The organism is Synechococcus sp. HK05 (assembly GCF_019104765.1).
GTDB lineage: Bacteria > Cyanobacteriota > Cyanobacteriia > PCC-6307 > Cyanobiaceae > Vulcanococcus.
In genome coordinates this window covers 503,693-613,753 of record NZ_JAHRXJ010000011.1, presented here as the reverse complement: position 1 = coordinate 613,753, position 110,061 = coordinate 503,693, and the positions used below count along the sequence as shown (strand labels likewise).

118 protein-coding genes and 1 pseudogene (2 of these 119 only partly in view) are annotated in these 110,061 nt (G+C 65.0%); 45 read left to right on the top strand and 74 right to left on the bottom strand.

Annotated elements, in window-relative coordinates:
- Both tsaB and KUL97_RS12515 read right to left on the bottom strand, forming a co-directional pair.
- Positions 1-117, bottom strand: the 5' end (the start) of a protein-coding gene (gene tsaB, locus KUL97_RS12520; protein ID WP_217797271.1) for a tRNA (adenosine(37)-N6)-threonylcarbamoyltransferase complex dimerization subunit type 1 TsaB. Its footprint begins 525 nt before the window's first position; 117 of the gene's 642 nt are visible here — the first part of the coding sequence; its start codon is at positions 115-117; the stop codon falls past the left edge of the window.
- Positions 114-365, bottom strand: coding sequence for a Ycf34 family protein (locus KUL97_RS12515; RefSeq protein ID WP_217797270.1), 252 nt, complete (start codon positions 363-365; stop codon positions 114-116). The genes tsaB and KUL97_RS12515 overlap by 4 nt, the downstream gene beginning before the upstream one ends.
- Here KUL97_RS12515 and KUL97_RS12510 point away from each other — a divergent pair.
- From KUL97_RS12510 to KUL97_RS12500, 3 genes are all read left to right on the top strand, one after another.
- Entirely contained in the window at positions 364-1,647 is a 1,284-nt protein-coding gene (locus KUL97_RS12510; RefSeq protein WP_217797269.1) for a CCA tRNA nucleotidyltransferase, read from the top strand. The two genes, KUL97_RS12515 and KUL97_RS12510, sit on opposite strands and share 2 nt — an antisense overlap.
- A 204-nt stretch (positions 1,648-1,851) precedes the next feature.
- A complete protein-coding gene (locus KUL97_RS12505; RefSeq protein ID WP_217797268.1) occupies positions 1,852-2,280 on the top strand; it encodes an RNA-binding protein in 429 nt (142 codons plus the stop codon).
- Positions 2,281-2,288: 8 nt separating this feature from the next.
- Complete coding sequence (locus KUL97_RS12500) at positions 2,289-3,233, top strand: alpha/beta fold hydrolase (protein ID WP_217797346.1); 945 nt, start codon at positions 2,289-2,291, stop codon at positions 3,231-3,233.
- On the opposite strand, the gene KUL97_RS12495 is transcribed toward KUL97_RS12500, so the two are convergent.
- Both KUL97_RS12495 and pds read right to left on the bottom strand, forming a co-directional pair.
- Positions 3,221-4,144, bottom strand: coding sequence for a phytoene synthase (locus KUL97_RS12495; RefSeq protein WP_217797267.1), 924 nt, complete (start codon positions 4,142-4,144; stop codon positions 3,221-3,223). The genes KUL97_RS12500 and KUL97_RS12495 overlap by 13 nt on opposite strands.
- A 4-nt stretch (positions 4,145-4,148) precedes the next feature.
- Entirely contained in the window at positions 4,149-5,549 is a 1,401-nt protein-coding gene (pds, locus tag KUL97_RS12490; RefSeq protein WP_217797266.1) for a 15-cis-phytoene desaturase, read from the bottom strand.
- A 129-nt stretch (positions 5,550-5,678) separates the two neighbouring features.
- On the opposite strand from pds, the gene ndhM reads away from it, so the two are divergent.
- Together ndhM and KUL97_RS12480 are read left to right on the top strand one after the other, a co-directional pair.
- The gene (gene ndhM / locus KUL97_RS12485) at positions 5,679-6,026 is read left to right on the top strand and encodes an NAD(P)H-quinone oxidoreductase subunit M (protein WP_217797265.1); all 348 of its coding nucleotides are present in this window, start codon (positions 5,679-5,681) and stop codon (positions 6,024-6,026) included.
- Positions 6,027-6,121: 95 nt separating this feature from the next.
- Positions 6,122-6,667, top strand: coding sequence for a DUF3172 domain-containing protein (locus KUL97_RS12480; protein ID WP_254896519.1), 546 nt, complete (start codon positions 6,122-6,124; stop codon positions 6,665-6,667).
- Here KUL97_RS12480 and KUL97_RS12475 read toward each other — a convergent pair.
- Positions 6,658-7,653, bottom strand: a complete 996-nt coding sequence (locus KUL97_RS12475) for a LysR family transcriptional regulator (protein WP_217797263.1) — start codon at positions 7,651-7,653, stop codon at positions 6,658-6,660. The two genes, KUL97_RS12480 and KUL97_RS12475, sit on opposite strands and share 10 nt — an antisense overlap.
- Before the next feature lie 140 nt (positions 7,654-7,793).
- Between KUL97_RS12475 and KUL97_RS12470 the strand changes: the two genes are divergently transcribed.
- From KUL97_RS12470 to KUL97_RS12445, 6 genes are all read left to right on the top strand, one after another.
- Positions 7,794-8,495: an NnrU family protein gene (locus tag KUL97_RS12470; RefSeq protein ID WP_217797345.1), complete on the top strand. Its 702-nt coding sequence runs from the start codon at positions 7,794-7,796 to the stop codon at positions 8,493-8,495.
- A 46-nt stretch (positions 8,496-8,541) separates the two neighbouring features.
- Positions 8,542-10,554 carry an NAD(P)H-quinone oxidoreductase subunit 5 gene (locus KUL97_RS12465; protein WP_217797262.1) on the top strand — a complete coding sequence of 671 codons (2,013 nt, stop codon included), beginning with the start codon at positions 8,542-8,544 and terminating at the stop codon, positions 10,552-10,554.
- A gap of 377 nt (positions 10,555-10,931) precedes the next feature.
- Positions 10,932-12,539: an NAD(P)H-quinone oxidoreductase subunit 4 gene (locus KUL97_RS12460; RefSeq protein ID WP_217797344.1), complete on the top strand. Its 1,608-nt coding sequence runs from the start codon at positions 10,932-10,934 to the stop codon at positions 12,537-12,539.
- A gap of 77 nt (positions 12,540-12,616) precedes the next feature.
- Complete coding sequence (locus KUL97_RS12455; protein ID WP_217797261.1) at positions 12,617-12,976, top strand: lipopolysaccharide assembly protein LapA domain-containing protein; 360 nt, start codon at positions 12,617-12,619, stop codon at positions 12,974-12,976.
- A 64-nt stretch (positions 12,977-13,040) separates the two neighbouring features.
- Complete coding sequence (locus KUL97_RS12450) at positions 13,041-13,922, top strand: segregation/condensation protein A (RefSeq protein WP_217797260.1); 882 nt, start codon at positions 13,041-13,043, stop codon at positions 13,920-13,922.
- A gap of 46 nt (positions 13,923-13,968) precedes the next feature.
- Positions 13,969-15,150, top strand: coding sequence for an NDP-sugar synthase (locus tag KUL97_RS12445; RefSeq protein ID WP_217797259.1), 1,182 nt, complete (start codon positions 13,969-13,971; stop codon positions 15,148-15,150).
- On the opposite strand, the gene KUL97_RS12440 is transcribed toward KUL97_RS12445, so the two are convergent.
- Positions 15,134-16,048, bottom strand: coding sequence for a methylenetetrahydrofolate reductase (locus tag KUL97_RS12440; RefSeq protein ID WP_217797258.1), 915 nt, complete (start codon positions 16,046-16,048; stop codon positions 15,134-15,136). The genes KUL97_RS12445 and KUL97_RS12440 overlap by 17 nt on opposite strands.
- 63 nt (positions 16,049-16,111) lie before the next feature.
- Between KUL97_RS12440 and KUL97_RS12435 the strand changes: the two genes are divergently transcribed.
- Entirely contained in the window at positions 16,112-16,351 is a 240-nt protein-coding gene (locus KUL97_RS12435) for a response regulator transcription factor (RefSeq protein WP_217797257.1), read from the top strand.
- Here KUL97_RS12435 and KUL97_RS12430 read toward each other — a convergent pair.
- From KUL97_RS12430 to KUL97_RS12385, 10 genes are all read right to left on the bottom strand, one after another.
- A complete protein-coding gene (locus tag KUL97_RS12430; RefSeq protein WP_217797355.1) occupies positions 16,333-16,506 on the bottom strand; it encodes a hypothetical protein in 174 nt (57 codons plus the stop codon). The genes KUL97_RS12435 and KUL97_RS12430 overlap by 19 nt on opposite strands.
- A gap of 25 nt (positions 16,507-16,531) precedes the next feature.
- The gene (locus KUL97_RS12425; RefSeq protein WP_217797256.1) at positions 16,532-17,050 is read right to left on the bottom strand and encodes a CYTH domain-containing protein; all 519 of its coding nucleotides are present in this window, start codon (positions 17,048-17,050) and stop codon (positions 16,532-16,534) included.
- A gap of 8 nt (positions 17,051-17,058) precedes the next feature.
- Positions 17,059-17,970: an NAD(+) kinase gene (locus KUL97_RS12420; protein WP_217797255.1), complete on the bottom strand. Its 912-nt coding sequence runs from the start codon at positions 17,968-17,970 to the stop codon at positions 17,059-17,061.
- A 27-nt stretch (positions 17,971-17,997) separates the two neighbouring features.
- Positions 17,998-18,327 carry an NADH-quinone oxidoreductase subunit NuoK gene (nuoK, locus tag KUL97_RS12415; RefSeq protein ID WP_010305104.1) on the bottom strand — a complete coding sequence of 110 codons (330 nt, stop codon included), beginning with the start codon at positions 18,325-18,327 and terminating at the stop codon, positions 17,998-18,000.
- A complete protein-coding gene (locus KUL97_RS12410; protein WP_217797254.1) occupies positions 18,324-18,926 on the bottom strand; it encodes an NADH-quinone oxidoreductase subunit J in 603 nt (200 codons plus the stop codon). The genes nuoK and KUL97_RS12410 overlap by 4 nt, the downstream gene beginning before the upstream one ends.
- Positions 18,926-19,528 (bottom strand): NAD(P)H-quinone oxidoreductase subunit I, encoded by a 603-nt coding sequence (gene ndhI, locus KUL97_RS12405; RefSeq protein ID WP_217797253.1) that lies wholly within the window; start codon positions 19,526-19,528, stop codon positions 18,926-18,928. Before ndhI ends, KUL97_RS12410 begins: the two co-directional genes overlap by 1 nt.
- Before the next feature lie 65 nt (positions 19,529-19,593).
- Positions 19,594-20,712, bottom strand: a complete 1,119-nt coding sequence (nuoH, locus tag KUL97_RS12400) for an NADH-quinone oxidoreductase subunit NuoH (RefSeq protein WP_217797343.1) — start codon at positions 20,710-20,712, stop codon at positions 19,594-19,596.
- Positions 20,713-20,785: 73 nt separating this feature from the next.
- The gene (locus tag KUL97_RS12395; RefSeq protein ID WP_368656159.1) at positions 20,786-21,928 is read right to left on the bottom strand and encodes a citrate synthase; all 1,143 of its coding nucleotides are present in this window, start codon (positions 21,926-21,928) and stop codon (positions 20,786-20,788) included.
- A 92-nt stretch (positions 21,929-22,020) separates the two neighbouring features.
- Positions 22,021-22,578: a phosphohistidine phosphatase SixA gene (gene sixA / locus KUL97_RS12390; RefSeq protein WP_217797251.1), complete on the bottom strand. Its 558-nt coding sequence runs from the start codon at positions 22,576-22,578 to the stop codon at positions 22,021-22,023.
- 2 nt (positions 22,579-22,580) lie between these two features.
- Entirely contained in the window at positions 22,581-24,179 is a 1,599-nt protein-coding gene (locus tag KUL97_RS12385; protein WP_217797250.1) for a DUF3352 domain-containing protein, read from the bottom strand.
- A 76-nt stretch (positions 24,180-24,255) separates the two neighbouring features.
- On the opposite strand from KUL97_RS12385, the gene KUL97_RS12380 reads away from it, so the two are divergent.
- A complete protein-coding gene (locus tag KUL97_RS12380) occupies positions 24,256-24,600 on the top strand; it encodes a rhodanese-like domain-containing protein (protein ID WP_217797249.1) in 345 nt (114 codons plus the stop codon).
- A gap of 43 nt (positions 24,601-24,643) precedes the next feature.
- Positions 24,644-25,636 (top strand): heat-inducible transcriptional repressor HrcA, encoded by a 993-nt coding sequence (locus KUL97_RS12375; protein WP_368656158.1) that lies wholly within the window; start codon positions 24,644-24,646, stop codon positions 25,634-25,636.
- Between the two features lie 3 nt (positions 25,637-25,639).
- On the opposite strand, the gene trpB is transcribed toward KUL97_RS12375, so the two are convergent.
- Together trpB and KUL97_RS12365 are read right to left on the bottom strand one after the other, a co-directional pair.
- The gene (gene trpB / locus KUL97_RS12370; RefSeq protein ID WP_217797247.1) at positions 25,640-26,893 is read right to left on the bottom strand and encodes a tryptophan synthase subunit beta; all 1,254 of its coding nucleotides are present in this window, start codon (positions 26,891-26,893) and stop codon (positions 25,640-25,642) included.
- Positions 26,894-26,909: 16 nt separating this feature from the next.
- Positions 26,910-27,131, bottom strand: a complete 222-nt coding sequence (locus KUL97_RS12365; protein ID WP_217797246.1) for a hypothetical protein — start codon at positions 27,129-27,131, stop codon at positions 26,910-26,912.
- Between the two features lie 67 nt (positions 27,132-27,198).
- On the opposite strand from KUL97_RS12365, the gene KUL97_RS12360 reads away from it, so the two are divergent.
- Genes KUL97_RS12360 through cysC form a run of 3 tightly spaced genes read left to right on the top strand, consistent with a single transcriptional unit; the run spans position 27,199 to position 29,314 of the window.
- The gene (locus KUL97_RS12360; protein ID WP_217797245.1) at positions 27,199-27,522 is read left to right on the top strand and encodes a translation initiation factor; all 324 of its coding nucleotides are present in this window, start codon (positions 27,199-27,201) and stop codon (positions 27,520-27,522) included.
- Between the two features lies 1 nt (position 27,523).
- A complete protein-coding gene (locus tag KUL97_RS12355) occupies positions 27,524-28,660 on the top strand; it encodes a ChaN family lipoprotein (RefSeq protein WP_217797244.1) in 1,137 nt (378 codons plus the stop codon).
- A gap of 6 nt (positions 28,661-28,666) precedes the next feature.
- Positions 28,667-29,314 carry an adenylyl-sulfate kinase gene (gene cysC, locus KUL97_RS12350; protein WP_217797243.1) on the top strand — a complete coding sequence of 216 codons (648 nt, stop codon included), beginning with the start codon at positions 28,667-28,669 and terminating at the stop codon, positions 29,312-29,314.
- On the opposite strand, the gene KUL97_RS12345 is transcribed toward cysC, so the two are convergent.
- The 3 genes from KUL97_RS12345 to purE form a co-directional block, all read right to left on the bottom strand.
- Positions 29,295-30,371 (bottom strand): AI-2E family transporter, encoded by a 1,077-nt coding sequence (locus KUL97_RS12345; protein ID WP_217797242.1) that lies wholly within the window; start codon positions 30,369-30,371, stop codon positions 29,295-29,297. The genes cysC and KUL97_RS12345 overlap by 20 nt on opposite strands.
- Positions 30,372-30,383: 12 nt before the next feature.
- Positions 30,384-31,004 (bottom strand): oxidoreductase, encoded by a 621-nt coding sequence (locus tag KUL97_RS12340; protein ID WP_217797241.1) that lies wholly within the window; start codon positions 31,002-31,004, stop codon positions 30,384-30,386.
- 76 nt (positions 31,005-31,080) lie between these two features.
- A complete protein-coding gene (gene purE, locus KUL97_RS12335) occupies positions 31,081-31,611 on the bottom strand; it encodes a 5-(carboxyamino)imidazole ribonucleotide mutase (RefSeq protein WP_217797240.1) in 531 nt (176 codons plus the stop codon).
- A 53-nt stretch (positions 31,612-31,664) separates the two neighbouring features.
- Between purE and KUL97_RS12330 the strand changes: the two genes are divergently transcribed.
- The 3 genes from KUL97_RS12330 to KUL97_RS13910 are packed head-to-tail and all read left to right on the top strand — an operon-like array spanning position 31,665 to position 34,343.
- Entirely contained in the window at positions 31,665-32,798 is a 1,134-nt protein-coding gene (locus KUL97_RS12330; RefSeq protein ID WP_217797239.1) for an N-acetylglucosamine-6-phosphate deacetylase, read from the top strand.
- A gap of 44 nt (positions 32,799-32,842) precedes the next feature.
- Entirely contained in the window at positions 32,843-33,568 is a 726-nt protein-coding gene (gene bchM, locus KUL97_RS12325; RefSeq protein ID WP_217797238.1) for a magnesium protoporphyrin IX methyltransferase, read from the top strand.
- Between the two features lie 4 nt (positions 33,569-33,572).
- On the top strand, positions 33,573-34,343 hold the full coding sequence (locus tag KUL97_RS13910) for an E3 ubiquitin ligase family protein (RefSeq protein ID WP_217797237.1): 771 nt from the start codon (positions 33,573-33,575) through the stop codon (positions 34,341-34,343).
- A gap of 70 nt (positions 34,344-34,413) precedes the next feature.
- On the opposite strand, the gene KUL97_RS12315 is transcribed toward KUL97_RS13910, so the two are convergent.
- From KUL97_RS12315 to KUL97_RS12300, 4 genes are read right to left on the bottom strand one after another with little or no spacing between them, the layout of a single operon-like run.
- Positions 34,414-34,992 (bottom strand): hypothetical protein, encoded by a 579-nt coding sequence (locus tag KUL97_RS12315; RefSeq protein ID WP_217797236.1) that lies wholly within the window; start codon positions 34,990-34,992, stop codon positions 34,414-34,416.
- A gap of 38 nt (positions 34,993-35,030) precedes the next feature.
- On the bottom strand, positions 35,031-36,023 hold the full coding sequence (locus KUL97_RS12310) for an RluA family pseudouridine synthase (RefSeq protein WP_254896442.1): 993 nt from the start codon (positions 36,021-36,023) through the stop codon (positions 35,031-35,033).
- Positions 36,016-36,762 (bottom strand): response regulator transcription factor, encoded by a 747-nt coding sequence (locus KUL97_RS12305; RefSeq protein ID WP_217797235.1) that lies wholly within the window; start codon positions 36,760-36,762, stop codon positions 36,016-36,018. The genes KUL97_RS12310 and KUL97_RS12305 overlap by 8 nt, the downstream gene beginning before the upstream one ends.
- Before the next feature lie 9 nt (positions 36,763-36,771).
- On the bottom strand, positions 36,772-37,374 hold the full coding sequence (locus tag KUL97_RS12300; RefSeq protein WP_217797234.1) for a hypothetical protein: 603 nt from the start codon (positions 37,372-37,374) through the stop codon (positions 36,772-36,774).
- Between KUL97_RS12300 and KUL97_RS12295 the strand changes: the two genes are divergently transcribed.
- Both KUL97_RS12295 and KUL97_RS12290 read left to right on the top strand, forming a co-directional pair.
- Positions 37,373-38,521: a cysteine desulfurase family protein gene (locus tag KUL97_RS12295; RefSeq protein WP_217797233.1), complete on the top strand. Its 1,149-nt coding sequence runs from the start codon at positions 37,373-37,375 to the stop codon at positions 38,519-38,521. The genes KUL97_RS12300 and KUL97_RS12295 overlap by 2 nt on opposite strands.
- 100 nt (positions 38,522-38,621) lie before the next feature.
- Entirely contained in the window at positions 38,622-39,392 is a 771-nt protein-coding gene (locus tag KUL97_RS12290) for a hypothetical protein (RefSeq protein ID WP_254896441.1), read from the top strand.
- Here the strand turns inward: KUL97_RS12290 and KUL97_RS12285 are convergent.
- Both KUL97_RS12285 and rsmH read right to left on the bottom strand, forming a co-directional pair.
- Positions 39,379-40,719 (bottom strand): hypothetical protein, encoded by a 1,341-nt coding sequence (locus KUL97_RS12285; protein WP_217797231.1) that lies wholly within the window; start codon positions 40,717-40,719, stop codon positions 39,379-39,381. The genes KUL97_RS12290 and KUL97_RS12285 overlap by 14 nt on opposite strands.
- Complete coding sequence (rsmH, locus tag KUL97_RS12280) at positions 40,716-41,636, bottom strand: 16S rRNA (cytosine(1402)-N(4))-methyltransferase RsmH (RefSeq protein ID WP_303246138.1); 921 nt, start codon at positions 41,634-41,636, stop codon at positions 40,716-40,718. The genes KUL97_RS12285 and rsmH overlap by 4 nt, the downstream gene beginning before the upstream one ends.
- Positions 41,637-41,695: 59 nt before the next feature.
- On the opposite strand from rsmH, the gene KUL97_RS12275 reads away from it, so the two are divergent.
- The 3 genes from KUL97_RS12275 to KUL97_RS12265 all read left to right on the top strand — a co-directional run bounded on the left by KUL97_RS12275 (position 41,696) and on the right by KUL97_RS12265 (position 43,738).
- A complete protein-coding gene (locus tag KUL97_RS12275) occupies positions 41,696-42,880 on the top strand; it encodes an NAD(P)H-quinone oxidoreductase subunit H (RefSeq protein WP_217797229.1) in 1,185 nt (394 codons plus the stop codon).
- Positions 42,881-42,965: 85 nt separating this feature from the next.
- Positions 42,966-43,292 (top strand): DUF2752 domain-containing protein, encoded by a 327-nt coding sequence (locus tag KUL97_RS12270; RefSeq protein ID WP_217797228.1) that lies wholly within the window; start codon positions 42,966-42,968, stop codon positions 43,290-43,292.
- Complete coding sequence (locus tag KUL97_RS12265; protein WP_217797227.1) at positions 43,289-43,738, top strand: thioesterase family protein; 450 nt, start codon at positions 43,289-43,291, stop codon at positions 43,736-43,738. The genes KUL97_RS12270 and KUL97_RS12265 overlap by 4 nt, the downstream gene beginning before the upstream one ends.
- Before the next feature lie 165 nt (positions 43,739-43,903).
- On the opposite strand, the gene KUL97_RS12260 is transcribed toward KUL97_RS12265, so the two are convergent.
- Genes KUL97_RS12260 through menA form a run of 4 tightly spaced genes read right to left on the bottom strand, consistent with a single transcriptional unit; the run spans position 43,904 to position 47,408 of the window.
- Positions 43,904-44,185 carry a TM2 domain-containing protein gene (locus KUL97_RS12260; RefSeq protein ID WP_217797226.1) on the bottom strand — a complete coding sequence of 94 codons (282 nt, stop codon included), beginning with the start codon at positions 44,183-44,185 and terminating at the stop codon, positions 43,904-43,906.
- A gap of 48 nt (positions 44,186-44,233) precedes the next feature.
- The gene (locus KUL97_RS12255; RefSeq protein WP_217797225.1) at positions 44,234-45,493 is read right to left on the bottom strand and encodes an AMP-binding protein; all 1,260 of its coding nucleotides are present in this window, start codon (positions 45,491-45,493) and stop codon (positions 44,234-44,236) included.
- Entirely contained in the window at positions 45,475-46,452 is a 978-nt protein-coding gene (locus tag KUL97_RS12250; RefSeq protein ID WP_217797224.1) for an o-succinylbenzoate synthase, read from the bottom strand. The genes KUL97_RS12255 and KUL97_RS12250 overlap by 19 nt, the downstream gene beginning before the upstream one ends.
- Entirely contained in the window at positions 46,449-47,408 is a 960-nt protein-coding gene (gene menA / locus KUL97_RS12245) for a 2-carboxy-1,4-naphthoquinone phytyltransferase (RefSeq protein WP_217797223.1), read from the bottom strand. The genes KUL97_RS12250 and menA overlap by 4 nt, the downstream gene beginning before the upstream one ends.
- 26 nt (positions 47,409-47,434) lie before the next feature.
- On the opposite strand from menA, the gene KUL97_RS12240 reads away from it, so the two are divergent.
- Entirely contained in the window at positions 47,435-48,868 is a 1,434-nt protein-coding gene (locus KUL97_RS12240; RefSeq protein ID WP_217797222.1) for an isochorismate synthase MenF, read from the top strand.
- Positions 48,865-49,722: an ion transporter gene (locus KUL97_RS12235; RefSeq protein ID WP_217797221.1), complete on the top strand. Its 858-nt coding sequence runs from the start codon at positions 48,865-48,867 to the stop codon at positions 49,720-49,722. Before KUL97_RS12240 ends, KUL97_RS12235 begins: the two co-directional genes overlap by 4 nt.
- Here the strand turns inward: KUL97_RS12235 and gshB are convergent.
- Together gshB and grxC are read right to left on the bottom strand one after the other, a co-directional pair.
- Positions 49,712-50,707 carry a glutathione synthase gene (gene gshB / locus KUL97_RS12230; RefSeq protein WP_217797220.1) on the bottom strand — a complete coding sequence of 332 codons (996 nt, stop codon included), beginning with the start codon at positions 50,705-50,707 and terminating at the stop codon, positions 49,712-49,714. The genes KUL97_RS12235 and gshB overlap by 11 nt on opposite strands.
- A complete protein-coding gene (gene grxC / locus KUL97_RS12225; protein WP_217797219.1) occupies positions 50,704-50,967 on the bottom strand; it encodes a glutaredoxin 3 in 264 nt (87 codons plus the stop codon). Before grxC ends, gshB begins: the two co-directional genes overlap by 4 nt.
- Before the next feature lie 93 nt (positions 50,968-51,060).
- On the opposite strand from grxC, the gene prfB reads away from it, so the two are divergent.
- The 6 genes from prfB to KUL97_RS12195 all read left to right on the top strand — a co-directional run bounded on the left by prfB (position 51,061) and on the right by KUL97_RS12195 (position 54,922).
- Positions 51,061-52,189, top strand: a protein-coding gene (gene prfB, locus KUL97_RS12220; protein ID WP_217797218.1) for a peptide chain release factor 2 whose coding sequence is annotated in 2 segments (ribosomal slippage) — positions 51,061-51,135 and positions 51,137-52,189 — 1,128 coding nt in all. Because the reading frame shifts where the segments join, the coding sequence is not laid out codon by codon here.
- The gene (locus tag KUL97_RS12215; RefSeq protein WP_217797217.1) at positions 52,182-52,388 is read left to right on the top strand and encodes a DUF3285 domain-containing protein; all 207 of its coding nucleotides are present in this window, start codon (positions 52,182-52,184) and stop codon (positions 52,386-52,388) included. The genes prfB and KUL97_RS12215 overlap by 8 nt, the downstream gene beginning before the upstream one ends.
- Positions 52,389-52,391: 3 nt before the next feature.
- Positions 52,392-52,961 (top strand): rRNA maturation RNase YbeY, encoded by a 570-nt coding sequence (gene ybeY / locus KUL97_RS12210; RefSeq protein ID WP_217797216.1) that lies wholly within the window; start codon positions 52,392-52,394, stop codon positions 52,959-52,961.
- Between the two features lie 75 nt (positions 52,962-53,036).
- Complete coding sequence (locus KUL97_RS12205; protein WP_217797341.1) at positions 53,037-53,519, top strand: diacylglycerol kinase family protein; 483 nt, start codon at positions 53,037-53,039, stop codon at positions 53,517-53,519.
- A 23-nt stretch (positions 53,520-53,542) separates the two neighbouring features.
- Complete coding sequence (locus KUL97_RS12200) at positions 53,543-54,139, top strand: aminodeoxychorismate/anthranilate synthase component II (RefSeq protein ID WP_217797215.1); 597 nt, start codon at positions 53,543-53,545, stop codon at positions 54,137-54,139.
- A gap of 36 nt (positions 54,140-54,175) precedes the next feature.
- On the top strand, positions 54,176-54,922 hold the full coding sequence (locus KUL97_RS12195; protein WP_254896440.1) for an MBL fold metallo-hydrolase: 747 nt from the start codon (positions 54,176-54,178) through the stop codon (positions 54,920-54,922).
- Here KUL97_RS12195 and KUL97_RS12190 read toward each other — a convergent pair.
- From KUL97_RS12190 to KUL97_RS12150, 9 genes are all read right to left on the bottom strand, one after another.
- Positions 54,901-56,031, bottom strand: coding sequence for a histidinol-phosphate transaminase (locus tag KUL97_RS12190; RefSeq protein ID WP_217797214.1), 1,131 nt, complete (start codon positions 56,029-56,031; stop codon positions 54,901-54,903). The two genes, KUL97_RS12195 and KUL97_RS12190, sit on opposite strands and share 22 nt — an antisense overlap.
- A gap of 4 nt (positions 56,032-56,035) precedes the next feature.
- Positions 56,036-57,829 (bottom strand): arginine--tRNA ligase, encoded by a 1,794-nt coding sequence (gene argS, locus KUL97_RS12185; RefSeq protein ID WP_217797213.1) that lies wholly within the window; start codon positions 57,827-57,829, stop codon positions 56,036-56,038.
- Positions 57,830-57,873: 44 nt separating this feature from the next.
- The gene (locus KUL97_RS12180; protein WP_217797212.1) at positions 57,874-59,943 is read right to left on the bottom strand and encodes a protein kinase; all 2,070 of its coding nucleotides are present in this window, start codon (positions 59,941-59,943) and stop codon (positions 57,874-57,876) included.
- Positions 59,943-60,881: a PhnD/SsuA/transferrin family substrate-binding protein gene (locus KUL97_RS12175; protein WP_217797211.1), complete on the bottom strand. Its 939-nt coding sequence runs from the start codon at positions 60,879-60,881 to the stop codon at positions 59,943-59,945. Before KUL97_RS12175 ends, KUL97_RS12180 begins: the two co-directional genes overlap by 1 nt.
- Positions 60,878-61,759 carry a DUF3365 domain-containing protein gene (locus KUL97_RS12170; protein ID WP_254896439.1) on the bottom strand — a complete coding sequence of 294 codons (882 nt, stop codon included), beginning with the start codon at positions 61,757-61,759 and terminating at the stop codon, positions 60,878-60,880. The genes KUL97_RS12175 and KUL97_RS12170 overlap by 4 nt, the downstream gene beginning before the upstream one ends.
- 150 nt (positions 61,760-61,909) lie before the next feature.
- Positions 61,910-62,776 carry a carboxylating nicotinate-nucleotide diphosphorylase gene (nadC, locus tag KUL97_RS12165; protein ID WP_217797209.1) on the bottom strand — a complete coding sequence of 289 codons (867 nt, stop codon included), beginning with the start codon at positions 62,774-62,776 and terminating at the stop codon, positions 61,910-61,912.
- 51 nt (positions 62,777-62,827) lie between these two features.
- The gene (gene mnmE, locus KUL97_RS12160) at positions 62,828-64,186 is read right to left on the bottom strand and encodes a tRNA uridine-5-carboxymethylaminomethyl(34) synthesis GTPase MnmE (RefSeq protein ID WP_217797208.1); all 1,359 of its coding nucleotides are present in this window, start codon (positions 64,184-64,186) and stop codon (positions 62,828-62,830) included.
- Positions 64,187-64,231: 45 nt separating this feature from the next.
- Positions 64,232-64,420, bottom strand: a complete 189-nt coding sequence (locus KUL97_RS12155; RefSeq protein WP_217797207.1) for a hypothetical protein — start codon at positions 64,418-64,420, stop codon at positions 64,232-64,234.
- Between the two features lie 116 nt (positions 64,421-64,536).
- Positions 64,537-64,728, bottom strand: a complete 192-nt coding sequence (locus KUL97_RS12150; protein ID WP_217797206.1) for a hypothetical protein — start codon at positions 64,726-64,728, stop codon at positions 64,537-64,539.
- A 176-nt stretch (positions 64,729-64,904) separates the two neighbouring features.
- On the opposite strand from KUL97_RS12150, the gene KUL97_RS12145 reads away from it, so the two are divergent.
- Positions 64,905-66,956: a matrixin family metalloprotease gene (locus KUL97_RS12145; protein ID WP_217797205.1), complete on the top strand. Its 2,052-nt coding sequence runs from the start codon at positions 64,905-64,907 to the stop codon at positions 66,954-66,956.
- A gap of 222 nt (positions 66,957-67,178) precedes the next feature.
- On the opposite strand, the gene KUL97_RS12140 is transcribed toward KUL97_RS12145, so the two are convergent.
- On the bottom strand, positions 67,179-68,462 hold the full coding sequence (locus tag KUL97_RS12140) for a chloride channel protein (RefSeq protein ID WP_217797204.1): 1,284 nt from the start codon (positions 68,460-68,462) through the stop codon (positions 67,179-67,181).
- Complete coding sequence (locus tag KUL97_RS12135) at positions 68,459-70,789, bottom strand: bifunctional (p)ppGpp synthetase/guanosine-3',5'-bis(diphosphate) 3'-pyrophosphohydrolase (protein ID WP_217797203.1); 2,331 nt, start codon at positions 70,787-70,789, stop codon at positions 68,459-68,461. The genes KUL97_RS12140 and KUL97_RS12135 overlap by 4 nt, the downstream gene beginning before the upstream one ends.
- Before the next feature lie 115 nt (positions 70,790-70,904).
- Between KUL97_RS12135 and KUL97_RS12130 the strand changes: the two genes are divergently transcribed.
- Entirely contained in the window at positions 70,905-72,536 is a 1,632-nt protein-coding gene (locus KUL97_RS12130) for an ABC transporter ATP-binding protein (RefSeq protein ID WP_217797339.1), read from the top strand.
- On the opposite strand, the gene KUL97_RS13775 is transcribed toward KUL97_RS12130, so the two are convergent.
- From KUL97_RS13775 to KUL97_RS12115, 4 genes and pseudogenes are all read right to left on the bottom strand, one after another.
- The gene (locus KUL97_RS13775) at positions 72,512-72,745 is read right to left on the bottom strand and encodes a Nif11-like leader peptide family natural product precursor (protein WP_254896508.1); all 234 of its coding nucleotides are present in this window, start codon (positions 72,743-72,745) and stop codon (positions 72,512-72,514) included. The two genes, KUL97_RS12130 and KUL97_RS13775, sit on opposite strands and share 25 nt — an antisense overlap.
- Positions 72,746-72,784: 39 nt before the next feature.
- A pseudogene (locus tag KUL97_RS12125) lies at positions 72,785-73,726 on the bottom strand (RluA family pseudouridine synthase); the annotation flags it as partial.
- Positions 73,723-74,640, bottom strand: a complete 918-nt coding sequence (ylqF, locus tag KUL97_RS12120) for a ribosome biogenesis GTPase YlqF (protein ID WP_368656157.1) — start codon at positions 74,638-74,640, stop codon at positions 73,723-73,725. The pseudogene KUL97_RS12125 and the gene ylqF, both read right to left, overlap by 4 nt.
- A complete protein-coding gene (locus KUL97_RS12115; protein WP_217797201.1) occupies positions 74,637-75,014 on the bottom strand; it encodes a universal stress protein in 378 nt (125 codons plus the stop codon). The genes ylqF and KUL97_RS12115 overlap by 4 nt, the downstream gene beginning before the upstream one ends.
- A 123-nt stretch (positions 75,015-75,137) precedes the next feature.
- Here KUL97_RS12115 and pgk point away from each other — a divergent pair, with 123 nt between their 5' ends.
- Complete coding sequence (gene pgk, locus KUL97_RS12110) at positions 75,138-76,343, top strand: phosphoglycerate kinase (RefSeq protein ID WP_217797200.1); 1,206 nt, start codon at positions 75,138-75,140, stop codon at positions 76,341-76,343.
- Between the two features lie 63 nt (positions 76,344-76,406).
- Here the strand turns inward: pgk and KUL97_RS12105 are convergent, their stop codons facing one another.
- From KUL97_RS12105 to KUL97_RS12090, 4 genes are read right to left on the bottom strand one after another with little or no spacing between them, the layout of a single operon-like run.
- Entirely contained in the window at positions 76,407-76,772 is a 366-nt protein-coding gene (locus KUL97_RS12105) for a hypothetical protein (RefSeq protein ID WP_217797199.1), read from the bottom strand.
- Positions 76,773-76,783: 11 nt separating this feature from the next.
- Positions 76,784-77,167 carry a hypothetical protein gene (locus tag KUL97_RS12100; RefSeq protein ID WP_217797198.1) on the bottom strand — a complete coding sequence of 128 codons (384 nt, stop codon included), beginning with the start codon at positions 77,165-77,167 and terminating at the stop codon, positions 76,784-76,786.
- 47 nt (positions 77,168-77,214) lie between these two features.
- Complete coding sequence (locus KUL97_RS12095; RefSeq protein ID WP_217797197.1) at positions 77,215-78,501, bottom strand: ATP-binding protein; 1,287 nt, start codon at positions 78,499-78,501, stop codon at positions 77,215-77,217.
- Positions 78,479-79,219, bottom strand: a complete 741-nt coding sequence (locus KUL97_RS12090; protein WP_217797196.1) for a response regulator — start codon at positions 79,217-79,219, stop codon at positions 78,479-78,481. The genes KUL97_RS12095 and KUL97_RS12090 overlap by 23 nt, the downstream gene beginning before the upstream one ends.
- 128 nt (positions 79,220-79,347) lie before the next feature.
- Between KUL97_RS12090 and KUL97_RS12085 the strand changes: the two genes are divergently transcribed.
- Both KUL97_RS12085 and KUL97_RS12080 read left to right on the top strand, forming a co-directional pair.
- The gene (locus KUL97_RS12085; RefSeq protein WP_217797195.1) at positions 79,348-79,812 is read left to right on the top strand and encodes an EF-hand domain-containing protein; all 465 of its coding nucleotides are present in this window, start codon (positions 79,348-79,350) and stop codon (positions 79,810-79,812) included.
- Positions 79,809-80,678 carry an NAD(P)-dependent oxidoreductase gene (locus KUL97_RS12080; protein ID WP_217797194.1) on the top strand — a complete coding sequence of 290 codons (870 nt, stop codon included), beginning with the start codon at positions 79,809-79,811 and terminating at the stop codon, positions 80,676-80,678. Before KUL97_RS12085 ends, KUL97_RS12080 begins: the two co-directional genes overlap by 4 nt.
- Here the strand turns inward: KUL97_RS12080 and KUL97_RS12075 are convergent.
- The gene (locus tag KUL97_RS12075) at positions 80,668-81,408 is read right to left on the bottom strand and encodes a hypothetical protein (protein WP_217797193.1); all 741 of its coding nucleotides are present in this window, start codon (positions 81,406-81,408) and stop codon (positions 80,668-80,670) included. The genes KUL97_RS12080 and KUL97_RS12075 overlap by 11 nt on opposite strands.
- Positions 81,409-81,462: 54 nt before the next feature.
- Between KUL97_RS12075 and KUL97_RS12070 the strand changes: the two genes are divergently transcribed.
- Complete coding sequence (locus KUL97_RS12070) at positions 81,463-82,539, top strand: glycosyltransferase (protein ID WP_217797192.1); 1,077 nt, start codon at positions 81,463-81,465, stop codon at positions 82,537-82,539.
- Here KUL97_RS12070 and KUL97_RS12065 read toward each other — a convergent pair.
- A complete protein-coding gene (locus tag KUL97_RS12065; protein ID WP_217797337.1) occupies positions 82,500-83,612 on the bottom strand; it encodes a histidinol-phosphate transaminase in 1,113 nt (370 codons plus the stop codon). The two genes, KUL97_RS12070 and KUL97_RS12065, sit on opposite strands and share 40 nt — an antisense overlap.
- 594 nt (positions 83,613-84,206) lie before the next feature.
- Here KUL97_RS12065 and KUL97_RS12060 point away from each other — a divergent pair.
- Together KUL97_RS12060 and KUL97_RS12055 are read left to right on the top strand one after the other, a co-directional pair.
- The gene (locus KUL97_RS12060; RefSeq protein WP_368656156.1) at positions 84,207-84,932 is read left to right on the top strand and encodes a pentapeptide repeat-containing protein; all 726 of its coding nucleotides are present in this window, start codon (positions 84,207-84,209) and stop codon (positions 84,930-84,932) included.
- Between the two features lie 8 nt (positions 84,933-84,940).
- Positions 84,941-86,119, top strand: a complete 1,179-nt coding sequence (locus KUL97_RS12055; RefSeq protein WP_217797191.1) for a hypothetical protein — start codon at positions 84,941-84,943, stop codon at positions 86,117-86,119.
- A gap of 2 nt (positions 86,120-86,121) precedes the next feature.
- On the opposite strand, the gene KUL97_RS12050 is transcribed toward KUL97_RS12055, so the two are convergent.
- From KUL97_RS12050 to KUL97_RS12025, 6 genes are all read right to left on the bottom strand, one after another.
- Entirely contained in the window at positions 86,122-88,758 is a 2,637-nt protein-coding gene (locus tag KUL97_RS12050; RefSeq protein WP_368656155.1) for a hypothetical protein, read from the bottom strand.
- An 85-nt stretch (positions 88,759-88,843) separates the two neighbouring features.
- Positions 88,844-89,554 carry a hypothetical protein gene (locus tag KUL97_RS12045; RefSeq protein ID WP_217797190.1) on the bottom strand — a complete coding sequence of 237 codons (711 nt, stop codon included), beginning with the start codon at positions 89,552-89,554 and terminating at the stop codon, positions 88,844-88,846.
- Positions 89,551-90,279 (bottom strand): PilN domain-containing protein, encoded by a 729-nt coding sequence (locus KUL97_RS12040; protein ID WP_217797189.1) that lies wholly within the window; start codon positions 90,277-90,279, stop codon positions 89,551-89,553. The genes KUL97_RS12045 and KUL97_RS12040 overlap by 4 nt, the downstream gene beginning before the upstream one ends.
- On the bottom strand, positions 90,276-91,244 hold the full coding sequence (locus tag KUL97_RS12035) for a hypothetical protein (protein ID WP_217797188.1): 969 nt from the start codon (positions 91,242-91,244) through the stop codon (positions 90,276-90,278). Before KUL97_RS12035 ends, KUL97_RS12040 begins: the two co-directional genes overlap by 4 nt.
- A gap of 28 nt (positions 91,245-91,272) precedes the next feature.
- Positions 91,273-92,433 carry a quinone-dependent dihydroorotate dehydrogenase gene (locus KUL97_RS12030; RefSeq protein WP_217797187.1) on the bottom strand — a complete coding sequence of 387 codons (1,161 nt, stop codon included), beginning with the start codon at positions 92,431-92,433 and terminating at the stop codon, positions 91,273-91,275.
- Positions 92,426-93,208, bottom strand: coding sequence for a ribonuclease H (locus KUL97_RS12025; protein WP_217797186.1), 783 nt, complete (start codon positions 93,206-93,208; stop codon positions 92,426-92,428). The genes KUL97_RS12030 and KUL97_RS12025 overlap by 8 nt, the downstream gene beginning before the upstream one ends.
- Before the next feature lie 63 nt (positions 93,209-93,271).
- On the opposite strand from KUL97_RS12025, the gene KUL97_RS12020 reads away from it, so the two are divergent.
- Entirely contained in the window at positions 93,272-93,964 is a 693-nt protein-coding gene (locus KUL97_RS12020; RefSeq protein WP_217797185.1) for a DUF3747 domain-containing protein, read from the top strand.
- Positions 93,965-94,238: 274 nt separating this feature from the next.
- On the opposite strand, the gene rplL is transcribed toward KUL97_RS12020, so the two are convergent.
- The 8 genes from rplL to gloA form a co-directional block, all read right to left on the bottom strand.
- A complete protein-coding gene (gene rplL, locus KUL97_RS12015) occupies positions 94,239-94,625 on the bottom strand; it encodes a 50S ribosomal protein L7/L12 (protein ID WP_010305422.1) in 387 nt (128 codons plus the stop codon).
- 62 nt (positions 94,626-94,687) lie between these two features.
- A complete protein-coding gene (gene rplJ, locus KUL97_RS12010; protein WP_010305426.1) occupies positions 94,688-95,221 on the bottom strand; it encodes a 50S ribosomal protein L10 in 534 nt (177 codons plus the stop codon).
- Between the two features lie 303 nt (positions 95,222-95,524).
- Positions 95,525-96,232, bottom strand: a complete 708-nt coding sequence (gene rplA, locus KUL97_RS12005; protein WP_217797184.1) for a 50S ribosomal protein L1 — start codon at positions 96,230-96,232, stop codon at positions 95,525-95,527.
- Positions 96,233-96,325: 93 nt separating this feature from the next.
- The gene (gene rplK, locus KUL97_RS12000; protein ID WP_010305434.1) at positions 96,326-96,751 is read right to left on the bottom strand and encodes a 50S ribosomal protein L11; all 426 of its coding nucleotides are present in this window, start codon (positions 96,749-96,751) and stop codon (positions 96,326-96,328) included.
- A 118-nt stretch (positions 96,752-96,869) separates the two neighbouring features.
- Positions 96,870-97,538, bottom strand: coding sequence for a transcription termination/antitermination protein NusG (nusG, locus tag KUL97_RS11995; RefSeq protein ID WP_217797183.1), 669 nt, complete (start codon positions 97,536-97,538; stop codon positions 96,870-96,872).
- A gap of 26 nt (positions 97,539-97,564) precedes the next feature.
- A complete protein-coding gene (gene secE / locus KUL97_RS11990; protein ID WP_217797182.1) occupies positions 97,565-97,807 on the bottom strand; it encodes a preprotein translocase subunit SecE in 243 nt (80 codons plus the stop codon).
- A gap of 72 nt (positions 97,808-97,879) precedes the next feature.
- Positions 97,880-100,636: an ATP-dependent Clp protease ATP-binding subunit gene (locus KUL97_RS11985; protein ID WP_217797181.1), complete on the bottom strand. Its 2,757-nt coding sequence runs from the start codon at positions 100,634-100,636 to the stop codon at positions 97,880-97,882.
- Positions 100,626-101,027 carry a lactoylglutathione lyase gene (gloA, locus tag KUL97_RS11980; RefSeq protein ID WP_217797180.1) on the bottom strand — a complete coding sequence of 134 codons (402 nt, stop codon included), beginning with the start codon at positions 101,025-101,027 and terminating at the stop codon, positions 100,626-100,628. Before gloA ends, KUL97_RS11985 begins: the two co-directional genes overlap by 11 nt.
- Before the next feature lie 126 nt (positions 101,028-101,153).
- Here gloA and eno point away from each other — a divergent pair, with 126 nt between their 5' ends.
- Positions 101,154-102,446 carry a phosphopyruvate hydratase gene (gene eno / locus KUL97_RS11975; RefSeq protein WP_217797179.1) on the top strand — a complete coding sequence of 431 codons (1,293 nt, stop codon included), beginning with the start codon at positions 101,154-101,156 and terminating at the stop codon, positions 102,444-102,446.
- A 6-nt stretch (positions 102,447-102,452) separates the two neighbouring features.
- Here the strand turns inward: eno and KUL97_RS11970 are convergent, their stop codons facing one another.
- The 3 genes from KUL97_RS11970 to KUL97_RS11960 are packed head-to-tail and all read right to left on the bottom strand — an operon-like array spanning position 102,453 to position 105,039.
- On the bottom strand, positions 102,453-104,120 hold the full coding sequence (locus tag KUL97_RS11970) for an AarF/ABC1/UbiB kinase family protein (RefSeq protein ID WP_217797178.1): 1,668 nt from the start codon (positions 104,118-104,120) through the stop codon (positions 102,453-102,455).
- Positions 104,120-104,428: a hypothetical protein gene (locus tag KUL97_RS11965; protein ID WP_217797177.1), complete on the bottom strand. Its 309-nt coding sequence runs from the start codon at positions 104,426-104,428 to the stop codon at positions 104,120-104,122. Before KUL97_RS11965 ends, KUL97_RS11970 begins: the two co-directional genes overlap by 1 nt.
- Positions 104,429-104,478: 50 nt before the next feature.
- Entirely contained in the window at positions 104,479-105,039 is a 561-nt protein-coding gene (locus KUL97_RS11960; RefSeq protein WP_217797176.1) for a hypothetical protein, read from the bottom strand.
- A gap of 230 nt (positions 105,040-105,269) precedes the next feature.
- Between KUL97_RS11960 and KUL97_RS11955 the strand changes: the two genes are divergently transcribed.
- Positions 105,270-106,118 (top strand): LysR substrate-binding domain-containing protein, encoded by an 849-nt coding sequence (locus KUL97_RS11955; protein ID WP_217797175.1) that lies wholly within the window; start codon positions 105,270-105,272, stop codon positions 106,116-106,118.
- On the opposite strand, the gene argJ is transcribed toward KUL97_RS11955, so the two are convergent.
- On the bottom strand, positions 106,106-107,365 hold the full coding sequence (gene argJ, locus KUL97_RS11950; protein WP_368656165.1) for a bifunctional glutamate N-acetyltransferase/amino-acid acetyltransferase ArgJ: 1,260 nt from the start codon (positions 107,363-107,365) through the stop codon (positions 106,106-106,108). The genes KUL97_RS11955 and argJ overlap by 13 nt on opposite strands.
- 34 nt (positions 107,366-107,399) lie before the next feature.
- On the opposite strand from argJ, the gene coaE reads away from it, so the two are divergent.
- Positions 107,400-108,038 (top strand): dephospho-CoA kinase, encoded by a 639-nt coding sequence (gene coaE / locus KUL97_RS11945; RefSeq protein ID WP_217797173.1) that lies wholly within the window; start codon positions 107,400-107,402, stop codon positions 108,036-108,038.
- Positions 108,039-108,364: 326 nt separating this feature from the next.
- Here coaE and KUL97_RS11940 read toward each other — a convergent pair whose 3' ends face one another.
- Both KUL97_RS11940 and KUL97_RS13905 read right to left on the bottom strand, forming a co-directional pair.
- Complete coding sequence (locus tag KUL97_RS11940; protein ID WP_217797172.1) at positions 108,365-108,856, bottom strand: hypothetical protein; 492 nt, start codon at positions 108,854-108,856, stop codon at positions 108,365-108,367.
- A 468-nt stretch (positions 108,857-109,324) separates the two neighbouring features.
- Positions 109,325-110,061, bottom strand: the end of a protein-coding gene (locus tag KUL97_RS13905; protein WP_368656154.1) for a prolyl hydroxylase family protein. Its footprint extends 748 nt past the window's final position; the window shows 737 of its 1,485 coding nt (coding positions 749-1,485); its start codon lies off the right edge, out of view; its stop codon occupies positions 109,325-109,327.

Sequence of the window (110,061 nt, the reverse complement as noted above, 5' to 3'; positions counted from 1 at the left end):
GCCCAAGGGGAAACCCTCCACCTGCGCCCCAGCATCCGACTGACACAGGGGCTGCACAGCCACCCCGAGGGTCTCGCTGGAGCTGTGCAAGGCCAACAGCAACGGGGGGCCACTCATGTGGGCACCACCTGATCCGGGCGCAACCGCTGCCAGCGGCCTCGATCGAGCTCAAAACTGCCGCACGCCCGCACATCCCACTCCACCCCCACCTGGCCAGGCGCCAGGTCGAGCACTTGAACGTGAATCCTGGGCTCCTGCGGCACAAACACCGGCGTTGGGGTGAGGTGGGCCACGCCGTGTTGGCGTTCAACCGCGTGGTAGGCCTGGCATTGATCCACCCAGCGGCAATCCACGCAGATGCACATGCCCGGCGCCGCAGCGGATGGGGCCATTGTGAACCCTGCTGGTGCAGCTGAGCAGGCCTGGAGGCGACTGCAACCGGAGCGCTGGCCACTCCCCAAGGAGGCCTTTCCCCAGGAGGCGGCCTTGGTGGGAGGCGCCGTGCGCGATGCCCTGCTGGATCGCCTCGGTGACGCCCCGGATCTGGATGTCGTGGTGGAGGGAGATGCGGTGGCGCTCTGCCGGCAGCTGGGGCGGCGCCATGGGGGCAGCACTGTGGTGCTGGATGCCGAACGCTCCATGGCGCGGCTGGTGATCGGCGGCTGGAGCATCGATTTGGCCCGGCGCGATGGCGACAGCCTGGAGGCCGATCTACACCGGCGCGACTACACGATCAATGCGATGGCGCTGCCCCTGGCGGAGCGCCGGCTGCTGGTGGATCCGCTGAACGGCTACCGCCACTTGCAAGCCAAGCAACTGGTGGCTGTGGCGGAGAGCAACCTGCTCGACGACCCACTGCGGCTGTTGCGGGGGCTGCGGCTAGCGGGCCAGTTGGACTTTGCGCTGGAGCCGAGCACGGCCAGGTGGATCAGTCAGCACCACGCAGCCATAGCCCCTGTCGCGGGCGAACGGGTGCTTGCGGAGCTGGACAAGCTGGCGGCGGCCCCCGGGGGCGAGCCGTTGCTAGCGCGTTGCCTGGAGCTGAAGCTGCTAGTCCCCTGGCGCCGGAGCCCCTGGACCCCTGAAGAAGCCCAGCGGCTAGCGCGGTGCAGTGCCCAGGCGGCACACGAGCGCGGCTGGAGCCAAGCGGAGCGGAGCAGCTTTTTGCCGCTGGCGCGGCTGGCCAACGTGGTGGATGCCGCGGCGCTGGAGCAACTGCGCAGCAGCCGCAAGCTGCAGAAGCAGGTGAGCACCCTGCGCCGCTGGCAGCAGCAGCTGGGGGGCACACAGCCAGCGATGCAGGCGGCTGCGCTCCCAGAAACGGAACGGTTGCAGCTGCATCGAGATCTGGAAGCGAGCTTGCCGGCCCTGGTCCTGGACTGGCCCAGCGATGCCGCCCGCGCCTGGATGGAGCGCTGGCGGGATCCCAGCGATCACCTGTTTCATCCCAGCCCCCCCATCGATGGGCTGAGCTTGCAGCGCGCACTGCAGATTCCACCGTCTCCGGCCTTGGGAGCGCTGCTGCTACACCTGATGCAAGAGCAAGCCTTCGGACGCCTGGACAATCGCGATGCGGCGCTGGAGCAAGCCCGTCGCTGGCTCGAATCTGCTGAAGATGCTGGCGAAAGGGCACCTCGCCGTGATTAACTTCAAACGCAAAGGCGTTTAAGACGACCTGATTCGCGCCAATTCGGACGCTGAGATCTCGCCAGTTCGGTTAACAGCCTTGAAACGCCCATTCCCGCAGCTGCCATACCGGCAGTGCATGAATTGGCGGGCACTTTCCGACCGCGTGGTGTCAGCCCGCAAGGCCAGAACACGTTTTCCCCTCTCTTTCCTCCCTTCCTTCCCATGAGCGTTCGTCTGTACGTTGGCAACCTGCCCCAGAGCTTTGACGCCAAGGAGCTCGACGCTCTGTTCTCCAGCGTGGGTGAAGGGATTCGCTTCAAGGCTGTTCAAGACCGTGAAACCGGCGCTGGTCGTGGCTTCGGTTTTGCCAACGTCGACGACGAGAAAGTGGCCGATGCGGTGATCGAGCAGCTCAACGGCCGTGAGTTCGCCGGCAACGCCCTCCGCATCGAGCGCTCCGAGCGCCGCGATGACCGCCGGGGTAATGATCGCCGCCCCGGTGGTGCCCCTGGCACACCCGCCGTGGCCCGCAAAGCCGTGAACAAAGTGGTGCACCGCGACACCGTGGAAGAAGGCGCTCCCGATCCCCGCTGGGCCGGCGAACTGGCCAAGCTTAAGAACCTGCTCGATAACCAGAAAGCTGCGGTTTGACGACAACCATGGAAGAGCAGTGCTGGACCTGGCGCGGCTTTTCCATTAGATACAGCTGCGTTAAATCGCAAGCCAACGGCTCTTCCCCTGGGAGAGCCGTTCTTTGTATTCATGGTTTCGGAGCCTCCAAAGGGCACTGGCGTCACAACCTGGCTCCCTTGAGCCAAGAGGCAACTGTTTTTGCCATCGACTTACTCGGCTTTGGCAACAGCAGCAAGCCGATCTCCTGCCTGGAGGGAGAGCCGCTGATCCCTGGAGGGGTGCGCTACGGGTTCGATCTCTGGGCGGAGCAAGTGCGCGATTTCTGCCTCGAAGTGATCGGTCTTGGGGATGGAATCGAATTACAACTGATCGGAAACTCGATCGGCGGTGTGGTGGCCCTGAATGCCACACGGCTGTTGCAAGCCATCCACCACGATCCACAGCAAGTGATCCTGATCGACTGCGCCCAGCGTGAACTCGATCTGAAGCGGCTAGACACTCAACCCTGGCCGGCCCGTCTCACACGCCCACTCGTGATGACGGTGGTGCGGCAGCGCTGGATCATCAACAGCCTGTTTCTGGTACTGGCTCGGCCCGCCTTCGTGCGCAGTGTGCTGCAGCAGGCCTACCCCAGCGGCCGCAATGTGGATCAGGAGCTTGTGGATCTGTTGCTGCGCCCCAGCCAACAACCTGGCGCCACCGAGAGCTTTCGCGGCTTCGTGAATCTCTTCAACGACTGGCTGGCACCCCAGCTCATGGAGCAGCTGCGGGTACCTGTGCGCCTGCTCTGGGGCGCTCAGGATCCATGGGAACCCCTTGAGGAAGCGCAGCGATGGGAGCAAAACCACGCCTGCATTCAAGAGCTCACTGTGCTTGAGGGGCTTGGCCATTGCCCCCACGACGAATCACCCGAGCAGGTGAATCCAATCCTGTTGCATTGGCTTCAACTGGGCTGGTGTCAACGCGCCTGAGCTATCACAAACGAACGGGGCAAATCGAGGAACTTACCGGAAGTTGGCACATAGGCGCGGTACTTGAACACGTCGTAGTCCAACTCTTCAATCACATCGAGAATGCCGCGATACAAGCGCAGTGATGCCCAAACCGGCCAGCGCGCATCGGGAGCCAGCCAGCGCACACCCGCCTCCGATCGCGCAAACCAATCACGCGCCCGATTTAACTGAAAGCGCATCAACTCTCGCCAACTGTCATTGAGAGTGCCAGCCATCAGCTCCTCTTCGCTGTAGCCGAAGCGTTCGAGATCTTCTTGGGGCAGATAGATGCGGCCGCGACCACGATCCTCACCCACATCACGCAAGATGTTCGTTAGCTGATTGGCAATGCCGAGCGCTACCGCCGCTTCGCTGGTGTCGGGGGGATGGCTCCAAGGAGCTGAGGTGTAGGCCGGATCGATGCCCATCACCTCTTGGGTCATCAACCCCACTGTGCCGGCAACCCGGTAGCAGTAGAGCTTCAGCTGCTCAAACGTGGCATAGCGATGGGTGGTGAGATCCATCCGCATGCCCTCGATCATGTCGAGATAGGGCTGGATCGGCTGGGGGTAGCGCTCAATCGTGTCGGCCATCACCCGATCGAGGCCATCGCGCACGGTGCCTCGAAAGAGATCGCGGGTGCGCTGCTCCCAGGCATCGAGCCGCTGGGCCAGTTCAGCCTCGGGGCGGGTCATCGCCTCGGGGCTGTCCATCAACTCGTCGGTGCGGCGACACCACACGTAGATCGCCCAGATGGCCCGGCGCTTCGCCGGGGGCATCAACAGGGTGCCGAGATAGAAGGTTTTCGCCCACTCGGCGGTTTCTTGCCGGCAGGCCTCGTAGGCCTCCTCTAAGGAAGGAATCTCTGTTGGGGCAGCAGCCAACGACACAGGCTCAGGCCGCCGCTGGCACCGCTGCAGCCACCGGCGCTGCCGCCACAGCCTCCGCACAGAGCTTGCCACTGAGCACAGCCCCCTCCATCGAAGCGAGATACCGCTGCATCGTGTAGTCGCCCGCCAGGAAGAAATTGGGGATCGGAGACGTTTGATCCGGGCGCAGCTGCTGGCAACCGGGCACAGTTTTATACACCGACAATGGCGTTTTCACCACAATCGCCTTGCGCAGCTTGGCTTGATCGTCGCCCGTGAAGTGCATCGGGAAGAGGCGCTTCAGCTCTTCCATGGTGGCGGCCACGATGTCGTCGTCGCTGCGGCCGATCCAATCCTTGGCAGGAGCGAACACCAGCTCAAGCATCGAACGCTCGGGATCTTCGTATTCCTTGCAGGTGTTGCTCATGTCGGCATACACGCTCAGCAGTGGGCTGCGGCTGAACAGCAGGTGATCGATCTCGGTGAGCTTGCGGTCAAACCAGAGGTGAATGTTGATCACCGGCACACCGTTGAGGCCATCGAGCTTCTTGAAGTAGGGCATCTCCTTCCAAGGCTCCGGCAGCAGCAGCTTGAACGGATCCACCGGCAGGGCGCTCACATAGGCATCGGCCTGCAGGGTGAAGCCCTCCTTGCCCTTAATCCCGCCAATGCGGAAACCGCTCACGGAGCCGTCGGCATTGAGCTCGATCTCACGCAGCGGTGAATCGAGATGCACCTCGCCGCCACGCTCGGTGACGTAATCCACGATCGGCTGGCACAGCCGCTGGGGTGGGTTGCCATCGAGGAAGGCCATCTTGGAGCCATCCCCCTCCTGCAGAAAGCGGTTGAGGGCAGTGAGCACCACGGTGCTGGAGATCTCATCGGGATCGATGAAATTCAGCGCCTTGGCCATGGCGATGAACACCTCATCGTTCACCCGCTCCGGGATGTTGTGCAACTTCAGCCATTCGGTCCAGGAGTACTGGTCGCACTCCTCCACGTACTGCTGCCCGCGCAGCATCGCTGGCACCAGACCCAGACCGAAGGAGATCTTCTCCGGCCAGGTAAGCATGTCGTTGTTACCGAGGATCGCCGCCACACCGTTGAACGGTGCCGGAATGTCGGGGAAATCGAAGCGGCTGTAGGTGCCAGGCGTTTCCTTCTGGTTGAAGATCATCGAGTGGCTCTTCCACTGCAGCCTGTCCTCGATGTCCAGCTCCTTGAACAGCTGGCGCATATTGCGGTAAGCGCCGAAGAAGATGTGCAGGCCGGTCTCGTACCAGTCGCCGTCCTCGTCTTGCCAGGCCGCCACCTTGCCGCCGAGCACATCGCGGGCTTCCACCACCACCGGGGTATGACCGGCGTCGCAGAGGTACTTGGCACAGGCCAGACCGGCCAGACCAGCACCAGCGATGGCGACGCGCATGAAAACCCCTGAATCAGCAATCAACCTTAAGAGGGGGCGATGCTGCGCCGCTTGACCGCCAGGCGCGGGGGCTTTCTAAAGTTGCTCCAGCCGGTCCTTGGGTCTGCCGGCCTGCGCTGCCCTGCCTCCATGGCCGACACACTGCTCAAATCCACCACCCGCCATGTGCGGATCTTCACCGCCCGTGTGGAGAACGGCCAGCTGGTGTGCGACCCCAACCAGCTCACCCTCGATCTCGACCCCGACAACGAATTCATCTGGGACAACGCCAGCCAAGACGCCGTGCAGCAGCGCTTTCGTGAGCTGGTGGAGGCCCACGCTGGCCAGGATCTCAACGATTACAACCTGCGCCGCATCGGCTCAGAACTCGAAGGCCAGATCCGTGAACTGCTGCAGGCCGGCGCCCTCCGCTACAACCCCGATTGCCGGGTGCTGAACTACTCGATGGGCCTGCCGCAGGCCCCCCAGAACGCATGACCCGTTCCCGCAGCAGCCGCGGCTACGACGACGATCGCTACGGCTACCCGGAGGATCGACGCGGCCGCCCCAACCGCGGGCGCGACCCCTATGAGATGCCCAGGCGTGGGGGTGGCTCCGGAGGCGGTCCAGGTGGTGGTTCCGGAGGCGGCGGATTCCAGTTCAACGTGGCCAGTGGAGCGATCCTGGCGGGCGTGTTGGTGGTGGGGATCGGTATCGGCACCGGCATCTCCAGCACTACTCAGGGTGATCAAGGGAATATCGCCAGCTCCCAGCAGCTCGATATGGCGGTACCCGACCCTGAGTTCTGCCGCCAATGGGGGGCGAGCGCCTTCGTGATGGACATCGAGCTGTACACCACGATGAACCCAAGCACCAGCTTCGTGACGCAGCCTTCGCTCAAGCCCGGTTGCGTGATTCGCCGCGAGAACTGGAGCGTGCTGCAGAAGGAGGGTGCGGTGAGCGCCGAGCAGATGCGGCAGTGCAAGCAACGTATGAACACCTTCGCCTACATCGGCTCGGTGAAGGACAAGCCCGTGGTGCGCTGCGTGTATCAGACCGACATCAGCGAGAACAAGTTCCTCACCAAAGGTGTGGCCGACGACACCGTGGGCATCACCCCTGAGGCGGATCAGTTCTGATCGTCACCGCCGGGGTCTGAGCCGGCCGGCTGGTTCTGCAGCAGGGGCCGGCGCAAGGGGCTATCGGGGCTGGCGAACACCGGAAGCACCTCTTTGCGGAAGGCATCAGCAGCCCTCGAGCAGTAGCGCGAGGGGTGGCTGATCAACTTCAGCTGCCGCCGCACGGAGAGATCCGCCAGGGCCGGGCGATGCAGGCTGCCTGCGGCCAGTTCCCGCTCGATCGACACCACCGGCAGGAACGCCGCACCCAGGCCGCTCTGCACAGCATTTTTGATGGCCTCAAAGGAATTGAGCTCCATCTCGATTTTCAGGCGCGACACATCGAGGCCGGAGCGCGCCAACAGTTGGTCCACCATCTTGCGGGTGGTGGATTGGGCATCCAGGCAGACGAAGCCCAGGCGGTAGAGGTCGTCTTTGCTGAGCTCCGCCAGGCGGGCCAGGGGGTGCTTGGTGGGCAGCACCAGCGCCAACTCATCACTGGCATAGGGCACCACCTGGAGGAGCTCGTTCAATTCGCTGGGGAGCTCCCCACCGATGATCGCCAGGTCGATCTGGCCGTTGGCCACGCTCCAGCCGGTGCGGCGGGTGCTGTGCACCTGCAGCTGCACCGCCACCTCTGGATACTTCTGGCGGAACAGCCCGATCATCCGCGGCATCAGATAGGTGCCGGTGGTCTGGCTGGCGCCCACGATCAGTGAACCGCCCTTGAGGTTGTGGAGATCGTCGAGGGCGCGGCAGGCCTCCTGGCACTGGCTCAGGATCCGGTCGCAGTAGCTGAGCAGCAGGTGGCCGGCCTCCGTGAGCTGCGCCTTGCGCCCACCCCGGTCAAACAGCGACACATTCAGCTGCTTTTCCAGATTCTGGATCTGCAGGCTCACCGCCGGCTGTGTCACATAAAGGCTGTCGGCCGCCTTCTTGAAGCTGCCCTCGCTGGCGATCGCCCGCAGGATGCGCAGCTGATCAAGGGTGAAGGGCAGATCAGCCATGCAGGGGCGCAGGGATGCTGCGGGAGTCAGAACTCTAGGGGCCCTCTCGGGTTGCTCAGGCGACTGGGGAGAATCAGCACATTCCTTACGCCAGCCGGCCTGTGACTCCCAGCAGCGATCTCCACCACAGCAGCTGGGTGATGCTGGCGTTGCTGCTGGGCTTTGCCGTGATCCACAGCGGCGGCGCCTCCCTGCGCTACTGGGGGGTGGAGCGCATCGGCGAACGGGCCTGGCGCCTGTTGTTTGCAGCGGTGAGCATCCCCTCCGCCGTGGTGGTGATCGGCTACTTCCTGGCCCACCGCTACGACGGCATCCGGCTCTGGAATCTGCAGGACCAGCCCTGGATCATTCCGCTGGTGTGGATCGGCACCGCCATCAGCTTCCTGTTTCTCTACCCAGCCACCTACAACCTGCTGGAGATCCCGGCGGTGCTGAAGCCGCAGGTGCGGATGTATGCCACCGGGATCATCCGCGTGAGCCGCCATCCCCAGGCGATCGGGCAGATCCTCTGGTGCTGCACCCATCTGCTCTGGATCGGCAGCAGCTTCATGGTGGCCACCTGCGCCGGCCTGATTGCCCATCACCTGTTCGCGATCTGGAACGGTGATCGCCGCTTGGCCAATCGCTTCGGTGCGGCCTTTGAGGAGCTGCGGGCCAGCACCTCCGTGATCCCATTTCGGGCCGTGCTCGATGGCCGCCAACAACTGCAGCTGACGGAATTCCTGCGGCCCGCTCAGCTGGGCATCGCCATCGCCGTGGGCGTGTTCTGGTGGGCTCATCGCTTCATCGGCAGCGGCGCCACAGCCTTCAGCCGCACCGGGCTGGCCCATTGGCTGGGATAAGCGCCTCTCGCGCTGCCTACACTCGCCCTGATTGCTCCAGCGCCGGATGCCCTCGCCTGCCGAACTCGCCTGGCTGATTCCGGTGTTGCCCCTGATCGGGGCAGCGTTGGTGGGTCTTGGGCTGATCAGCTTCAACCGCACGGTGAATCGGTTGCGCAAACCGGTGGCGTTGCTGCTGATCACCAGCGTGGGGGCCGCCGCGGTGCTCAGCTACGCCGTGCTCGCCCAGCAGCTGGCGGGGGCCGGCCCCACCGAAGTGCTGTTCAACTGGGCCAGCGCTGGCGCCTTCACCCTGGAGATGGGCTTCCGGGTGGATGCCCTGGGCGCCGTGATGCTTGCCCTGGTCACCACCATCGCCGTGCTGGTGATGGTGTATTCCGATGGCTACATGGCCCACGACAAGGGCTATGTGCGCTTTTTCACCTACCTGGCCCTGTTCAGCAGCTCGATGCTGGGCCTGGTGATCAGCCCCAACCTCCTGCAGATCTATGTGTTCTGGGAGCTAGTGGGGATGTGCTCCTACCTGCTGGTGGGCTTCTGGTACGACCGCGATGGCGCCGCCAATGCCGCCCAGAAAGCCTTTGTGGTGAACCGCGTGGGCGACTTCGGCCTGCTGCTCGGCATCCTCGGCCTGTTCTGGGCCACCGGCAGCTTCGGCTTTGAACAGGTGGGCAGTGGCCTGCAAGCCGCCATCGCCAACGGCAGCGTGCCCAACGGCATCGCCGTGCTGCTCTGCCTGCTGGTGTTCATGGGCCCGATGGCGAAATCGGCCCAGTTCCCGCTGCACGTGTGGCTGCCCGACGCCATGGAGGGCCCCACGCCCATCTCGGCCCTGATCCACGCCGCCACGATGGTGGCGGCCGGGGTGTTCCTGGTGGCGCGCCTGCAACCGGTGTACGTGCCCTTCCCGGAGGTGCAGGTGGTGGTGGCCGTGATCGGCACGATCACGCTGTTCCTGGGGGCCTCGATCGCCCTCACCCAGATGGATCTCAAGAAGGGTCTGGCCTACAGCACCGTGAGCCAGCTCGGCTACATGATGCTGGCCATGGGCTGCGGTGCCCCGGTGGCCGGCATGTTCCACCTGGTGACCCACGCCTTCTTCAAGGCGATGCTCTTCCTGGGCTCCGGTTCCGTGATCCACGCCATGGAAGAGGTGGTGGGCCACGAGCCCGTGCTCGCGCAAGACATGCGCCTGATGGGCGGCCTGCGCAAGCACATGCCGATCACCAGCAGCACCTTCTTCATCGGCTGCCTGGCCATCAGCGGCATCCCGCCCCTGGCCGGCTTCTGGAGCAAGGACGAAATCCTCGGCCAGGCCTTCGGCAGCTTCCCGGTGCTCTGGGCCGCCGGCTTCATCACCGCCGGCATGACCGCCTTCTACATGTTCCGGCTGTATTTCCTCACCTTCGAGGGCAGCTTCCGCGGCAACGACAAGGCGATGCAAGCGCAGCTAATGGCCGCCGCCGGCAAGAGCTCCGACGAACACGCCGACGACCACGGCCATGCCCATGCGGAGCACCCGCACGAATCGGGCTGGCAGATGGCGATGCCCCTAGCCGTGTTGGCGGTGCCTTCGGTGCTGGTGGGCCTGCTGGGCGTGCCCTGGAACAGCCGTTTCGGCATGCTCCTGGATCCCCACGAGGCCGCCGAAGTGGCCGAGCACTTCAGCTGGGGTGAGTTCCTGCCTCTGGCCGGCGCCTCCGTGGCGATCTCGGTGGTGGGCATCACGGTGGCTGTGCTGGCCTACGCCTTGCGCAAGATCGATCTGGGCACCGCCGTGGCTGGTCGTTTCCCCGCGATCAACGCCTTCCTGGCGAACAAGTGGTACCTCGATGCCATCAACGACAAGCTGTTCGTGCAAGGCAGCCGCAAGCTGGCCCGCTCGGTGCTGGAGGTGGATTCCAAAGTGGTCGACGGCGTGGTGAACCTCACCGGCCTCGTGACCCTCGGCAGCGGCGAAGGCCTCAAATACTTCGAAACCGGCCGCGCTCAGTTCTATGCCCTGATCGTGTTCGGCGGCGTGATCGCGCTGGTGGTGCTGTTCGGAGCACTCGGGTGATGGTCTGAGGCGTTGCCCTTTCGCCGGCTGCCGCTCGCGCTGCGCGCGGCGGATGCCGGCTGCAGGGCAACGCCTCAGACCACCGCAGGGGTGGTGGGGCAGTAGCGCGCCAAGCGAGCGGTAGCCGGCGAAAGCGCTTTTGTTCTGCGCCCTCGCCGCAGCACCCACGAGGCCGTCGTGCCGACAGCCCCCACCCGCGCCGCCTGGGGTGTGTTCGCGGGGCGATGTCCGCCCCCAGCGGTGAGCGCCCCGCGAACACACCCCAGGCACAACGCTCTGTGTGACATCCGCCACTCCACCGGTGCAGCAGCGGAAGTGATTTCTACACTCCGCCCAGAGCCGTTGCCCCGTCTGTGCATCTGGATGTCGCCACACTCCTGGCCGCCACCGCAGGCCAGGGCAGCAGCACCGCTTTTCCCTGGCTGAGCGCCTCGATCCTGTTCCCGATCGGCGCAGCACTCTGCATCCCATTTGTGCCCGACAACGGCGATGGCAAGCAGGTGCGCTGGTTTGCCCTGGGTGTTGCGCTGATCACCTTTCTGATCACCGTTGGCGCCTATCTCACCGGCTACGACCCCAGCAACCCCGATCTGCAGCTGGTGGAGAAGGTGAGCTGGGTGCCCGACCTCGGACTGGAGTGGTCGGTAGGGGCCGACGGCATCTCGATGCCGCTGATCCTGCTCACCAGCTTCATTACGGCCTTGGCTGTGCTCGCCGCCTGGCCGGTGAGCTTCAAACCGAAGCTCTTCTATTTCCTGCTGCTGGCCATGGATGGCGGCCAGATCGCCGTGTTCGCCGTGCAGGACATGCTGCTCTTCTTCCTGGCCTGGGAGCTGGAGCTGATCCCGGTGTATCTGCTGCTGGCGATCTGGGGCGGCAAGAAGCGCCAATACGCCGCCACCAAATTCATCCTCTACACAGCCGGCAGCTCGCTGTTCATCCTGCTGGCGGGCCTGGCGATGGCCTTCTACGGCGGCGATTTCAGCTTCAACTACACGGATCTGATGGCCAAGGGCTTCTCCGTGAAGTTCCAGCTGCTCGCCTACGCCGGTCTGTTGATCGCGTTCGGCGTGAAGCTGCCGATCGTGCCGCTGCACACCTGGCTGCCGGATGCCCACGGCGAAGCCACCGCACCGGTGCACATGCTGCTGGCGGGCATCCTGCTGAAGATGGGCGGCTACGCCCTGCTGCGCTTCAACTGCCAAATCCTTCCGGATGGCCACGCCGTCTTCGCGCCACTGCTGGTGGTGCTGGGGGTGGTGAACATCATTTACGCCGCCCTCACCTCCTTCGCCCAGCGCAACCTCAAACGCAAGATCGCCTACAGCTCGATCAGTCACATGGGCTTCGTGCTGATCGGCATCGGCAGCTTTAGTGCCCTGGGCTCCAGCGGCGCGATGCTGCAGATGATCAGCCACGGCCTGATCGGCGCCTCACTCTTCTTCCTGGTGGGCGCCACCTACGACCGCACCCACACCCTGCAGCTCGATGAGATGGGCGGCGTGGGCCAGAAGATGCGCAAGATGTTCGCCCTCTGGACCGTGTGCTCGCTGGCCTCGCTGGCACTGCCGGGCATGAGCGGCTTCGTGAGCGAGCTGATGGTGTTCGTGGGCTTTGCCACCGACGACGCTTACACGCTGCCTTTCCGAGTGGCGATCGACGGCCTCGCCGCCATTGGAGTGATCCTCACTCCGATCTACCTGCTCTCGATGCTGCGGGAGATCTTCTACGGCCAGGAGAAAGCCGAGCTGGTGGGCCACACCAACCTGGTGGATGCTGAGCCGCGTGAGATCTACATCATTGGCTGCCTGTTGGTGCCAATCATTGGCATCGGTCTCTACCCCCGCCTGATGACCGACAGCTACAAGGCTTCCATGGAAATGCTGGTGGCCAAAGATGAACGGGCGATGAAGGCCCTCAATGCGCCTGCAGGCGCTGGCTTGATCCGCCAGGCCCCCCTGCGGGCACCAGAGCTGGCCGGATAACAAAGCGTTCAGGCGGCGAGATCCGACCAACAGATCTACGTAATCTCCAGAACCAACACCCTGGTGCAGCCCGACCGATGAAGCAGCTGAACTTCCTGCTGATCTTCAGCTTCGGCCTGGCCATGGTGATGTTCACCCTGGAGAACACCGCCCCCACCACGGTGCAGTTCCTACCCGGGCTCAGCACCACGCTGCCGCTGGCGGCGTTGCTGTTGCTGGTGGGTGGGATTGGTGCCACAGCAGCCTGGGTGTTCGCCGTGTGGACCGGTGTGGTGAAGCGCGTCGAGAGCCAGGTGAACCCCGGCGAGGCGGAAGCGCAGCAGGTGCGCATCCGCGAACTGGAGGAAGACGTGCAGCGCTACCGCGCGGCCGTGGACGCCCAACTGGGCCTGTTGCCGGCCGCTGGTGAGAGCACCGCCCAAAGCGAAGCGGCCTGAAGGCAGATCTGGCCTGGCTTTTCAGGCTCCGAGCCGATAGGGTCGGGTAAGTGCAAGCGGATCCGTGGCCACAGATGGCGCCAGACTGGCCATCCGCCTGTTGCAAGACGCCGCTGAACGGGGCGATCTGGATCCCTGGGATGTGGATGTGATCGCCGTTGTGGACGGCTTTCTCGATCAATTACGCCAGCGGATTGAAGTGCCACGGCTGGTGGCCGCCATGGGGCGCGGCGGCAGTTACGAACAGGATCTGGCCGAAACCAGCGAGGCCTTCCTGGCCGCCTCGATGCTGGTGAGTCTGAAGGCGGAGGTGCTGGAGGCACAAACCTTTCCGCCCGAACCCCTTCTCGACGACGACTTCAGCTTTGACTTCGATGCCGAAGGCCAGGGCTGGCTGCTCAGTCCGGGCGTGGAGCTCCCCAGGCGGCCGGAGCGCCACCTGCTGCGCCGGCCCGTGGCGCCGCCCCCCCTGCAGCGACCGGTGACCCTCGGCGAACTGATCCGCCAGCTCGAAGACATTGCCGAGCGGCTGGAGCAGGAAGAGGGGCAGCGGGTCAAACGCCAGCGCAGCAAGCGCTACAGCGACCGGGCGGTGATCGAGCAAGTGGCGGCCCTGGCCCACCGCGAAAAGCTGCCGGAAACCACCGCGGCCCTGAGCCAGTTCCTCCTGCAGTGGCCCCAGTCGCTGGAGTGGACCTGCTTCGAAGGGCTGGTGGAGGCCTGGGCCGCCGTGGCCCCCGAGGATCTCGACAGCGACCGGGTGGGTGTGTTCTGGGCGCTGCTGTTCCTCTGCTCCCAGGGGAAGGTGGAGCTGGAGCAGCAAGGCGGGCTGTTTGGCCCGCTCCAGCTCAAACGGCTGCTCGACGAGCGTGAGAGCGTGCAATTACCCCTGCCTGCGGAGCTGGGGTCAGCTCGGGGGCCGGCTCGAGAGCCGCTGGCGGCCTAGACGCTGTGCGTAGGGTGGGCGGACCCACCGAAAGCAGACAGCGCCGATGAAGGCGATGATCCTGGCGGCCGGTAAGGGGACGCGGGTGCGACCGATCACCCACATCGTCCCCAAACCGATGATTCCGATCCTGCAGAAACCCGTGATGGAGTTTCTGCTCGAGTTGCTGCGGGAACACGGCTTCACCGAAATCATGGTGAACGTCTCCCACCTCGCCGAGGAGATCGAGAACTACTTCCGCGATGGCCAGCGCTTCGGCGTGGAGATCGCTTACAGCTTTGAAGGCCGCATTGAAGACGGCCAGCTGATTGGCGATGCCCTGGGCTCCGCCGGCGGCCTCAAAAAGATCCAGACCTTCCAGCGCTTCTTCGACGACACCTTTGTGGTGCTGTGCGGAGATGCCCTGATCGATCTCGATTTGAGCGAGGCGGTGCGCCGCCATAAGGCCAAAGGGGCCATGGCCAGCCTGATCACCAAGCGGGTGCCGCGCGATCAGGTGAGCAGCTACGGCGTGGTCGTCACCGACGACGACGGCCGGGTGCGCTCCTTCCAGGAGAAGCCGTCGGTGGATGAGGCCGCCAGCGACATGATCAACACCGGCATCTACATCTTCGAGCCGGAGGTGCTCGACTACGTGCCGGATGGCGTGCCGTTTGACATCGGCTCCGATCTCTTCCCGCGACTGGTGGCCGACAACGCCGCCTTCTACGCCCTACCCATGGAATTCGAGTGGGTGGACATCGGCAAAGTGCCCGACTACTGGCAGGCGATCCGCAGCGTGCTGCAGGGCCAGGTGCGGCAGGTGCAGATCCCTGGCAAGGAGGTGCGGCCCGGCATCTTTGCCGGCCTCAACGTGGCCGCCAACTGGGACAAGATCAAGGTGGAAGGCCCGATCTACGTGGGCGGTATGAGCAAGATCGAAGACGGCGCCACGATCATTGGCCCCGCGATGATCGGCCCCAGCTGCCACATCTGCGAGGGCGCCACGATCGATAACTCGATCATCTTCGATTACTCCCGCATCGGCCCCGGCGTTCGGCTGGTGGAGAAGCTGGTGTTCGGCCGCTACTGCGTGGACCGCAACGGCGATCACTTCGACCTGCAGGAGGCCGCCCTCGACTGGCTGATCACCGACGTGCGCCGCCAGGACCATGTGAGCCCCTCACCCCAGCAGAAAGCGATGGCCGAGTTGCTGGGCACCGACCTGGCGATCAGCAACGCGAGCTAAGCCCCGCACGCTCCAGGATCAAGGGAATGCGCTCCTCGGCCTTCACGGCCATCAGATGCACGCCCTGAGCAATGCCGGCGTAGGAGGCCACCTGCTCGGCAGCGATGCTGATGCCCTCATCCGCGGGATTGGCGGCGACGGCGAGGCGATCGATGATTGCCTGGGGGATGTTGGCGCCAGGCACCACGCGGTTGATAAACGCGGCGTTCTTCGCCGACTTCAGCAGAAACACCCCCGCCAGCACCGGCAGGCCAAGGGGCCCGGTGATCTCGCCCACGAAACGCTTGAGGCACTCCCCATCCATCACCATCTGGGTTTGCAGGAAGCGGGCACCGGCGGCATGTTTGCGAGCGATGCGGCTCTTGAGGCCACTCCAGCTGGGGCTCTGGGGATCCGCCGCGGCGCCGGCAAATAACGCCGTAGGGCCATCGGCCAAGGCGCCCTGCACCGGATCGAGGCCCTGGTTGAGTGCCTGCACCTGCTGCAGCAACCGCACCGATTCCAGTTCGTTCACGGGCCGTGCTCCAGGCTGATCGCCGGCCCGCACCGGGTCGCCGGTGAGGCAAAGCACGTTGCGGATGCCCAGGGCATGGGCCCCCAGCAGATCCGCCTGCAGGGCGATGCGGTTGCGATCACGGCAAGCGATCTGCCACACCGGCTCGATGCCCTGATCCAGCAGCAGCCGGCATACCGCCAGGCTGCTCATCCGCATCACGGCGCGACTGCCATCGGTCACGTTCACGGCATGCACCCGGCCCTTGAGGGCCCGGGCATGGGCCAGGGTGCTGCTGGCGTCACCACCGCGGGGCGGCATCACCTCTGCCGTGATGGCGAGGGAGCCCACCTCCAGTGCCTGCTGCAGCCCCAAAACGCCCTGGATCCAATGCCAGGCCATCATCAACCAAGCCCTGTCCGCGCCGCGGCAGGCTCCCTAGAGTGGGGCCTCGGCCAGCGGGCGTGGATGGATCTCTCGGAGCGCGAACTGGAGATCATCGATCTGGTGGCCCAGGGGCTCACCAACCAGGAAATCGGCGAACGGCTGATGATCAGCAAGCGCACCGTGGACAACCACGTGAGCAATGTGTTCACCAAAACCGGTGCGAAAAACCGCGTCGCTCTGCTGAATTGGGCCATGGATCACGGCAAGATCTGCCGCGATGGCTTCAATTGCTGCAACCTGCCTCAGGACGACGCCGGCTGAACCCAGCGATCCTCAGGGCTCGGCTCATGCACCAGGGATTCCAGGCTGAAGCTGCCATCAGCCAGGGCAAACAGCTCGGCATAGGCCAGGCAATCCGCCAGATCGCGGCCGCTGAAGCGCAGCAACCCTTGCTGGTCGTAGAGCCCGAGCACCAACCGCCTCCAAATCCTTAAGAGAATCCTAAGCCTGCTGCGGGTTCAGTTCCAGCAGCCACGGCTGTTGTTCCTCTGGATTCCAGCGCTGAAAGGGCCGCTGGGCCAAAGCAGCGTTGCTGAAGGCACTGATTCCGGTGATCTCGCAACCGCACCAGGGCGGGATCGCCACCGCCGCCTGCGCGCTGGTGAGCTCCACCTCCGCGATCACCAGCGGGGCATTCTCCGCAGCAAACACATCCAGCACCCACTCCCCACCGGGCAGATCAAGGCCAAAGCGCTCCTTCAGCACCCGTGCCTCACTGAGCTCCAGCAGGGCCTGAGCATCCGGAGCAGGGATGCTGTATTCGAATTCATGCCGAGCGATGCCCTCAGCCGGCAGTTTCAAGGTGAGCCAGGCCGCCCCCAGGCCATCGCTGCGCACCCGCAAGGTGAGGCCATCAGCGCTGCCAGCCAGATAGCCCTGCATCAGGCGCCGGCTCCACTGCACATGCTCCCGCCAGCACTCACCAGCAACGAGAAAGCGCCGCTCAATCTCCAGGGCCATGGCTCGCTTCAGTTGGGGGAGGGTTCAGCAGCGGTGAGGCTGCCGGCCCAGTGCAGTTTGCGGCTCAAGGTGCGGTAGTAGGAGGGGTTCTGCTCCAGCAGCACCATCAGCGCGTGATGGGGTGAGCGGCTCACATCGCAGCGATCGCCGGGCTCCAGCACCGTGGCGTGGGCGCCATCGTTCCAGAGGCGCACCCGCCGGCTCGCTTCACCCAGCGGCCACACCGCCAGCTGCGCCCGAGGCGGCACCACCACCGGCCGGCTGGAGAGGCTCATCGGGCAGATCGGATTCACAACGATCGCCTCCACCCCGGGATGCAGGATCGGGCCGCCGGCGGCCATCGAATAGCCGGTGGAGCCGGTGGCGGTGGAGATGATCAGGCCATCGCCGCGGTATTGATCCACCACCTCACCATCGATCTCGAGCTCGAGCACACAGGTGGGCGACACCTCATCGAGGCCTGGGCGGAAATAGAAGTCGTTGAGGGCGGCGTACACCGCATCGCTGCGATCGGTGCGGGCCTCCAGCATCATCCGCCGCTCGAGGGCGAAGCGGTCATCGCGCAGGCGATGCCAGAGATCACTCTCACCATCGGGGCCGTGGCCCTGGCTGAGCAACTTGCGCTCGTGGGTGAGAAAGCCGAAATGGCCGCCCACGTTGAAGCAGAGAATCGGCACCTCCAGCGGCGCCAGGTGGCGGGCAGCGCCGAGCACCGTGCCATCGCCGCCGAGCACCACCGCCAGATCGGGCGGACCACCCTCATCGGCCAACAGGCCTGGAAAGGGGTTGGCGGTGGCCCCACTCATGGCCACCGCCACCTTCACGCCCTGCTCCCGCAGGGTTTCCGCACTGCGCCGAGCTTGGCGCAGGGCCGCCTGGCTGGCGGCCCGGTGAATCAACCAGACGGTCTCAAGGCGCATGGCAGCTGAGCGGTGCCCCCAGCCTGGCTACCAACGCAGCAGATTGAAGCGCTCCATGTCGACCGTCTCACGGTTGCGGTAGAGCGAGAGCAGAATTGCCAGACCCACGGCCGCTTCAGCAGCGGCCACGGTGATCACGAAGATGGTGAACACCTGGCCGCGGATCAGCTGACCGTCGAGGTAGCTGGAAAAGGCCATCAGGTTGATATTCACGGCATTGAGCATCAATTCGATGCTCATCAGCACGCGCACGGCGTTGCGGCTGTTGATCAAGCCCCAAACGCCTGTACAAAACAGAATCGCCGCCAGGGCCAGATAGGCCTGCAGGGGCACGGTGGTGGGCAGCTCGAGGTTCATGCGTTGGTTTTCTCCAGCAGCAGAGGGGTGCGGGACTTCTCAATCAGGCCCTGGTCGGCAGGCTCGCCCGTGCTGATGTCGGACGCGAGCACGTCGCGGCGCGCCAAAACGATGGCACCGATCATCGCCATCAGCAGCAGCACCGAAGCCAGCTCAAAGGGGAGCAGATAGTCGCTGAAGAGGTGCTCGCCGATGCGAATCGTGGCTTCCTCACCCACCGGTTCAGGCCCAGGCGTAGCCCAGGGGGTGGTGAAGGCCACCCGCAGCAGCAGCGCGAACAGGCCGGCGCAGACGGCACCCGAGAGGAGACGGCGCAGGGCCAGTCCGGGGATGGCCGCCAGGTTTTCCTTCTTGTTCACGAGCATGATCGCGAACAAGATCAGCACATTCACCGCGCCCACGTACACCAGCACCTGGGCGGCGGCCACAAAACTGGCATTGAGCAGCAGGTAGAGGCCCGCCACCGAGAGGAAGACGCCCCCCAGCAGGAAGGCCGAATACACGATGTTGGGCAGCAGCACCACGCCCAGGGCGCCGATGGCCACAACGGCCGACAGCACCGTGAAGCAGATCAGCTGGGTGGAGGAGGCGATGGTCATCAGGCGTTCTCCTCGCTCGAAGCGGCAGGGGCAGTCTGCACCTGGGAGGGCAGTTGACCGGCGCGCGGGCGGCTGGGATCCACACCGTGGGGATCCATTTCACCCTTGGGCAGGTAGGCCAGCTCCCGCAGGGGGATCACCGCCGGATCACTGGTCACGCTGGTGGGCAGACGGCCCAGGGCCACGTTGTCGTAATTAAGACTGTGGCGATCGAAGGCCGCCAGCTCGTATTCCTCAGTCATCGAGAGGCAGTTGGTGGGGCAGTACTCCACGCAATTGCCGCAGAAGATGCACACCCCGAAATCGATCGAGTAGTTGCGCAGTTCCTTCTTCTTGGTGGCCTTGTTCATCACCCAATCCACCACCGGCAGATTGATCGGGCAGACGCGCACACACACCTCACAGGCGATGCACTTGTCGAATTCGTAGTGGATCCGGCCCCTGTAGCGCTCCGAGGGGATCAGCTTCTCGTAGGGGTATTGCACCGTGATCGGCCGGCGGCGCAGGTGGTCGAACGTGACCGACAGGCCCTGGGTGAGGTAGTTGGCCGCACCCACCGCATCGCGGGTGTAGTCACCGACTTTCTTGAGAAACCCGAACATGAACTGGCGAGCAGGGGCGGAAACGCCGGCACCATGATGGCCCGGCCAGGCGGTGGGAGGGGCGATCAGCCGCCGAAGAAGGCGGGGAACGCCAACTTGAGGCCCGCGGTGACCAGCAGGTTCACCAGGGCGATCGGGAGCAGGAACTTCCAACCCAGATCCAGGAGCTGGTCAATGCGCACGCGGGGCACGGTCCAGCGCAGCAGGATCGCGAAGAACACCAGCAGGTAGGCCTTCAGCACGGTCATCACGATGCCGGTGGTGGCGGTGATCACCTGCACCAATGGCGCATCAACGGACTGCCCCGTGAGGTTCACGATCCACTCCACAGGCAGGGGGAAGCCCCAACCGCCCAGGTAGAGCACCGACACCAGCAGCGCCGAGAGCACCAGGTTGATGTAGCTGCCCAGATAGAAGAGGGCGAACTTCATACCGGCGTATTCGGTCTGATAGCCGGCCACCAACTCCTCTTCCGCCTCGGGAAGGTCGAAGGGGAGGCGCTCGCACTCCGCCAGGGCGCAGATCCAAAAGATGGCGAAGCCCACGGGCTGACGCCAGATATTCCAGCTGAGGATGCCGGCACCGGTCTGTTGGTCAACGATGTCGACGGTGCTGAGCGAGTTGCTCATCATCACCACGGCCAGCACCGCCAGAGCCAGGGGAATCTCGTAGGAGATCGACTGAGCCGCCGCGCGCAGACCGCCCAGCAGGGAATATTTGTTGTTGGAGGCGTAACCAGCCATCAGCAGGCCGATGGGCTGGATGCTGCTGAGGGAGATCCAGAGGAAGATCCCCACGCCCACATTGCTGATCAGCAGGTTCTGGCCGAAGGGCACCACCAGCCAGCTGAGGATCACCGGCACCAGCACCAGCACCGGGCCGAGCGTGAACAGCAGGCCATCGGCCCGGGCCGGAATGATGTCTTCTTTGAACAGCAGCTTGAGGCCGTCGGCCAGGGGCTGAAGGATGCCGAGAGCACCGGCGTATTCGGGGCCGATGCGCTGCTGCACCGCAGCGGAGATCTTGCGCTCCAGCCACACGTTCACGAGCACGCCCACCACGGCGGCCACCAGCACCAGCAGCATCGGCAGGGGCAGCCAGAGCAGGTGCGCTGCTCCCGGCGATAGGCCCAGACCCTGCAACAGGTCGGTGAAGCTGGCCTCCAGGTCGAGGCCGGCGCTCACGACGGCGGGATTGGCGAACACCATGGGTGGCCTGTGGATGGGGGCAACTTAAGCGGCCGCAGCCGCACACGGGTCAGCGGGCTTCTAGGGGTGCCCAGTCTCGACCGGTGGAACCGGTGTAGATCTGCGTGGGGCGGTAGATGCGGTTGGCGCCGAGCTGCTCCTTCCAGTGGGCCAGCCAGCCGGCGGTGCGAGCGATGGCAAAGATCGGGGTGAACAGATCCACCGGGATGCCGAGCTTGCGGTACACAAGGCCGGAATAGAAGTCCACGTTGGGGTAGATCCCCTTAGGGCCGAGCCGCACGGCTGCGGCCTCCTCGAGTTTGCGGGCCAGGTCGTAGAGGGGGTCGTGGCCAAACTGATCAAAGAGCTGCTCGGCCAGTTTCTGCAGGATCACGGCGCGCGGATCCTTCACCTTGTATTCCCGGTGCCCGAAGCCCATGATCTTGCGCTTCTCGGCGATGGCCTGATCCAGCCAGGGCTCCACCTGATCGGCAGTGCCGATGCTGTCGAGCATCTCAAGCACGTCTTCGTTGGCACCGCCATGCAGGGGCCCCGCAAGCGTGCCCACGGCTGACGCCACCACCGCATAGGGATCGGTGAGGGTGCTCGCTGTCACCCGGGCGCTGAAGGTACTGGCGTTGAGGCTGTGCTCAGCGTGCAGGATCAGGCAGGCATCAAAGATGCGGGCCGCCAGCGGGTCGGGCTCCCGCTCGGTGAGCATGTAGAGGAAGTTGGCCGCGTAGGGCAGATCGTCGCGGGGCTGGATCGGATCCTGGCCTTTGCGGATCAGCTGGAACGCCGCCACCATCGTGGGGATCTTGGCGATCAGGCGCACCACCGCCGACACGATGTATTCGGGGTTATCGAGAGCGCGCCGCGAATAAAAGAGCCCCAACGACGCTGCACTGCTCTGCAGCGCATCCATCGGGTGCCCCTGGGAGGGGAAGCACTTCATCATGTCGCGGATGCGGAAGCTCACCCGCCGGTGCATCTGCACCTCGTGCTCAAACTCGCGCAACTGCGCTGCGGTGGGCAGCTCGCCCCAGATCAGCAGGTAGGTGGTTTCGAGGAAGGTGCTGTGCTGAGCCAGTTCCTCAACGCTGTAGCCGCGGTAGGTGAGGCGCCCCCGCTGTCCATCGATGTCGCACACCGACGACTGGGTGGCCGGTACACCCTCAAGGCCGGGGCGGTAGTCGGGGGTGGTTGGCTTCAACCCTGCCTCTGCAGGTGCGGCACTCACCATGGCGGCATCAACCCAATCCGTTTCGGCAACCTAAGGCCGCTGGGCGACGCGCTTCGGTGCCATCAGCCACCGGATGGGGGCATCTGGCGCCGACCCAGCAGCACTCGGGGCGGCAACAGCAACTCCAGCCGCGCACTGCCAAGCAAGCCGGCCTGGGGCGGCTTGGGCCATTGCAACAACGCCACACCAGCCTTCTTGAGCTGCAGGGCTTCAGGAGCCAGGGCCATCGGCACACCGATCAGGAGCGCCGCCAAGGTGCTGAGGTCGGGCTCATGGCCAACCAGCGCCAGGCGCCGCCAGGCCGGCCGGGGCGACACCGCCCCCAGCCAGCGCTCGAGCAGAGGCAGCGGATCCGCCAAGGGCGCCAAGGCCGCCGCCAACTCCAGCTCCGGAGCCAGTCCAGCCTGAACGGCCAATTCAGCCGTTTGGCGCGCCCGCACCAAGGGGCTGCTCAGCACGAGATCACAACCCAGATCCAGCTCCACCAACTGGCGCAGCTGGGCGACGGTGCGCTCACGGCCTTCGGGCGTGAGGGCGCGCTGAGCGTCGTCGGCACCGGCCATCCGCTCCTCGGCGATGCCATGGCGCAACAGCAACAGTTCCCGTTTGCGCGGCGCCATCGCTACCCCTTGAACTGCAGCAAGCCCCGAAGCCGAACGGCCCGAGCGGAGGGCTCATCGGGCTCGAGGCTCAAGGCGGCTCCATCCACCAACGGCGTGAGCTCACTGCTGGAGAGGGCGCCCACCAGGCGCCACGGCTGCCAGGCCGCCAGCAACTGCTGCGCCGTGGGGCCATCCATGGCCCACTGCACAGGCGCCTTCGGGGTGCCGAGGCTCTCCAGCTGCTCAAGGCGTTCCGCCGGAGCACGGCGGCCTTCATCCTGCTGATTGAGCACGCTGAGGCCCTGCCCCCACCAAGCCCAACCGCCCTGCAGGGAGCGGGCGCCTGCCAGCTGGGCCTGGAGCTGGTCGGGGTTGCCCTTCACCGGCTTCGACTGGAGCTTCGTCCAGGCCTGCAGCGTGAGGCCACGGCTCTGCAGCGGCGAGCTGCTGTAGCCCTGGCTCGCCAAGGCCGCATCCAACAACTCGAGCGGCGGTTGCTGCGCTTTGGTGCCGAGAAGCCAACCATCGCCGGATTGAGCCCAGAGCAAGGGGCCCTGATCCGCAGCCGCCACCAACGCCGGCAACGATGCCGGCAGGCGCTCAAGAGCGCTGCGGAGCAGCGGACCCAGCAGCTGGGCCCAGGGATCAGGATCGCTGGACTCCAGCAGGCGGGCCGGCTCGCTCAGCAGGGCAAGGCTGGTGGCGGGCACCTGCAGCTGCTGCGGCAGGGCTGAGGGCGGCGGCGGCAGAGCGGGCAAGGGCTCCCGCAGCTGGGTGAGCGCATCGAGCTGGAGAGCGCGGCCGGCGGGGCTGAGGGCGGCCACCAGCTCCACGACAGCACCGGGTTCGTCAGCTATTTGGGCAGGCAAACCCAGCCACTGCTCCATCGCCTGCGGCCGGGCGGTGAGCAAGGCCACGCCGTGGCCCAGGCGTGCCACGGCCTGCTGCAGCGGCGCACTGGCGGCCTGATTCAGTTCATCGATCTGCGACACATCGAGGGCCTGCTCCAGCACGCCGCGGCCGGAGGCGATCAGCACCAGTTCGTCGTTGATCAGGGCCGTGGCCAGGGGCTGCGGATCTTGCCCCAGGAGGGCGCCGCGACCACTGATCAGGCCCATGCCGCGGTAACTGCTGATCTGCAGATCGGTGCCGGCCAGGCTGCGGCTCTGCCAGAACCGCTGCAGGAAGCGGCGTGCGCCCTCGCCATCGCGGCTGCGCAGGGCCAGCACCCAACCGGGCTGCTCTGCGGCACCCGGTGGGGTGAGGAGGGCAAAGCTGCTTTCACGCCCCAGCCAGGGGGCCAGCTCCGTGGCGTAATCAAGGCCAGCAGCAGCAAAGGCCCCATCGCGCAGACGATCCGCCGCCGCTGCCGCCTGGCGCCGCTGCCGCGGAGCCGCCACGGCCCTGGCATAGGCAGCGGGCTGATCAGGCGTCAGCAACCAGTGCAGGCTGAGGGGTGCGGTGCGGGGCACAAACCGAGCCGCAAGGGGCAGTTCCAGCCGTTGGCTTTGCAACCCAAGCGGACTGCGCTGCAACAGCAACCACCAGCCCGTTGCCCCCAAACTCAGCAACGCGATGGCCGCCGCCAACACTGCCGCCAGGAAGGGGCGGGCCTTCATCGGTTGCCTGCAGGACTGGCCTCATCTTTATGCATAGCGGCTGTGTTTGGCACCCCGCCAGACCTAGCTTCTGGCGATGAGTACCCCCACACCGATCCGCGCCCTCGACCTGCAGCAACGGCTCCAAGCCGGCGAGCCCCTGCAACTGGTGGATGTGCGTGAGCCGATGGAGCTGGAGCTGGCACGACTGAACGAGCCGGTGATTCACCTGCCCCTGAGCGAATCGGAGCGATGGATCGGCTCCCTGCGGGAGGTGCTGGATCCAGACCTTGAGGTGGTGGTGCTGTGCCACGCCGGCGTGCGCAGCTGGCAATTCGGCTGCTGGCTGATGGAAGCTCAGGGATTTCCCAGGGTGTGGAACCTTCAGGGCGGCATTGATGCCTGGAGCGTGGAGGTGGATTCGAGCGTGCCCCGCTACTAACCCCCCCTACGATCCCCGCACGTCCAACGCAGACGCCGCTCCCGTGCAGCCATTGCCCCGCCGGCAAGAGCAAGTGCTGCAGGCCACCGTGCGCCATTACGTGGACACCACCGAACCGGTGGGCAGCAAAACGCTGGTGCAACGCTTCGGGCTGGAGGCCAGCCCCGCCACCATCCGTTCCGCCATGGGGGCCCTGGAGCAGCGCGGCCTGCTCACCCAGCCCCACACCTCCGCAGGACGAGTGCCCAGCCCCCTGGGCTACCGGCACTACGTGGACTACCTGCTGCCAGCCCCCGGTGCCGCCGCCATCCAGTTGCAGCGAGAGCTCATGGGTCTGAGCCTGCAGTGGGCCGCTTTCGACGACCTGCTGCTGCATCTAGCCCGCCGCCTCGCCGACCTCACGGGGCTCCTGAGCCTGATCACACGGCCGCAGCGGCCCAGCCCCGCCCTGCAGGCCCTGCGCCTGGTGCCCAGCGGTGATCGCCTGATGGTGTTCCTGGTGGATGGCAGCGCCTCCGCCACCAGCCTCAACCTGCGGCTGCCAACGACCGCAGCCGCAGAAGTCCCCGCCCTGGAGCGCTGGGCCAGTCATCAGCTCACCCAGGGCCAACTCAACTGGGATGCCCTACCGCCGCAGCTGCAGCTGAGCGGCCAGCTGCTGCGTCGAGGACTCAGCAGCCATCAACAGGCGCCGGTCGCCCAGAGCGATGGTGCAGTAACCCTGGGGCTTGGCGGCCTGCTCGGCCAACCGGAATTCGGCCAGAGCTCCAGCCTGCGCCCCCTGCTGCAGCTGGTGGAAGAGGAGCCGGCACAGGTGTTGCAGAGCGAGCAAGCCCTGCACTACGGAGGCGTGTGGATCGGCGCTGAACATCCCCACCCCGCTCTCCACAACTGCGCCGTGGTGCAGGCGGGCTATCGCACCAGCAGCGGCAGCAAGGGCCAGGTGGCGCTGATCGGGCCGATGCGGATGGCCTACGCCACAGCCCGCTCCGCCGTGCGCGTTGTGGCTGCAAGCCTGGAACGGCTGCTGAGCTGAGCCTTAGCCGCCGAGGGCGCTGCCCAGCTTGTCGGCCACGGTGTTCACATCCTTGTCGCCACGGCCGGAGAGATTGAGCACCACCTCCGTGCCGGGAGCAAGGGTGGGGCAGAGCTTGTCGAGCCAGGCGAAGGCGTGAGCCGTTTCCAGGGCGGGGATGATCCCCTCCAGGCGACACAGAAGCTGCAGCGCATCCAGGGCTTCCGCATCGGTGACGGCGCCGTATTCAGCCCGGCCGATGGTTTTGAGGTAGCTGTGCTCAGGGCCAACGCCGGGGTAATCGAGGCCGGCGCTGATCGAGTGGGCTTCCTGCACCTGGCCTTCGCTGTCCTGGAGCAGCAGGCTCATGGCGCCGTGCAGTACACCCACGCGGCCCTCGGTGATCGTGGCGGCATGGCGGCCAGTGGCCACACCATCGCCGGCGGCTTCCACACCCACCAGGCGCACATCGGTGTCCTGCACGAAGGGATGGAACAGGCCCATGGCATTGGAGCCACCGCCCACGCAGGCCACCAGCACATCGGGGTTGCGGCCGAAGGCTTCATGGCACTGGCGTTTGGTTTCCTCGCCGATCACAGCGTGGAAGTCGCGCACCAGCATCGGGAACGGGTGCGGGCCGGCCACCGAACCGAGGATGTAGTGGGTGCTCTCCACGTTGGTCACCCAGTCGCGGATCGCTTCGCTGGTGGCGTCCTTGAGGGTGGCGGTACCGGCGGTGACGGGCTGCACCGTGGCCCCCAGCAGGCGCATGCGGAACACATTCAGCGCCTGGCGGCGCATGTCTTCTGCGCCCATGTACACGACGCACTCCAGGCCGAAGCGGGCACAAACAGTGGCGGTGGCCACGCCGTGCTGACCAGCGCCGGTTTCGGCAATGATCCGCTTCTTGCCCATGCGCAGGGCGAGCAGCGCCTGACCGAGGGCGTTGTTGATCTTGTGGGCGCCGGTGTGGTTGAGGTCTTCGCGCTTCAGCCAGATGCGCGGGCCGCCCTCGGGCCGCCGGTAGTGCTCGCTGAGCCGCTCGGCCTCATACAGCGGATTGGGGCGCCCCACATAGGTGCGCAGCAGATGGTTGAGCCGCTCGGTAAAGGCCGGATCCTTCCAGGCCTCAGCAGCAGCCTGCTCCAGCTCTGCCAGGGCAGGGATCAACGTTTCCGGAACGTACTGACCACCGAACTGGCCATAGCGCCCGAGGCTGTTGGGCCTGGCGGCAAGCTCCAGGGCTGCGTGGTCAACCTGGGGAACGCTGCTGGTCACCGGCGCCTGAGCGGAATCACTGCAGCGTAGGAACTGGTGGCGGCGGCAGCGCCGGCCAGCCAGGCGGTTCATCGATGCGGATCCGACCCGCTTCGCGGCGGCAGGGCTCTGCCGGCTCCACCAACACACCAAACAAGCTCGCTTTGATCCGGTCGTCGGCGAGCTGGCACTCCGCAGCAGCCGATTGTCCCTGCAGGCCGAACCGCACCATCTCCAGCTGCAGGGGAGGCAGATCCATCGCGTGAGGCGGCTGAGGCGGTGCGAGCCAGTGATGCGCTGAACTGGGTTTAGCGAAAGGCAGCGCGATGGCCAAGGGCGGCTGGCAGGAATTCAGCAGACCAGAGAGCCTCCAGCGCGGTGCACCAGCCTCGGAGCCCACAGCCAAGAACCAGCAACGGGTGCGGGTGCAGCGCACCAAGGCGGGCAAGGGCGGAAAGATGGTGACGGCGATCACCGGCCTGGAAGCCCCCGACAGCGAGCTCAAGGCCCTGCTCAAACAGCTGAAGGCAGCGGCAGGAACCGGCGGCACCGTGAAGGATGGGGTGATCGAACTGCAGGGCGACCAGGTGGCCCCAGCCCTGGCGGCCCTGGAGAAGGCGGGCTATCGCCCGAAGCAGGCCGGGGGCTGAGATGCAAGGCCGCGGCTGGGCTGGTGCTGTTCTGCTGGGCTCGCTGTTGTGGGGTCGGCCCGCCCTGGCAGTGCCGGCACCGCTGCCGCTGGATTGCCAGGCCGCCCTGGCCGCCGCCCAGCGCCAGCAGCAGGAGCTGCAACAGCAAGCCAAAACGCTGGCGGTGCTCTTGCTCGGGGAGATCCACACGAGCGTGGAGGACCACGCCTGGCAGCTCGGCACCCTGGAACGCCTGAGCAGTGAGCGCCAGCTGACCCTCGCCCTGGAGATGATTCCAGCGGCACGCCAACCGGTGCTGGATCGCTTCAACCGCGGCGAGCTCGATGTGGCAGGCCTGCTGCGCGAGGTGGATTGGCCCGCGGTGTGGGGGCACGACCCAAACCTGTATCTGCCGCTCTTGCACTGGGCCCGGCTGCGGCGGGTACCCCTGCTGGCCCTTAATGCCGAACCGGCCCTGGTGCGGCGGGTGCGCCAGCAGGGTCTGGCGGCCACACCGGCAGCTGAACGCGGCGGCATCGGAGACCCGAGCCCCGCCAGCCCGGCCTACCGCCAGCGCCTGGAGGCCAGCTGGCGTGGGCACCAGGCCATGGGGATTGCTGCAGGCCGCGAGACAGATCTGCAGGGCTTCATTGACAGCCAACTGCTGCGTGATCGGGCCATGGCGGAAGAACTCGCAGCAGCACACCGGCGCAACCCCACATCCCTACTAGTGGCCTTGATCGGCGTGGGGCATCTCGAGGGTGACGACGGTGTGCCAAGCCAGCTCAACAACCTGGGCTTGAAGCGGCAATTGAGCCTGCGCCGGCCGGCCCTTCCCGATGGCTGCGCGCCCGCCCCACAAGGGGCCCGCCTGGGGGTCTACCTCGAAAGCGATGCCAGCGGCGTGTGGGTGCGGCAGGTGGCAGCGGGCTCGGCAGCGGCCGCCGCCGGCCTCAAACCCGGCGATCGGATCGTGGCGCTGAATGGCCGCCTGGTGCAGCGAGCCGGCGAGGTGATCCGCGGCGTGCGCCTCCATCCCGATGGGCAGCCACTGGTGCTCACGGTGGAACGCCGCGGCCATCGGTTGGAGCTGAAGCTTCAGCTGCCGCCCTCCAGCGATCCGCGCCTCGCCGCCAGGGACAATAGCGCCAACGCCTGATCCACCATGACCGCAACCCCCACCTACGGCGAGCTCACCAATCAGGGGGCTTCCACCAACATCGCCTGGCACCACGCCTCGGTGGATCGGGCGGCACGGGCGGAGCAGCGCGGCCACCGAAGCGCCATCCTCTGGTTCACCGGCCTGAGCGGCTCGGGCAAGAGCACCCTGGCCAACGCCGTGAACCAGGCCCTGTTCGAGCGCGGCCTGGCCTGCTACGTGCTCGATGGCGACAACATCCGCCACGGCCTCTGCAAAGACCTGGGCTTCTCCGATGCCGACCGCGAAGAGAACATCCGCCGCATCGGTGAGGTGAGCAAGCTCTTCCTCGATGCCGGCGTGGTGGTGCTCACCGCCTTCGTGTCGCCGTTCAAGGCCGATCGCGACCGCGCCCGTGCCCTGGTGGCCGCTGGTGATTTCGTGGAGATCCACTGCGCCGCTGATCTGGCCGTGTGCGAGCAGCGCGACACCAAGGGCCTCTACGCCAAGGCCCGCGCTGGCGAGATCAAGGAATTCACCGGCATCTCCAGCCCCTATGAGGCTCCCGAGAACCCCGAGCTGCGGGTGGACACCGGCAGCCAGACCCTCGAGCAGAGCGTGGAGCAGGTGCTGGCCCACCTGAGCGCCCAGGGCGTTATTCCCCAGCAGGGCTGAGCGGAGCGGGCTGCTGGGGTCGCCAAGCGTCGAAAAACGTTTTGATGCAGCTGGCCACCGGCACCGCCAGCAGCAGTCCCAGCAGATCACCGAAGCCCATCAGGCTGCCGATGCGCGCACCCACCGGCAGCGACACCAGCAGCCAGGCGGGCTGGAGCCCCACGATGCTGCCCATGAGGCGCGGCTGGATCACCTGATCCACCACCTGGCCCACGCTGATGGCAGCTGCCAACACCTCTAAACCGGTGCGGGGATCGTCGAGGGCGAGCAATACACTCACCAGCACGATCGTGAGCGCACTGGCGTAGGGCACCAGCGTGGTGAAGCCGATCGCCACGGCAAACAGCACGCCATAGGGAATCGCCAGCAGCGTGAACACCACGATCTGGAGCACGCTCAGGATCACCGCCAGCAACACCTGGCCGGCGAAATAGCCGCGGAAGGTGCGGTTGAGCGTGCCGATCACGAGATCGCGCACGCCATCGGGCAACCAACGGGCCAGGCCCGCCACGATCCGCTCGCCGCCCAGCAGCAGAAACACCGCCAGCACCACCACGATCACGGTGTTCACGGTGATCCCCACCGTGGCCCCCAGGATCCCCAGCACCCGCTGGCTGAGTTGGCTGGCCAGCTGACTGGCCCGGGCAAACAAGGTGCTGCTGAGATCGGTGAATTCGGTGGGCAGGTTGCGATCGGCGGCCCAGCTCTCGAGGCGATCGAGCCAGATCTCACCCTCCACCAGCCAGGAGGGCAGTGCATTGATCAGCTCACCCAGCTGCTCGATCAGCCGCGGCAGCAACCAGAGTGCGGAGAGCACGAGCAGCCCAAGGCCCAGCCCCACCACCAGCAACACCGCCAGCAGCCGAGGTAGCCCCCGATCTGCGAGCCAGCGGGTGGGGAGATCCAGCAAAAAAGCAATCAAGGCCGCCGCCAGGAACAGTGCCGGAAAGGGAGCCAGCGGCAACAGCAGCTGCCGCAGCACCCAGAGGTTGAGGGTGAGCAGCGGCAGGGCCAGGCTGAGGCGCAGCCAGAGCGGCAGCACCAGGCGCTCAAGCATCGGGAACGGCGTTCAGGCCTTCAGCTTGCCGGCGCCCGCGGTGGCCTGCCACCAGAAGGCCAGCCAGGCGGCAATCCCCAGGAACTTCGCACCTTCCTCAAAGAGCTGCAGGGTGGCGTAATCGATGGGAATCAGCTCCTGCAGCTGATCGGTGATCACCGAGAGACCCAGCAACACCACAGCCAGCAGGAACGAGCCCCCACCAAGGGCCTGCACCTGGGCGCGGAAGCGAAAGAGAATGAGCAGCGCGAAAATTGCGTACAGACTGTACAGAAAGCTGCTGCCGATGTAGCGATCGTGCAGCAGGAACATGTCGTCGAGGCAGAGCAGCAGCGAAAACCCGCCGCCACATAGCAGCAGCTGCCGCACCCGGCCCCGCACATCCACCACACCAGACAGGGCACCAAAGAGTGCGATCGCCGCCGCGGAGATCCAAAGCAGATAGCCCACATTGGAGAGGAAGCCCACACCCAAAGCGGTGTCGCAGCTCTGGGCCAGATCGCGGATCACCAGCTGCGTGCGAATGCCGGCCGCAGCACTGAGCAGCAGGGCCAGCACGTAAACGATCAGCGCCGGCACCACAGCCACCAGCAGCACCCGAAGCAGAGGCCGTTGAGGCCAACCCGTAGACATCCGAGCAAACGCAGCAACTTGCCCCGGACGTTAAGGCTGGGTTATGGAACTGATCCGCAGGCTGGGCAGGCGTTCTTCAGGGCATCTGCTGGAGGTAGGCGCTGCTGCCCAGCTCGAGCAGGCGGGCATCTTTGGCCACCACCTGGTCGTGCAGGCCCTGCCGGTAGGCCGCCACCCGCTCGGCCAGGGCGACATCGGCGGTGGCCAGGATCTGGGCCGCCAGCAGGCCGGCATTGGCGCCATTGCCGATGGCCACCGTGGCCACGGGAATCCCCGCCGGCATCTGCACGATCGAATGCAGCGAATCCACGCCGGAGAGGGCGCGGGTCTGCACCGGCACACCGATCACCGGCAGCGTGGTGAGGGAGGCCACCATCCCGGGCAGGTGAGCGGCACCGCCGGCGCCGGCGATGATCACCTTGAAGCCGCGGCCGGCGGCCTGCTGGGCAAAGGCCACCATCTCCAGGGGCGTGCGGTGAGCCGAAAGCACTCGCACCTCGGTGGCCACTCCAAAGCTCTGCAGCATCTCCACCGCCGGCTGCATCGTGGGCAGATCGGAGTCGCTGCCCATCACCACGGCCACGAGCGGGGCTGACTGTTCAGGCATCGGATGCAGGCAGCAAAGGCGGCGAGAATGGCATTCTCCCGCCCCGCTGTTCGATGCACTGGCTGAGCTCCGTGCGCCTGCCGGCCACCACGGGCCTGTGGCGGATCGGCGTCGACCACGAGCAGCGCATCGCGGCAATCGAACCGCTCAGCGCCGGCAGCACCGCGGCCGGAACCTGTTGGGGCGGTGATTGGCTGAGCCCGATGGGCGTTGATCTCCAGATCAACGGCGGCCTCGGCCTGGCCTTCCCGGAGCTCACCCCAGGCGATCTGCCCCGGCTGCTGGAACTGCTGGAGCTGCTCTGGCGCGACGGCGTGGAGGCGATCGCCCCCACGCTCGTGACCTGCGGAATCACCGAGCTGCGCCAGGCGCTAGCGGTACTGCGCGAGGCTCGGGCCGTGCATCAACCGGGGCGCTGCCGGCTGCTCGGTGCCCACCTCGAGGGGCCCTTCCTGGCGGAGGCCCGGCGCGGCGCCCATCCCCGCCAACACCTGGCCGCCCCCAGCCTGGCAGCGCTCAACGCCCGCATCGGCGGCTTCGAGCAGGAGATCTCCCTCGTCACTCTGGCGCCGGAGCTACCGGGTGCCAGTGAGGTGATCGAGGCGTTGCGCCAGCTCGGGATCCTGGTGAGCCTTGGCCACAGCGAAGCCAATGAAGCCCAGGCGGCGGAAGCCTTCAGCCAGGGGGTGGGAATGATCACCCACGCCTTCAACGCCATGCCCGGCCTGCATCACCGGGCCCCGGGCCCGATCGCCGCGGCGGCCCTGCGCGGCGATGTCGCCCTGGGGCTGATCGCCGATGGGGTGCATGTGGCGCCCTCGATGGCGGTGCTGCTGCAGCGGCTGCTGCCGGAGCAAACCCTGCTGGTGAGCGATGCCCTGGCCCCCTACGGCCTGGCCGATGGCGTGCACCGCTGGGATGAGCGGGCCCTGATCGTGGAGAACGGCAGCTGCCGCCTGGACGACGGAACCCTCGCCGGGGTGACCTTGCCTCTGCTGGAAGCGGTAGTGCGCCTGGCGAGCTGGAGCGGCGAAGCCGGCCAGGCGATCGCGGCCGCCACCGTGCTGCCGCTCAGGCTGCTGGGGGCTCCGGTCACAGCCGCCGAGCAACTGAGGGGCAGGCCTCTGGCGGAGTGCCTGCGCTGGAGCGGCGACGCGCGGGATCTGCGCTGGCAGTGGGCAGCCTGAATAGGATCCGCCCCATCTGACCCAAAGCCCCCAGGCCCGAGCCGATGCCCACCGAGCAGCTCTCCCAAAGCACCGAGGCCCAGAAAGCGGCCGAGAAGCAGGAGGTGAAGGGCTACTTCGAAACCACCGGCTTCGATCGCTGGAACCGCATCTACAGCGAGTCCGACGATGTGAACAAGGTGCAGCGCAACATCCGCATCGGCCACCAGAAAACGGTGGACAACGTGCTGACCTGGCTCAAGGAGCAGGGCAATCTGGCGGGCCGCAGCTTCTGCGACGCCGGTTGCGGCGTGGGCAGCCTCACCCTGCCCCTGGCCGAGCTCGGCGCGGGATCCATCGCCGCCTCCGATCTATCGGAGGCGATGGTGAAGGAGGCCGAGAGGCGCGCTATCGAAGCAGGCGTGCAAAAGGGGCAGATCAGCTTCCTGGCCTCCGATCTGGAGAGCCTCAGCGGCAGCTACAACACCGTGGTGTGCCTGGATGTGTTCATCCACTACCCCCAGCAGCCGGCCGAAGAGATGGTGCGCCATCTGGCCTCGATGGCCGAGCAGCACCTGATCGTGAGCTTCGCCCCCTACACGCCGCTGTTGGCGCTGCTCAAGGGCATTGGCCAGCTTTTCCCCGGCCCCAGCAAGACCACCCGCGCCTACACCCTCAAGGAAGCCGGCATCGTGAAGGCCGCCGAGGAAGCCGGCTTCGTACTGAAGCGCCGCAGCCTCAACCAGGCCCCCTTCTACTTCTCGCGCCTGCTGGCCTTCGAGAAGGCCTGAGGCGGTGGAGGGCTCCCAGCTGCTGATTCCAGCGGTGCTGGGAGCCGGCGCCATCAGCACAGCCCTAGCTCGCCGCCATCAGGCGAAGAAGCTGATTCATCTGCTCGATGCCCGCAGCAGCAGCGTGGCGGAGCTGCTGGATCTGCAGGCCACCGTGGCTGCGCAGATGGGAGCAGGTTCATTCCGGGAACGGGTGAAGCTCTCGGCCGAAATCGTGTGCGCCGCACCGCTCACGGCCCCCTGGAGCGGTGAACCCTGTGTGGCCTTCCGCAACACCACCACCGCGCTGATGGAGGTGAGGGAGGAGCGCACCAGCACCGACAGCGAGGGCAACAGCCACACCAGCGTCAGCTGGGAGCGACGTGAGGACACCCTCGAAACCCTGGAACGCCGCTGCAGCTTTGCCCTGCGCCAAGGCAATCAACAACTCAAGCTTGATCCCACAGCGGCTGATCTGGAACTGGAAACCGTGTTCAGCAATGTGGAACCAGCCTCAGCACCTGCAACCCACAACACACGGCCCCTCGGCACCCGCCGCGAGGAGGCCATTCTTCGCCCCAATGGGATGGTGTTTGTGGTGGCCGAATGCAGCGACAGCGGTGGCGCACTGCAGCTCCAAGCACCACTCGAGGCCGGCCTGTTCGTGGTGCGCCGCGGCGGCGAAGAGGCCTTCAGCCGCAGCATTCGCCGCTGGCGGCGCATCTGGACGGCGAGCAGTTGGGTGCTGACCTGTGCTGCAGCAGCAACAACACTGGCTTCATTGCTGCAGCGCTAAGGAAGCTGTCTTCCACTTCGCTCTCGTCCACTTCTACGTCTGCCGACTGTTGAGCAAGCCGGAGACGTCCTCAAAACCGCTTGAATAGTTTGATTTGGGCCACCGGAGGCTGACCGGGGACAAGCACAGCCGTGCCGAGGTAGCCGGTGAAGGATCCCCCCTGACCGATCACCGAAGCCTCGTGCTGCTTGGGGAACAAATCACCAAGGCCCATGGCGACAGGTCCCGACCGTTTCATCTGAGCCATCTCAGCAGCCTGAACACTCACGTAGCCCATCGAGCGCAGCTGCATATTTCCATCAGGGAGCATGAAAGTTCCCTGAAAATTCGTAAGGAAGCTCTTGCCGCCCTGATCGCCCGGCATCTCCTGAACAATCTCCTCAACACCAAAGAATTGACCCTGGGGCACATCACAGGCCTTGGGACCACTCTTCGTGGAGACCTTGATCACATATGTAAAGCCATCTCCCACACTGGGCTTACCGTCGGCAGTGTCATCATCAAAACGGGCACTCTGCACATCGCAGAGACTCAGATTGAGGTTTTTAGCAGTGGCCTCCTCCTCAGCAAGATTGGAGCCTTGCTGCCTTGAACAAGCCGCCGTAACCAGGAGCGAGCCGACCACCATCGCAGCGAGGAAACGGCGCATGAAGATCAAACGATTGGCTGCATTCTGAAGGAAGCGGATTAAGCCTCGGTAAACCCATCGCCCTCAGCAAGCTGGGGGGGCAGCGCGGCCTTCAGGTGCAGCGACGCACCAGCAGGAGGCCACAGGCTGAGGGCATGAGCATGCAATAGATAGCCACCGGCACCAGGCAACACCTGCGGATCAGCGGTGCCGCCGACTCGGTAGAGCGGATCACCAGCCAAAGGCGCACCGATGGCAGCCAGATGAATGCGGATCTGGTGGGGTCGCCCCGTGGCGATGGCCACCTCCACAAGACATGTCTCCGGCCGACGTTCCAGCAGGGTGAGTTCACTGCGTGATGGCAATGCTGCGGGATCACCAGGCAGGGCGGCACACCAGATCTGACCCAGCAGTGGATGACAGCGTCTGCCAATGGCAGCAGTGATGGGCTTGGTTGCACCAACCGCCCAATCCGACGGCAAAGCTGCGCAGAGCGTGCGGTACAGCTTGCGGCAGGAGCGACCCGCCTTGGCATGGACGCAGGCCTGGGTGCTCTCACGCAGCTGGGCACTCAACCAAGCGCGGCTCGCGGGCCGGCGCGCGCACACCAGCAACCCGGAGGTGAAGCGCCCGAGCCGATGCACCGGGCGCGCGGTGGGGGCCCAAGCCTGCAGCTGCGACAACAGCGTGTGCTCGAGAAACCCCCCGGCCGGCAACACCGGCAGGCCGCTGGGCTTGTTCAGCACCAGCAGATCGCCGTCGTCAAACACGATCGAGCGCTGGGTGAGCACCGGCACGGCAGCCTCTTGCCAGGGGGGCCGATGCCACACCAGCCGATCACCCGGGGAGAGGGCCCCATCGGCCTGGAGCTGCTGGCCGTTCCGCCAGATCTCACCGGCGGCGAGGCGCTCCATCCACACCGCCTGATCGGAATGGCGATAACGCGCCGCGTAAAAGCCAGCAATGCTGGCGGCGGGGCGATCAACACGATCGCGATAGGCGTGGCCGCGGTTGAAGGCCGCCGGCAGCCACAGCTCTGGATCCCTACTCAACCAGACCGTGCTCGAGCGCGTAGCGCACCAGCTCGGTGCGGCTAGCGGTGCCGGTTTTCGTGAACAGCCGGCTCACGTATTTCTCCACATTGCGGATGGAGGTTTCCAGGCGCCGGGCAATCTCCTTGTTCATCATTCCCTCGGCCACCAGCTGGAGCACGGACGCCTCGCGCGGCGTGAACTCGTGCTTCACCGCAGCAACCTGCTTCTTGCTGCCACCGGTGGCCAGCAGGGAGCGAATCTCGGTGATTTGCTTGGCCATCTGGCCGATATCGGCATCGGCAAAGCGGGCCGCTTCGTGGAGTAGGCGCTCCTGACGACGCACCACATTGCGCACACGGGCCACCAGCTCATCGGGATCGAAGGGCTTGGGGATGTAGTCGTCGCAGCCGGCCTGGAAGCCTTCGATGCGATCAGCCGTCATGCCCTTAGCGGTGAGGAAGATCACCGGCGTGCCGCCGAGGCGCTCGTCATCGCGCAGCTTGCGCAGCAACCCATAGCCATCGAGGCGGGGCATCATCACGTCGCTGATCACCAGATCCGGCAACAGGTCCTGGGCCTTGGCCCAGCCGTCTTCGCCGTCGACGGCGGTGGTCACCTGGAAGCCCTCATCCTCCAAATAGGCCTGGACGGCGGTGCGCAGGCCGGGTTCGTCGTCGACCAACAGCAGGCGTGCCGGGGGCTGTGGTGCGGCGGCTTCGGCCTGCTCAGGGGCCTGGGATTCGGGTTCGAGGCTCATACGTGCAATCTATCGAGGGTGACTCGGCAGCACCTGCATCTGTTCACGCAGCTGGCCCGAGTAACCGAGCTGACGCGCTTGGGCCTGGAGGGTGGCGGGATCCTTGCCCGCCTGCTCAGGGAAACAGGCCGCCCACCAAATCTGGTGATCGAGCCGGTTGGCCTCTGTGATCGTGCCGCCGGGATTGAGCTCCTTGATCAACAGATCACGCCCTCGGCGGGTGAGCCGCATGGGCGCTTCAGGGCTGCAGCGCAACGTATCAACCGCCAACTTCACATCACCGGGTGCTTCCACCCACACCACAATCGTGCGGGCTGAGGCATCCCGTGGATCGGGCTTCGCGTTGTGCACACCGATGGCAAACGCACCTTCCATCGTGGTCCACTCCCGCAGCAGCACCAAATCAGCGGGGCGCTGATCCGTGGCGCTGCGGTGGGGATTGCTGGGGTCTGGAGCACCGAGGGACGTCTGAGCAGCGGCGGGAACCGCGGCCAGTGGAGCAGCCAGGCCGAACAGCAGCCCGCCTCCCACAGCCAAGCGGCACCAGATCCGCCGGAACGCAACAGCCATCAGGGCCAGCACAGCACGCTGCTTGCCAGCATGGGTGGCCATGGCCGATCCCGTCATCTACCTGGATCACCAGGCCACCACCCCGTGTGAGCCGGCGGTGGTGGAGGCGATGGCGCCCTGGTGGAGTGCACAGTTCGCCAATCCCGCGAGCCGCAGTCACCGGCCCGGTCTCCTGGCGGCAGCGGCGGTGGAGCAGGCCCGCGCGCAGATCGCAACGGCCCTGAGGGTGGAATCCACAGCCGTGGTGTTCACCAGTGGCGCCACCGAGGCCAACAACCTGGCCCTTAAGGGCCTCGCCGAAGCGGAGCTGCACGCCGGGGGCAGGCGGCGCCACCTGCTCTGCCTCAGCACCGAGCACCGGGCCGTGCTCGATCCGCTGCGCTACCTGAGCCGCCACGGCTTTGAGCTCACCGAACTGGCGGTACCCGCCTCGGGGCTGGTGGACCTCGAGCAGCTCCGCCAAGCGCTGCGCCCCAGCACCCTGCTGGTGAGCGTGATGGCGGCCAACAACGAAATCGGTGTGCTGCAACCGATCGCGGCCATCGCCGAGCTCTGCCGATCCCGGGGGATCCGCCTCCATTGCGACGGCGCCCAGGCCGTGGGCCACATCCCGCTGCTGCCCGCGGCGCTGGGGATCGATCTGCTCAGCCTGAGCGGCCACAAGCTCTATGGCCCCAAGGGCATCGGCGCCCTGGTGGTAGCCCCGGGGGTGACGCTGGCGCCGCAGCTGCATGGCGGCAGCCAGGAGCAGGGGCTACGGGCCGGCAGCCTGCCGGTGCCCCTGATCGTGGGGCTGGCGACAGCGCTCGAGCTCGCCCTGGCCGACCAAGCTGCACGGGCCGTGAGGCTGAAAGCGCTGCGGGATCAGCTCTGGCAACAGCTGCAGGAGCTGGGCGGCGTGCACCGCAATGGCGCCCCGGCACCTCGGCTGGCCCACAACCTGAATGTGTGGATCGAGGGCGTGGAGGGCAGCGCCTTGCAACGCCGGCTGCGGCCTCACCTGGCGATCAGCAGCGGCTCCGCCTGCAGCAGCGGCGAGCCCTCCCACGTGCTGCAGGCCCTGGGGCTCAGCCGCCAGCAGGCGGCAGCGGCGCTGCGCTTCGGCCTGGGTCGCCACACCAGCGCTGCCGACATCAACAGCGCCGCGTCCCTGGTGAGGGCCGCCGTGACCGAATTGCGCCAGGGCTGAGTCGACCCCACCACAAAGCGTTCACGCTGAACGCGGAGTGCAACAAAAGCTGGGCGAGCACTGCAGCAATGGCTACCTTCCGGGCAATTGCCTTGTGCTGATGAGCCTGCCGACCCCCGGCACCAACAAGCTGCAGGTGCTGCGCGCCGTGGAAGACGGTTGGCAGGCCTTCTGCAGAGCCCCCTGGCCGTTCCTGCTGTTCCAGGTGCTTGTCACCCTGATCCTGGTGCCCTTCGGCGCACTGCTGCTGGGGGGCCTGCTGCGGCTCAACAGCAGTGAGCTGCCCTTCCTCCATCCCGTGGCCGCCGGCATCGCCGTGGTGGTGGGCGCCATCGGCTACGTGATCGTGGGCCTCTGGGGCGTGGTGGGCATCACCCGTTGCGCCTGGATGAGCCTCGATGGCCAGCGCCCCTCGTTCCGCAACTTCACCCGCTGGGATCGCGCCGCAAGCGGTCGCCTGCTCGGCTCAGCCATCCTGCTGGCGATCGTGCTGGGCGTGGTGGGCCTCGTGGCCGCCCTGATCGGCACAGGCCTGAATGCCCTCAACACCACCCTCACCGTGATTCCGGTGATCGTGTTTGGCATCTTCTACATCTGGTTCCTGATCAGCCAGAAGTTCCTGCTGCAGCTTTCGCTGTTCGGGGTGAAGCGTCCTGTGGAAACCATCCAGGCCGGCGTGAGCGGCGTGAACCCCAGCTGGTGGGTGGTGCTGTGGCTTGGAATCGTGGAAAGCGTGATCCACGCCGTGGCCGCGCTGTTCAGCTACGGCGGACTGTTCGTGATCTTCCCGGTGGTGATCTGCATCAGTACCGCCGCCTATCGCCAGCTGTTCGGCAGCCAGGACCACACCGGCATCCTCAGCAACAGCTGAGCCAGTGGCGATCCAGGGGCGTGAGCTGCGGCCGATCGGCCCGCAGCCGCCCCACCCGTTGTTCCACCAGAGGCCGGCGACCGCAAGCGCGGGCGGCCACCAGCAGCATCTGATCCAGGATCTGAGCCTGGGCATCGCTGCCACCGGCCATGGGGAACCAACCCTGCACCGGCTCCAGCAAGGCCAGGGCGTCGGCATGGCGCCCTTGAGCCAGAGCCACAACGCCATCGAGCATCGCCAACCCGGCCGGCTGCCAGCACCAGGCCGGCTCCACCGCGCCCGGGTGATGGGCCAGCTGCTCCACCCGGCCGCGCAGCGCTGCCAAAGGGCCACTGCAGCCAGCCCGGGCCAGGCACCAGCCGTAGTGAGCAGCGATCAGGGGCGCCTCCGGCTGCAGCACACGATCACCGATCGCCTCAGCCAGGGCCGACCACACTGGATCGAACGGTGGGAGCAGCGGCTCTGCTGCAGCCAGTTCCAGCCGGCAATGGAGAGCAATGCGATCGATCAGCTCACCGGTGCCCGAATCCACCGGCTGAGGCGCCAGTGCCTGCTGCCACTGGCGCAGCGCGGCGGGTGCATCACCCGTCTCCAGCCACAGCAGCGCCCAGTGCCAATGGTTGTGCAACGCCATCGGTGCTGCCGCCGCAGACCAACTGGATGAGCGCTGCTCCGCGAACGCCAGAGCCCGCTCGAGAGCTCCACCACGCTGCAGGGCATGGAGCAGGGCGTGATCGGCCCAGGGGTTGAGCGAACGTAGCTCGACGGCCTGGAGGGCGCAGCGCTCAGCTGCCGGCAGGGAGCCGCAGAGCTCGTGCGCAAACGCCTCGATCGCCCGCACATCCGGGTGATGCGGGTGATGGCGGCCGAACCAGAGGGCCAGATCGAGCAGGCGGGCGCCATGCACGGCCTGGCCACGCAGGTAGCAGAGCCACTCCGCCAGCTTCAGGGTGAGTGGAGCCTCGGGGTGGGCCGCCGCCAGTTGCTCGGCAGCGCGCAGCGCCAACCCCAGTTCGCCGGACAGCCAGTGTTCGGCCAGGGGCAGCAGGCCCTGCCCCCAGGCATCGAGACGGTCTGCACGCCGGCGTGCAACCTGCAGGTGACGGGCCGCTTCCGCGGCGGCGGCTGGGGTCTGGCCCAGCAGCGCCACCAGCCCCGCCAGCAGCGCCAGAGCGGGATGACCCGGGCGAGCCTGCGCCGCCGGGAGCGCCCGCTCCATGCCCGGCAGGAAACCCATCCAGGCCAGGGCCACCGCCTCAGCCTCGCCCCGCTGATCTGCAGGCAGGGCATCGAGGAAGGTGCCTGGAAGCGTGGCGGGCCAGGTCACACGCTGCGGCGGCGCGCCAGGCGCAAGCGGGCACTGCGGCTGCGGGGGTTAGCCAACTCTTCCTCGGGTGTGGCCTGCACGGCCTTACGGGTGATGCGCTGCAGCCGCTCATCACTCACGAACGCCGTCTTCACGCGGCGATCTTCCAGGGAGTGGAAGCTGATCACACCGAACAGGCCGCCCGGCAGGAGCCAGTTGGGGGCGGATTGCAGCAGCCGATCCAGCACGCCCAGTTCATCGTTCACGGCGATGCGCAGGGCCTGAAAGGTGCGGGTGGCGGGATGAATGCGGCCCCGGCGGGCCTTCGGCGCATAGCAACCGGCCACCGCATAGGCCAACGCTGCGGTGCCGCTGTAGGGGCCCTGTTCAGCCAGATCGTGCTTGATCCGCCGGGCGATCCGGCGCGAGAGGCGCTCCTCGCCGTAGGCGTAGATCAGATCCGCCAGCTCCGTTTCATCGAGCCGCGCGATCAGCTCGGCGGCGGTCTCGCCCGCGGCCGGGTTCATGCGCATGTCGAGCGGGCCATCGAGGCGAAAGCTGAAGCCCCGCTCCGCCACATCCAGCTGCGGGCTGCTCACCCCCAGGTCGGCCAGCACCGCCAGGGCCGGCTCCTCTGGCTGGTAGCTCGCGAAGTTGGTGGCCACGATCTGGGCACGATCCCCGAAGGACGCCAGGCGCCGAGCCGCCGCAGCGCGGGCGGTGGGGTCCTGATCCAGGCCGATCAAACGCAGGCGCGGATGGGCCTCCAGCAGCAGGGCGCTGTGGCCGCCGCCGCCGAGGGTGCAATCAATCAGCAGGCCGTCGCCGTGCTGTTCCAGCAGAGGCTCGAGCTCGGCGAAACCGGCCAGCACTGGCCCCGCCAGCACCGGAACGTGATTAAACGTGGCGGAATCCTGCGGATCGCCCAAGCCCGGCAACGGAAGCGGCGGCCCTTCCTTCCTAAGATCCCGCCAGCGAGCTCCCACCCCTCGGCCCCATGACGCAGCTGGAAACGCGCACGGAGCCGATGGTGGTGAACTTCGGGCCGCACCACCCCTCGATGCACGGGGTGCTGCGGCTCGTGGTGACCCTCGACGGTGAGGACGTGGTGGACTGCGAGCCGGTGATCGGCTACCTCCATCGCGGCATGGAGAAGATCGCCGAGAACCGCACGAACGTGATGTTCGTGCCCTATGTGAGCCGCATGGACTATGCGGCCGGCATGTTCTACGAGGCGATCGTGGTGAATGCCCCCGAACGCCTGGCCGATGTGCCGGTGCCCAAGCGCGCCAGCTACATCCGCGTGTTGATGCTGGAGCTCAACCGCATCGCCAACCACCTGCTCTGGCTTGGCCCCTTCCTGGCTGACGTGGGCGCCCAGACACCGTTCTTCTACATCTTCCGCGAACGGGAGATGATCTACGACCTCTGGGAAGCGGCAACTGGTCAGCGCCTGATCAACAACAACTATTTCCGCATCGGCGGTGTGGCCGCCGACCTGCCCTACGGCTGGCTGGAGAAGTGCCTCGACTTCTGCGACTGGTTCGGCCCCAAGATCGATGAATACGAGAAGCTGATCACCAACAATCCGATCTTCCGCAAGCGGATCGAGGGTCTGGGCACGATCAGCCGCGAGATGGCGATCAACTGGAGCCTCTCGGGCCCGATGCTGCGCGCTTCAGGGGTGCCCTGGGATCTGCGCAAGGTGGATCACTACGAGTGCTACGACGACTTCGACTGGGATGTGGCCTGGGAGAAGGAGGGCGACTGCTACGCCCGTTACCGGGTGCGGATCGAGGAGATGCGCCAGTCGCTCAAGATCCTGCGCCAGGCCTGCCAGATGATTCCCGGCGGCCCCACCGAACATCTGGAAGCCCGCCGCATGGCCGAGGGCAAAACCAGTGAATTCGCCGGCTTCGATTATCAGATCGTGGCCAAGAAGGTTGCACCCACCTTCAAGATTCCCGATGGCGAGCTCTACACCCGCCTGGAATCGGGCAAGGGCGAGATCGGTGTGTTCATCCAGGGCAACAACGACGTGACCCCCTGGCGCTTCAAGATCCGTGCCGCCGATTTCAACAACCTGCAGATCCTCCCCCACATCCTCAAGGGCGCGAAGGTGGCCGACATCATGGCCATCCTCGGCTCAATCGACGTGATCATGGGCTCGGTGGACCGCTGAAGTCCTGAACCGCTTCCTGCGCCGCCTGAACCACGCCGGCTGGCTGCTGCCGAGCGCTTTCACGGCGTCTCTGTGGCTCAAGGGAATGCATCCCGGCCTTCCAGGATGGATCTGCCCGCTGCAAGCGTTCACGGGCATCCCCTGCCCCACCTGCTTTCTCACCCGCGCCACCAGTGCAGCCCTCACGGGCAACCTGGCCGATTCGGTGCGCTGGCATGCCTTTGGCCCCCTGCTGGCGGCGGGTCTTCTGTGGTGGTCGGCGCAGGCGATCCGGCGGCGTGAACTGCTGCCCTGGCGGCTCCGAACCCGCACGTTGATTTGGATCACAGCGGCTTTGCTGAGCTACTGGGCCCTACGGCTTGGCCTCAGCTTCACTGGTTTCAACGCCTTCCCGAACCTGGCTGCCCCATGAATCCCGAAAGCTGGCTGCTGCTCTGCCGCACCGTGCGCTTCGGGGACACCGACGCTGCTGGGGTGATGCATTTCCCTCAGTTGCTGCATTGGTGCCACGAGGCCTACGAGGAAAGCCTGGAGCGCTTCGGCATCGCAGCGGCGGATGTGTTTCCCAGACCGGGATCCAGGCCCGAAATCGCGCTGCCGATCGTGCATTGCAGCGCTGATTTCTTCCAACCACTCGTGTGTGGCGATCCTCTAGCGATCGCCCTGGAGCCGCAACACCTCGATCCCGGATGTTTTGAAGTGCGTTATCGCTTCAGCAGTAACGGCACCTCAGTGGCCGAGGGTCTCACCCGCCACCTGGCCATCAGCAGCAGCGAACGGGCTCGGCGCGCACTACCAGCCGCCATCAATCGCTGGCTGGAGGCCTCATCGCTGCAACGCGGCGTGCAGCCGCTGTAGGCGTTCCCTTGAGGCTCCACAGCAAAGCAGCGAGCTGAAGCGGCAGCAGAGCCGCCAGCAGGGCAAAGGGATGAAAACCCATGGTCCAGCCATCTCCCAAAGCACAGGCACTCACCCCAGCTGCCACCAAGAGCAGGCCAGCGGACACGCGGCTGGAGGAACGGCTCAGAACCATTCCTTGCGTCCGTCGAGGTAGGTGGCTTTGAACTCCTGCGGTGTTTGCGTGAGATAGATGATCCCTTCAATCACACCGATCAGCCCCATCACAAACCCACCTACACCACAGGTGAGCACCGTAACCAACAGCATGATCAAACCCGCTTTGGTGTAACCCAGCACGAATTTGTGAAGGCCAAAGGATCCCAGAAAGATCCCCAGCAAGCCGGCTGCCAGTTTTTTGTTGCTCACCTCCGTGAGATCGAGGGCACTCCAATCGCCGTTGCTCATGCATCACCAGGCGCTACACCCTGCTTGTAGCCGCCTGTGCAGCACTTGTCAGGGCTCGGGGGCAGGCTGAACCGCCGAATGGGAGCTCAGCCACGCACGCCAGCGCCGGCGCTCCCATTTTCCCAAAGAGCTGCGCTGCAGCTCAGGGCAAGCCAACCAGCGCCGCGGCCGTTGGCTCGGCGGCAGGCTCAGAGCGAGCGTTTGCAGGGATGGCCGCAGCGCCGCTTCACCCACATCGATGCCAGCCGCCGGCTTCACCAAGGCCACCAGCCGCTCACCCCAGTGCAGATCGGGCTCCGGCAACACGAGCAGGTCCTCCACAGCGAGCCCCTGAGCCCGAGCCAGCTCCAGCAAACGCCGCTCCACCTGCTCGGGGAACACGGTTTCACCCCCGCTTTGGATCGCACCATCGAGGCGCCCCAACAGCTGCCAACCCTCAGGCCCCTGCTGAGCGCGATCGCCGCTGCTCCACCAGCCCTGATCGAGCGGCAAGGGCTGCAGCTCCCGTTGCTGCAACATCCCCAGAGCGAGGCTGGCGGTCTTGATCTGCAGCGCACCGCTGCCGGCCTCAAGGCGCAGCTGCACATGGGGCAAGGCCGCGCCACATCCATCCACACCGGCCAAGAACTGCTGCGGAGACAGGGCCATCACCATGGCGCCGGTTTCGGTGCTGCCATAGCAGGGAGCCAAGCGAATCCCCAGATCCCGGCAACGCTGGGCCAGGGCAGCTGGCAGGGCCGCGCCGCCCACCAAGATCAGGGCAAAGCGCTCCAGCCAGCGGATCCCGGCCGGCCCATCCAGCAAGCGCTGCAACTGGGTGGGCACCAGCGAAAGCACGGCCCGATCGGGATCCCCCGGGAAGGCCTCGGCCAGCAGCTGCTCGGGCTCACGCATCCACACAGGGGAAAGCCAGCGCAGCTCAGCGCCCCAGGCCCTGGCCCGCAGCAGTGGCATCAGTCCACTCACGTGATGGAGCGGCAGGGGATTAAACAGCTCCAGCTGGGCTGGTTCCAGCTTCAAAGCCTGCAGCCACTGGGCAGTGCCAGCCACGGCCACCTGCAGGTGAGCGAGGGGTTGCACGCACCAGCGGCGCCCACCGCTGCTACCGCCCGTGCCCAGCACCACCGCTGGCCCCGAGGCGGGGTCGCTGCGGGAAGGCAACGCCGCCTCCAGCAGGGCGGCCTCCTCGGGCGCAGCAATCGCCACGGTCTGTTCCCGATCCCAGGCCTGCAACAAGGTGAGCGCCAGCTCAGCCCGATCGCCGCCCGTGCGCAGCAGCAGCGGCTGGCTCACGCCGCGGCCTCCCACACCCGCTCGGGTTCCGCGGCAAACAACAGGCCCTCGGGTTGCCATCCGGGTGCCAAACCTGGCGCGGCCGGCGTGGGGCCTTGTGCCTGCAGCGCCGCCAGATGCTCCACGAAGCGCCGGCCGATACCGGTTTCAAACGCTGTGCTGATCATCTGGTGGGGCAGGCCAGCCTGCAGCTGCTGAAGCAGCGGCCGGGGATCGCCCTCCTGCAACGGGCGGCGCACCTGCCAGCCAGGCCAGGCCTCGAGCTGGTGCGGCAGCAGATGGGACAGCGATTCATCCAAGGCCACAGGCAGCCGCTCGGCCAGGCGCGCCAGTTCGGCGTGCTCCAAGGGCGCCAAAGGCTGCTCCAGCCACTGCAACCGCGGTTCATCCACCAAGCGATCCGCCCAGCGGTGGGCCGTGGCTACATCCCAACCACCATTGGCATCCAGACGCAACCAGGCGGCTGCGGGCAACCTCTCCAGCAGCGCTTCTAGCAGAACGCGCTCCTCGGCATCCGGCTGGGCTGCCACCTTCCACTTCACGGTGACGGGCCATCCGAGCGATCCAGCTGCGCTGGCAAGCACGCGCTCCAAGGTCGCCAGGGCCGCCTCACCTGCGGGCAAAAGCCAGGCTGAGCGCGGGGCCAGCTGCCAGCAGCCACCAGCGCCATCGAGCTCCGCCAAGGCCATCCCCATCGCGCAAGCCAGTGGTGCTGGCAGCTGCAAGATCCGCTGCTCCAGCTCCTCGCGCTCCAGAGCTGACGGCAGCGCCGCAACTGCCGCGGCCAGCTCCGGCGCGGCCGGCGCCAACAGCGGGGCGGCAGCCTCACCCCATCCGAGCGCACCGCTGGAAGCCTGCAAACACAGCAGCCAACCGGAGCGCTCCACCAGCTCTCCACGGCTGGTGATCAGGCTGCGCGGCAACAAAAAGCGATAGGGCCGCCAGCTCAGCTGCAGCAGGCCCTCGGCACTCATCCCAGCCAGCGCCCCAGGGCCAGGCCCAGCGCCAAGCCCAGACCATTGAGGGCCTGAAAGCGCAAGGCCAGAAACTTGCTGCCCACGATCCGATCCGGTTCGCGGTGGTGCTGACGCAGCAAGCGGATCAGCGCCTGGGCAGGCGGCAGCCCGATGGCCCCCAGCAGGGCCGTGAGGGGCCATTGCCCCACGAGCACCGGCGCCCACTCGAAGGCCAGCGTCAGCGCCACGAACCAGGGAATCAACGCAGCAGCACGCCCCGTACCCAACCGCACCACCGGTGAACGCTTGCCATGGGCTGCGTCCTCCTCCACCTGATGGAAATGGGAGCAGAACAGCACCAGCGTGGTGGCCAGAGCCGGGCCACTGCCCAGCTCCAGCGCCGCTTGCCACGGCACACCCCCCTCACCCACAGGGGCCAGGGCCAGAAGGGCAGCGGCTGTGGCCAAGGGGCCAAAGGCGACCCAGCACAAGGGCTCGCCAAGGCCCCGATACCCCAGACGCAAAGGTGGCCCTTGGTAGGCGTAGCCAATACCGCAGCAGGCCAGCACCAGGGCGATCACCGCCGCACTGCTGCGCAGCGCCACGAGGGCCATCAACAACAGCCCCAACAGCAGCGCGCCATTCGCCAGCAGCGCCACACGATCGCGCCGTCCGGTGAGATTCACCACGGAATGGGGTTTGCCTTGGGTGTCGACACCGGTGTCGGCATCGAACACATCGTTGGCGAGGTTTTCCCAGGCCAGCAGCAGCACCGCCGCCAACAGAAACAGCACGAGCTGATCCACGCGCACCGGCAGGGCCTGCCCGGCACGCCAACCGGCGGCCAACAGCACCGGCATCACCGCCACCGAATACATCGGCCACTTGATCGCCGCTTTCCAGAGGCGCCGCCGTTGCGCCGGATCGGCGTGAAGGCTTGCGACGACCTGAGGCTCGGACGCGGGCGAGGGCAACTGGCGGCGCAAGAAGGCCCATACATTTGAGCAGCCGCTTCTGCCCGTTCCGGGTGCAGGCTCCATCCAGCGTCACAACCAGCTTCAGCGATCTGCTGGCGGCAGCCACCGAGGGCGCCCGCCTGCTGGAGGGAGAAGGCGTGCTCAGCCTGGCGCTGCCCCTCACAGGCCGCGACCCGATGGCCCTGCTGAGCCAGCTGGAGCAGGGTGAGCGCTTTCGCTTCCTGTGGGACAGCGCCCCCGGCCTGTGCCTGGCCGCCAGCGGCCGCTGCAACAGCCTGGAGCTGAGCGGCCCGCGCCGCTTTGAGCTGGCCCAACGCTTTAGCGCCGTGAGTCTGGGACGGCTGGCTGCACCGCAGGCCTGCCCGCCGCTGGCGCGGCCGCGGGTGCTGCTGGCTTTCTCCTTCTTCGACAGCCCTCTGCAGGAGGGCGACGGCGTGCCGGGTGTGCAGGCGGTGCTGCCCCGCTGGCAGCTGAGCCGGCAGGGCCGACACTGTTGGCTGCGGCTGCAGCGCACCCTCGGCGGCGAGGTGAGCGCCCGTGCCCTCGCCGAAGAACTGTGGGAGCAGGCCCTGCGCCTGGCCCAACTGCCGGCGGATCCTTGCGCCGATCAGGGAGATGCGCCTGGCCCGGCCATCGTGAGCAGCTCCCCCTGGCAGGAGGGCTACCGCTCGGTGGTGGAGCGCGGCCTGGAGCTGGTGGAAGCGGGCGACCTACGCAAGCTGGTGCTGGCGGTGCGCCAACAGCTCCAGCTGGCCCAACCACTCGATCCGCTGCTGCTGCTGGCGCAGCTGCGTCAACGCCAGCCCGGCAGCTGCCGCTTCCTTTGGCAACAGGCCAATGGTCCCGCCCTGCTGGGCGCCTCCCCCGAGCGACTGCTCACCGTGCGCCAAGGCCAGCTGCGCAGTGATGCCCTGGCCGGCACCGCGCCGGTGGGCCCTAACGCCGACCAGCTGCTGCACTCCGACAAAGACCGCCGCGAGCATGAGCTGGTGGTGGAAGCGATCACTGAGGTGCTCCAACGGAGCGGTCTCACGCCCCGCCGCCCACGCCATCCGCGCCTAGCCCGCCACGGGCAACTGGTGCATCTGCACACACCGATCACGGCAGCCCTGGCCGAGCAACAACCGCTGGCCGTGACTGCAGCGCTGCACCCCACACCCGCCGTGGCAGGGCTACCCAGGCGTGAAGCGATGGCCGCACTCCGCAGCCTGGAGCCGTTTGAGCGGGGCTACTACGCCGCTCCCATCGGCTGGATCGACAGCGAAGGCGACACCGAGCTGCGGGTGGCGATCCGCAGCGGCAGCCTGCAGGGGCAACGGCTCGAGCTCACCGCCGGCGCAGGCCTGGTGCGCGGTTCGGCGGTGGAGCGGGAGCTGGCGGAAGTGGCCTTGAAGCTGGGGGTGCTGCAGCAGCAGCTGGATCTGCCCCACCTCAACAGCAGCATCAGCCGCCCGTGAGCGACTTCAGCGCTGGCCTCGGGCTCCTCGCCGCGCTGCTCGGCCTCGCCCTGGCGATTCGCCGCTGGCTGGGCCGAGCCCGGCTCGAACGGATCATTTTTGAAGCCGACACGCCTGCTGGTAAGCGCTTTGATCTGGCGCTCCTGATCGCCATCGTGCTCAGCGTGATGCTGGTGGCCTTGGAGAGCGATCCACGGCTACGGGGCCAATACCGCGCCCTGTTCGAGCCGCTGGAGGTGCTGTTTTCCAGCCTCTTCAGCCTGGAATACCTGCTACGGCTGCTCTGCAGCCGCAGGCCATGGCCCTACGCCCGCAGCTTCTTCGGCCTGGTGGATCTGGTGTCGAGCCTGCCGCCGCTGCTCACCCTCGGCATCCCAGCGGCGCAATCCCTGCTGATCGTGCGGGTGCTGCGGCTGCTGCGGGTGTTCCGGATCCTCAAGCTCGGCTCCTACCTCGATGAAGCGCAGCTGCTGCGCCAGGCCCTGGTGGCCAGCCGCCGCAAGATCACCGTGTTCATGCTCACGATCGTGGCGCTGGTAGTGCTGATCGGCACCCTGATGTATGTGATCGAGGGCGAGCGCAGCGGCTTCACCAGCATCCCGGTGGGGATCTATTGGGCGATCGTGACGATCACCACCGTGGGCTACGGCGATGTGGCGCCGGTCACCACCCTCGGGCGCTTCGTGGCCTCGCTGGTGATGCTGCTGGGCTACAGCATCATCGCGGTGCCCACCGGGATCGTGACCGCCAGCATCCAGCAGGTGCAGCGGGAGCGGCGCGGGGTGGAGGCCAAGACAGCCCCCGAGGCCCCCATGGGCCAGTGCCCGCACTGCGGGAAGCCCCTCAAAGGGTGAGCAAGCGCTCCATCGTTTGATCCGCCAGGGCGATGCCGCCGAGGCGCTCCACCTCGCGCACGCCGGTGGGGCTGGTCACATTGATCTCGCTGAGGCGGCCATCGATCACATCGATGCCCACGAAGAACAGGCCCTCTGCCTGGAGAGCGGGTGCCAGCTCTGCACAGATGCGCCGTTCCTGATCCGTGAGCTCGGTGGCTTCCGGTGCGCCGCCCACCGCCAGGTTGCTGCGGAATTCCCCCGGGGCCGGCTTGCGGTTCACCGCGCCGAGGGGCTCACCATGCACCAGCAGGATGCGCTTATCGCCGGCGGTTACCGCCGGCAGAAACGCCTGCACCATCACCGGCAGCGTTTGCTGGTTGGTCACCAGCTCCAGCAATGCCTTCATCCCAGGGGCACCGGCGTGGCTGCGCACCACACCCTGCCCGGCGCGGCCACCGAGGGGCTTGAGCACCACATCGCCATGATCGGCGGCGAAGGCAGCCAGCTGCTCGATGTTGCTACTCACAAGGCTGGGGGCCATCAGGTGGCTCCAGCGCAGGGCACCGAGTTTCTCGTTCCAGGCCCGCAGCGAGGCGGGGCGATTCAGCACACGCACCCCCTGGCGCTCCGCCAGCTCGAGCAGATGGGTGGCATAGAGATAAGCCTCATCCACCGGTGGGTCCTTGCGCATCCACACTCGCGGGAACGCGGCCAGCGGCAGCCAGCGGGGTTCTTCCGCTTCAAACCAAGGATCGGGGAGATCCCAGCCACTGGCGGTGGGCCGGATCTCAGCCAGGCGGATCGGCTGGGCGAGCACCATCGGCTCATGGGCCGGATCAGAACCCAGCACCGCCAGCTGGGCCGGCGTGCAGACCCACACCTGCTGGCCAGCCCGCTGGGCTGCCTGCATCAGGGCCACGCTGGAATCTTTGGTGGGGCGAAGCTGCGCGATCGGATCGATCACAAACAGCTGGGCCTCACGGCCGCTCTCGATCACGCTCAAGCAGCGGCTCCGAGCAGCGCATCCAGCTGACCGCTGCGCTCCAGCGCATGTAGGTCGTCGCAACCGCCCACGTGCTGGCCGTTGATGAAGGTTTGGGGCACGCTGCGGCGGCCACCGCTCTTGGAGGCCATCACGGCGCGAGCGGCCTCATCACCATCGATCGCATATTCGGTGTAAGCCACGCCCTTGCGATCAAGCAGCGCCTTGGCCCTGATGCAGAACGGGCAAGCGCGCCAGGTGTAGATCTCAACGTTCGCCATCAGGGCGTTCTTCGGTGGCGTGGATCCTAGAAGCGGCGATCCGCCTCAACACCCGCCATTAGGTACGGTCGACCCAACGTTCAACAGCCGCCGGTGCTCGATCTCACCGACTTCAAACGCGACCTCTCCGAGCTCACTGACCGCCTGGGCAATGCCCAGGACTGTCTTTGACGTCCCTGCACTGAAAGCACGGCAACAAGACCTCGAGCAACTCGCCTCCCAGCCCGACTTCTGGGATGACCAGAAGCTGGCCCAGGCCAAGATGCGCCAGCTCGATGAGGTGAAGGCGCAACTCGAGCAACTCAGCCAATGGCAGGGCGCTGTGGCCGATGCCGAGGCCACCGTGGAGATTTACGCCCTCGAGCCCGACGAGGAACTGCTCAGCGAATCCAACGAAGCCCTCCAGAAACTGCGGGCCGATCTGGATCGCTGGGAACTGGAACGCCTGCTCAGCGGCCCCTACGACAAGGAAGGCGCCGTGATCAGCATCAATGCCGGTGCCGGCGGCACCGACGCCCAGGACTGGGCGCTGATGCTGATGCGCATGTACACCCGCTGGGCCGAAGACCACGGCATGAAGGTGACCGTGGACGAACTCAGCGAGGGAGAAGAAGCCGGGATCAAGAGCTGCACGATCGAGATCGAAGGCCGCTACGCCTACGGCTATCTGCGCAACGAGAAGGGCACCCACCGCCTGGTGCGCATCTCACCGTTCAACGCCAACGACAAGCGCCAGACCAGCTTCGCCGGCGTGGAGGTGATGCCAAAGATCGAGGAGGAGGTCAAGCTCGACATCCCCGACAAAGACCTGGAGATCACCACCTCACGCTCGGGTGGCGCCGGCGGCCAGAACGTGAACAAGGTGGAAACGGCGGTGCGCATCCTGCACATCCCCACCGGCCTGTTCGTGCGCTGCACCCAGGAGCGCTCGCAGCTCCAGAACAAGGAGAAGGCGATGGCGCTGCTGATGGCCAAGCTGCTGGTGATCGCCCAGGAGCAACGGGCCGCCGAGATCGCGGATATCCGCGGCGACATCGTGGAAGCGGCCTGGGGCAACCAGATCCGCAACTACGTGTTCCACCCGTACCAGATGGTGAAAGACCTGCGCACCCAGCACGAAACCACCGACGTGCAGGGCGTGATGGACGGTGATCTGGATCCCTTCATCCAGAGCCTGCTGCATGCGGGCGTGGAGGTGGCGGGAGGTGGCAGCGATGACTGATCCCACCAGCGAAAGCACCTCAGCGCAGCCGGCCTCCGGCGCCGCGGGCGAAAACCCCAGCTTCACCAAGCTGGCGATGCGCAACATGGTGCGCAAAGGCAAGCTCAGCCTGGTCCACTTCGGCCTCACGGCCCTGGGGTTTGTGGGTTTCATCGTGCTGGTGGCCTGGCTGGGCCGGCCGCAGCTGCCTGGGGCCTGAGCGATGGCGTTCGCGGAAGCCGCCGAGCACACCCCAGATCTGGATCTCGCCTTCGAGGCCGACGACACCCTCGCAGCCGAGCTGCTCAGCGCTGCCGGTGACCTGGCCGACCCGATGGCCGGCGCCGAGCTTTGGCATGGCCGCATCAGCGACTGGCTGGAGCAGATGGCCGCCGAACTGCCAGCGGAGCTGCAGGCCCCCGCTTACAGCCTGGGTCTGAGCCTGGTGGGCGATGCCGAAATCGCTGAGCTCAACGGCGATTGGCGCGGCAAGAGCGGTCCCACCGACGTGCTCGCCTTTGCCGCCCAGGACGATGGCCTCGATGACGCCCCGCCGATCCCGCTGCCCGACGACGAGGGCGAGGAAGCGCTTGAACTGGGCGACATCGTGATCTCCCTGGAGACTGCCGCCCGCCAGGCACCGGAGCATGGGCATTCACTGGTAGAGGAACTGCTGTTCCTCGCCACCCATGGCCTGCTGCACCTGCTGGGATGGGATCACCCCGACGACGCCAGCCTGGCGCTGATGCTCGCTCGGCAGGAACGACTACTCGCCAGCCCTGAGCAGCGGTAGGGTGCGCCCGGATGCACGCAGCGGGAGCTTTGGCGCATGCTCGTTCCCCAGGAACCCAGCCCCGAGCGGAGACCGATGCTGCGCGATCTGAACCGAGACGGGACGCGCGAGAGCCTCGACCAGCCCACTAGCGCCCTCTCCAACAGCCTCGACACAGCCCCCAAAGTGCGCCGCCTCGGCGCCTGGGCCGTGGCCGGTGATCTGCCCTCCAGCTTTCGCTACGCCGCCCAGGGGTTGATCTACGGCTTCCGCAGCCAGCGCAATTTCCGCATCCACGTGGTGACAGGTGCGGTGGTGTTCTTCCTGGGCCTCTGGCTGCAGCTACCGCTGGAGCAGCTGGCGGTGCTGGTGCTCACCGTGGCAGCGGTGCTGGTGCTTGAGCTGATCAACACCGCCACCGAAGCGGTGGTGGATCTGGCGATCGGTCGCCGCTTTCACCCCTTAGCCCGCATCGCCAAAGACTGCGCCGCCGCTGCTGTGCTCGTAGCGGCCATCAGTTCGCTGGTGATCGCGGTGCTGCTGCTGCTGCCACCGCTGCTGGCGCGCCTGGGCGTTTGAATGGGGCCTGGCCAGGCGCGGCGATGCTTCTCGTTCTCGACAACTACGACAGCTTCACCTTCAACCTGGTGCAGTACCTGGGTGAGCTCGCCGCCGATCACCCGATCACCGACGACGTGCGCGTAGAGCGCAACGACGCCCTCACGCTCCAACAGATCCGCGAGCTGGCGCCGGACGCCATCCTGATCTCCCCCGGACCCGGCGACCCCGACCAATCCGGGGTGTGCCTGGAGGTGTTGCGGGAGCTGAGCCCAACCATCCCCACCCTGGGGGTGTGCCTCGGCCATCAATCGATTGCCCAGGTGTATGGCGGCAAGGTGGTGCGCGCCAAGGAGCTGATGCACGGCAAAACCTCTCCGGTGCTGCATGAAGGCCAGGGCGTGTTCGCCGGCCTGCCCAACCCCCTCACCGCGACCCGCTATCACAGCCTGATCGCTGAGCGCGAGTCCCTGCCTGACTGCCTCGAGATCACGGCCTGGCTCGACGACGGCACGATCATGGGTCTGCGCCACCGCACGTATCCGCACCTGCAGGGGGTGCAGTTCCACCCCGAGAGCGTGCTCACCCAGAACGGCCACCAACTGCTCAGCAATTTCCTCGCCCAGGCAGCAGCGGGCTAGGGTTCGGCCCACGCATTTCAGGCAACCCGCTCCACCATGGCCCTGCCGACGATGGTTGCTCTGCGCAAGACCGCTTCGTTGCCGATCCGCCTGCTGACAGCGGCGGCCGTCACCCTGCCGCTGGCCGCCAGCGCCAACACCGGCGTGACGATCACCAGCTACGGCCACAGCGCCCTGCTGATCCGCGGCGGCGGGGCCACGGTGCTGATCAACCCGTTCAAGGCTGTGGGCTGTGCTGCCGGCCTGGCAGAACCACGGGTGAGCGCCAACGTGATTTTGGCCAGCAGTCGCCTTTTGGATGAGGGAGCGCCCGTGGCTAGCGGCCGCCTGCTCAGCAGCCCCGGCTCCTACCGGGTAGCCGGCCTGAAAATCGACGGCATCTCAGCCCCTCACGATCGCTTCGGCGGGCGCCGCTTCGGCCAGTCCACCCTGTGGCGCTGGAAGCAGGGCGGGCTGGAGTTCGCCCATCTGGGCGGCACCGCCGCCACGCTGAACCCAGAAGACAAGGTGCTGCTGGGCAAACCCGATGTGCTGATCATCGGCGTGGGCGGCGGGGCAAAGGTGTACACCGGCGTGGAAGCCGCCGCGGTGGTGCGCGAGCTCAATCCCCGGCGTGTGATCCCGGTGCAATACGTGAGCGGCACCACCCCGAAAGACTGTGATCAAAGCGGCGTGGATCCCTTCCTCCAGGCCATGAGCGGCACCCCGGTGAAGCGGGTGGGCCGGGTGCTCAGCCTTCCCGCCAACCTCAGCGACGGCACTCAGATCGAGGTGATGCGCTGATAGGTAGCCCAGAAGCGCTGCATCTGGTCGCGGGTGCCGATGCTCACCCGTAGCGAGCCATCAATCAGGGGTTTGCCAGTCATCGCGCGCACCAGGATGCCGGCCTCACGCAGAGCCTGATCCACCGCGGCAGGGTCGGTCTGGGGCCAGAGCAGCAGGTAGTTGCCGCCCTCCACATGGTGGCGCACGCCAGCAGAGCGCAACTGCTCAGCCAGCCAGGCCCGAGCTTCGGTCACCTCCGCCACGTAGGCATCCACATAGGCCTGATCCTTCAACGCAGCGAAGGCTGCCGTGACGGCAAAGCTGTTGATGTCGTAAGGGCCGGTGACGCGGCTGATGCGATCCACCACGGCGGCGTGGCCGATGGCAAAACCGATGCGCAGGCCGGCCAGGCCGGCCGTTTTGGCCAGGGAACGCAGCACCAGCAGGTTGGGCAGAGCGGTGAAATCGGCCTGGGGCAACACGCTGTCGCCGGTGAAGGCCTCATAGAGCTCATCCACCACCACAAGGGTCTGCGGTGCAGCCGCCGCCAACTCCAGGATCCGCTCGGGTGCCAGACGGGTACCGGTGGGGTTGTTGGGATTGCAGATCAGCAGCAGGCGCGGCGGCTGGCCGGAGCGGGGCTGGAGCAGGGCCTCTCGGATGCGTTCCAATGGGAAGGCGAACGTCTCGCCGTCGTAGGGAATGGCTTCGATCGCCATGCCCTGCATCTGGGCACAGGGGGTGTAGTAGCCAAAGGTGGGCGCAGTGGTGAGCAACGTCGCACCCCGGTCGCCATAGGCATGAAAGATGGCGTGGATCGCTGCATCCACCCCGTTGAACAACCCCATCTGATCGGGCTGCAAGGGCAGATTCAGGTTGGCGATCACAGCCTCCCGCAGACCGTCGTACTCGGGGTAGATGGCGATGTGATCAGCGGGAATCGCCCGCAACGCCTCCACCACCTTCGGGCTGGGGCCAATGGTGTTCTCGTTGAAGTCGAGCCGCAACATCTGGCGCCGTCCCTCCAGCGGCGCGCTGTAGGCGTGCAAGCTCTCCACCTCAGGGCGAGGGCTGGGGAACGGGAGGTCCGGAGACAGCCGGTCGAGGGCATTGCGGTCTGCCGTCATCGGATCACATGCGCTCCAAGGTGGGAATGCCCAACAGGCCCAGCCCCAGTTTGAGGGTGTCGGCCGTGAGGCGGCAGAGGGCCAGGCGTGAGGAACGGGCCGGCTCTTCGGCCTTGAGCACCGGCACTTGGTCGTAGAAGCGGTTAAACACCTGACTGAGCTCAAAGAGGTAGGTGCAGAGGCGGTTGGGCAGCAGCTCCTCCTCCACCTCAGCGATCACCGCATCGAACTTGAGCAGCTCGCGCACCAGGGCCCACTCCTGCGGTTCGCTGAAGCTGAGGGGCTGAGCAGCGGCTGAAGAGCTGCCCTCAAGATCGCCGCCCTTGCGGGCGATACCGGCGATGCGCACCACCGCATAGAGCAGATAGGGCGCCGTGTTGCCCTGAAGCGCCAGCATCCGGTCAAAGCTGAACTGGTAGTTGGTGATCCGGTTCTGGCTGAGGTCGGCGTACTTCACTGCCGCCAGGCCCACCGTGGTGGCCACGTGCTGGATGAAGGCTTCGTCTTCGCTGCGGCCTTCCTCGTCGAGGCGGCGACGCAGGTCGGCTTCGGCGCGCTCAACGGCCTCATCGAGCAGATCGCGCAGGCGCACGGTGTCACCGGCGCGGGTTTTGAGCTTCTTGCCGTCTTCGCCTTGCACCAGGCCGAAGGGCACGTGCTCTAGCCGGCCATCCTCCGGCAGCCAACCGGCGCGGCGGGCTACCTGGAACACGCCAGCGAAATGGTTGGCCTGGCCAGCATCAGTTACGTAGATCACGCGGCGGGCGCCATCGCCATCGGGGGCTGCGCCAAAGCGGTAGCGGATTGCCGCCAGATCGGTGGTGGCGTAGTTGAAGCCGCCATCACTCTTCTGCACGATCACCGGCAGCGGTTTGCCGTCTTTACCGCTCACCCCTTCGAGGAACACGCAGCGGGCGCCGTCGTCCACCACCAACAAACCAGCGGCCTCCAGATCCGCAACGACTGCCTCGAGGTAGGGGTTGTAGAAGGATTCGCCGCGCTCGCTGAGGCGAATGTCGAGGCGGTCGTAGATCTTCTGAAATTCACGCCGGCTCTGATCGCAGAGCAGCCCCCAGGCCTTGAGCGACACCGGATCGCCGCCCTGCAACTTCACCACCTCCTCGCGCGAGGTGGCTTGGAAGGCTTCATCGTCGTCGAAGCGCTGCTTGGCCTGGCGGTAGAAGGCCACGAGATCACCGAGATCCACGGCATCAGCGGTGTTGAGCGCCTCGGGGGCCACCTGCTTGAGGTGGGTGATCAGCATCCCGAACTGGGTGCCCCAATCGCCCACATGGTTGAGCCGCAGCACCGGATGGCCGCGGAACTCCAGCACCCGCGCCAGAGAGTCGCCAATGATCGTGGAACGCAGGTGCCCCACATGCATCTCCTTGGCGATGTTGGGGCTGGAGAAATCCACCACCACCGGCGTATTGCCCTGCACCGCAGGCACCCCAAGACGTTGGTCTTGGAGGCAGGCCTGCACTTCAGCGGCGAGCCGCTCGGGGCGCAGGGTGAGGTTGATAAAGCCAGGCCCTGCGATCTGCGGCTCAAGGCACAACTCCGCAAAACTCGGGTCTGCCTTCAGCTGCTCCACCACCGCCGTGGCAATCGCCCGTGGTGGCTGCCCCAGCGGTTTCGCGAGCGGCAGGGCTCCATTGGCCTGAAAATCGCCAAATTCGGGCTTGCTGGCAGGGGCCAACTGGGGATCAAAGCCTCCTGCCGGCGGCGCCGCCTCGGGGAAGGCCCGCTCCATCGCTGCGCGCAGCTGGGCTTCCAGGGTTTCAGCGATGCGGAGCATGGAATCACCCACCACCCCCTGGGGCGGCCTTCAAGGTGATGTGATCATCCCCCTTGAAGCTGCCGGCGCAGATCCGCCAGGGTGAGCGCATCCAGGCCATAGCCCCGCAGGGTCGTTTCCAAGGCTGCCAGCCGCTGCTCCGCCGGCAAGTGGGCCACCTCGTGCCACACCGTGCTGCCGATGGGGCCGATCAGGCGCAGCAGCAACTGCTCACCATCAACGGGCGCAGCCTCCTCCGGCTCTGGGGTGGGGGGCTGAACGACCTCCATCCCTTCCGGAGGCGACGCAGGTACCGCCCCGGAGACCTGCTTCAACAACGACTCCACAGCGACCTCGGGAACGCTGGCCTGCAGCAATAACGGACGCAGCCGCTGGGGATCATCCAACGCAGCTCGCTCCATCTCCGACGTCCAGATCACATCAGCAATCGGACCAATCGCCAGACGCAGCTCTTGCAGATACCCACGCCCAGGCCCAGCCGATTCAGCTGGTGGGGACACGGAAGCCGGAGCAGGCTCAGCCTCAACCGCCAGAGCCGGCTCCGGCTGCACCTGGGCGGCCCGACAGGCCTCCTCCACATCGGCACGGGCCAAGCCGGCTGCCACCAACCGCTCCTGCAGCGCAGGCACCTGCCCAGCCGGAATCACACTGGGCTGGCTCTCGAGCAGCAACTCCACCATCGGGCCATACGTGCTCACCAGTTGCTGATGCAGCACGGGCTTGCTGAGTGCAGAAAGGCCGGTCCCCGGACTCCCCAGCACGGGGAGAACACTCACCAACGGAGTCGCGGGCGACTGATCGAGCAGCCGCAGCGCATCGGCCGCCTGTTGCACACGCCGGGCCGGTAAATCCTCCAGCAGGGGCGCCAGCCAGCCGGCCACCTCCGCCTCCACCCCCTGAAGCGACCAACAGCCCTGGGCTTCGTCGTAGAGGCTGGCGGGATCTTGACCGGTGTAGAGGCTCAGGGCCGACACCCCCAAGGCGTAAAGGTCTGCGGCTGGCGTCAGCCGGCCGAAGCGAGCCCGCTCCGGCGCTGAGAAAAATGCACGCCCAGCCTCCGAGACACCCGTGAAGCCCGAGCGACGCTGATCCGATCCCACATCGAGACGGGCCTTCAGCAAGGAGAAATCCACCAGGAAGAGGGGGCCCGCCTCTGGGGGAGGAATCAGATTGGCGGGATGCAAATCGCCATGCACGAGGCCAGCTGCATGCACCTGCTCGAGCACTTGGAGCACTTGCCGCAGCAACTCCGCCAACCGCTGTTTGCGCCGCAACAGATCGAGTGATCCCTGCAGGGAAGGGCCAGGAATGTATTCCTGAATGAAGCAGAACATCCCGGCGCGGGCATAGCCATCGAGCACCCTCGGAATACGGGGATGCCGCAATCGATCCAAACAGGCAGCCTCCACCTGCAGGGCCTCCACAAGCGACGGCCCCGCAGGAATCAGCTTCATCACCGCCTGGCGCTCCCGCTGCCGCTCCTGAAGCAGCAGGGTCTGCTGGGCGGGCGAGCGCCCCAATGGGCGCACCAACTCAAACGGGGTATCCGCCAGCAGCATCTCCACTTGCACGGCCTCCGGCGTATGGGCCTGGGCAAAGTCGAGCAACTGCTCCTGACCGAGGCAATACGCCTGCATCGGCTCCGGCAACCCCTTGAGCTCCACCTCGCCCATCGGCTGTGCCAAACGACGGAAGCGGGGATCAATCAGGTCATAGGTGGACCGCACAAAGGCCACGCCGTTGGCCGGGCTCACCGTCTGGAGGCGAGACGCCAAATGCACGCCTTGGCCGAGAATGTCGTCGCCGTCGGCATAGATCTCGCCGGTGTGCAAGCCAAAGCGATGGGCCAAGGATTGACGCCCTCTCGCCGTCAGGCTCTGCACGCACGACTGAATGAACTCCAGCGCCTGGGTGGGGCCATCGAAGGTGGCGAGAAGGCCATCACCCAGCGATTTCACCAAGGACCCGCCATGGCGCTGCAGCTCATCACGAATGAGCGCCAGATCTTCTTTGATGCGCTGAATAGCAATCAGCTCATCCGCGAAGATTTTCACGGAGGAATCCACCACATCGCTGAACACGATGGCCTTGAGCTGGCGCTCACGCCCAGCCATCAACTCGCCCCCTCCGCATTGAGTTGCTGCTTGCGACCGTAAACCGCATAGGGCTGCCCCTTCAGCGGCAAGGTCCAGCTCTCCACGTTGGTCACCACTGTGCGGAGCCGTTGCAGCCCCTGGGCTTCTGGCAACACCCCAGCCACATAACCCAGACTGGGAGGAAGCTGGGCAGCACTCTGATCCAACAGCTTGAGAAACGGCTGGTGATCAGCTGCCACCAGAGGCTGACTGAGCACCAACGCACCAACAGGAATGAGATTTGGATCATCAACGATCACCCGCACATCTGTACCGGGATCGGGCAGCGATGCATCCCAGGCGATCACATCCAACTTGCCGGCACGCAATTGATCGAGCAACTCGCGGTAACTGAGGGCATAGTGAACTGACTGCAAACGCAAGCCGTGCAGGTTGTAAAGGGGCAGATAAAAACCCGTGAGTGAACCCCGCGGCAGCAGACCCAGCCGAGCGCCGTTCAATTGCGCGAGCGTGCGCCGATCACTGCCGGAAGGCACCAACAACTGCGAGCGCGACTGACTGCGCTGCCCAAGGGGCCGCAGCAGGCTGTAATCCCGCTGATCAGACCCCTCCATCGCCAGGGCTGCCAGACCGGGCGGCAGAAACGCCACATCCCATTCGCCGGCCCCGAGCCGTTGCCGTGCCTGCTCCGGACTTACCACCGGCTCCAGCGACACCTCGCAGCGGCTGGCGATGGTCAACAGATCGCGCAGACGCGAGATGTCGGAATCGGGCAAAACGGCTTGCCCCGCCATAGCTCGGCCCTCTTCGGCACCCACATAACCCACCCGCAGCTGACCGACAGGCCCACACAGACTCACCCGCTCAGACGGCTGCTGTCCGCAGCCAGCCAAACCCCACAGCATTGAAGCGACAGCCAGCAGCGGCCACCGCACCCCCAAGCCAGCAACGCTCATGGACGCCCTTGCCGGTCTTTGAGCATCTGCATCGAGATCGCCAAACTCTGCTTCATCCGCTCAAAGCTGCGGGCCAGCAAGCCAATCTCATCGCTGCGACTGCGCTCGTCGAACGACACCGTGGCCGGAGTGACGCTGGCCTCCTCCGCCTTGCGGCTGATCTCACGCATGGGGCGCAGGATCAACTGATTGAGCACACTGTTAGTAATCAAACCCACCGCCACAAAAGCAATCACAAACAGCAACGCCGTGGTGAACAGCGACCGATCCTTGGCCTCAAACACAGCCTTCTGGGGCACCGTCACAATCTGAGCGCCCACGATCTCATTGAGCTTCCAGCCAAAGCCGCTGCTGTCGCCGTAGGTGAGCAGCTGACTCGCGGGAGCCCGGGCGGGCGTGGAGTGACAAACCAGGCAACTCTCTTTGGTGATCTTGATCGGACGCGCCACAAAGTGCATGGGACCAAGCGGTGTATTTTTTTCACCCGCCAGCGTGGTCAGCGATGGCTCGTTGCGAAAACGCTCGATCACACCGGTTTCAAAGCTGTCGGCCTTATCGCGCAGGTTTGTGGGATTGAGAGCCGCTTCACGGTAGGAATATTCCCGATACTCAGGCTTTGCCTTGAGATAGGAGAAGACCGTCTGAGCCGAATAGCTGGGCACAGACTCAGGACGAAATGCACCCGCTCCTTCATTCAAAGGCGCGACAATGGGGTTGACATCTTTACTGGTGTATTCGCGCACGGCCAACATCGCATCCATAAAGAAGCTGGAGCGCTGATCAATCAGGCTGCGCGCCTGCAAGCCAAAGAGTTGATTCAACAGCAGCACAGCCACCAGAATCGACAGCGCAAAGATGGCCGAGAGCGTGATGGCCAACTGCTTGCGGAGCGGCCGCTGCCCGGAGCCCACCATCCAGCCCTGGAGCACCGGGAACTTCATGTCGCAGCCACAGTTCGCCCCCACAAGGTAAGGGGCACGCTGCAAAAGCAACAGCCCCAGATGCGACTGCACACAAGCGGGGCGAACTCAGCCCTCGAAGCGCATGCTCAGGTCGAGCCAGGAGCTGCGGGTGATCGGCGCACTGGTGGAGATCAGATCGATCCCAGTGGCGGCGTAGGCCCGCAGCTGCTCGGGCTGCACTCCGGAGGCTTCCAGCACCACCGAGGCCCCGGCAACGCGGGAGGCCGCGCAACGACGCAACTGCGGCACGAGCAGCAGCAACGTCTCGGGGCTGAATTCATCCAGCAACACCCCATCGGCACCGGCCTCGACCGCTTCGCGGGCCTGCTGCTCGGTTTCCGCCTCCACGATCACCCGCGCCGGCCAGGGAGCCGAGGCCCGTACCGCCGCCACCGCCGCGCGCACGCCACCGGCCCAGGCCAGATGGTTTTCCTTGAGCATGGCGGCATCGTCGAGGCCCATGCGGTGGTTCACCCCGCCGCCGCAACGCACCGCATATTTCTCCAACACCCGCAGCCCTGGGGTGGTTTTGCGGGTATCGGCCAACTGCACACCCGTGCCAGCGAGCTCAGCCACCAGAGCAGCCGTGGCCGTGGCAATACCGGAGAGCCGCATGGCCAAGTTGAGAGCCGTGCGCTCCACCGCCACCAAGGCCGCTGCCGCACCCTCCAGCTCCAGCAAACGCTGCCCTGGAATCACCGGCGCCCCTTCAGTCACCAACAACCGAACCTGGGCCGTTGGATCGAGCTGGTGCAGCAACGGCTCCAGCAGCACGCCCCCGCAGAAGCGACCTTCGGCTTTGGCGATCCAGTGCGCACGGCCCGCGCAACCTTGCAGGGCTGGAGCGCTGAGATCGCCGCGGCCGATGTCTTCAGTGAGCCAGGCCTGGAGCTGAGCGCAAAGTTGAGGAGTGATGGGCAGTGGAGCTGCCATCCGGGCAAGCATTGCGGCTGAGCCTGCCCATTCTGTGGGCCCAGCTGGGGCTCACTTACCGATGCAAAAGCGGGAGAACACCCGGTCCAGCACCGCTTCACTCACCTCCTCGCCCGTGATCTCCCCGAGGGCGCGCACGGCGGTGCGCAGGTCAATCGTCCAGAAATCCCAGGGCAGCTGCTGCCGGGCCGCCTCCAGGCTGGCGCTGAGGCTGGCCGCCGCCGCCGCCGCCAAATCCTGCTGACGGCGATTGAGGGCGAGGTGCACCCCCTGTGGATCGCTGTGGCCGCAGCGGGCGAGCAGCTGCGCCACCAGCTCGCTCTCACCCGCGCCAGTGAGCGCACTGATGCACACATCCGCCGCTGCTGACGCGGGGCCGGCACCTGGCGTGAGCTGATCGGCCTTGTTGCCCACCACCAGCAGGGGCACCCCCGGCGGCACCAGCTCACGCAACGCCGCATCGTCGGCGCACCAGCCGGCGCTGAGGTCAAACAGCAACAGCACCGCATCGGCGGCCTGCAGGGCGGAGCGGCTGCGCTCAATCCCGATCTGCTCCACCCGATCGCTGGTGGATCGAATGCCGGCGGTATCGAGCAAGGTGAGCGGCACCCCCTGGAGCACCAGCTCGCTCTCCACCAGATCACGGGTGGTGCCGGGCAGATCGGTCACGATCGCCCGCTCACTGCAGCTGAGCCGGTTGAGCAGGCTGCTCTTGCCCACGTTGGGGCGGCCCACGATGGCCACCCGCAAGCCCTCACGCAGCAGCTGGCCACGCTCGCCATCGGCCACCAGTTGCTCGAGCTGGGCTTGCACCTCGGCCAGTTCAGACGCCACAGCATCGCCATCGAGGGGCGGCAGGTCGTCTTCAAAGTCGACCCGCGCTTCGAGCTCCGCCAGCTGATCCAGCAACCGCTCCCGCAAACCAGCAATCCGGGCCTGCAAACCGCCATCCAGGCCAGCCATCGCCAACTGGGCGGCGCGGCGGCTGCGGGCCGTCACCAATTCGCTGATCGCCTCAGCACGGGTGAGATCGAGCCGGCCATTCAAAAAGGCCCGCTGGCTGAACTCCCCTGGCAAGGCGCGGCGGGCACCGCTACCCAGCACCAGCTCCAGCACGCGCTGCACGCTGATCAGGCCGCCATGGCAGTGGAACTCGACCACCGTTTCACGGGTGAAGCTGCGGGGCGCTCGCATCAGCAGCAGCAGCACCTCGTCCACACGTTCGCCGCTGGCGGGATCACACACATGGCCATAAAGCACGCGATGACTCTCCCAGGCCTGATCACCAGGGGGCACAAACAGACGTTGGCCGATAGCTTCTGCCTCAGGCCCGGACAGCCGCACGATCGCAACACTGCCCTCTCCGGGGGCAATGGCCGTGGCCACAGCAGCGATGGTGTCGTCCGGCAAGGCGGGAGGCTGCGATGCCTCCAGTGTCTCCCGCGGCGAAGCGACTCAGGTTGGCGGGAATCCCGGGCACACCATCAGGTCGATATGGCCCCCGCTGGGGTGGCGCCATTCGCGGAACTCCTCGGTGAGGGCTTTGTGCGCCTGGGTTTGCTGCTCGTGCTCCAGCGAGATCAAGCGCTGATGCACCAGATCGAGGGTGTCGTCGATCAGTTGAGCGGCTTGTTCGGATGTCATGGAATCAGCTAATTCGTTCCACCGTCGTAGGCGCCGCCGCCTGCCCAAGCTGTAGTGCAGGGCACCGCCTCCAGTGCATGTGGGCGGATCCGCACGCGGCGAAAAGCTGCAAACCCTCATGACGGCCTCGGATCTGAAGATGCAGAAACCGCGGCGGCCTGAACCTGGGCTTCATTCCAGGTGATGTCGCGGAGAGGCTCGGCCACGGCCACACTCATCGGACTGGCCAGCGGCAACGGCACCCGCAGCTGGGGATCCCGCGACAGCGTGAACACGAAGAGCGCGCAGCCACTGCGCCACCAGGTCACCAGGGGAATCAACAGGCTCTAGAAGAAGGAAACTCTCTGCTCCTGGTGACCGCGCATCACAGACAGAAAGACACACAATTTTCGGAGGATCGGACGAGCTTTTCAAAAACCTCCAACAGACGGCCAGCCAACACGAACACAGGGCGTGACATTTCATTACAGGCCAAACCAGGGCGATGTCGAAATCCCGAGCCCTGGCTACAGCGCAAATAGATTCACCTTCAAAGACAATGCCATCACCCGCTGCCCGAGCGAAGATTCCCTTCTCTTTGAATCCAATCCTAGGGATTCTTCCAACGCAAGGGAACAACCCCTGGATAGATGGCATCAATTACGACGGAAAGCTCTACAACGAAAATTCGGACTTAATCGCATCGATCAACTTTAATCCACTCAAGAATGAACTGATTGACGTAGGCGGATACGCACCTGGCCCCCTCAACGAGAAGCCTGTAGAGGTCTTAATCTCATTTGTTGACAAACCTACTTTATCCGGCTCCGCAAAACTGGCCGAATTGGGTCCGCTTAATGGATGGCCAAGCAATCTCAAAAGGGCTTACCTCAACGCCTTTGAAGCCTGGAAAGAAGTTGCCAACATCGAATTCACAGAAGTCGAAGAGGGCTCTGCCGCAAACATAGAATATTATCTAATCAGCATTGATCCCTCCTCAGGGATTCCCCAAAACGTCCTCGGCTCTCACCAAGGGATCTTAGATCCGCCACCAGGCGAGCCACAGACCTCCTGGATTAACGCCAAGTTTTACAACGAGACTACGAATACAAATCCTGGATACTCTTTTCTAGAGACAGCCATCCATGAGATTGGGCATGGCATTGGCCTCTCTCACCCGCATGATGGCGGCCTTGACCCACTAAACCCATCGCCGATCTTTGTTGGGCTCAACCCAGTTCTTGCGGCAGGAGACCAGTTTGGCGTCTTCGGCTATGGCCTGTTTGGACAGAATCAAACTCCAAACACTATTATGTCTTATAATAGAGGCCTGCAATTTGATCAAGAGAATAATCCCTTACTCTTGCCGGATGTCGACAGTGCAGGGCATGCCCAGACTCCAATGGCACTTGATATCATGAATATACAACTCAAATATGGCTACAATATTAAAACCAGGACCGGCAACGATACCTACGAACTAACCGGAGGTCGCGATGAACTCACTGGCTGGGCGTCCGTATGGGATGCGGGCGGCATCGACACGATCAACGCACGAAACGCCCGAAATAAGGCTGTCATCAATCTTCGGGCCGCGCCGATGAACGCATATCGGCCACAGTCAGATGAAATGAGCGAGCAATACAACTGGGAAGCCATTGGTGTTACAGATGCCAAAAGCGCAGAGGCATTACAAACAATTATTAATGTTGTTAATGCGCCTGGATCACTCCTGGGGACCAGCTACAAATTTGCCGTACTAGCTCCTGCTATCCTGGAAGCACCTGCTGACATCAAGCTAGAGAGCTCAGAAGGAAAGTGGGGCACTCAATCCTTTGGAGACTACTTCTTTAGCAATATTGACACCTCAGACATTGACACGCTTATCGATTCAATTAGCAGTGCGGTCGACAGCATCAGAAAAGTGAGCAGATCGCTGGCGGAATCCGATCCTGACTATCGAGAAAAAAGCCTAAATGTTGAACTGGAGCAACAAGAACAACTCCTTGAAAGTGCCATCAATGTTGGCGGCTACTTTAATCAAGTCATAAAGAATCAAGGAGGCTTCACGATTGCGGCCGGTGTTGAAATCGAAAATGCTGTCGGCAGCGCTTTCTCCGACTCCATAATAGGCAACTTCTTGCCTAATGTTCTAACCGGAAAACAAGGCGACGATACTATCGATGGACTACAAGGAGATGACATTATCGACGGCGGGAGTGGAGATGACGCGCTTAACGGCAATGTCGGGTCCGACAAGATTCTAGGAGGGACCGGGAAGAACACCTTCCTGTCTGCCGAAGATGGATTTATAGACACACTTGTGATCAAGCCAGATCGTGATGGCAGTCAAAACTTTGATATTATCGAAGGACTAGATCCTTTCGATATCGTTTTGATCTCCGGCACTGGCGCAGAGCCTATATCCGCGAGAGACATCTCTACCGACGGCCTAGCCGGGGTCGGTATTTTTGTTGGCAATAACCTAGAGGCTTTGTATACCGGCGGCATCTTAAGGTCCCAACAAATACAAGATTTAACGTCTTTTACCACCTAATCAAAGTAGAGAAATTCTCTTTTCCCCTAAGGGTCGCAGCCCAGGACAACCAACTCTGCGACCCTCACTCCTCGTCTGCGAAACACATCCGCTACCGCGCCGTCCAAGTTAGAGCGCTCGTCAGCCTCACCCAACAACTGAAGCCCCATCAGGATGTCTCACAAAAGACTTTGCCGAAGATTTGATTCTGGCGGCTGACGACTTCATCGCAGCATCAAAGCCTCAAGGCCCGGCAATCTTGCTCGGATTGAATGACGGACTCTGTGCCTGAGCCTCATTCCAGGTGAGGCCGCGAATCCGTTCAGCAAGTGCGCCGCTCACAGCACTCACGAGCAATAACAGGGGAAGCAGCTGGGGATCTCCCTGCAAGGTGAACACAAACAATGCGGAGAACAATGGTGTGCGATTAGCAGCAGCAAAGAGCGCTACGGAGCCTACGGCTGCCAATTGGCCACGAGCATCAACGGAAAGAAAGGTGAGCGGGCTCGCCAGCAACGATCCGAGGGTCATGGTGTCGTGCATGAGGCCACCCGGTGCAGCGGCGGCGATGCTGATCAATGAGGCCAAGAAGCGCCAAAGCAGCGTGGCCATCGAGCCACCCCCTTCCCCTTGCAACGCTGCCGCTAGCGATATAGATCCATCGTTCAGGCTAAGGCCGCCGCTCAGCCAGGCCAGCACTGCGAGCACGCAAGCCACAGCCAGCACAGCAGGAAGCCGATAGGCACGTAGCCGACCCGCCAACCAACCAGCCAAGGGAATCAGTACCCGCACAAACAACGAACCCAACAAGGCCCCAAGCACGGTGAGCATCACGGCCCATAGCCAGGCTTCACTGCAAAACGGGCCAAACTCCAACCCAACCAAGCGAGCCGGCTGACCGAGGCTGGAGACCACCAAGGTGCCACTCCCTGCCAGCAAGATCGTGGGCGTGACCAGGGAAATGCCCTTCTCACGGCTGAGCTCTTCGATGGCATAAGCCGCCCCCAACAGAGGCGAACGGAACGCCGCGCCAAGGCCAGCACCTCCGCCGATCGCCGCCACCAGGGGTATCGGAAGCGACGCCCAGGCACGCACGGCTGGCCACCGCTGCCGGAAGGCCAACAACAACGCAGCGCCTAAGGCTGCAGAGGGTGACTCCACACCCACGCTGAAACCCGCCAAGTGGGTCAGCACCATCAGAGGCAAACGGCAGAGCTGCGTGCGTAGATCAAGCCGATCGAGGGTTGCTGTTTCCTCAGCGCCTTGCTGGAGCGCCAACACTGGCGTGATCCCACCACCTCTGCCGCGCGCCAACGGGCCCCAGGCCAAGCAGAGCGTGGCCGCAGCCGCCGAAAACACCAGGGCTGCTGGCAGCAAGGGTGGCGCTTGTGCCTGCAGCCACAGGCGCTGCTGCAAGACAAAGCCCAGCTCCGACAACAGCTGATAGGGCCACTCCGCCAACCCGAGCAGAAACCCCAAACCGAGCCAGACAACCAGCGCCGGAAGGACGTTGCGGTGCTGGTTCACGAACCGATGCCAGTGCGGGCGATGTCGAGCACATCCGCCATCGAGCGGATCTGATCGAGGGTGTCGCGCAGCTGATGGGCGCTCTGCAGCTCCACCCGCAGATCAATGCGGGCCGGTTTACCGGGATTGGTGCGCACCCGCGCGTCACTCACGTTGATGCGGTGATCGGAGAGGCGCGTGAGGATGTCTTTGAGCACGCCCACCCGATCGAGCACTTCAATGCGCAGCTGCACGGGGTAGCGGCGCCGCAGAGCATCAGCGGCCTGCGGGTTCCATTGCACCGGCAAACGGCGCTCCACCGGCACCGAACTGAGGTTGGAGCAGTCCTGGCGGTGGATGGTGATGCCGTGGTTGCCGAGGGCCACGGTGCCCACGATCGCTTCGCCGGGCAGAGGGCTGCAGCAACCGCCCAGGCGGTATTCCAGACCTTCCAAGCCCAGGATCGGGCTGGCCTCACCGTGGGTGTTCACCGGCGGCGCCGGGGCCGCCACGGCCTGGGCTTCCACCTTGCGGGCCAGCTCCTCGTTGCTGAGCACCGGCTGCGCTTCAGCCGAAGCGAGGCGTAGCTCCTCGCGCAGGCGGTTGAGCACCTGATGCAGGGTGACGCCACCGAAGCCGATGGCCGCCAGCAGGTCTTCGGTGGCCAACAGGTTGCAGCGCTTGGCCACCCGGGCCATGGCCTCACCGTTCAGCAGAGCATCGAAGCCATCGCGCCCCAGCTCCCGCTCGAGCATGTCGGTGCCGCGCTGGATGTTCTCGTCGCGGTGGCTCTTTTTGTACCAGTGACGGATGCGATTGCGGGCCGTGGGCGTGGCCACGAAATTGAGCCAATCGAGGCTGGGGTGTGCCGATTTGGACGTCACCACCTGCACAAAATCACCGTTCTGCAGCGGCGTGGCCAGAGGGGATAAGCGATCGTTGATGCGCACGCCCTGGCAGTGGTTGCCGACTTCAGAGTGAATGCGATAGGCAAAATCCACGGCAGTTGAACCCTTCCTCAGACCCACCACATCACCCTTGGGGGTAAACACAAACACCTCTTCATCAAAGAGGTCTTCCTTGATCGAACGCAGGAAGTCGTTGCTGTCGTCGCCGACGCCATCCTTCTGCCAATCCACCAGCTGACGCAGCCAGTTGAAGCGCTCGGCATCGGAACCGGTGGCGGCCGGCGAACCGCCTTCTTTGTATTTCCAGTGGGCCGCAATCCCAAATTCCGCCACGCGATGCATCTCGGCCGTGCGGATCTGCACCTCAATCGGCCGATGCCGCCCGATCACCGCCGTATGCAGGGATTGGTAGCCGTTCGGCTTGGGCAGGCCGATGTAGTCCTTGAAGCGACCGGGGATGGGGCGGAACGTGTCGTGCACCACCGCCAAGGCCCGGTAGCAACTCTCGAGATTGGGGCAGATGATCCGCAGGGCGGCCACGTCGTAGATCTCGTGGAACGCCTTCTGCTGGCGCTCCATTTTGCTCCAAATGCCATAGAGATGTTTGGGACGGCCGCTCACGTCGCAATCGGCCAGTCCTACCCCCGCAAGACGATCACGCAGCAGCTGCACCGTGACACCCAAGCGCTCCTCTCGGTCGCTGCGCTTGCTGGCCACCTGCTGCTGCACGTCGCGGTAGGCGTCGGGCTCGAGGATCTTGAAGGCCAGATCTTCCAGTTCCCACTTGAAACGGCCGATGCCGAGGCGGTTGGCCAGCGGCCCGTAGATCTCGCGGGTTTCGCGCGCGATGCGCTGTTGCTTCTCGGGTTTCAGCGCCCCAAGGGTGCGCATGTTGTGCAGCCGGTCCGCCAGCTTCACCAGCACCACGCGGATGTCGCTGGCCATGGCCAGAAACATGCGGCGCAGGTTTTCGGCCTGGGCTTCGGTTTTGTTAGTGAAATGAATGCCGCCAAGCTTGGTTACACCCTCCACCAAGCAGCGCACCTCCAAACCGAAGTGCTGCTCGATCTCTTCCGGGGTGACGTCGGTGTCTTCCACCACGTCGTGCAGGAAACCGGCAGCAATCACGCCGGCACTGGCGCCGATGTCGCGCAGGAGATCCGCCACCGCCACCGGATGACAGATGTAGGGCTCACCACTGGCCCGCACCTGGCCGTCGTGGAGCTGAAAGGCGAAGTGGAAGGCGGAGGCCAGTAGCCCTTCGGCGTCGGTTGGGCAGCTATCGCCTGCCCCAGGGGGCACATGCTCGATGCAGCGGCAGAGCCACTCAGGCAGCTCAATGCCGTAATCGCCGGGGCCATGGATCTGGCGCACACCGAGCACTCGGCTGGCGTGGCTCGGAGCCACCGCTTCCGCTGTGCCGGTCACCGCCTGGAGCATGACGCCCTGCCGTTCAGACCATCGTATGCAGCAGCTGAAACAAACCGGCCCCATGTGCGGGACTGCAGGCGAAGCAGCTGCCAACCTGATCGGTAACAGCCGAGCCGCGCCCGCCATGGCCGCCCGCCAGACCTCCGGCCCGGTGCTGCAGCTCGATCAGCTGGTGGTGCGCTACCCCGGCAGCAGCGCCGACACCCTGGCGGGCCTGAGCGTGCGTCTGAATCCCGGCGAACGGCTGGCGCTGGTGGGCCCCTCCGGTTGCGGCAAGAGCACCGTGGCCCGGGCAGTGCTGCAGCTCTTGCCTCAGGGGAGTGTGTGCAGCGGTGGGCTGCAGCTTTGCGGCCAGGATCCCCGCCGCCTGCGGCGCGGTGCGCTGCGGCAGCTAAGGGGCGAGGCCGTGGGCCTGGTGTTTCAAGACCCGATGACGCGGCTCAACCCGCTGTTGAGCATCGGCGAACACCTGAGCGACACCCTCGCCCAGCACCGCCCGAGCTGGAAGCGCCACCAAGTGCGGCTGCGGGCGGAGATGCTGCTGGAGAGGGTTGGCATCAGCTGCAACCGCTACGGCAGCTACCCCCACGAATTCAGCGGCGGCATGCGCCAGCGGCTGGCGATCGCCCTGGCGATGGCGCTGGAGCCGGCGCTGGTGATCGCCGATGAACCCACCACCAGCCTGGATGTGGCCGTGGCTGGCCAGGTGATGGAGGAGCTGTGCCGGCTCTGCGAGGAATCGGGCACAGCGCTGTTGCTGATCAGCCACGACCTGGCCATGGCCGGCCGCTGGTGCCAGCAGATCGCCGTGCTTGATCAAGGCCAATTGGTGGAACAGGCCCCGGCCCAGCAGCTGCTCACCGCCCCCAGCTCTCCGCTGGCCCAGCGCCTGGTGGGCGCGGCCCGCGCCCGTGAAGGCAGCCGAACACCCAAGGCCCCAACGGAAGCCCCACTGCTGCTGGAGCTGGAGGATCTGCGCTGCTGGCATCCCTTACCCGGCCTGCCGTGGCAGAAGCGTTGGTATCGCGCCGTGGACGGGGTGAGCCTGCAGCTGCGCCAGGGCGAAACCGTGGGGGTGGTGGGTGCCTCCGGCTGCGGCAAGAGCACCCTCTGCCGGGCGCTGATGGGGCTGGTACCGGTGCGGGGCGGCAGCGTGCGGCTCCAAGGGCAGGATTTGCGGCGGCTACGGGGCGAGCCGCTGCGCCGGGCTCGGCGGCGCATCCAGATGGTGTTTCAAGACCCGCTGGCCTGCCTCAACCCCGTGATGAGCGTGGTCGAGGCCATCGCCGATCCGCTGCTGATCCATGGGTTGGCCACACCAGCTGCCGCCCGCGAGCGAGCCCGCGACCTACTGGCCGCTGTGGGGCTCAATCCGCCGGAAGCCTTCGCCAACCGGCTGCCCCGGCAGCTCTCCGGCGGCCAACAGCAACGGGTGGCGATCGCCCGGGCCCTGGTGCTCGAGCCGCAGGTGCTGCTCTGCGATGAGAGCGTGAGCATGCTCGATGCCGAGATTCAGGCGGAGGTGCTGGAGCTACTGCGGGAGCTGCAGCAACGCCTGGGTCTGGGGCTGATCTTCGTGACCCACGACCTCTCGGTGGCCAGCGGCTTCTGCCAGCGGGTGATCGTGCTCGATGGGGGCCGCATCGTGGAGCAGGGCCCGGGTGATGCACTGCTGGAGCACCCCAACGCAGCGATCACCCGCACCCTGGTGGAGGCCTGCCCGCGGCTGCCTCAGCCCGCCAGCTCCCACCACTGAGGCTTCATGAAGTAGTCCTCGTCCTCGTAATCCACGAGGGCACCACCCGCGTGGTTCACCAGATCGGAGGAGCGCACCTCAAAGCCGGCCTGGCGGGCGATCGCTGCCACCTCATCCGCATCAGCGGCCGACGTAGCGGAGAGCTGCTGCTGCAAGGCAGGGTCCTGACGCACCGCCGTGATGAACGCCTGCAGGCTGTGTTCGGCCATGGATAAGGCCTCAGGAGGGAACGACATCCCAGTCTGGGTGCGGCGGCGCAGTAAGGCGAGCAACTTCTCCAACACCTCCGGCAGTGGCGCTTCAAACAGCATCCGCTCGCGGCTGATCGGGTGATCCAGCCCCAGCTGGAAGGCATGCAAAGCCTGGCCGGGCAACGCCATCGGCAGCTTGCGGCAACGGGAATACACCGGGTCGCCCACGATCGGATGGCCGATGTGGGCACAGTGCACCCGAATCTGGTGGGTGCGCCCGGTGTCGAGCTTGAAGCGCATCAGGGAGTAGTCGCCCAGGCGCTCCAGCAGGGTCCAGTGGGTGCAGGCATGGCGGCCGCTGTCGTCATGCACCACGGCGTATTTCTTGCGATCGGCGGGATGGCGACCGATGGCGCCCACGATCGTGCCGTGCTCGGCGGCGGGCACGCCATGCACCACCGCCAGGTATTCACGGGAGGCGATGCGCTTCTGGATCTGCACCTGCAGCTTCACCAGCGCCTCCTGGCTCTTGGCCACCACGATGCACCCGGTGGTGTCTTTATCGAGGCGGTGCACGATGCCCGGCCGCAGCTTGCCGCTGATGCCCGGCAAATCGGGGCAGTGATGCAGCAGGCCGTTCACCAGGGTGCCGTCTTTATTGCCGGGGGCCGGGTGCACCGTGAGCCCCGCAGGTTTGTTGAGCACGATCAGGTGCTCGTCTTCAAACAGCACATCCAGGGGAATCTCCTGGGGCACGAGGTAGGGGAGCGGCTCCGGCGGCGGCATCCAGAGCTCCACCGTGTCGCTCTGGCGCAGGGGCGTTTTGGCGCGGCCGGTGACGCCGTTCACCCGCACATAGCCCGATTCGATGAACTTCTGGATACGGGCACGGCTCTGTTCGGGGCGCTGGGCCACGAGCCAACGATCCAGCCGCATCGGCAACGGCTTGGGGTAGGTGAGGGTGAGCAGCTCCCCTTCGCCTTCACCGAATCCGCTCACGGCAATTCCAGGGCCAAGGGGCCCAGCATGCCCCGGCGGAAATCGTCGAGAAACCGCTGCGCCATGCGGGCGGTATCGCCGCTGGTGTGGCGAGCTGCCGCGGCCTCCAGCCAGCCATGGGCGTCGGGCAGCACCCCGGAGTTCTGTACAGATTGCACAGAATCTGGGAGTGGTTCCAGCGGCACGCCATAGCGGTTCTGCAGCAGACCCGGCTTCACCCCTGATGCCGCCGAAGCTTCCAGACCCGCCAGCATCTGCACGAACGCCATTGCCACCGCCTCGCCGTCGTAGGCGGCCTGGCCGATGTCATCGCAGAGGGCCAGGCGCAGGGCTGCCAGCTGATCGTCGAGCCGCGGCGGCAGCACACCTGGTGCGTCGAGCAAATCAATGTCCTGCCCAAGGCGCACCCAGCGCAGGCTGCGGGTCACACCGGCGCGGCGGGCGCTGTCCACCACCTTCTGGCGCACCAGGCGGTTGATCAGGGCCGACTTGCCCACATTCGGGAAGCCGAGCATCAGGGCCCGCACCGGACGGGGCCGCATGCCCCGGGAGCGGCGGCGTTCATTGAGCGCATCGCCGGCACGGATCGCCGCCTGCTGCAGTTGTTTCACGCCGGTGCCGGCCTTCGCATCGCTCCACCAAGGGGTCTGGCCCTGGCCGCGGAACCAGGCATCCCAGGCGTCTTGGGCAGCTTTTGGGATCATGTCGCGCCGGTTGAGCACCAGCAGGTGCTGCTTGCCGGAGATCCAGCGCTGCAGGCGGGGGTGACCCGTAGCGGTGGGGATGCGCGCATCGCGCACCTCAATCACCAGATCCACCTTGGCGAGGTTGTCTGTGAGTGAGCGTTCCGCCTTGGCGATGTGCCCCGGATACCACTGGATCGCCGGCGCAGCGGAACTCAACAACTCACTCACGGAACCACCAACACAGGGCAGGGCGCCAGCTGGATCACGCGCGAGGCGGTGCTGGGCGCTACATCAGCCTCCAGCGTGAGGCCTCGCGTGCCCATCACGATCACATCGGCATTGATCTCATCGGCCACATCGCAGATCACAAAGGCCGGCTTGCCCTCCCGTTCGATCACCTCGCAGCTCACCCCCTGCTCCTGAAAACGGCTGCGGGCCTGCTCCAGCAGCTCGGCAACGGCGGCGGGGTCGTCTTGGCCGGGCTCCACCACCGAGAGCACCACCAAGGTGCTCTGGTGCTGCTGGGCGAGCTTGAGGGCCGTGGCGGCGGTTTCAGCCGCCTGACGGCTGCGATCAATCGGGAAGAGAACGATCTCAAACATGGCCGCTTGGCCGGTGCTTCCTCTGTTTAGCGCCAGAAACGCCGATCACCAGAGAACGCACCGTGGGGGTTCCCCCTTGACCGGCCCGCTAAATTCGCCCGACCTTTCCCTTAGCCCTCACCCATGGCGAAGCGCTCCCTGGCCAGCCTCTCCGCTGATGAACTGCGCGGCAAGCGCGTGCTGGTTCGGGTCGACTTCAACGTGCCCCTCAACGATGCCGGCGCCATCACCGATGACACCCGCATCCGCGCTGCCCTGCCCACGATCAACGACCTCACCGGCAAGGGCGCCAAGGTGATCCTCTCGGCCCACTTCGGCCGTCCCAAAGGTCAGGTGAACGAGGGCATGCGCCTCACCCCCGTGGCTGCCCGCCTGAGCGAGCTGCTGGGCAAGAGCGTGGTGAAGACCGACAGCTGCATCGGCCCCGACGCCGAAGCCAAGGTGGCTGCCATGGCCGAGGGCGATGTGGTGCTGCTGGAGAACGTGCGCTTCTTCGCTGAAGAAGAAAAGAACGAGGGCGACTTCGCCAAGCAGCTGGCAGCCCTGGCCGATGTGTATGTGAACGACGCCTTCGGCGCCGCCCACCGCGCCCACGCCTCCACCGAGGGCGTGACCCAGTACCTGAGCCCCAGCGTGGCCGGCTACCTGATGGAGAAGGAGCTGCAGTATCTCCAGGGCGCCATCGATGAGCCCAAGCGTCCCCTGGCCGCGATCGTGGGCGGCTCCAAGGTGAGCTCCAAGATCGGCGTGCTCGAGGCCCTGCTCGACAAGTGCGACAAGATCCTCGTGGGCGGCGGCATGATCTTCACCTTCTACAAGGCCCGCGGCCTGGCCGTTGGCAAGAGCCTGGTGGAAGAGGACAAGCTCGAGCTGGCCAAGGAGCTCGAGGCCAAGGCCGCGGCCAAGGGCGTGCAGTTCCTGCTGCCCACCGATGTGGTGCTGGCCGACAACTTCGCCCCTGACGCCAACAGCCAGATCGCCAAGGTGGATGCCATCCCCGACGGCTGGATGGGCCTCGACATCGGTCCCGACTCCGTGAAGGTGTTCCAGGACGCTCTGGCCGATTGCACGACCGTGATCTGGAACGGCCCCATGGGCGTGTTCGAGTTCGACGCCTTCGCCGCCGGCACCAACGCCATCGCCACCACCCTGGCCGACCTGAGCGGCAAGGGCTGCTGCACGATCATCGGCGGTGGCGACTCCGTGGCTGCTGTGGAGAAGGCCGGCCTGGCCGACAAGATGTCGCACATCTCCACCGGTGGCGGCGCCAGCCTCGAGCTGCTGGAAGGCAAGGTGCTGCCCGGTGTGGCCGCCCTCGACGAAGCCTGATCCGTTCCGGGCCCGGGCTAACACAAGCCATCGAAGGCCCCCTCGCGGGGGCCTTTTTAGTGCCTAGCGATCGTCGAGCGCAGGCAGCTGATAGCGCTGGCGCAGAGCGGCCAACTCGCGCATCCACTGGGCGCGATCACGCTCCCGCTGCACCCGGGCCTGCTCCAGGCAGGCATCAGCGCTAGAGCGCTGACGGGTGCGCTGCAGGCAGTCCTCGAGGTTGCGCAGCTGAGCCAGGCGCAGATCGGAACTACGGCGCTCGATCTGCCGCCGCGCCTCGAAGTAGTTGCGCAGATCAGGGAGGCTGAGGCGAGCCAAGGCCTGTGCCTCCTGCTCCTGCGCCGTGGGGCGGCGTGCCTGAGCCGCAGCCGGAGCCACGGCGGCAGCGGCCAGCAGCAGCGCCAGGGGGAGGGCTTTGAGCGGGGTCATCAAAGGCGGCCTCACTGCTTTTTCTTGCCGCCGGTAGGCAGACCAAGGCGATCCGCCAGGGCCTGCTGCTGTTGAGCCTGCTCAGCGCGCGTCTTCTGCGAAGCACTGGCGAAGCTCTGCCAACAGCTCTTCACGGCGGAGGGGTTGGCGGCTTGGCCGAGGCAGGTCTGCGCCTGATCGAGCTGCTGCAGGCGCTCACTGCTGCGGGCTTGCTCGATGCCGCGCAGGCCCTGGATGTACTCGCTGCGCTGCGCCGGGGTGAGACGGCTGAGGGCATCCACCATCGGGCCGCCGGCACCGGCTTTCGGAGGCTTGCTGAAGGCGGAACCGGCGCTCAGCAGCAACGCCCCGCTGAGGGCGAGGGCAAGGCGAGAGCGAAGAAGGCGATGGGCCATGGAGGGCTCAGAAGGAAGCCCCCACATCCTGCGGAGCAACACTGGCTTCAGGGGTTTCCGGAGCCGACACAGCTGTGACCAGATGCGACTGAGCGGGCCTGCAGCACCACCGCAAACCCCTCCGAGGAGCGCAAGCAGGTGAGCTGCCCCCCATGGCTGGCCGCCACCCGCGCTGCAATCGCCAGGCCCAGGCCGCAATGACCGCTGCCGCCCCGCGCGCGGTCGAGCCGCAGGAAGGGCTGCAGGGCCTGGGGCCAGGCCTCAGGGCTGATGCCCTCGCCCTGATCCCACACCTCCATGCGGAAACCGTCCTGGCCATCACGCCGCAGCACGAGTCGCAGCGGCGGCCGGCCATGGCTCAAGGCGTTGTCGATCAGGTTGCCGACGGCGCGACCCAGGGCGGTGGGTTGCACGCAAGCCTGGAGGGGCTCGAGATCGAGGCTGAGCTGATCCGGTTCGAGCGCGGCACTCAGCTCCGCCAACCACTGATCCAGCGGCAACGCCACGGCGGGCTCCGCATCACCACCGCCGGCAAACAGCAGAAACTGGGCTGTGATCCGCTCGAGCGCATCGAGATCGGCCTCGGCTCGCTGCTGCTCGGCATGGCCCGCCAGCCGCAGCCGCAACCGGGTGAGCGGGCTTTTCAGATCGTGGGCAATCCCAGCGAGCATGGTGGAGCGCTCGCGGTCATTGGCCGCCAGGCGCTGCACCATCGCCTTGAAGCGGGCCGTGAGCCGCCGCACGGCTCCGCTGCCGGCAGCGGGCAATGGTGCCGCAGACGACTCGCTGTTGCCCACCTGGGCCAGGGCCTGCTCGAGCTGTTGCAGCGGCCGCTGCACTTCCCACCAGAGGTAGAGCAGCGAGCTGGAAATGCTGCCCGCCAACAGCGCCAAAGCCAACAGCAGCGGATCGGGGGCACCGCGGCGTGAGGCATCCAGGGGCGTGAACAGCCACACCGGCTCGAGGGGAGAGAGCAGCTCCACCCACACCCCGGGGCGTTCGCCACCAGCCGGCAACACCGGGGGGCAAGGGGTGATCTCCCGGCACAGCTCCTGCTGCAGCTGCCGGGCCTGACGCTGCAGGCGGCTATCGCGGCTCAGGGGCGGATTAGCCCCCACCCGCAGCGGCAAACCGCTCAAGCGCGAGAGGGCTGCCGGGGGCAGGCGATCGAGGGCTAACTCACCGAGCCGCAGGTTGAAGGCCACCTCAGGGCCGAGCTGGATGATCTGAGCCCGCTCCAACCGCTGGGCCAACAGCGTCTGCAGCAGACCCAGGCTGAGGGCCGACACGCCGGCCCCCACCAGCGCGTACTTAGCGGCTGCGGGGCTGGCCATCGGGCACAAACACGTAGCCGTAACCCCACACCGTTTGCAGGTAGCGAGGGCGCGTGGGATCAGGTTCCACCAACTTGCGCACGCGCGACACCTGCACATCCATGCTGCGGCTGTCGGTGTCGGAGCCCGGACCGCGGGCCAGCTCGATCAGCCGCTCGCGCGACAGCGGCCTGTGGGGGTGCTGCACAAAGGCCGAGAGCAGGCTGAACTCACCGCTGGTGATCACCACCGGCACTCCACCGCGCTCCAGGCTGCGGGCCGCCAGGTCAAGGCGGTTGTCGCCGAACTCCACCAGCTGACCTTCCGCCAGCGGCGTTCCAGCCGGCAGGGCCACCCGGCGGCGCAGCACCGCTTCAATGCGGGCGGTGAGCTCCCGCGGCAGGAAGGGTTTGCCGAGGTAATCGTCGGCGCCCTGCTCCAGGCCGATGATCCGATCCACCCCATCGCCGCGGGCGGTGAGCATCACCACCGGCAGATCGTCGCCGCCATCGCGCAAACGGCGCAGCAGGGTGAGGCCATCGTCGCCGGGGAGCATCACATCCAGCACCACCAGATCGGGACGCTGCCCCTCCAGGCGGGCCATCAGCTGCTCGCCGCTGCTGAGGCAGCGCACGTCGTAGCCCTGATCGGTGAGGTAGGTGCCGAGGAGCCGGCGCTGCTCGGGGTCGTCGTCCACCACCCAGATGCGCGCTGATGCCGTGCGGGACGCGACAGCCATCGAGGGGGTCCAGGGCCTGGTCAGACTGTATGGAGATCCGGGCGCCGAGGCCGCCTCAGACAGATCTGGTCACAGCTTGGTGGTGCCGGGAGCGGCTGACGCTGGCCCTCGCTCCATAGCCTTGGGACATGCGCCGGATGCTGCAGCGATGTGGGCCCCTGGCCCTGGCGATCAGCCTGGGCCTGACCTCTGCTGCATGGGCACAGACAACGGCGGAGCAGCAGAGCTACCAACAACGCATGCGGCTGCTGTTTGAGCGGCTCGATCGCAACAACGACCAACGCCTTCAGCGGCAAGAGGTGCAGGGCCAGCGCTATCTCGAGCGCCATTTCGATCGCCTCGACAGCCGCCAGCGCGGCTATCTCGGGCCGGACGACCTCACACGCAACGATCCCTCCCGGGCCGTGCGCTTCTTTCAGCAGGCCGACCGCAACGCCGATGGCGTGATTGATCGGCGCGAAGCGGAGGCGTTCGCGTGGCTGAGACGCCATTTCGGCCAAGCCGATCGCAATGGCGATGGCCGCGTGGATCCGGCAGAACTGCAGGGCCTGGCCGAACGGCGGCGCGCCTCCTCCTCCACATCCCCCCCATGAACCTGGCCTGGATCGGCTTAGGCGCCATCGGCACACCGATGGCCCTCAACCTGCTGAAGGCGGGCTACGGCCTCACCGTGCACAACCGCACCCCAGGGCGCTGCGCTCCGCTGCAGGCCGCTGGAGCGGCGGTAGCCCCCAGCCCCGCAGCTGCGGCCCGCCAGGCCGATGCGCTGCTCATCTGCGTGAGTGATGACGCCGCCGCCGAAGCAGTGTTGCTGGGCGCGCCCGATCCCGCAGGCGCTGTGGCCGGCTTGCGCCCCGGCTGCCTGGTGATCGATTGCTCCACCATCGGCCCGGCCACCAGCCGCCGCCTGGCGGCCGCTCTGGCCGAGCGGCAGGTGGGCTACATCGACGCCCCCGTGACCGGCGGCACCGAAGGCGCCAAGGCCGGCACGCTCTCGGTGCTGGTGGGCGGTGACAGCCAACATCTGGAGCGGGCCCGACCGCTGCTGGAGGTGATCGGCGGCCGCATCACCCACTTCGGCCCCGTGGGATCGGGCCAGGAAGCCAAGGCGGTGAACCAGGTGCTGGTGGCGGGCAGTTACGCCGCCGTGGCCGAAGCCCTGCAGCTCGCGGAACGGCTCGGCCTCGATCGCCACCAGGTGGTGGAGGCCCTCAAGGGCGGCGCCGCCGGCTCCTGGGCCCTGGAGCACCGCAGCACCCAGATGATCAACGACCACTACCCGCTGGGGTTCAAGTTGGCGCTGCACCGCAAGGATCTAGGCATTGCCCTGGAGGCCGCCGCGGCCCAGCACCTGGAGTTGCCCGTCACCGAACAGGTGGCCGCCATGGAGGATGCCCTGCTCGCCAGCGGCCACGGCGACTTGGATGTGTCGGCCCTGGCCCGTTGGTTCAGAAGCTGAGGGCGGCCCGATCCGCCACCACGCGCACCTGCTTGCTGGCGGCCACGATGCCCTTGGGATGCACCAGCAGCACGGCCCAGGTTTGTGTGCCCGGCAGGTAGGGCGCCTGGGCACTTTTGAAGATGCCCCCACCGCCCAGGGCTTCGAGCTGGAGATCGGGGGTGCGCATGCGCAGCAGCTCACCGGCGGTGACCGGCTTCAGCGAGCCAGCCACCACGGCCCCATCGAGGGGCTCATCGAACACCACGTCCACGTCGTAGCGCTGGCCCGTGAGCACGGCATCGGGGATGAGCAGGCTCACCTGAAGGTCGCTGTCGCCGCTGCGCAGGATCGAGCTCTCCCGGATCACCTCCTGGCTGTTGAAGCGGCTGCCGCCATCGCCGAGCACCAGCTGTTGCTGCGCTTGGAAGCGGAACTGATAAGGACCCTCCCCGCGGCTGCCGGTCACCGAGATCTGAGTGGTGGATCGGCCGTCTTTGAGCGGGGCGCCGGGTTGAACGCTCCAGCTGGCATCCGGAAACTGCTCGCGCAGCAACAAGCGGCGGCGCGCCACCTCATCGGGGTCAAGACCCTGGCCGGGCTCGAGCACCGCAGTGAGCGCCTCAGGAGAGGTGCTGTTGAGGGCCTCCTGCAGGGCCTGGAGGCTGGGGGCGGCCCGCAACGGGGTTGCCGCCCCCAACACCAATCCGGCCAGAGCAACGGCAGCCGGCAGGAGAGGGCGCAACAGCACTGGGGCTCAACCAACAAACGGCCCTTAAGTTAGGCGCGCCTTCCCGCCGCGCCCATGTCCCGCCTGTTGATCGCGGCCAGCGGCACCGGCGGACATCTGTTTCCGGCTCTGGCGGTAGCTCAGGCCCTTCCAGCCGATTGGCAGATCCAATGGCTGGGGGTGCCGGATCGGCTGGAAACAGAGCTGGTGCCTGCCGACATCCCGCTCCACACCGTGAACGCCGGCGGATTACAAGGGCGCGGCCTGGAGAAACTGCTCAACCTCTTGCGCTTGTTTGGCGCCAGCTGGAGCGTGCGCCAGCTGATCCGCCGCGAAGGCATCCGCGTGGTGTTCAGCACCGGCGGCTACATCGCTGCGCCAGCGATCCTTGGCGCCCGCTGGTGCAGCGTGCCTGTGGTGCTGCACGAATCCAACGGCGTGCCCGGCCGGGTGACGAGGCTGCTAGGCCGCTTTTGCACCCACGTGGCCGTGGGCTTACCCCAGGCCGCCGAGCGTCTCCAGGGCTGCCAGCCAAGGGTGACGGGAACGCCCGTGCGGCGGGAGTTTCTGCAACCCGCCGCCCTGCCGGCTTGGGTGCCCGCCGGCTCCGGGCCCCTGCTGGTGGTGATGGGCGGCAGCCAGGGGGCCGTGGGCCTCAATCGCATGGTGCGCCCCGTGTTGCCACGGCTGCTCGCGGCCGGCTGCCGCGTGGTGCACCTCAGCGGCAGCAACGATCCCGAGAGCGGCCAGCTGCAGCACCCCGCCTACGCCGAGCGCCCGTTCAGCGATGAAGTGGCCGGCCTGCTCCAACACGCCGATCTGGTGATCAGCCGCGCCGGTGCCGGCAGCCTGAGCGAACTGGCGGTGTGCGGCAGCCCGTCGATCCTGGTGCCCTTCCCCCAGGCCGCCGACAAGCATCAAGACGCCAACGCCGGTGCCGCCGCCGCCCTCGGCGCCGCCGTGATCGTGTGGCAGCACCCACCGGAGCACCCGGCGCTGGAGCAGGCGATCTGGCGGCTGCTGGGGCCGCGCCTGCGGGGCTGCGATCCAGCTGTGGATCCGCTGCTGCAGCTGCGCGCGGGGATGGAGCGGCTGGCGGTGCGGGATGCGGATCAGCTGTTGGCCGGGTTGTTGATGGAGCTCAGCTCCTGACGCATCGCGTGAAGGATGCGACGGTTATCGCGATGGCTCTGGTAACCCATACGCAGCCAGCTCTCATCAAGCTCATCAAACGAGCGGCAATCCCTCAAAAGAATGCGACGTTGAACTTCCAACACCTCCCGTAGGGGCTGCAATGAACAGGGCTCTCCGTTGCACTCACCACGGATCAGCACATAATTCGCCGCCGATGGCATCGGATTGATGCCTGGCAGGGAAGCAAGCTGGCGCTGCAACCATGCTCCCTCTTGCGATGTCCAACGCTGCACACGCTGGATCCAGGCTTGGTAGCGGCGAGGTTCACGAACCAGCTCTTCGCCCACGGCCGCCGCTATGGCATTCACGGGCCAGGGATCTCGCCATTGGCTCCAGCGCTGCAGCCGAGCCGGATCTGCAATGGCATAGCCCAAGCGCAAACCTGCAATGCTGTACAGCTTGGTCAGACTCCGAATCACAATGAGGTTGGGATAGTTCTCCACCCAAGGAATCAGGGACTGTTGATCTCCCTCTGGAACTAAAGGTAAAAACGCCTCATCACAGATCACCAGCGCAAAGCGTTGCAGCAAGGGCTGCAAAGATGCACGGTCCCAAAGCTGACCAGTGGGGTTGTGAGGGTTGGTGATCCACAGCACGTCTGCATCACCAGCCGAGACTGCTGAATCAAAACCAGACCGCGCCAGGGACCAGTGCAGCGGCAGCGGCCGAGCAGACCAGCGCCCGCCCCAGCAACGCAATGCACGCTTGTAATCCGCAAAGCCCGGTTGCGGAAGAATCGAAACGCCGAGATCAGTGGCGTCGCGAGCAGCCCAGGTGAACAGCTCAGAGGCACCATTGCCAGGCAGCACGGCAAGTGGGTCCACACCATGCACCGCAGCCAAACGGCTGCGCAAGCCAAACGCCTCGCGATCGGGATAAGGCCTGCAAGCTGCCTGGCGAAGCGCACGCCGTAGATAGCCGGGCCAGGCAAACGGCACCAGGGAAGCACTGGCATCCAAGAGCTGCTCAGGCCTGCAGCCGAGGCGACGGGCCGTTGCGTCGAGATTGCCGCCGTGGGTTGCCTGCACCATGAACGGTCCTGGTGCCCACCAGCTAAGAACATCCCCGGTGGATGCTGCGATCCGCAGATATCTCCATAGGATTCGCAGCGCGCCTTGGCCAAGAAGGGGGATGAGATCGAAGACAAGGGCCGGATGGGTCTTGGGCACAGGTCTTGGTCTGCTCGCACTACACACCTGTCCCGTTGCCCAGGCGCAAACGTTCTGCGATCCCGACGAGCAGTTCTTCCAGGAGAAACCCACGCCAGCCACACCTCGAGAGCGGGTGAATGGGATCAACCTCTCCAGCTGCAGCAGTGGCCTGCCCTGCCTCAATCAGGTGCGTGCAGCCATGGCCGCAACACAGCCGCTACCAGCGGCCCATCGGATCGTGAAGCGAGAGCCGCCGTTGCAGCCTTGCCTGCAGTCGGTGCCAACCGCACAGCCTGAACAGTCGTCATCCCAAGCAACAACGCCCACACCGTCACCAACCCCGTAGGCAGCGCCGGCCAAATGGGGTATGAAGCAGCCATCATCCGCAGAACCATCGTCCGCAGGTTGATGAGGAAACCACTAGCTCCCCTTGTGATTGGCCTGGCGAGCTGCTTGATCGGAAGTGGAGCGGCCGTGGCGTCAGAGGATCTCGTGCGGTTGCTGGATGCGAAAGCCTGCACGGGCTGCAAGCTTCAGGATGCCGATCTCACCTTTGCCGACCTGCGTGATGCCCAACTGGCAAAAGCGCAACTGCAACGCGCCAATTTGAGCCGTGCTCGCCTGGATGGGGCGGATCTTCGCGGCGCCAATCTGAGCCACACCACGTTGATGGGTGCCACGCTGCGCGGCGCTGATCTACGGGGCGCACAGCTGAACGGAGCTGATCTACGCGAGAGCGATCTCAGCGGTGCCCTTGTGGATCCCGAGGGGCTGGCCAGCACCCACTGGACAGGTGCGGTTGGCATCACGGCCGAATCGAGCAGCTACGCCGCCATGCACAATGCAGGCGTGGAAGCTGCACAACGAGGGCAGCTGATGCAAGCGGAAGATTTTTTCAACAAAGCGCTCACCAAAAAACCTGATGCTGCTATCACTTGGCTAGCGCGAGGCATCATCCGATCAGAACAAGCACAACTTGAGCCAGCACAGCGTGACCTGCTGTACGCCGCTCAGCTGTTTGAAGGGGAAGGCGATCCAAAACTTGCGAAAGACATCCGTCAAGCCGTGGAACGACAACAAAAAGCGGCGAAAGGTCAGGCTGGCAACGGTTGGGGCAGTCAGATTCTCAGCGGCGCCGCTGGCCTGTTCCAACAGCTTGCGCCACTTGCCGTGAAGTTTTTCGCACCTGTTCCTTTCTGAGCTGAACCATGGCCGCAGAACGCACCTTGATCACGGGACCCAGGAATGGCCGCACGGTGTACCGGTTTAACGGCAAGCCGAACAAGGTCACAGTCAAAACAACGAATCGTGGATACACGATCCTGCTGCGCGGCAACAACGACGCCGGCACAGGCAGCCGTGGCAATGATGTGATCGATGGCGGCTCGGGATTCGACAACATGATTGGCGATCTCGGCAATGATCAGCTCAGGGCTGGAAACACGCAGGCTCGCCGCCAAGATCAGAACCAGCTGCTTGGCGATATTGCGCTCATCAAGGTTGGCGAGGCTGGCGGCGAAGACGAACTTCTGGGGGGATTTGGGTGCATCGACCGCTTGGTGGGAGATAGCCAGAATCTCTATGGCCGAGGCGGGATTGATGATCTCCAAGCCTTTGGCGTGATCACAGAAATGGTGGGCGATGCGCTTGAGCTACAAGCCAGCGCCCAGGGCGCTAATGACATTCTCACAGGCTCCCCTGTGTTCGGAACACGCACCACGATGTATGGCGATGGCATCAGCTTCTATGGGCCAGCTCGCGGAGGGAGCGACCAACTGATTAGCGGCGCCAGCGACGACTTTATGTATGGAGACTATCAATTTGCATTTCCGGCACCATTTGCAACGGATCCATTCATCTTTGACATCTACGATCAGCTCGGCTTTTTCACACCTCCAACCGAAGGCCTACAACCCTTTGTCTACGATCCAATTATTTTCGACCTCTTCAATCAGGACCCAAGCAATTTCGACCCCGATAACGTGCCTGCCAACGCCAAGACAATCACCTTTGACGTACCCGTGATTGGAGAAGATGGGCAATTCAGCGGCAGAACAACGAAAGAAACCTACGTTATCCCCGATCGCACCGTAGACAACAATGCTCCAAAGGGGGGCGCCGACCGATTTGTCTTCAAGACACTAGACGAAGGGAGCGATATTATTTTTGACTTCAATCCCGCCGAAGGCGATCGCCTCGTATTCGCTAATGGGCTCTCCATCAATGAGATCCAAGCACTGGAGAACGGTCGCGACACACGCATTAACTATGGAAACTCGACGATCCTGCTACCATTTTTTACAGGTTTAACAGCCAACGACATCCTATTCAGCACCGATGGCATACAACCCATCGATAACGGAGACTTTGAACCCGTCAACCTTTAAGCCTATGGGTTGCGATCAGCACTATAGATCAATGTTCTAGCGTCACGCGTAGATGGTTGATAACCATACCCATACAGGCCGCCCTGCTCATCGTTGATAATGCGTGGTGTCACCATAATCACAAGCTCGTTCTTCGTGCGATCACCATTCGTGCGCCTAAAGAACTGCCCAATCAAAGGCATATCGCCCAAGATGGGCCACTTGGAGACAACCTGCTGATCTCGCGATGAGATCACACCCGTAAGAATCAGAGTTTGACCATCGCGCACGCGAACACGCCCTGTATCCAACAGCCGATCATTAATCAGATTGATCAGACCACAATTACCAACCTCCTGAGTACCGACCGCTGCCGATATTTCAGGAGACAAGGAGAATGATACAAATCCATTATCATCAACCTTTTCCACCCTGGCCCCAAACGTCAAGCCCGCATTCCCAAAGACAGGCTCACAAAAGTTATTACCATTGATATCCTGCTTTACATTATACGAAGTAACTAACTGGGTTCCAACCCGAACGTAGGCTTCATTTGCCCTCTCTCTTCCTATTTTTCCATCGGATGATATGCGGGTGCTATCCGTGCCCCTTAAATCTGGATTAGAGCCATTAGGTCCATCTCCTTCCTGAAGGATAAGGGTTGGACTCGCAAGAATCTTGGTATTACTTGAAATGATCTGGGCCTGCAAGAAGTCAAAGAATTCTTGATCCGGATAGTTTCTACCAGGATTGGGCCGAGTCGAAAATGGATATTCGGAAGATCTATCCGCATCCGCGAAAGTGCTTCTCGATGCATTACGCGACCGACGCCCAGAACCCGTAGTTTCTTCAGAGGTATTAGTCGTTTCAGCTCGAGATATTTGAACCGAAGATCCAAGTGTCGAGCGAACAATTTCCGTGACTGAATTAGCAAGTGTATTGCTAAGAGATTTACTGCGCGAATCAATAGGCTCCACCCGAAAGACGGTGTTTTCCGCAACAACCTCACCCGCATCATTAAAGATTTTCTCTTGGAAAGGCACAACTTTTGTCCCCGTTTCCCTGGTGAGCTCAAGATTGAGTTCTTCGATCTGCTGCTGAGTCAACGACCTGTCATTACCGACATTCAACTGCAATGAGCGCTGAATACCAGAAGAGCTCCCCGACGTCGATGTCGACTCATTTCCAGTTGAACGCGTCGAATCAGCATCCACCCGAGAACCAGAGTTCCTTCTTGTGACGGAGGCTTGTGCTTGCGAAAATTCCTCACCATTAGCGGGAAGATTTCTGCCAAAAGCCGCAAGAAGACGACCTTGATCATTGACAATGAAATTATTACCAAAACGCAAGGCAAAGCTGTTGTCTATTTCGCTGACATTGCTGAGATTAACGTCAAGGATTTTGACTGACAAGGCAACTTGTCGCTGCCTGAGGTCAAGCTGACGCAAATACTGCTCTGCAATAGAGATCAGTGCAGATTCACCGAACAAGGTAATAGTACCCAACCTCGTATCCGTGGTTGCATTAAGACCTAAGAGAGGGCCAGTTACAGCGCCAAAAGACTCGACAGAAGTAGTTGTTGTTGACGTCGTTGTCTGAGCTGCAGGTGCATTGGAAACAGAATTTGTCTGGCTAACCCCTTGCGAGCTTGCTGTAGTGATAGTATTGGTTTTTGTGACTTGTGCACCGAGATTGGCAAGGTAATCTGCCGCCTGGTCAGGGCCAACCTGGTTCAATCTATAAACCTTAGAAAGTTGAGCACCAATAGATTTGGATAAAACATTAGCGCCAACAAGAATAGTATTTCCCTCCCTTCGAGCTTGGAGGCCAGAAGTCAACAACACGAAGTTAAAGGCTCGTTCATAGGGTTCATTGCGAAATGCCACTGTTACCGGAGTGACTGGCGGCGGTTCCGATGTAGTGGAGCGAGTTGATTGTCCCGAAGTGTTCTGGCCATTCATCTGATTGGCCTGCATATCTGAATAGGCAAAGCCATATCCTCCCATCTGCGCTAACACCATCAAAACATCCCGCGCATTGGCGCCACGCGTTGTCATCGTGACGGGGGGTCCGCTGAGATTGACATAGGCTCGATTACGAATCACCATCGACCCCACTGCCATATCACCCAGCGGCGGTGCAACGGCTCGAGGACGAAGCGGAGGTACGAACGCTGGGGTAGGAACCGGAACAGGCGTGCTCAGATTCGGCCGCGCCGTTTGAACCACAGGCAACACAGGTGCATCAAAACGCAGCACCAGGTTCTTCCCATCACTACTCACCACCGGTGCGGGCACGTCTTGCCCCTTCACAGGGGTCACCTTCAGCTGAAAGAGGCGGCCCGTGCCATCAAATGTGATGCGTTCCATGCCTGAATCAGGCATCGCTAAGGATTGCGGTCCGCTTTTCAGACCGCGAATCCGGTCTGTACGCAATTCACCCAACCAAAGCTTGCCATCACGCTTCTGCTCCAGCGCGCCACCACCACCAACATCTTCAAGAACAAGCTCAATCGCATCGGGCAAGCGCCGAATCTTCAGTTGCACGCCATCTCGCCGCACTTCAGCCTGAGCCAAAGCTACAGGCATCTCCAGAGGTGAAGCCAACAGCAACGCTGACAAACCCATCGCGGGCCAGTGCGACCACGACTGATGCACCACTCAAAACGTCCGAGCCTGACGCATGGTATCGATTTTGACGGCTCACGCCAGTGCCTCGATAGCATCAACAACACAAGAAGAGAAGTCAGCGCTTCTCCGACTTTTTCACGTCAGCTTTTTGAGGAGCCTCTGCATACAATCCAAGATTAATACGAAGCTCAGGCTTTGGCGGCACTGCTTCAGCATTGGCACCAGCCTGCTTTGCCTCTGACTGGTCAACTGTGACCTTAAGATCACTCTGTACAACCAGCAGGCTTAAACGCTCTAAGCTACGCAAAAAAGCCAGGAGTTGCGGACCATTTCCTTGGGCAACCAGCAGCAATGATGTCTTTTGCAAACCTGGCGCCAGCAATGGATCAACGGGGGGAGCAGGATCTTTCTTTTGCTGAGAAGTAGACAGTTTTTTCTGATCCACATCATCTTTTGGGAGCTCAATCAGCGGTTCATAACTCTCCAGCTGTACACCTGTTCGCTGGGACTCAGCGCTCAGTTGCGCCATAAAGGTTTGGATGTCGCCACTACCAGCAACCAAGCCTAAGATTTGACTGCTGCGCAGTTCAGCTTGGCTGCGATCGCCATCCAGCTTTTTCAGCTGCGCTCTGAGCAGCGGAATCCTCTGGCGTTGTTCATCCAACTGCTGCAGCTCTCGTTCGGCCTGTTGCAAGCTCTGCCACTTCGGCCACATGAGAAAAGCACCGAGGCCAACACTGATCAAGCCCGCCATCACCACAGGCAGCCAAAACAACACCTGCTCGCGGCTAACAGGGCTAGCAGAACCACCTTGAAAGTTGGTCATCGCAATACCCCCGCCTGCTCCAAAATCAGTAAGCGTCGGGCCATTCCATCAGCACCCAGCTTCTGCAACAGAGCCAGTTGACGATCAGCCGGGAGCTTGGCAAGTTTCGCGTTGAGTTCCCAGGCCACTGGAGGCACCTCCACAGTGACCTCGCCGTTCTGCGGCTTACCCTTCTCCATGGGTTCACGCACAAGTTTCACCACTTGAACCGAACCCGGCTGAAACAATGGCGTTTGCGACAACAGCAAACTCAGCCCGTTAACCCGGCGAAAAGACTGAGGATCAGTGGCCAATCCCTTCAACAGGAGGTTGGGCCCTTGCACCGTTGCATCAGTAATCTGAATGCCCTTCGGAGTGATCGCAGCCAATTGCGCCAACAGTGCTGATCCCGAAGACACTGCAACCAGACCATTCGCAATCCCTTCGTTACTGCGCTGGATCGCCGTTAAGGCACGACGGCGCTGCTGAGCCTGATTCTCGAGGGTTTGAACAATTCCAGGGATGCCCCGTAACCCCTCCAGTCGCCGATCCAGCTGACCTTCACGTAGCTGCAGCCAGCCCCAGACCAACAACACACTCAGAACAACTCCTCCCCCGAGTGCCGATCCGCGCCCTAGCAGTTGGGTCGCCGGCACAAGTTGCTGACCGTTCCCAGACAAGCCCCGCTCCAGGCGACGCTGCCGCAACAGATCCCAATCCAGATTCCACCAACTGGGCGACTTCATGACAGGTGCTCACCTGCCGCTAAGCCCCAGAGCCCAGCCAGGTCAAGTTCGCTCTCAGTTCCACTGGCCATCCCATCGGGCTTGATCCACCAACCCAAAGCCAACGGGTCGAGATGACAAGGCTTCCACGCCAAACACTGCCGCAGCAGAGCACTAACAGGTTCAATCTGGGCCTGCAGGCCATCCACCGAGACCAGCCACAGCACCTGGGCATCAGCGACCAAAGCCGACCATGGGCCCTCACGCCTCCACTGATCCAAGGCATCAATCAACCGTGAACCCTCGTGGGCAGCCGGCATGGGCCACTCCCCAAAGGGCTCCCCGTTATGGATCGCCAACAGCCAGCTCTGCCTCACACCCAACTCGAGCATCAGCCGCAGCCCAGCAGGCGCATCGGCATGCTCCGGCTGAGGCACCCCTCTCCACACACACACCTGCCAAGGCTCAAGGGCATCCAGGGCAACACCGGCTTGGCTCAACACCTCAATCCATCCCTCCAGCACAGAGCGCCGCGTCGCCACCATCAACGAGCGCGGCAACACTCCAGCCAATGCAGTGAGGCAGACATCCGATCCATCGGCCGGATCGTCAAGCCGCCATGGCAACTGCAGGGCCTCTGCATCCTTCATCAGCTCATGCTCGGGATTCTCCGGCCACTCGGCATCGGGCCATTCGATTACACGCCATGCTGTCGCGGCTCGCGGCAAGACAGCCCGAACACGGGCCCCTGCAAAGCCTCGTTCCACCAACCAATCACCCACGAAGTCACCCAAGGCTTCAGGCTCCTGTGGGATGCCATCACGACACAGGCCTTCCGGTAACACCACCCGTTCCAGCCATCGCAACCGGCGCCCATTCAGCACCAATGCGGTGAGAGCCAAATCCTCGAGCTGAAGAAAAACTCGCCGCGGGAACAGCCAGCTCTGAAGCGGCGCCAGACGATCTTGTACGCCCGCAAGCACCACCGCAGCTCAGCTGCCCACTGCCAGCAAGTTACCGCCAGGGCACGCCGCTGCCCACCGCCTCGCTGATGGTGCGGAAGCCATGGCGATCGAGCTGCTGGCAAATCCCCTCGAGAATCGCCGGCACCAGCTGCGGCCCCTCGTAGATCCAACCGGTGTAGAGCTGAATCAGCGAGGCCCCGGCGCTGATGCGCTCCCAGGCCGACTCCGGCGAATCGATCCCGCCCACACCGATCAGCGGCAGCCCCGGGCCGGCCACCGCCCGCAGGCGGCGCAGCACCTCCAGGGCGCGGGCCCGCAGGGGAGCGCCACTCAGGCCGCCGGCTTCTTCCGCAAGGCTGCGGCCGGTTTGGGCGATGCGGCGCTGCTCGAGGCCTAGGCGGTTGAGACTGGTGTTCACGGCGATCACCCCGGCCAGGCCCTCTTCGTAGGCGAGGCGAGCGATGGCGTCGATCGCTTCGTCCTCGAGATCGGGGGCGATCTTCACTAGCAGCGGCGGGCAGGCCGGCAGCCGCCGCAGACGCTCCACCAGGCGGCGCAGCTGGGCGTCGTCCTGCAGCTCCCTGAGCCCAGGGGTATTGGGGGAGCTCACGTTGATCACGGCGTAATCCGCCAGGGGAGCGAGCAGCTCGAGGGAGGAGGCGTAATCGTCTGGAGCCTGCTCCAGCGGCGTGATCTTCGATTTGCCGAGGTTGATCCCGAGCACGGCCGGGCGCTGGCCCGCGGGCGGGAGCGCCTGGCGCTCGAGGGTGCGGCGGGCCGCCAGGGCGCCGTTGTTGTTGAAACCCATGCGGTTGAGGGCTGCGCGCTCGGCGGCCAGCCGGAACAGGCGCGGCTTGGGGTTGCCGGGTTGGGCGTGCCAGGTGACGGTGCCCACCTCGGCAAAGCCAAAGCCGAACAGATGCCAGATGCCGGCGGCAACGGCGTTCTTATCAAAACCAGCCGCCAGACCCACGGGGTTGCGAAAGCGGCAACCGAACAGGGTTTGCTCGAGGCGCAGGTCGCGCACCTCCAGCTCAGCGGCCAGGCCCGCCAGGCTGCCGCTCACCAAAGGCCAGTTGCGGCGCAGCGACGCCTGACCGAGGGCCTGGAGCGTGAGCTGGCTGAGCTGCTCGGCGTCAGCCCCCTCGTCGCGGCTGAGCAGCGGCCCCACAAAGCGTTGGTAAAGAGCGCCGGTGCCGAGTTCAGCCATCCCGTTGTTGCTCCGTTACACCCGATCCTGACGCGTCCCGCGCCAGACGCCAGCGTCCGTCAGCCCCCGGCTGCACCAACCAGTCGCGCCAGCGCCAGGGTTCATTGCGCCCCTCAAGCTTTTTCAGCGGTTGTTCCACCAGCTGGGCGAGCTCCATCAGGCTGAGGCCGTAGCCACCCTCAGCCAGGCGATCCGCCAGCTCCAGGCGGGTGAGCAGCTGCTGCAGGGCCGGGGGAGCCGCATCCTGCGGGGCTGCTGGCTCAGCCAATGGCTCCGGGGCGCTCACCATCAGGCCGCCGTAATCGCCGTGGGCCAGCTGGGGTTGTTGCCCCTTGGAGAAGGCCACGGCGATGGCGTCGCAGCGGTCGTTATCGGGATCGCCGCTGTGGCCTTTCACGTAGGTGAAGGGGAGGCCGCTCAGGCGGGCGGCATCGAGGGCTTCCCAGAGGTCGCGGTTGAGCACGGGGCTGCCGGAGGCGGTGCGCCAGCCCTTGCGCTTCCAGCCGTTGATCCACTTGCTGAAGCCATCGATCAGGTATTTCGAATCCGTGCGGATCGTGAGGCCCGGATCGCGCGGCAGCACCGCCAGCTTCTCGAGCAGCGTCAGCGCCGCCGTGAGCTCCATGCGGTTGTTGGTGGTGTTGGGCTCAAAGCCCCCAAACTCCTGCACTGAACCATCGCTGAAGCGCAGCAGGCAGCCCCAGCCACCAGGTCCTGGGTTGCCGCTGCAGGCGCCGTCGCAGGCAGCCGCTACCACCACTGGCTGATCGGGCACTGGGCGCTTACCTCCGGGTCCGGTACAACACTCTCCTGACGACGTGCGCCGAAGAGAAACCCCATGCAGCGAACCTACCTTCCCCTGCTGGCCCTCTCCGCGGCTGTGGCAGCCCCAGCTGCTTGGGCTGCAGTCTTCGATGCAGAGCCTGTACCGCAGAACGGCGTTCTCGTGGCAGGGCAAGCCTTAGGGAAAGACCAGTGGAAGCTGGTGGTGCTCGATCAAATCAACAGCAACGCTCCCTGCTGGAGCGCAGCACCATCAGGCGTGATCGACGTCGTGGCTCCGCCAACGAGCGATGTGCACTGCAAGGAATTCACCTCCAGCAGTGGCTACTCGGCGCGTGTTGCTGGAGATGACCTGAGCCGAGGCTGGCGCCTGCGGGTGGAACCATCCGGTCAGCAGCTCGTCCTGGAGTTGATCAACCCAGCGACCGACCTCTCGTTGGTGATTGGTCGTTCACCACGGCGCCCAAGCGGCATGACGGCCTTCAAGCTGGAGCCTGGCTGGTCTCCCGAACGACGCTCTTATCAGGGCAAGCCCCTTCAACACATCTACCTATCTAATGCAGAGCCTTTGGCGGTGTTGATGGCGAAAGCACGCAACAACGGAAACCTGATCGCCCGACCACCGGCCCTGCTGCCTGCTGTGCCAGGCAGCAGCAAGACCGCTCAAGCCCCGGTGTCGCGAGGCAACGGATCCCTGCGGTCCTCCAGCGGTCCGATCGCCCTGCAGGTGATCCCCTACAAGCCCTAGGCCAGCTGAGATAGCGGCCCAAGATCCCTAGGAGGCCTTTTCCTCTGGCTGTATGTTTCTCTTGTGTGAGGAGTGCGGAACACCACTTCCGGGGTCGAAACGAGGACAGACTCCCAGAAGCGTTCCGAACTCAAAGCCCTGCCTTCGGCGGGGCTTTTTTGTTGGCGAGTGGTTAGGCCAGCCCCGGCGCGATCACGCGCAAAAAAAAGCCGGCCCCCGCAGGAGCCGGCTGATGGGAAGCGGTGTGGCCCGAACAAGCGGGCCACGGGCGAAATCACTTGAGAGCGACCTTGCCGCCGGCTTCTTCGATGGCCTTCTTCATGGCCTCGGCATCAGCCTTGGAAGCACCTTCCTTGACGGCGCAAGGGGCACCTTCCACCAGAGCCTTGGCTTCGCCCAGGCCCAGGCCGGTGGCTTCGCGCACGGCCTTCAGCACTTTGATCTTGGCAGCGGCGTCGAAGCTCTCGAGCACGACGTCGAACTCGGTCTTCTCTTCAGCAGCCTCAGCAGCACCGCCAGCGGCGGGAGCAGCCATCACAACGCCAGCGGAAGCGGCGGCGGACACACCGAAAGCCTCTTCGATCTGCTTAACGAGCTCGGAAGCTTCAAGCAGGGAGAGCGACTTCAGTTGCTCGAGAATTTGGTCGGTAGTAGCAGACATGGTTGGGAATCAGCAACAGATCTGTGTGAACAGTCGGAGCGGAGAGCTCAGCAGAGCAGGCCTCAGTTGGCCGTGCCCTCGCCGTCGGCGTGCTGCTTGAGCGCCCGGGCAAGACCGGAGGGAACTTCGTTGATGCCCACAGCCACCTTGGTGGCCACGGCGTTGATCGCACCGGCGATCTGCGCCATGAGCACCTCCTTGGAGGGCAGATCCCCGATGGCCTTGATCTCGGATTGCGAGAGGAGCTTGCCTTCGAAAAGGCCGCCCTTCGTTTCCGATTTCTTGGTGTCCTTCTGGAAGGCCTGAACGGCCTTCACGGCACCACCCACGTCGCCCTTAACGAGCACGAAGGCGTTGGTGCCGGTGAGGAGGGAATCCAGTTCCGACCAAGCGCTGTTGCCATCAATGGCACGGCGCATCAAGGTGTTTTTGGTCACCTTGCACACACCGTTGCTGGCCTGCAGACGGGTCCGCAGATCAGACATCTCCTTGATGGACAGGCCCTTGTAATCAAGAACCAGCGCCATTTCGGCCTCACCGAGGAGCTGCTTGAGCTCTTCGACGATCTGTTGCTTGTTCTCCAGCGTGCGGCCCATGGGAAACGGAACGGATCGGGGGAACAAGCCGGGTACGCAGCCCCAGTGCGGATGCACTCGAGGGGCTGCGGCTTGCATTCCCCCGGCAGCGAACCGCCAGGGCAAAACCAGTCGCGTGCACCTCGGCAGGGTTTACGGCTGTCGGCAGCGATTCACCGAAGTGAGCGCTGGCCTTGAGCAGACCTGCTGTCTTGGGTAGGGCGCGTGCCCTTCTGGCCTAAGCCAGCAATCCAACCTACAACAAAGCCCCCGCCGGGGCGGGGGCAAAGGAGGCTGGGGGAGAGCCAGCTCTGGAAAGCCGGATCAGCCTTCCTGCTTGATGTCCTGCAGAGCCGACACATCCACTTCCACCGAGGGACCCATGGTGGAGGTGATGTAGAGGCTCTTCCAGTAGCGACCCTTCGCACCGCTGGGCTTGTTGCGGTCGATGGTCTCCTGGAGGGCCTTGAGGTTGTCGAGCAGCTTGGCGGCGTCGAAGCTGGCTTTACCGAAACGCACGTGCACGATGCCGGTGCGGTCGGCGCGGAACTCGAGTTTGCCGGCCTTGAACTCGTTGATAGCGGAGGCCAGGTCGGTGGTCACGGTGCCGGCCTTGGGGTTCGGCATCAGGCCACGGGGACCGAGCACACGACCCAGCTTGGCCACCTTGGGCATCATGTCCGGGGTGGCGATCAGCAGATCGAACTCCAGCTCGCCTTTGGCGATGGTGTCAACCAGATCGTCGTCACCAGCCAGGTCGGCGCCGGCGGCCTTGGCCTCAGCCACCTTTTCACCACGGGCGATCACGGCGATGCGGATGCTCTGGCCGGTGCCGTGGGGCAGCGCCACGGTGGTACGCAGCTGCTGGTCGGTGTACTTGGGGTCGATACCGAGGCGGGCGTGGGCCTCAACGGTCTCGTCGAACTTGGCGGTGGCGTTGGCCTTCACCAGTTCCACCGCTTCGAGCGGGGAGTAGGTGCGGGTCTCAACCTTGCCGAAGGCGGCGGAATAACGCTTAGAAACTTTGGGCATGTCAGGCGTGGGGTGCAGGCGAGCCGAAGGGCTCTCCCCCGATAAGGGACAAAACGTGGCGTGGGATCAGGGCTGGGCCGAGGCCCACTGATCTCAGTCCTTCACGGCGACGCCCATGTTGCGGGCGGTGCCTTCGATGATGCGCATGGCCGACTCAACGCTGGTGCAGTTGAGGTCGGGCAGCTTGGTCTTGGCGATCTCCTCGAGCTGTGCGCGGCTGATAGCGCCCACGGAACCCTTGGAGGAGGTGGCGGCACCCTTCTCGATCCCGGCTGCCTTGGTGATCAGCACGGAAGCGGGAGGGGTTTTGGTGATGAAGGTGAAACTGCGGTCTTCAAAGACCGAGATTTCAACCGGGATCACATAGCCAGCCTTGTCCTGCGTCCGAGCGTTGTACTCCTTGCAGAACGCCATGATGTTGACGCCGTGCTGACCGAGGGCAGGGCCCACCGGCGGCGCGGGGTTGGCTTTGCCGGCCTGGAGGGCCAGCTTGATCACAGCTACAACTTTTTTTGCCATCGTCCTGGCGGCTTGAGCAATCTGCGGATCCGCGACCCTAGGGCAGCGGGTGCGGCGGATCCCGGAGACCGGAACCCAGCCTGTGGCCGCCCTCCGCAGGGAGACGGCCGCACCGGAATCAGCTCTGCTTGCTGATCTGAGCGAACTCGAGTTCCACCGGGGTTTCCCGGCCGAAGATCGACAGCAGGGCTTTGAGCTTGTTGCGCTCGCCCGACACTTCGATCACCTCGCCCTGGAAGTCCTTGAACGGACCAGCGGTCACGAGGATCTGATCGCCCTCGGTGAGGTCGACCTTCACCACAGGCTTCTTCTCGGCCGCACGCTTGAAGATGCGATCCACCTCCGAGCGGCTCAGGGGGCGAGGCTTGATGTGACCGCGGGCCTTGCCGGTGGCGCGGCGATCTTCAGCGCCCACGAAGTTGATCACGTTCGGGGTGCTGCGCACCGCCATCATCGTGTCTTCATCCAGCACCATGCGCACGAGCACGTAGCCGGGGAACACCTTTTCTTCGGTGCTGGTGCGGCTGCCGTCTTTCTTGAGCTTCACCGCCGGGGTCTGGGGGATCTCGATCTCAAGGATGCGGTTGTCCACGCCCAGGGTCACGGCACGCTGCTCGAGCGTGGCCTTCACTTTCTTCTCACAGCTGGAGGCCACCTGCACGGCGTACCAGCGGGCGATGGGAGCACGACCTTCGGCGGCGGGAGCAGCAGCGGGCTCGGCCGCATCCACCAGCTCGGGAACGGCCAGATCTTCGGTGCTCAGATCGCTCAGATCAACGTCGGACACGGGCAACGGCAAAGGGGAAGGAGAACTCAGCGGAACACCTGGGCATTCACCCAGCTGTAGAAGCGGTCGATGGCGGCGATGGCAAAGGCCGAGAGGGTCACCATCAGAATCACGGCCACCGATTCGGCAAACAGCTGCTGGCGGCTGGGCCACACCACCTTGCGCAGCTCGGCCACCGTGCTGCCCACAAAGCCGGAGGGGGCTGGGGTGGGTTCAGCAGAAGGCCCGGGGGCTGGCGGATTGGGTTGTGGCTCAGTCGGGGTTTCCACCGCGGTGTCCAGAAGGTGTTCGCAGAGCGAGGGCGCGCGCTGTTGCGCAAACAGCCACCCTACCGGACGTGATCAAACCGCCTGGCTGATCGGGCTGAAGCGCAGCTGCCCCTCCGCCTCCTGCAGGCTCACCTGCACGGCGGAGGCCCCGAGGAAGCGCTCCTCGAGCAGCTCGGTGGCCAATGGATTTTCGATGCGCCGGCGCAACAGCCGGCGCAGGGGCCGCGCCCCGTATTCCGGCTCGTAGCCCTGTTGGGCCAGCCAAGGCACCACCGGCTCCTCCACCTGCAGCTCCAACCCCTGCTCCCGCAGCAGGGCAGCCAACTCCGCCAGCTGCAGATGCACGATGCGCTGCAGCTGCTCGGGGCCGAGGGGCTGGAAGCGGATCACCTCATCAATGCGGTTGAGGAATTCGGGGCGGAACTGGCTGGCCAGGGCCTGCTCCACCTGCTGCTCCAGCTGCGCCGGATCACCCGAGCTGCGGGCGTGGTCGAGGATCGCGCGGCTGGCGAGGTTGCTGGTCATCACCACCACGGTGTGGCGGAAATCCACGGTGCGGCCCTGGGAATCGGTGAGGCGGCCGTCATCGAGCACCTGCAACAGCACGTTGAACACATCCGGGTGGGCCTTCTCCACCTCATCGAGCAGCAGCACCGCATAGGGACGGCGACGCACCGCCTCGGTGAGCTGCCCCCCCTCCTCGTAGCCCACATAGCCAGGAGGAGCACCCAGCAAGCGCGCCACGGCGTTGCGCTCCATGAACTCGCTCATGTCGAGCCGCACCAGCGCCTCCTCCTCATCGAACAGCGCCGCGGCCAGGGCCTTGGCCAGCTCGGTTTTACCCACACCGGTGGGGCCCAGGAACAGGAACGAACCCACCGGCCGGCGCGGATCTTTCATCCCCGCCCGAGCCCGGCGGATCGCTGCCGCCACCGCCGCCACCGGCTCCTGTTGGCCGATCACCCGCTCACCCAGCCGCTGCTCCAGCTCCAGCAACTTCTGGCGTTCGCCCGCCATCAGGCGCTGCACGGGAATCCCGGTCCAGCGGGCCACCACATCAGCGATGTCGCCCTCTTCCACCTGCTCGCGCAGCAACGACTGGCCCGCTCGCTGCTGCTCCTGCAGTTGCGCCTCCAGCTCGCTGCGGCGCTGTTGCACGCCGTGCAGCTGGTCGTATTGCAACCGGGCCGCTTCCTCCAGATCGCCATCGCGCTCAGCCTCGGCGATCTGCAGCCGCAAGCTCTCGTCGTCGGCGAGGAGCTGCCGCAACTCCGCCAGCTCCTCGCGCTCGCCCTGCCAGCGCTGCTGCAGCTCCTGGAGCGCGGCATTGGCCTGCCGGCGCTGCTCTTGCAACGCCACCCGCTCCGGCTCAGGCGCGCTCTCCGCTGAGAGCAAGGCCAGCTCCACCCGGCGCAGCTCGGCTTCGGCCTCCTCCACCAGCCGCGGCTTGGAGGTCACCTCCATCCGCAGCTGGGCGGCGGCCTCATCGATCAGATCGATGGCGGAATCCGGCAGGCAGCGATCGGCGATGTAGCGATCCGCCAGGCGCGCAGCCGCCACCACCGCGCCATCGGTGATCGCAACGCCGTGGTGTAGCTCGTAGCGCTCCTTCAGGCCGCGCAGGATCAGGGTGCTGTCATCGAGCCCCGGCTCCTTGATCAACACCTGCTGGAAGCGGCGGTTGAGGGCGGGATCCTTTTCCACCGTGCGGCTGAACTCCTCGGGCGTGGTGGCACCGATGCAGCGCAGATCGCCACGGGCCAAGGCCGGCTTGAGGATGCTGCCGGCATCGCTGCTGGAGCGCTCCGGCCCCACCACGTTGTGGAGCTCATCGATGAACAGGATCACGCCGGCGCCTTTGCCCTCCGCCTCACGCACCTCCTTGAGCACGCTGCGCAGGCGCTCTTCAAATTGCCCGCGGAATTTGGCGCCGGCAATCAGGGCACCGAGATCGAGGCTGATCAGGCGCTGCCCCTTGAGGGCATCGGGCACTTCGCCAGCCACGATCCGCTGGGCCAGCAATTCAGCGATCGCGGTTTTGCCCACGCCGGGTTCACCGATCAGCACCGGGTTGTTCTTGCCGCGGCGAGAGAGCACCTGCATCAAGCGGCGGATCTCGGTGTCGCGGCCGATCACCGGATCCAGCTCGCCGGCGCGCGCCGCAGCGGTGAGATCGCGGCCGAACTGATCGAGGGCGCTGGGCTCCTGCTCGAGGGTGAGGGCTGAATCCGATTCCGCTTCCGCGGCAGGCGGGCGGGGCGCGGCAGCAGGGGCAGACGGCCCCGCGGGGGCGGAGGAAGCACCCCGATCGATCCAGCTGTCGCTGGTCTGCTGGGCCGCCCTGGGCTCCGGGGCGCGACGCACCGGCTCAGCCGCGGGGGGCGCGGGCCGTTCGGAGCGTTGCTGGCGGCGCAACAGGTCTTCGCTGAGGCCCTGATCCGCCAACAGGCGCCGCCCCAGGCGCGGTTCATCCAACAGCGCCAGCAGGATCTGGGGGATGTCAATCAGGCGGGCGCCCGCTGCCTCGCGGCAGCGCTCCGCGCCATCCAAAAGCTCTTCGAGGGCTTCCCCGATGTAGAGCTCACGGCTGGAGCTGGTGGGCTGATCGGCGCACACGTCGTCGAGCTGATCGAGCAATGCCTCTGGATCGAGGGGCAGCGGATCGATCCAGCTGGCATAGCGCGCATCGCTGAACAGCACCTGCAGCAGGTGCTCCACATCCATGTCGGCGTGGCGCCAGCGGCGGGCCTGCTCCTGGCTGGCAAGCAGCAGATCCCAGGCCGCATCACTGAAGCGATCCGGTTCAGCGGTGAGAGTGTCAGGCCGCATGGGCGCGTGAGCTCAGCTCGATCAGTTCCACCTTGTAGCCGTCGGGATCTTCCACAAAGGCGATCACCGTGCTGCCGTTTTTCATCGGCCCCGGCTCCCGCACCACCCGGCCACCCTTGGAACGGATCTGATCGCACACACCCACGATGTCGTCCACGCCGAGAGCGATGTGGCCATAGCCCGTGCCGATCTCGTAGCTGCTGGTATCCCAGTTGTGGGTGAGTTCCAGCACCGTGGTGTCGCTCTCCTCGCCATAGCCCACAAAGGCCAGGGTGAAACGGCCGCCGGGATAGTCCTTGCGGCGCAGCAGGCGCATCCCGAGCACCTCTGTATAGAAGGTGATCGAACGCTCCAGGTCGCCGACCCGCAGCATCGTGTGGAGCAAGCGCATGGAAGCCGCATCAGCCAGGCGCATTCTGACCAGAGCTCACCATTCGGTGCCAACGGGCACAAGAGCAGCGGCAGGGGCGACCCATAGGATCCCCCTCAAGGACCACTGAGACACACCCCGGCCGCTGTGATCGACACCCTCGACCTCGTGATTGACACCATCGTGGCCCGGGAGGTGCTCGACTCCCGCGGCACCCCCACGGTGGAAGCCGAGGTGATGCTTGAGGGCGGTGCCAGCGGCCGCGCCATCGTGCCCAGCGGCGCCAGCACCGGTGCCCACGAAGCCTGTGAACTGCGCGACGGCGGCAGCCGCTACTGCGGCAAGGGTGTGCTGCAGGCCGTGAGCAACATTGAGGAGAAGATCGCCCCCGCTCTCTGCGGCCTCAGCGCCCTCGATCAGGGCACCGTGGATGCGGCGATGCTCGAACTCGACGGCAGCGCCAACAAGAGCGCCCTCGGCGCCAACGCGATCCTGGCCGTGAGCCTGGCCACCGCCCGCGCGGCCGCCAATGGCGTGGGCCTGCCGCTCTACCGCTACCTGGGTGGCCCGATGGCCAACCTGCTGCCGGTGCCGCTGATGAACGTGATCAACGGGGGGGCCCACGCGGCCAACAGCCTGGATTTCCAGGAGTTCATGCTCGTGCCCCATGGCGCACCCACCTTCAGCGAAGCGCTGCGCATGGGCACCGAGGTGTTCCACACCCTCAAGGGCCTGCTGAAAGACAAGGGCCTGAGCACCGCCGTGGGTGATGAAGGCGGCTTCGCCCCCGATCTCGGCAACATCGAAGCCGGCGAACTGCTGGTGCAAGCGATCGAGAAGGCGGGCTACCGCCCCGGCGATCAGATCTCCCTGGCCCTCGATGTGGCCAGCACCGAGTTCTTCAAAGACGGCCGCTACGCCTTCGATGGCGGCAGCTACACCAGCGCCGAGATGGTGGATCAGCTCGCCCAGCTGGTGAGCCGCTTCCCGATCACCTCGATCGAAGACGGCGTCGCTGAAGACGACTGGGACGGCTGGGCCCTGCTCACCGAAAAGCTCGGCAAAACCGTGCAGCTGGTGGGCGACGACCTGTTCGTGACCAACAGCGCCCGCCTGCAGCGCGGCATCGACCTCGGCGTGGCCAACTCGATCCTGATCAAGGTGAACCAGATCGGTTCCCTCACCGAAACCCTTCAGGCGATCGATCTGGCAGGCCGCGCCGGCTACACCAGCGTGATCTCCCACCGCTCCGGCGAAACCGAAGACACCACCATCGCCGACCTGGCCGTGGCCACCCGCGCCGGCCAGATCAAGACCGGTTCGCTGAGCCGCAGCGAGCGCGTGGCCAAGTACAACCAGCTGCTGCGCATCGAAGACGAACTGGGCAGCCAGGCCGTGTATGCCGGCGCGGAAGATCGCGGCCCCCGCGGCAAGGCCTGAGCCGCCTCAGGATTGCCCCAACTTGTCGATGCGGCCATCGCGCCGCAGCCGGGCCTGCAGCTTCAACCAGCTCAGGCCCACAGGCGCTGAGAGCACGATCGGCACGGCGGTGAGCGCTGGCCTCGCGCTGGCCGCCAGCAACGCAGCCGACACCAACAGAGCACCCAGCAGCATCGACTGACCAGCGCTCTGCTGACTCAATGCCACACGCCGCAGCAGCCGATCGGTTTCACCGGCGCGAATCTGCACCTGCAGGTCGCCCTGCTCGATGCGCGAGAGGCTGTCTTCGAGGCGCTGCGGCAGACCCAGAGCGCGGCTGCCCACCTCCACGGCCTGGCGACCCAGCTGATTGAAGAGATCGTTGGGGCCGTTGCCGGAAGCGCTCATCAGGGGCAGCAGGTAGGGGCGGGCAATCGCCACGAGGCTAAAGCTGGGATCGAGGCTGCGGCCTACGCCCTCAAAGGTGGAGAGGGCCCGCATCACAAAGATCAGCTCGGGGGGCAGGCGGAAGGGCTGGCCATACACCAGCTCATAGAGATCACCCGAGAGCTTCTCGATCACGTTGGCGGAGAAGGGGGGCGTGAGCGCCTCGGTGAGCATCACCCGCACCAAGCGCCGCACAGGCCCTGGATCGATGTCGGGTGCGATCACCCCAGCAGCCTGCAGTTCGTTCACCAGCCCACCGGCGTCGCGGGCGGCGGCGGCCGTCACCATGCGGCCCAGGCGACTGCGCAGCCGCTGCGACAGGCTGCCCACCATGCCGAAGTCGTAGTAGATCAGTGCCCCATCACGGGCCACCGCCAGATTGCCCGGGTGGGGATCGGCGTGGAAGAAGCCGAAGCGCACCAGCTGCTGCAGGTAGCTGGCGGCGCCCTTTTCGGCCACCGCCGCCGGATCGATGCCCGCCTCGAGGATCGCCTCGCGGTCGGTGATCTTGATGCCCGGCACGTAATCCAGGCAGAGCACCCGGCGGGTGGTGAGCTCCCACACCACGGCCGGAATGCGAATACCCGGATCGTCCAAAAATTGCTGGCGGAAGCGGGCAGCGTGTTCGGCCTCCAGGCGGAAATCGAGCTCCCGCAGCAGCACACGCCGGCACTCCTGGGCGATCGACACCCAATCGCGCCCCACCCCCCAGCTGGGATGGCGTTGCAGCACCGCTGCCACTTGCTGCATCACCTCCAGGTCGAGGCGGAACAAGCGCTCCAAGCCCGGGCGCTGAATCTTGAGCACCACCTGGCGGCCGCTGCGCAGGCTGGCGCGGTGCACCTGGGCCAGGCTGGCGGCCCCGAGCGGATCGGGATCGAGATCGATGATCTCGGCGCAACGCTCACCCAGCTCCTGCTCCAGGAGCGCCTGGGCCGTTTGGAAGGAAAAGGCGGGAACGCTGTCTTGCAGGCGCGAGAGCTCCTCCACCCAGCTGGCAGGGAGCACATCGGGGCGGGCTGAGAGCAACTGCCCGAGCTTGATGAAGGCCGAGCCGAGCGTGAGCAGCTCGGCGGTGAGCCAGCGGGCCCGGCGCCGCTGCCGCTCCGCGCGGCGCTCCTCGCTGGCGCCACCGGGATAGCTCCAATCGCGGGCATCGAGCCAGAGCCATAGGAGAAGCTGCAACACAGCACTCCAGATGCGCAACACGCGCGTGGCACTGCGCACACCCTGCGTCAAGGCAGGCATCAGGGCTGCTCCTCCAAGCGACGCGCCACCCGCGCCACCTGCGCCCGCAACTGATCGATCTGCTGCTGCGGATCAACCGGGGGCGACATCGGCTCACCAGCCGCGGGGGCGGGCTCGCCATCACCGCGCTCCAGGCGCTGAGCCTCCAACTCCACCTCTTCGCGGAACAAATCCCATTCCTGCCGAAACCGATCAGGCGCATCCTGTGCCAACACCGCCAGACCGGCGGCGGCATCCGCCAAACCGCTACCCAGGCGTGCGGAGAGTCGATTCAGTGCTGCCTGCACCAGGGTCTGAGGTGTGCTCATGGCGGCCGACCGGGCCGAGGCCAGGCGTGATCTGCTGAAACTGTGGCAGATCAGAGCTGGGGAGCGGGAGGCGGCAGAGGCAAGGGCTGGGGTTGGAGCACGGGCACAGGCGGCACGCTTGCAGGTGGCTTGTCCTGCAGCTTGGGCTTCGCCTGTGGTGTCGGCTTGGGCTTGGGTTTGGGAGCCGGAACCGCAGCAGGGGTTGGTGCAGGCGCAGTTATGGGTGCAACAACTGGCTCAGGGGCGGGCCCTGCTTCGGCATCCTGCAGCGGTTCAAGCTGAGCAGCGTTCTTAAGGCGTTCCTCAGCCTTCTTGGCTTCCTCGGCGCGCTGCTTGGCCTCTTCCTGCTGCTGCCGCTCCAGTTCCTGCAGCTCCAGATCGCCCCTGATTTCCGCCTGGGCATCCCCAAAGCGCAACTTCAGGCTCTCAAGGCTGGTGCCGGGGAACACCTGCACGTCGAAGCCAGGGCCAAAGCGGATCAGCTCTGCCACGTTGAAGCTCACGAGCCGTTGGGTAATGCCGTAGGCCACGCCAAAGCAGAGGCCTGCCACCAGTGGCCCCTTCCAGATGGGCTGCGGCCGAGGCTGGGTTGACTGCGACACCCGGGCCATGGGGCCAGCACGAGGGCGCCAACTCTAAGCAGCACCCACCGCAAGCCTCAGACCACGCCCCCAACAGGTAGCGGGCGCATGCAGACATTGCATAAACAACGTCCGCTTGTGTTGAAGCAGCCAACAACACAAGGACCACGTGATCCCGCCGCGTAATTTCGGCACCGTCGCGTGTGGGAGGAGGGATGATTTCACTGGATTGCCTCGCCGCGCTGGATCATTTGATCTGGTTGCGCACGGGCCAACGGGCGGCAGAAGCCCTGGCCTGCGCCCAGCCCACCGTGAGCCGCAACAGCCGCAAATGCCTGGAGCTGCTTGATCTGCAGCTGGCCCGCAGCCGAGGCGAGTGGCGGCTCATCGGCGACACCGAACTGATCAACCTGGAGCGGCACGTGCACCAGCAATGGCGCTGGAGCCGTGATCACACCCTGCGACTGGACGCGCAGCACTGGTCAGCGCCAGGGCTGGATGGTGTGGCACTCGACAACTGGCAGCGCGGCAACTTCAACTACCTCGATTACGAACAACCCCTGGCTCTGTTGCAAGACGGGGTGATCGACGCCTGGATCTGCTCCGCGCCCGATGCCCCGCTGCGGGACGGTCTCCGGGGCCTGCGGCTCACCACCATGCCCATGCACCTGATGGTGCCGGTGGGCCATCCCCTGGCCGAACGGCGCGATGCCATCACCTGGGATGAGCTGTTGCCCTATCCGGTGCTCCCACTGCCGGATGGCAGCTTCCCGGTGTTCGAGCAGGTGCTGCGCAACTGCGGCTTGCTCCCCAGCGCCGCGCGGGAAGCCGCGATGAAGCAGGCGCCGTGGTTTGGCCAGAGTCCGGTGGAAGCGATGTTGGTTGGCTACTCCTCACCCCTCACCCTTCATCTCTTCGGCGATGACTGGGTTCGCCTGCCCCAGCAACTCCCCGTTGAAGTGGGCGATGTGCTGATGGTGCGCGAGCCCTATGCCGACCATCCCCGCACGCAGGCCCTGTTCAACCAGCTGATCGATCACATCGCCCACCTGGCCGCCCCGCACAAGGATGTGGTGGTGCATCGACAGCCGGTGGCTTACGTCGTGTAATCGGCGTTGATGCGCACATATTGATCAGACAAGTCGCATCCCCAGGCACGGCCTGCACCTTGCCCCGCGCCCACTTGGATGCGGATCAGCACCGTGTCGTCGCTGAGGTAAGCGCCCGCCGCCCGATCGCGCATGTAGGCCGAAGCCGCAGGGCGATCAAAGGCGAGGGGCTGACCTGCGGCCATCAATTGATGCTCCCCCAGCCAGAGGGCGACGGCATCGGGATCCATCGGCACTCCGGCCCGGCCGGCAGCCGCCACGATCCGGCCCCAGTTGGGATCGCGGCCGTGCACGGCGCACTTCACCAAGGAGGAGCCGCAGATGGTGCGGGCAATGGCCCGGGCAGCGGCGTCATCGCTGGCACCCTCCACCTGCACCTCCAGCAAACAGGTGGCGCCCTCGCCATCGCGGGCAATCGCCTTGGCCAGATGTTGCGACACCGCCGTCAGGCCGGCCTCCAGTGCGTCGAAGTGCTCGGGGCTCAAGGGCTCACCGGCTGCAAACGCCAGGTATGTGTCGTTGGTGCTGGTGTCGCCGTCCACCGTGATCGCATTGAAGGAGCGATCCACCGCCCGCTTCACCATCGCCTGCCACACCTCAGGCGGTACGCCGGCATCGCAGCTCAGGTAACCGAGCATGGTGGCCATGTTGGGGTGGATCATTCCCGAGCCCTTGGCCATGCCGCCGATGCGCACGCGGCGACCGCCCAGCTCGGCCTCGAGGGCGATCTGTTTGTCGATCAGATCGGTGGTGAGGATCGCCGTGGCCGCATCAGCTCCCCCCTCGGCGCTGAGGGCCGCCACGAGGGGATCCAGCCCCGCCAGCAGCGTGTCCATCGGGATCGGCACGCCGATCACCCCGGTGGAGCAGATCAGCACCTCCTCCGCCGCCAGCCCCAACCGATCGGCCATGGCCTGGGTGGCGCGCTGGCTGTCGATCAAGCCACGATCGCCCGTGCAGGCATTGGCCTGACCGGAATTGGTGAGCACAGCCCGGGCATGGCCGCCACTGGCCTGCAGCCGTTCGGCGCAGAGATCCACGCAGGCGGCCCGCACCAGCGAGGTGGTGAACGTGCCGGCGCATACCGCCCCTTCTGGCGCCAGTAGCAGCGAGAGATCGGGCTTACCGGAGGCCTTGAGGCCAGCGGTGATGCCAGCGGCCAGGAAACCCTCAGGGGCTGTCACGCCGCCGGGGATGGGATACCAGGGGTGAGTCACGGCCGCCGCCACTCGCTCGAATGCTGCGATTCTGAGCGCTGATCGCCCGCGCCCCAGCCCGCCGATGCCCGCCTCGCCCCGCTGGAGCGGACCGCAACGCCGCATTGGCCTCACCGGCGGGATCGCGAGTGGCAAAAGCACCGTGGCCCGTTGGCTGGAGCAGCAGGGGCTGCCGGTGCTGGATGCGGATGTGTATGCGCGGGAGGCGTTGGCTCCGGGGACTGCCGGTGCGGCTGCGGTGCTTGAGCGTTATGGGGAGGTGGTGCGGGGCGAAGGCAGCGCTGCCGCAGCGGGCGTGATCAATCGAGCGGCACTGGGCCAGATCGTGTTCAACGCTCCCCAGGAACGAAGCTGGCTGGAGCAACTGGTGCACCCGCTGGTGCGCGCACGGTTTGAAGACGAGCTCGCCAGGCTGGCGAGCGCCCCAGCGGTGGTGCTGGTGGTTCCGCTGCTGTTTGAAGCCGGCCTCGAGGGCCTGTGCAGTGAGGTGTGGCTGGTGGACTGCGAACCGGAGCAGCAGCTGGAGCGCCTGATGCAACGCGATGGGCTCAGCGAAGCGGCGGCGGAGGCGCGCATCCAGGCCCAGTGGCCCCTGGAGCGCAAACGGCCCTTGGCCGATCAGCTGATCGACAACCGCACAGACCCCAGCCAACTTCCAGCACGGCTCGGCCACCTGCTCAAAGCATCAGCGCTGGACGGATAACTCCCGCTGGACCAGAGGCCTGAGCTCCAGCAAACGCTCCAAGAGGTTGCTGTTGAGCAGAGGACCGCGCGGCGCCGGGCGCTCCAGCTCGGGCTGATCAGGGGCGCCGCAGGCTTGATGCTGGAGCACGAACCGCGATCCATCCACATGGAGCCCCAGCTGATGGGTGGAGCAGGTGTCGGAAGGCTGGGCTCCTGCCGGAACACCGAACGCGAGGCCGGCGGCAGAACAAGCAGCCAGCACAACGGCAACAGGGAGCCGAACAATCGAAGGAGCATGCATGGTGATTAGAGCGAGGGAGTGATCAAGCGGCGATTGCGACGCAGTCATCGAGCCGGAACCATCACGTAACCCCCCATGGGCTGCATGACCGATGCATTCGTATAGGTGCTGCCGTTTTGCTGGTACGCCAGTTGCAACTTCAGCTTCAGCAGTTCGATTTCCTGCTGTTGGCGCATCAACTCCAGCTCGGTGGTGCTAGGTGCAGCAACCTGCCACAAAGGCTGGGGCTGCACCTGCGGCTGGCGGTTCTGCGCATTCATGATCAGGCCTGTGGTCAGATTGCCGCCCAGGCCAATCAGCTGATCCTGGGTAACGTGCTGGCGGTCGCGGGCATTTTCCTTCGATTGCCAGTCACGCGCTGCGGTGCAATCACGACCGGAAGCATTGAATCCGCCACCATTACCGCTGATGTTCACCGAACCGGAATCACAGGCACCGTAAATCCCGAAGTTCTGAGCATGGGCCGCAGGTGCAGCGATCGACAGAGTGGCAGCACCAGCAAGCAGAGCGGCAGCGGCGGAAGCTTTGAGGGTCATGGCTTTGAAACGTGCGTGTGAGTGAGTGAATGAAGCGGTTGGGGCTGTTTCCTTCCGATACACCCAAGCTCGCCGACACAACCGCTCCAGCTATTGACCCCGCTCATCCAGCCCTGTGCCGTTGATCACAGGGAAGCGAAGCCTGAGCCGAAGCCCTTCAACTTTCTATGCAGGACTTGGCTCGCCCGCATCGAAACCGATCTGCAATGCGACGACGTCTTTCAACGCGGCAAGCAAAACCGCACACACGCAGGTTCAAACAAGGCAATATTCATCCCCATGGCACACAGATAGAGACCACGACACATTCCGCAGCTGCAAAGAATAACGACAACCTTCGCAATGCAATGCAAGGACAAACATATAAGCACTTGCACAGCAAACGAGTCCGCCAGAACCAAGTTAATCGAATGCCTAAAAGCAAGGAAGACAGAAAAACATCGAAAAAGCCAGGATCGCTTTCATGGCCTAGCCATTACGACCCGGCAGCGCCCTAAACCATTTGGTGATCACCCACTTCTCACCCTCCTCTACAGGCATCGCCTCATGCAAGGTATAGGGATTCGGAGAGCCATCTGCCATCAAATTATTCCAAGCTAGGGCAAAGCCCTGGATGGGCGAATAGCAACGATTTAAATGCTTAAAACAAGTTTTACCACCACGCTGAACGGTATTCAAATAGATCATAACTGTCCAGGTACGTTGTCCACCAGGATGGGCATGTTCAGAAAACTCCTCGGTGCCTGGAGCGAACCAATCGGTATGCTCCTTGAAATATTGACCTGGCCCATAGCACTGTCCCTGCAAAGGCTCCGACAGACTCGGATCCACACCTAGAAGACTTGATAAGTATTGATCAATTCTCGCAGAAAGCCCCGAATCACTATCGTGAAGATGGCAGGTACGGCTTGTCCGATAAGCACTCTCGCCCCGCGTGACCGATGAGGGCACGAGTTGTCGATTAATAGCACCAATCAATAATTCACAATCTTCTCGACTCAGCAGGTCAGGCAATTCATAGATTTGAGCCAAGGCCGTATCAAGCTTCCAAGCCCTAGGCGCGTGATCGGGCTTTGTCAGAGGCGCTTCAAACCACTGCAACCAGCTCAGGACACTCGTTGAATCCTGATCCGCCAAATTGGCAGAATCGAACTTCGTTTCAGTCGCATCTGCGAGGGTCACCCCATTGTCCTCCCCGAGGCGAT

What these genes read in the sequence shown, in the direction of transcription:
- KUL97_RS12510 (WP_217797269.1), top strand. Translation starts at nt 364, where the DNA reads ATGCCCGGCGCCGCAGCGGATGGGGCCATTGTGAACCCTGCTGGTGCA.
- KUL97_RS12515 (WP_217797270.1), bottom strand. Translation starts at nt 365, where the DNA reads ATGTGCATCTGCGTGGATTGCCGCTGGGTGGATCAATGCCAGGCCTAC.
- KUL97_RS12505 (WP_217797268.1), top strand. Translation starts at nt 1,852, where the DNA reads ATGAGCGTTCGTCTGTACGTTGGCAACCTGCCCCAGAGCTTTGACGCC.
- KUL97_RS12500 (WP_217797346.1), top strand. Translation starts at nt 2,289, where the DNA reads ATGGAAGAGCAGTGCTGGACCTGGCGCGGCTTTTCCATTAGATACAGC.
- pds (WP_217797266.1), bottom strand. Translation starts at nt 5,549, where the DNA reads ATGCGCGTCGCCATCGCTGGTGCTGGTCTGGCCGGTCTGGCCTGTGCC.
- ndhM (WP_217797265.1), top strand. Translation starts at nt 5,679, where the DNA reads ATGGCCGACACACTGCTCAAATCCACCACCCGCCATGTGCGGATCTTC.
- KUL97_RS12480 (WP_254896519.1), top strand. Translation starts at nt 6,122, where the DNA reads ATGCCCAGGCGTGGGGGTGGCTCCGGAGGCGGTCCAGGTGGTGGTTCC.
- KUL97_RS12475 (WP_217797263.1), bottom strand. Translation starts at nt 7,653, where the DNA reads ATGGCTGATCTGCCCTTCACCCTTGATCAGCTGCGCATCCTGCGGGCG.
- KUL97_RS12470 (WP_217797345.1), top strand. Translation starts at nt 7,794, where the DNA reads ATGCTGGCGTTGCTGCTGGGCTTTGCCGTGATCCACAGCGGCGGCGCC.
- KUL97_RS12465 (WP_217797262.1), top strand. Translation starts at nt 8,542, where the DNA reads ATGCCCTCGCCTGCCGAACTCGCCTGGCTGATTCCGGTGTTGCCCCTG.
- KUL97_RS12455 (WP_217797261.1), top strand. Translation starts at nt 12,617, where the DNA reads ATGAAGCAGCTGAACTTCCTGCTGATCTTCAGCTTCGGCCTGGCCATG.
- KUL97_RS12445 (WP_217797259.1), top strand. Translation starts at nt 13,969, where the DNA reads ATGAAGGCGATGATCCTGGCGGCCGGTAAGGGGACGCGGGTGCGACCG.
- KUL97_RS12440 (WP_217797258.1), bottom strand. Translation starts at nt 16,048, where the DNA reads ATGATGGCCTGGCATTGGATCCAGGGCGTTTTGGGGCTGCAGCAGGCA.
- KUL97_RS12435 (WP_217797257.1), top strand. Translation starts at nt 16,112, where the DNA reads ATGGATCTCTCGGAGCGCGAACTGGAGATCATCGATCTGGTGGCCCAG.
- KUL97_RS12425 (WP_217797256.1), bottom strand. Translation starts at nt 17,050, where the DNA reads ATGGCCCTGGAGATTGAGCGGCGCTTTCTCGTTGCTGGTGAGTGCTGG.
- KUL97_RS12420 (WP_217797255.1), bottom strand. Translation starts at nt 17,970, where the DNA reads ATGCGCCTTGAGACCGTCTGGTTGATTCACCGGGCCGCCAGCCAGGCG.
- nuoK (WP_010305104.1), bottom strand. Translation starts at nt 18,327, where the DNA reads ATGAACCTCGAGCTGCCCACCACCGTGCCCCTGCAGGCCTATCTGGCC.
- KUL97_RS12410 (WP_217797254.1), bottom strand. Translation starts at nt 18,926, where the DNA reads ATGACCATCGCCTCCTCCACCCAGCTGATCTGCTTCACGGTGCTGTCG.
- ndhI (WP_217797253.1), bottom strand. Translation starts at nt 19,528, where the DNA reads ATGTTCGGGTTTCTCAAGAAAGTCGGTGACTACACCCGCGATGCGGTG.
- sixA (WP_217797251.1), bottom strand. Translation starts at nt 22,578, where the DNA reads ATGGCGCCGCGCAAACGGGAACTGTTGCTGTTGCGCCATGGCATCGCC.
- KUL97_RS12385 (WP_217797250.1), bottom strand. Translation starts at nt 24,179, where the DNA reads ATGAAGGCCCGCCCCTTCCTGGCGGCAGTGTTGGCGGCGGCCATCGCG.
- KUL97_RS12380 (WP_217797249.1), top strand. Translation starts at nt 24,256, where the DNA reads ATGAGTACCCCCACACCGATCCGCGCCCTCGACCTGCAGCAACGGCTC.
- KUL97_RS12365 (WP_217797246.1), bottom strand. Translation starts at nt 27,131, where the DNA reads ATGGATCTGCCTCCCCTGCAGCTGGAGATGGTGCGGTTCGGCCTGCAG.
- KUL97_RS12360 (WP_217797245.1), top strand. Translation starts at nt 27,199, where the DNA reads ATGGCCAAGGGCGGCTGGCAGGAATTCAGCAGACCAGAGAGCCTCCAG.
- KUL97_RS12355 (WP_217797244.1), top strand. Translation starts at nt 27,524, where the DNA reads ATGCAAGGCCGCGGCTGGGCTGGTGCTGTTCTGCTGGGCTCGCTGTTG.
- cysC (WP_217797243.1), top strand. Translation starts at nt 28,667, where the DNA reads ATGACCGCAACCCCCACCTACGGCGAGCTCACCAATCAGGGGGCTTCC.
- KUL97_RS12345 (WP_217797242.1), bottom strand. Translation starts at nt 30,371, where the DNA reads ATGCTTGAGCGCCTGGTGCTGCCGCTCTGGCTGCGCCTCAGCCTGGCC.
- KUL97_RS12340 (WP_217797241.1), bottom strand. Translation starts at nt 31,004, where the DNA reads ATGTCTACGGGTTGGCCTCAACGGCCTCTGCTTCGGGTGCTGCTGGTG.
- purE (WP_217797240.1), bottom strand. Translation starts at nt 31,611, where the DNA reads ATGCCTGAACAGTCAGCCCCGCTCGTGGCCGTGGTGATGGGCAGCGAC.
- KUL97_RS12330 (WP_217797239.1), top strand. Translation starts at nt 31,665, where the DNA reads ATGCACTGGCTGAGCTCCGTGCGCCTGCCGGCCACCACGGGCCTGTGG.
- bchM (WP_217797238.1), top strand. Translation starts at nt 32,843, where the DNA reads ATGCCCACCGAGCAGCTCTCCCAAAGCACCGAGGCCCAGAAAGCGGCC.
- KUL97_RS12315 (WP_217797236.1), bottom strand. Translation starts at nt 34,992, where the DNA reads ATGCGCCGTTTCCTCGCTGCGATGGTGGTCGGCTCGCTCCTGGTTACG.
- KUL97_RS12305 (WP_217797235.1), bottom strand. Translation starts at nt 36,762, where the DNA reads ATGAGCCTCGAACCCGAATCCCAGGCCCCTGAGCAGGCCGAAGCCGCC.
- KUL97_RS12295 (WP_217797233.1), top strand. Translation starts at nt 37,373, where the DNA reads ATGGCCGATCCCGTCATCTACCTGGATCACCAGGCCACCACCCCGTGT.
- KUL97_RS12300 (WP_217797234.1), bottom strand. Translation starts at nt 37,374, where the DNA reads ATGGCCACCCATGCTGGCAAGCAGCGTGCTGTGCTGGCCCTGATGGCT.
- KUL97_RS12290 (WP_254896441.1), top strand. Translation starts at nt 38,622, where the DNA reads ATGAGCCTGCCGACCCCCGGCACCAACAAGCTGCAGGTGCTGCGCGCC.
- KUL97_RS12275 (WP_217797229.1), top strand. Translation starts at nt 41,696, where the DNA reads ATGACGCAGCTGGAAACGCGCACGGAGCCGATGGTGGTGAACTTCGGG.
- KUL97_RS12270 (WP_217797228.1), top strand. Translation starts at nt 42,966, where the DNA reads ATGCATCCCGGCCTTCCAGGATGGATCTGCCCGCTGCAAGCGTTCACG.
- KUL97_RS12265 (WP_217797227.1), top strand. Translation starts at nt 43,289, where the DNA reads ATGAATCCCGAAAGCTGGCTGCTGCTCTGCCGCACCGTGCGCTTCGGG.
- KUL97_RS12260 (WP_217797226.1), bottom strand. Translation starts at nt 44,185, where the DNA reads ATGAGCAACGGCGATTGGAGTGCCCTCGATCTCACGGAGGTGAGCAAC.
- KUL97_RS12250 (WP_217797224.1), bottom strand. Translation starts at nt 46,452, where the DNA reads ATGAGTGCCGAGGGCCTGCTGCAGCTGAGCTGGCGGCCCTATCGCTTT.
- grxC (WP_217797219.1), bottom strand. Translation starts at nt 50,967, where the DNA reads ATGGCGAACGTTGAGATCTACACCTGGCGCGCTTGCCCGTTCTGCATC.
- KUL97_RS12215 (WP_217797217.1), top strand. Translation starts at nt 52,182, where the DNA reads ATGACTGATCCCACCAGCGAAAGCACCTCAGCGCAGCCGGCCTCCGGC.
- ybeY (WP_217797216.1), top strand. Translation starts at nt 52,392, where the DNA reads ATGGCGTTCGCGGAAGCCGCCGAGCACACCCCAGATCTGGATCTCGCC.
- KUL97_RS12205 (WP_217797341.1), top strand. Translation starts at nt 53,037, where the DNA reads ATGCTGCGCGATCTGAACCGAGACGGGACGCGCGAGAGCCTCGACCAG.
- KUL97_RS12200 (WP_217797215.1), top strand. Translation starts at nt 53,543, where the DNA reads ATGCTTCTCGTTCTCGACAACTACGACAGCTTCACCTTCAACCTGGTG.
- KUL97_RS12195 (WP_254896440.1), top strand. Translation starts at nt 54,176, where the DNA reads ATGGCCCTGCCGACGATGGTTGCTCTGCGCAAGACCGCTTCGTTGCCG.
- KUL97_RS12190 (WP_217797214.1), bottom strand. Translation starts at nt 56,031, where the DNA reads ATGACGGCAGACCGCAATGCCCTCGACCGGCTGTCTCCGGACCTCCCG.
- argS (WP_217797213.1), bottom strand. Translation starts at nt 57,829, where the DNA reads ATGCTCCGCATCGCTGAAACCCTGGAAGCCCAGCTGCGCGCAGCGATG.
- KUL97_RS12180 (WP_217797212.1), bottom strand. Translation starts at nt 59,943, where the DNA reads ATGGCTGGGCGTGAGCGCCAGCTCAAGGCCATCGTGTTCAGCGATGTG.
- KUL97_RS12175 (WP_217797211.1), bottom strand. Translation starts at nt 60,881, where the DNA reads ATGAGCGTTGCTGGCTTGGGGGTGCGGTGGCCGCTGCTGGCTGTCGCT.
- nadC (WP_217797209.1), bottom strand. Translation starts at nt 62,776, where the DNA reads ATGGCAGCTCCACTGCCCATCACTCCTCAACTTTGCGCTCAGCTCCAG.
- KUL97_RS12155 (WP_217797207.1), bottom strand. Translation starts at nt 64,420, where the DNA reads ATGACATCCGAACAAGCCGCTCAACTGATCGACGACACCCTCGATCTG.
- KUL97_RS12145 (WP_217797205.1), top strand. Translation starts at nt 64,905, where the DNA reads ATGTCGAAATCCCGAGCCCTGGCTACAGCGCAAATAGATTCACCTTCA.
- KUL97_RS12135 (WP_217797203.1), bottom strand. Translation starts at nt 70,789, where the DNA reads ATGCTCCAGGCGGTGACCGGCACAGCGGAAGCGGTGGCTCCGAGCCAC.
- KUL97_RS12130 (WP_217797339.1), top strand. Translation starts at nt 70,905, where the DNA reads ATGGCCGCCCGCCAGACCTCCGGCCCGGTGCTGCAGCTCGATCAGCTG.
- KUL97_RS13775 (WP_254896508.1), bottom strand. Translation starts at nt 72,745, where the DNA reads ATGGCCGAACACAGCCTGCAGGCGTTCATCACGGCGGTGCGTCAGGAC.
- KUL97_RS12115 (WP_217797201.1), bottom strand. Translation starts at nt 75,014, where the DNA reads ATGTTTGAGATCGTTCTCTTCCCGATTGATCGCAGCCGTCAGGCGGCT.
- pgk (WP_217797200.1), top strand. Translation starts at nt 75,138, where the DNA reads ATGGCGAAGCGCTCCCTGGCCAGCCTCTCCGCTGATGAACTGCGCGGC.
- KUL97_RS12105 (WP_217797199.1), bottom strand. Translation starts at nt 76,772, where the DNA reads ATGACCCCGCTCAAAGCCCTCCCCCTGGCGCTGCTGCTGGCCGCTGCC.
- KUL97_RS12100 (WP_217797198.1), bottom strand. Translation starts at nt 77,167, where the DNA reads ATGGCCCATCGCCTTCTTCGCTCTCGCCTTGCCCTCGCCCTCAGCGGG.
- KUL97_RS12095 (WP_217797197.1), bottom strand. Translation starts at nt 78,501, where the DNA reads ATGGCCAGCCCCGCAGCCGCTAAGTACGCGCTGGTGGGGGCCGGCGTG.
- KUL97_RS12090 (WP_217797196.1), bottom strand. Translation starts at nt 79,219, where the DNA reads ATGGCTGTCGCGTCCCGCACGGCATCAGCGCGCATCTGGGTGGTGGAC.
- KUL97_RS12085 (WP_217797195.1), top strand. Translation starts at nt 79,348, where the DNA reads ATGCGCCGGATGCTGCAGCGATGTGGGCCCCTGGCCCTGGCGATCAGC.
- KUL97_RS12080 (WP_217797194.1), top strand. Translation starts at nt 79,809, where the DNA reads ATGAACCTGGCCTGGATCGGCTTAGGCGCCATCGGCACACCGATGGCC.
- KUL97_RS12070 (WP_217797192.1), top strand. Translation starts at nt 81,463, where the DNA reads ATGTCCCGCCTGTTGATCGCGGCCAGCGGCACCGGCGGACATCTGTTT.
- KUL97_RS12065 (WP_217797337.1), bottom strand. Translation starts at nt 83,612, where the DNA reads ATGGTGCAGGCAACCCACGGCGGCAATCTCGACGCAACGGCCCGTCGC.
- KUL97_RS12055 (WP_217797191.1), top strand. Translation starts at nt 84,941, where the DNA reads ATGGCCGCAGAACGCACCTTGATCACGGGACCCAGGAATGGCCGCACG.
- KUL97_RS12045 (WP_217797190.1), bottom strand. Translation starts at nt 89,554, where the DNA reads ATGACCAACTTTCAAGGTGGTTCTGCTAGCCCTGTTAGCCGCGAGCAG.
- KUL97_RS12040 (WP_217797189.1), bottom strand. Translation starts at nt 90,279, where the DNA reads ATGAAGTCGCCCAGTTGGTGGAATCTGGATTGGGATCTGTTGCGGCAG.
- KUL97_RS12030 (WP_217797187.1), bottom strand. Translation starts at nt 92,433, where the DNA reads ATGGCTGAACTCGGCACCGGCGCTCTTTACCAACGCTTTGTGGGGCCG.
- KUL97_RS12020 (WP_217797185.1), top strand. Translation starts at nt 93,272, where the DNA reads ATGCAGCGAACCTACCTTCCCCTGCTGGCCCTCTCCGCGGCTGTGGCA.
- rplL (WP_010305422.1), bottom strand. Translation starts at nt 94,625, where the DNA reads ATGTCTGCTACTACCGACCAAATTCTCGAGCAACTGAAGTCGCTCTCC.
- rplJ (WP_010305426.1), bottom strand. Translation starts at nt 95,221, where the DNA reads ATGGGCCGCACGCTGGAGAACAAGCAACAGATCGTCGAAGAGCTCAAG.
- rplA (WP_217797184.1), bottom strand. Translation starts at nt 96,232, where the DNA reads ATGCCCAAAGTTTCTAAGCGTTATTCCGCCGCCTTCGGCAAGGTTGAG.
- rplK (WP_010305434.1), bottom strand. Translation starts at nt 96,751, where the DNA reads ATGGCAAAAAAAGTTGTAGCTGTGATCAAGCTGGCCCTCCAGGCCGGC.
- KUL97_RS11985 (WP_217797181.1), bottom strand. Translation starts at nt 100,636, where the DNA reads ATGCGGCCTGACACTCTCACCGCTGAACCGGATCGCTTCAGTGATGCG.
- gloA (WP_217797180.1), bottom strand. Translation starts at nt 101,027, where the DNA reads ATGCGCTTGCTCCACACGATGCTGCGGGTCGGCGACCTGGAGCGTTCG.
- KUL97_RS11970 (WP_217797178.1), bottom strand. Translation starts at nt 104,120, where the DNA reads ATGCCTGCCTTGACGCAGGGTGTGCGCAGTGCCACGCGCGTGTTGCGC.
- KUL97_RS11965 (WP_217797177.1), bottom strand. Translation starts at nt 104,428, where the DNA reads ATGAGCACACCTCAGACCCTGGTGCAGGCAGCACTGAATCGACTCTCC.
- KUL97_RS11960 (WP_217797176.1), bottom strand. Translation starts at nt 105,039, where the DNA reads ATGGCCCGGGTGTCGCAGTCAACCCAGCCTCGGCCGCAGCCCATCTGG.
- coaE (WP_217797173.1), top strand. Translation starts at nt 107,400, where the DNA reads ATGCCCGCCTCGCCCCGCTGGAGCGGACCGCAACGCCGCATTGGCCTC.
- KUL97_RS11940 (WP_217797172.1), bottom strand. Translation starts at nt 108,856, where the DNA reads ATGACCCTCAAAGCTTCCGCCGCTGCCGCTCTGCTTGCTGGTGCTGCC.